General features: G+C 69.5%; 111 protein-coding genes (2 of these 111 only partly in view). 62 read left to right on the top strand and 49 right to left on the bottom strand.

Features of this window, described 5'->3' with window-relative positions:
* The 4 genes in view from LC452_RS02295 to LC452_RS02280 are tightly spaced (at most 50 nt apart) and all read left to right on the top strand, a layout consistent with a single transcriptional unit that may run on beyond the window.
* Positions 1-326 carry the 3' portion of an SDR family NAD(P)-dependent oxidoreductase gene (locus tag LC452_RS02295; protein WP_223622404.1) on the top strand. Its footprint begins 499 nt before the window's first position, so only the last 326 of its 825 coding nucleotides appear in the window; its start codon lies off the left edge, out of view; the stop codon is at positions 324-326.
* Positions 326-1,471: an acyl-CoA dehydrogenase family protein gene (locus tag LC452_RS02290; protein ID WP_223622403.1), complete on the top strand. Its 1,146-nt coding sequence runs from the start codon at positions 326-328 to the stop codon at positions 1,469-1,471. The genes LC452_RS02295 and LC452_RS02290 overlap by 1 nt, the downstream gene beginning before the upstream one ends.
* Positions 1,472-1,521: 50 nt before the next feature.
* Positions 1,522-3,063: a long-chain-fatty-acid--CoA ligase gene (locus LC452_RS02285; RefSeq protein ID WP_223622402.1), complete on the top strand. Its 1,542-nt coding sequence runs from the start codon at positions 1,522-1,524 to the stop codon at positions 3,061-3,063.
* Positions 3,060-3,791, top strand: a complete 732-nt coding sequence (locus LC452_RS02280; protein WP_223622401.1) for an alpha/beta fold hydrolase — start codon at positions 3,060-3,062, stop codon at positions 3,789-3,791. The genes LC452_RS02285 and LC452_RS02280 overlap by 4 nt, the downstream gene beginning before the upstream one ends.
* Here the strand turns inward: LC452_RS02280 and LC452_RS02275 are convergent.
* Positions 3,770-4,981, bottom strand: a complete 1,212-nt coding sequence (locus tag LC452_RS02275; protein ID WP_223622400.1) for a lipid-transfer protein — start codon at positions 4,979-4,981, stop codon at positions 3,770-3,772. The two genes, LC452_RS02280 and LC452_RS02275, sit on opposite strands and share 22 nt — an antisense overlap.
* Before the next feature lie 142 nt (positions 4,982-5,123).
* Between LC452_RS02275 and LC452_RS02270 the strand changes: the two genes are divergently transcribed.
* Both LC452_RS02270 and LC452_RS02265 read left to right on the top strand, forming a co-directional pair.
* Positions 5,124-5,528 (top strand): heme-binding protein, encoded by a 405-nt coding sequence (locus tag LC452_RS02270; protein ID WP_223622399.1) that lies wholly within the window; start codon positions 5,124-5,126, stop codon positions 5,526-5,528.
* Between the two features lie 123 nt (positions 5,529-5,651).
* Positions 5,652-6,284 carry a DUF1684 domain-containing protein gene (locus LC452_RS02265; protein ID WP_223622398.1) on the top strand — a complete coding sequence of 211 codons (633 nt, stop codon included), beginning with the start codon at positions 5,652-5,654 and terminating at the stop codon, positions 6,282-6,284.
* A gap of 7 nt (positions 6,285-6,291) precedes the next feature.
* On the opposite strand, the gene LC452_RS02260 is transcribed toward LC452_RS02265, so the two are convergent.
* Complete coding sequence (locus tag LC452_RS02260; protein ID WP_223622397.1) at positions 6,292-7,695, bottom strand: threonine/serine exporter ThrE family protein; 1,404 nt, start codon at positions 7,693-7,695, stop codon at positions 6,292-6,294.
* A gap of 48 nt (positions 7,696-7,743) precedes the next feature.
* Entirely contained in the window at positions 7,744-8,574 is an 831-nt protein-coding gene (locus LC452_RS02255) for a zinc-ribbon domain-containing protein (protein ID WP_223622396.1), read from the bottom strand.
* 66 nt (positions 8,575-8,640) lie between these two features.
* Between LC452_RS02255 and LC452_RS02250 the strand changes: the two genes are divergently transcribed.
* Entirely contained in the window at positions 8,641-9,348 is a 708-nt protein-coding gene (locus LC452_RS02250) for an aspartate/glutamate racemase family protein (protein WP_223622395.1), read from the top strand.
* A gap of 36 nt (positions 9,349-9,384) precedes the next feature.
* On the opposite strand, the gene LC452_RS02245 is transcribed toward LC452_RS02250, so the two are convergent.
* Positions 9,385-9,993 (bottom strand): TetR/AcrR family transcriptional regulator, encoded by a 609-nt coding sequence (locus tag LC452_RS02245; protein ID WP_223622394.1) that lies wholly within the window; start codon positions 9,991-9,993, stop codon positions 9,385-9,387.
* A gap of 110 nt (positions 9,994-10,103) precedes the next feature.
* Between LC452_RS02245 and LC452_RS02240 the strand changes: the two genes are divergently transcribed.
* The 4 genes from LC452_RS02240 to LC452_RS02225 are packed head-to-tail and all read left to right on the top strand — an operon-like array spanning position 10,104 to position 15,174.
* The gene (locus LC452_RS02240) at positions 10,104-11,429 is read left to right on the top strand and encodes an MFS transporter (protein ID WP_223622393.1); all 1,326 of its coding nucleotides are present in this window, start codon (positions 10,104-10,106) and stop codon (positions 11,427-11,429) included.
* A 38-nt stretch (positions 11,430-11,467) separates the two neighbouring features.
* Positions 11,468-12,412: a sugar phosphate isomerase/epimerase gene (locus LC452_RS02235; RefSeq protein WP_223622392.1), complete on the top strand. Its 945-nt coding sequence runs from the start codon at positions 11,468-11,470 to the stop codon at positions 12,410-12,412.
* On the top strand, positions 12,409-13,956 hold the full coding sequence (locus tag LC452_RS02230; protein WP_223622391.1) for a GMC oxidoreductase: 1,548 nt from the start codon (positions 12,409-12,411) through the stop codon (positions 13,954-13,956). Before LC452_RS02235 ends, LC452_RS02230 begins: the two co-directional genes overlap by 4 nt.
* A gap of 60 nt (positions 13,957-14,016) precedes the next feature.
* Complete coding sequence (locus tag LC452_RS02225; RefSeq protein WP_223622390.1) at positions 14,017-15,174, top strand: Gfo/Idh/MocA family protein; 1,158 nt, start codon at positions 14,017-14,019, stop codon at positions 15,172-15,174.
* Positions 15,175-15,237: 63 nt separating this feature from the next.
* Here the strand turns inward: LC452_RS02225 and LC452_RS02220 are convergent, their stop codons facing one another.
* From LC452_RS02220 to LC452_RS02210, 3 genes are read right to left on the bottom strand one after another with little or no spacing between them, the layout of a single operon-like run.
* On the bottom strand, positions 15,238-15,543 hold the full coding sequence (locus LC452_RS02220; RefSeq protein ID WP_223622389.1) for an EthD family reductase: 306 nt from the start codon (positions 15,541-15,543) through the stop codon (positions 15,238-15,240).
* A gap of 32 nt (positions 15,544-15,575) precedes the next feature.
* Positions 15,576-16,994, bottom strand: coding sequence for an NAD(P)/FAD-dependent oxidoreductase (locus LC452_RS02215; protein WP_223622388.1), 1,419 nt, complete (start codon positions 16,992-16,994; stop codon positions 15,576-15,578).
* Entirely contained in the window at positions 16,991-17,554 is a 564-nt protein-coding gene (locus tag LC452_RS02210; RefSeq protein WP_223622387.1) for a hypothetical protein, read from the bottom strand. Before LC452_RS02210 ends, LC452_RS02215 begins: the two co-directional genes overlap by 4 nt.
* Positions 17,555-17,673: 119 nt before the next feature.
* On the opposite strand from LC452_RS02210, the gene LC452_RS02205 reads away from it, so the two are divergent.
* Both LC452_RS02205 and LC452_RS02200 read left to right on the top strand, forming a co-directional pair.
* Positions 17,674-18,267, top strand: coding sequence for a TetR/AcrR family transcriptional regulator (locus LC452_RS02205; RefSeq protein ID WP_223622386.1), 594 nt, complete (start codon positions 17,674-17,676; stop codon positions 18,265-18,267).
* Positions 18,268-18,371: 104 nt separating this feature from the next.
* Entirely contained in the window at positions 18,372-19,181 is an 810-nt protein-coding gene (locus LC452_RS02200; RefSeq protein WP_223622385.1) for a M55 family metallopeptidase, read from the top strand.
* A 12-nt stretch (positions 19,182-19,193) separates the two neighbouring features.
* On the opposite strand, the gene LC452_RS02195 is transcribed toward LC452_RS02200, so the two are convergent.
* The gene (locus LC452_RS02195) at positions 19,194-19,682 is read right to left on the bottom strand and encodes an NADPH-dependent FMN reductase (RefSeq protein WP_223622384.1); all 489 of its coding nucleotides are present in this window, start codon (positions 19,680-19,682) and stop codon (positions 19,194-19,196) included.
* A gap of 285 nt (positions 19,683-19,967) precedes the next feature.
* Between LC452_RS02195 and LC452_RS02190 the strand changes: the two genes are divergently transcribed.
* From LC452_RS02190 to LC452_RS02175, 4 genes are all read left to right on the top strand, one after another.
* Entirely contained in the window at positions 19,968-20,870 is a 903-nt protein-coding gene (locus tag LC452_RS02190; protein ID WP_374197753.1) for a carbohydrate ABC transporter permease, read from the top strand.
* A complete protein-coding gene (locus LC452_RS02185; RefSeq protein ID WP_223622382.1) occupies positions 20,870-21,826 on the top strand; it encodes a carbohydrate ABC transporter permease in 957 nt (318 codons plus the stop codon). Before LC452_RS02190 ends, LC452_RS02185 begins: the two co-directional genes overlap by 1 nt.
* A 96-nt stretch (positions 21,827-21,922) precedes the next feature.
* Positions 21,923-23,230, top strand: coding sequence for a sugar ABC transporter substrate-binding protein (locus LC452_RS02180; protein ID WP_223622381.1), 1,308 nt, complete (start codon positions 21,923-21,925; stop codon positions 23,228-23,230).
* 126 nt (positions 23,231-23,356) lie between these two features.
* Complete coding sequence (locus tag LC452_RS02175; protein ID WP_223622380.1) at positions 23,357-24,259, top strand: MurR/RpiR family transcriptional regulator; 903 nt, start codon at positions 23,357-23,359, stop codon at positions 24,257-24,259.
* Between the two features lie 10 nt (positions 24,260-24,269).
* On the opposite strand, the gene LC452_RS02170 is transcribed toward LC452_RS02175, so the two are convergent.
* A complete protein-coding gene (locus LC452_RS02170) occupies positions 24,270-26,531 on the bottom strand; it encodes an FAD-dependent oxidoreductase (protein ID WP_223622379.1) in 2,262 nt (753 codons plus the stop codon).
* 94 nt (positions 26,532-26,625) lie between these two features.
* Here LC452_RS02170 and LC452_RS02165 point away from each other — a divergent pair, with 94 nt between their 5' ends.
* From LC452_RS02165 to LC452_RS02150, 4 genes are all read left to right on the top strand, one after another.
* Positions 26,626-28,674 carry a beta-galactosidase gene (locus tag LC452_RS02165; protein ID WP_223622378.1) on the top strand — a complete coding sequence of 683 codons (2,049 nt, stop codon included), beginning with the start codon at positions 26,626-26,628 and terminating at the stop codon, positions 28,672-28,674.
* A gap of 47 nt (positions 28,675-28,721) precedes the next feature.
* Positions 28,722-30,476, top strand: a complete 1,755-nt coding sequence (locus LC452_RS02160) for a glycoside hydrolase family 35 protein (RefSeq protein WP_223624677.1) — start codon at positions 28,722-28,724, stop codon at positions 30,474-30,476.
* A 75-nt stretch (positions 30,477-30,551) separates the two neighbouring features.
* On the top strand, positions 30,552-30,920 hold the full coding sequence (locus LC452_RS02155; RefSeq protein ID WP_223622377.1) for a hypothetical protein: 369 nt from the start codon (positions 30,552-30,554) through the stop codon (positions 30,918-30,920).
* A 94-nt stretch (positions 30,921-31,014) separates the two neighbouring features.
* Positions 31,015-31,155: a hypothetical protein gene (locus LC452_RS02150; RefSeq protein WP_223622376.1), complete on the top strand. Its 141-nt coding sequence runs from the start codon at positions 31,015-31,017 to the stop codon at positions 31,153-31,155.
* Positions 31,156-31,167: 12 nt separating this feature from the next.
* Here the strand turns inward: LC452_RS02150 and LC452_RS02145 are convergent, their stop codons facing one another.
* Entirely contained in the window at positions 31,168-32,157 is a 990-nt protein-coding gene (locus tag LC452_RS02145) for a LacI family DNA-binding transcriptional regulator (RefSeq protein ID WP_223622375.1), read from the bottom strand.
* 87 nt (positions 32,158-32,244) lie between these two features.
* Here LC452_RS02145 and LC452_RS02140 point away from each other — a divergent pair, with 87 nt between their 5' ends.
* From LC452_RS02140 to LC452_RS22020, 11 genes are all read left to right on the top strand, one after another.
* On the top strand, positions 32,245-33,267 hold the full coding sequence (locus tag LC452_RS02140; RefSeq protein ID WP_223622374.1) for an alpha/beta hydrolase: 1,023 nt from the start codon (positions 32,245-32,247) through the stop codon (positions 33,265-33,267).
* Complete coding sequence (locus tag LC452_RS02135) at positions 33,264-34,256, top strand: alpha/beta hydrolase fold domain-containing protein (protein ID WP_223622373.1); 993 nt, start codon at positions 33,264-33,266, stop codon at positions 34,254-34,256. The genes LC452_RS02140 and LC452_RS02135 overlap by 4 nt, the downstream gene beginning before the upstream one ends.
* Before the next feature lie 24 nt (positions 34,257-34,280).
* The gene (locus LC452_RS02130; protein ID WP_223622372.1) at positions 34,281-35,558 is read left to right on the top strand and encodes an MFS transporter; all 1,278 of its coding nucleotides are present in this window, start codon (positions 34,281-34,283) and stop codon (positions 35,556-35,558) included.
* Between the two features lie 154 nt (positions 35,559-35,712).
* Positions 35,713-36,747, top strand: a complete 1,035-nt coding sequence (locus LC452_RS02125) for a substrate-binding domain-containing protein (protein WP_223622371.1) — start codon at positions 35,713-35,715, stop codon at positions 36,745-36,747.
* Between the two features lie 93 nt (positions 36,748-36,840).
* The gene (locus LC452_RS02120; RefSeq protein WP_223622370.1) at positions 36,841-37,914 is read left to right on the top strand and encodes an ABC transporter permease; all 1,074 of its coding nucleotides are present in this window, start codon (positions 36,841-36,843) and stop codon (positions 37,912-37,914) included.
* A 2-nt stretch (positions 37,915-37,916) separates the two neighbouring features.
* Positions 37,917-38,723, top strand: coding sequence for an ATP-binding cassette domain-containing protein (locus LC452_RS02115; protein WP_223622369.1), 807 nt, complete (start codon positions 37,917-37,919; stop codon positions 38,721-38,723).
* Positions 38,724-38,767: 44 nt separating this feature from the next.
* Positions 38,768-39,604, top strand: a complete 837-nt coding sequence (locus LC452_RS02110; RefSeq protein ID WP_223622368.1) for an SDR family oxidoreductase — start codon at positions 38,768-38,770, stop codon at positions 39,602-39,604.
* A 6-nt stretch (positions 39,605-39,610) separates the two neighbouring features.
* Positions 39,611-40,714: a galactitol-1-phosphate 5-dehydrogenase gene (locus LC452_RS02105; protein ID WP_223622367.1), complete on the top strand. Its 1,104-nt coding sequence runs from the start codon at positions 39,611-39,613 to the stop codon at positions 40,712-40,714.
* Positions 40,711-41,760, top strand: a complete 1,050-nt coding sequence (locus LC452_RS02100) for a zinc-dependent dehydrogenase (protein ID WP_223622366.1) — start codon at positions 40,711-40,713, stop codon at positions 41,758-41,760. The genes LC452_RS02105 and LC452_RS02100 overlap by 4 nt, the downstream gene beginning before the upstream one ends.
* Before the next feature lie 7 nt (positions 41,761-41,767).
* The gene (locus LC452_RS02095) at positions 41,768-42,361 is read left to right on the top strand and encodes a glucose-6-phosphate isomerase family protein (protein ID WP_223622365.1); all 594 of its coding nucleotides are present in this window, start codon (positions 41,768-41,770) and stop codon (positions 42,359-42,361) included.
* 59 nt (positions 42,362-42,420) lie between these two features.
* Positions 42,421-43,323, top strand: a complete 903-nt coding sequence (locus tag LC452_RS22020; protein ID WP_223622364.1) for a MurR/RpiR family transcriptional regulator — start codon at positions 42,421-42,423, stop codon at positions 43,321-43,323.
* Positions 43,324-43,356: 33 nt separating this feature from the next.
* Here the strand turns inward: LC452_RS22020 and glpK are convergent, their stop codons facing one another.
* A complete protein-coding gene (glpK, locus tag LC452_RS02085; protein WP_223622363.1) occupies positions 43,357-44,856 on the bottom strand; it encodes a glycerol kinase GlpK in 1,500 nt (499 codons plus the stop codon).
* A 117-nt stretch (positions 44,857-44,973) separates the two neighbouring features.
* On the opposite strand from glpK, the gene LC452_RS02080 reads away from it, so the two are divergent.
* Positions 44,974-46,077: a zinc-binding dehydrogenase gene (locus LC452_RS02080; protein WP_223622362.1), complete on the top strand. Its 1,104-nt coding sequence runs from the start codon at positions 44,974-44,976 to the stop codon at positions 46,075-46,077.
* Here LC452_RS02080 and LC452_RS02075 read toward each other — a convergent pair.
* Positions 46,062-46,769, bottom strand: coding sequence for an SDR family NAD(P)-dependent oxidoreductase (locus LC452_RS02075; protein ID WP_223622361.1), 708 nt, complete (start codon positions 46,767-46,769; stop codon positions 46,062-46,064). The two genes, LC452_RS02080 and LC452_RS02075, sit on opposite strands and share 16 nt — an antisense overlap.
* A 74-nt stretch (positions 46,770-46,843) precedes the next feature.
* On the opposite strand from LC452_RS02075, the gene LC452_RS02070 reads away from it, so the two are divergent.
* From LC452_RS02070 to LC452_RS02060, 3 genes are read left to right on the top strand one after another with little or no spacing between them, the layout of a single operon-like run.
* On the top strand, positions 46,844-47,713 hold the full coding sequence (locus LC452_RS02070) for a transketolase (RefSeq protein WP_223622360.1): 870 nt from the start codon (positions 46,844-46,846) through the stop codon (positions 47,711-47,713).
* On the top strand, positions 47,710-48,690 hold the full coding sequence (locus LC452_RS02065) for a transketolase family protein (RefSeq protein ID WP_223622359.1): 981 nt from the start codon (positions 47,710-47,712) through the stop codon (positions 48,688-48,690). The genes LC452_RS02070 and LC452_RS02065 overlap by 4 nt, the downstream gene beginning before the upstream one ends.
* Entirely contained in the window at positions 48,687-49,220 is a 534-nt protein-coding gene (locus tag LC452_RS02060; RefSeq protein WP_223622358.1) for a hypothetical protein, read from the top strand. The genes LC452_RS02065 and LC452_RS02060 overlap by 4 nt, the downstream gene beginning before the upstream one ends.
* A gap of 68 nt (positions 49,221-49,288) precedes the next feature.
* On the opposite strand, the gene LC452_RS02055 is transcribed toward LC452_RS02060, so the two are convergent.
* The 4 genes from LC452_RS02055 to LC452_RS02040 form a co-directional block, all read right to left on the bottom strand.
* On the bottom strand, positions 49,289-50,215 hold the full coding sequence (locus tag LC452_RS02055) for a shikimate dehydrogenase (RefSeq protein ID WP_223622357.1): 927 nt from the start codon (positions 50,213-50,215) through the stop codon (positions 49,289-49,291).
* The gene (locus LC452_RS02050) at positions 50,212-51,063 is read right to left on the bottom strand and encodes an MBL fold metallo-hydrolase (protein WP_223622356.1); all 852 of its coding nucleotides are present in this window, start codon (positions 51,061-51,063) and stop codon (positions 50,212-50,214) included. The genes LC452_RS02055 and LC452_RS02050 overlap by 4 nt, the downstream gene beginning before the upstream one ends.
* Before the next feature lie 62 nt (positions 51,064-51,125).
* Positions 51,126-51,332, bottom strand: coding sequence for a CDGSH iron-sulfur domain-containing protein (locus LC452_RS02045; protein ID WP_223622355.1), 207 nt, complete (start codon positions 51,330-51,332; stop codon positions 51,126-51,128).
* On the bottom strand, positions 51,329-52,372 hold the full coding sequence (locus LC452_RS02040; protein WP_223622354.1) for an iron-containing redox enzyme family protein: 1,044 nt from the start codon (positions 52,370-52,372) through the stop codon (positions 51,329-51,331). Before LC452_RS02040 ends, LC452_RS02045 begins: the two co-directional genes overlap by 4 nt.
* A gap of 197 nt (positions 52,373-52,569) precedes the next feature.
* Here LC452_RS02040 and LC452_RS02035 point away from each other — a divergent pair, with 197 nt between their 5' ends.
* The 5 genes from LC452_RS02035 to LC452_RS02015 are packed head-to-tail and all read left to right on the top strand — an operon-like array spanning position 52,570 to position 58,029.
* The gene (locus LC452_RS02035; protein ID WP_223622353.1) at positions 52,570-52,944 is read left to right on the top strand and encodes a DUF427 domain-containing protein; all 375 of its coding nucleotides are present in this window, start codon (positions 52,570-52,572) and stop codon (positions 52,942-52,944) included.
* 34 nt (positions 52,945-52,978) lie between these two features.
* Positions 52,979-54,535 (top strand): ABC transporter substrate-binding protein, encoded by a 1,557-nt coding sequence (locus LC452_RS02030; RefSeq protein ID WP_223622352.1) that lies wholly within the window; start codon positions 52,979-52,981, stop codon positions 54,533-54,535.
* Between the two features lie 5 nt (positions 54,536-54,540).
* Positions 54,541-55,584 carry an ABC transporter permease gene (locus LC452_RS02025; RefSeq protein ID WP_223622351.1) on the top strand — a complete coding sequence of 348 codons (1,044 nt, stop codon included), beginning with the start codon at positions 54,541-54,543 and terminating at the stop codon, positions 55,582-55,584.
* Position 55,585: 1 nt separating this feature from the next.
* Entirely contained in the window at positions 55,586-56,470 is an 885-nt protein-coding gene (locus tag LC452_RS02020) for an ABC transporter permease (protein ID WP_223622350.1), read from the top strand.
* On the top strand, positions 56,467-58,029 hold the full coding sequence (locus LC452_RS02015) for an ABC transporter ATP-binding protein (protein WP_223622349.1): 1,563 nt from the start codon (positions 56,467-56,469) through the stop codon (positions 58,027-58,029). Before LC452_RS02020 ends, LC452_RS02015 begins: the two co-directional genes overlap by 4 nt.
* 225 nt (positions 58,030-58,254) lie before the next feature.
* Here LC452_RS02015 and LC452_RS02010 read toward each other — a convergent pair whose 3' ends face one another.
* From LC452_RS02010 to LC452_RS01995, 4 genes are read right to left on the bottom strand one after another with little or no spacing between them, the layout of a single operon-like run.
* Complete coding sequence (locus LC452_RS02010; protein ID WP_223622348.1) at positions 58,255-59,502, bottom strand: catalase; 1,248 nt, start codon at positions 59,500-59,502, stop codon at positions 58,255-58,257.
* Between the two features lie 4 nt (positions 59,503-59,506).
* Positions 59,507-59,896, bottom strand: a complete 390-nt coding sequence (locus LC452_RS02005) for a DUF427 domain-containing protein (protein WP_223622347.1) — start codon at positions 59,894-59,896, stop codon at positions 59,507-59,509.
* Positions 59,893-60,888, bottom strand: coding sequence for a DMT family transporter (locus tag LC452_RS02000; protein ID WP_223622346.1), 996 nt, complete (start codon positions 60,886-60,888; stop codon positions 59,893-59,895). Before LC452_RS02000 ends, LC452_RS02005 begins: the two co-directional genes overlap by 4 nt.
* Positions 60,885-61,706 (bottom strand): DUF427 domain-containing protein, encoded by an 822-nt coding sequence (locus LC452_RS01995; protein WP_223622345.1) that lies wholly within the window; start codon positions 61,704-61,706, stop codon positions 60,885-60,887. The genes LC452_RS02000 and LC452_RS01995 overlap by 4 nt, the downstream gene beginning before the upstream one ends.
* A 159-nt stretch (positions 61,707-61,865) precedes the next feature.
* Between LC452_RS01995 and LC452_RS01990 the strand changes: the two genes are divergently transcribed.
* Genes LC452_RS01990 through LC452_RS01970 form a run of 5 tightly spaced genes read left to right on the top strand, consistent with a single transcriptional unit; the run spans position 61,866 to position 68,205 of the window.
* Positions 61,866-62,915 (top strand): LLM class flavin-dependent oxidoreductase, encoded by a 1,050-nt coding sequence (locus LC452_RS01990; RefSeq protein ID WP_223622344.1) that lies wholly within the window; start codon positions 61,866-61,868, stop codon positions 62,913-62,915.
* The gene (locus LC452_RS01985) at positions 62,912-64,240 is read left to right on the top strand and encodes an LLM class flavin-dependent oxidoreductase (RefSeq protein ID WP_223622343.1); all 1,329 of its coding nucleotides are present in this window, start codon (positions 62,912-62,914) and stop codon (positions 64,238-64,240) included. The genes LC452_RS01990 and LC452_RS01985 overlap by 4 nt, the downstream gene beginning before the upstream one ends.
* Complete coding sequence (locus LC452_RS01980; RefSeq protein ID WP_223622342.1) at positions 64,237-65,568, top strand: NtaA/DmoA family FMN-dependent monooxygenase; 1,332 nt, start codon at positions 64,237-64,239, stop codon at positions 65,566-65,568. The genes LC452_RS01985 and LC452_RS01980 overlap by 4 nt, the downstream gene beginning before the upstream one ends.
* Complete coding sequence (locus LC452_RS01975; protein WP_223622341.1) at positions 65,565-66,899, top strand: O-acetylhomoserine aminocarboxypropyltransferase/cysteine synthase family protein; 1,335 nt, start codon at positions 65,565-65,567, stop codon at positions 66,897-66,899. The genes LC452_RS01980 and LC452_RS01975 overlap by 4 nt, the downstream gene beginning before the upstream one ends.
* A gap of 25 nt (positions 66,900-66,924) precedes the next feature.
* Entirely contained in the window at positions 66,925-68,205 is a 1,281-nt protein-coding gene (locus tag LC452_RS01970) for a hypothetical protein (RefSeq protein ID WP_223622340.1), read from the top strand.
* Here the strand turns inward: LC452_RS01970 and LC452_RS01965 are convergent.
* The 6 genes from LC452_RS01965 to LC452_RS01940 form a co-directional block, all read right to left on the bottom strand.
* A complete protein-coding gene (locus LC452_RS01965) occupies positions 68,092-68,580 on the bottom strand; it encodes a hypothetical protein (protein ID WP_223622339.1) in 489 nt (162 codons plus the stop codon). The two genes, LC452_RS01970 and LC452_RS01965, sit on opposite strands and share 114 nt — an antisense overlap.
* On the bottom strand, positions 68,577-69,149 hold the full coding sequence (locus tag LC452_RS01960) for a hypothetical protein (RefSeq protein ID WP_223622338.1): 573 nt from the start codon (positions 69,147-69,149) through the stop codon (positions 68,577-68,579). The genes LC452_RS01965 and LC452_RS01960 overlap by 4 nt, the downstream gene beginning before the upstream one ends.
* A complete protein-coding gene (locus LC452_RS01955; protein ID WP_223622337.1) occupies positions 69,146-69,817 on the bottom strand; it encodes a DUF4352 domain-containing protein in 672 nt (223 codons plus the stop codon). The genes LC452_RS01960 and LC452_RS01955 overlap by 4 nt, the downstream gene beginning before the upstream one ends.
* Positions 69,818-69,871: 54 nt before the next feature.
* Positions 69,872-70,027, bottom strand: a complete 156-nt coding sequence (locus LC452_RS01950) for a hypothetical protein (protein ID WP_223622336.1) — start codon at positions 70,025-70,027, stop codon at positions 69,872-69,874.
* Between the two features lie 100 nt (positions 70,028-70,127).
* Positions 70,128-70,976 (bottom strand): endo alpha-1,4 polygalactosaminidase, encoded by an 849-nt coding sequence (locus tag LC452_RS01945; RefSeq protein ID WP_223622335.1) that lies wholly within the window; start codon positions 70,974-70,976, stop codon positions 70,128-70,130.
* A complete protein-coding gene (locus LC452_RS01940; RefSeq protein ID WP_223622334.1) occupies positions 70,973-71,722 on the bottom strand; it encodes an alpha/beta hydrolase fold domain-containing protein in 750 nt (249 codons plus the stop codon). Before LC452_RS01940 ends, LC452_RS01945 begins: the two co-directional genes overlap by 4 nt.
* A gap of 255 nt (positions 71,723-71,977) precedes the next feature.
* Between LC452_RS01940 and LC452_RS01935 the strand changes: the two genes are divergently transcribed.
* Positions 71,978-72,544 carry an NADPH-dependent FMN reductase gene (locus tag LC452_RS01935; protein WP_223622333.1) on the top strand — a complete coding sequence of 189 codons (567 nt, stop codon included), beginning with the start codon at positions 71,978-71,980 and terminating at the stop codon, positions 72,542-72,544.
* A gap of 59 nt (positions 72,545-72,603) precedes the next feature.
* On the opposite strand, the gene LC452_RS01930 is transcribed toward LC452_RS01935, so the two are convergent.
* The 4 genes from LC452_RS01930 to LC452_RS01915 form a co-directional block, all read right to left on the bottom strand.
* Complete coding sequence (locus LC452_RS01930) at positions 72,604-73,299, bottom strand: DUF899 family protein (protein ID WP_223624676.1); 696 nt, start codon at positions 73,297-73,299, stop codon at positions 72,604-72,606.
* Between the two features lie 93 nt (positions 73,300-73,392).
* Positions 73,393-74,790, bottom strand: a complete 1,398-nt coding sequence (locus tag LC452_RS01925) for an MFS transporter (RefSeq protein WP_223622332.1) — start codon at positions 74,788-74,790, stop codon at positions 73,393-73,395.
* 44 nt (positions 74,791-74,834) lie between these two features.
* Positions 74,835-75,935, bottom strand: a complete 1,101-nt coding sequence (locus LC452_RS01920; protein ID WP_223622331.1) for a YbdK family carboxylate-amine ligase — start codon at positions 75,933-75,935, stop codon at positions 74,835-74,837.
* A 7-nt stretch (positions 75,936-75,942) separates the two neighbouring features.
* Complete coding sequence (locus LC452_RS01915) at positions 75,943-76,209, bottom strand: Rho termination factor N-terminal domain-containing protein (protein ID WP_223622330.1); 267 nt, start codon at positions 76,207-76,209, stop codon at positions 75,943-75,945.
* 125 nt (positions 76,210-76,334) lie between these two features.
* Here LC452_RS01915 and LC452_RS01910 point away from each other — a divergent pair, with 125 nt between their 5' ends.
* A complete protein-coding gene (locus LC452_RS01910; RefSeq protein WP_162836769.1) occupies positions 76,335-76,499 on the top strand; it encodes a hypothetical protein in 165 nt (54 codons plus the stop codon).
* A gap of 33 nt (positions 76,500-76,532) precedes the next feature.
* Here the strand turns inward: LC452_RS01910 and LC452_RS01905 are convergent, their stop codons facing one another.
* Entirely contained in the window at positions 76,533-76,718 is a 186-nt protein-coding gene (locus tag LC452_RS01905) for a CsbD family protein (protein WP_136056866.1), read from the bottom strand.
* A 191-nt stretch (positions 76,719-76,909) separates the two neighbouring features.
* Here LC452_RS01905 and LC452_RS01900 point away from each other — a divergent pair, with 191 nt between their 5' ends.
* Positions 76,910-77,314, top strand: coding sequence for a hypothetical protein (locus LC452_RS01900; RefSeq protein WP_136056867.1), 405 nt, complete (start codon positions 76,910-76,912; stop codon positions 77,312-77,314).
* A gap of 35 nt (positions 77,315-77,349) precedes the next feature.
* Here LC452_RS01900 and LC452_RS01895 read toward each other — a convergent pair whose 3' ends face one another.
* On the bottom strand, positions 77,350-77,697 hold the full coding sequence (locus tag LC452_RS01895; RefSeq protein ID WP_223622329.1) for a hypothetical protein: 348 nt from the start codon (positions 77,695-77,697) through the stop codon (positions 77,350-77,352).
* A 300-nt stretch (positions 77,698-77,997) separates the two neighbouring features.
* Here LC452_RS01895 and LC452_RS01890 point away from each other — a divergent pair, with 300 nt between their 5' ends.
* Entirely contained in the window at positions 77,998-78,483 is a 486-nt protein-coding gene (locus tag LC452_RS01890; RefSeq protein WP_223622328.1) for an FBP domain-containing protein, read from the top strand.
* A 165-nt stretch (positions 78,484-78,648) separates the two neighbouring features.
* Positions 78,649-79,089 carry a methylglyoxal synthase gene (locus LC452_RS01885; RefSeq protein ID WP_223622327.1) on the top strand — a complete coding sequence of 147 codons (441 nt, stop codon included), beginning with the start codon at positions 78,649-78,651 and terminating at the stop codon, positions 79,087-79,089.
* 39 nt (positions 79,090-79,128) lie between these two features.
* Here the strand turns inward: LC452_RS01885 and LC452_RS01880 are convergent, their stop codons facing one another.
* From LC452_RS01880 to LC452_RS01865, 4 genes are read right to left on the bottom strand one after another with little or no spacing between them, the layout of a single operon-like run.
* On the bottom strand, positions 79,129-81,465 hold the full coding sequence (locus LC452_RS01880) for a beta-glucosidase (protein ID WP_223622326.1): 2,337 nt from the start codon (positions 81,463-81,465) through the stop codon (positions 79,129-79,131).
* 32 nt (positions 81,466-81,497) lie between these two features.
* A complete protein-coding gene (locus LC452_RS01875) occupies positions 81,498-82,376 on the bottom strand; it encodes a carbohydrate ABC transporter permease (protein ID WP_223622325.1) in 879 nt (292 codons plus the stop codon).
* A complete protein-coding gene (locus LC452_RS01870) occupies positions 82,373-83,305 on the bottom strand; it encodes a carbohydrate ABC transporter permease (RefSeq protein WP_223622324.1) in 933 nt (310 codons plus the stop codon). Before LC452_RS01870 ends, LC452_RS01875 begins: the two co-directional genes overlap by 4 nt.
* Positions 83,286-84,581, bottom strand: coding sequence for an extracellular solute-binding protein (locus tag LC452_RS01865; RefSeq protein WP_223622323.1), 1,296 nt, complete (start codon positions 84,579-84,581; stop codon positions 83,286-83,288). The genes LC452_RS01870 and LC452_RS01865 overlap by 20 nt, the downstream gene beginning before the upstream one ends.
* A 165-nt stretch (positions 84,582-84,746) precedes the next feature.
* On the opposite strand from LC452_RS01865, the gene LC452_RS01860 reads away from it, so the two are divergent.
* A complete protein-coding gene (locus LC452_RS01860; RefSeq protein WP_223622322.1) occupies positions 84,747-85,748 on the top strand; it encodes a LacI family DNA-binding transcriptional regulator in 1,002 nt (333 codons plus the stop codon).
* Here LC452_RS01860 and LC452_RS01855 read toward each other — a convergent pair.
* From LC452_RS01855 to LC452_RS01840, 4 genes are read right to left on the bottom strand one after another with little or no spacing between them, the layout of a single operon-like run.
* Positions 85,717-86,550: a PaaX family transcriptional regulator C-terminal domain-containing protein gene (locus LC452_RS01855; protein ID WP_223622321.1), complete on the bottom strand. Its 834-nt coding sequence runs from the start codon at positions 86,548-86,550 to the stop codon at positions 85,717-85,719. The genes LC452_RS01860 and LC452_RS01855 overlap by 32 nt on opposite strands.
* Complete coding sequence (locus tag LC452_RS01850; protein WP_223622320.1) at positions 86,540-87,766, bottom strand: kynureninase; 1,227 nt, start codon at positions 87,764-87,766, stop codon at positions 86,540-86,542. Before LC452_RS01850 ends, LC452_RS01855 begins: the two co-directional genes overlap by 11 nt.
* Position 87,767: 1 nt before the next feature.
* The gene (locus tag LC452_RS01845; protein WP_223622319.1) at positions 87,768-88,715 is read right to left on the bottom strand and encodes an amidohydrolase family protein; all 948 of its coding nucleotides are present in this window, start codon (positions 88,713-88,715) and stop codon (positions 87,768-87,770) included.
* Positions 88,715-89,566 (bottom strand): tryptophan 2,3-dioxygenase, encoded by an 852-nt coding sequence (locus LC452_RS01840; RefSeq protein ID WP_223622318.1) that lies wholly within the window; start codon positions 89,564-89,566, stop codon positions 88,715-88,717. Before LC452_RS01840 ends, LC452_RS01845 begins: the two co-directional genes overlap by 1 nt.
* 94 nt (positions 89,567-89,660) lie before the next feature.
* Here LC452_RS01840 and LC452_RS01835 point away from each other — a divergent pair, with 94 nt between their 5' ends.
* Positions 89,661-91,166: a glutamate-cysteine ligase family protein gene (locus LC452_RS01835; RefSeq protein WP_223622317.1), complete on the top strand. Its 1,506-nt coding sequence runs from the start codon at positions 89,661-89,663 to the stop codon at positions 91,164-91,166.
* Between the two features lie 14 nt (positions 91,167-91,180).
* Here LC452_RS01835 and LC452_RS01830 read toward each other — a convergent pair whose 3' ends face one another.
* A complete protein-coding gene (locus LC452_RS01830; RefSeq protein WP_223622316.1) occupies positions 91,181-92,890 on the bottom strand; it encodes an amidase in 1,710 nt (569 codons plus the stop codon).
* Positions 92,887-93,930 (bottom strand): agmatine/peptidylarginine deiminase, encoded by a 1,044-nt coding sequence (locus LC452_RS01825; protein WP_223622315.1) that lies wholly within the window; start codon positions 93,928-93,930, stop codon positions 92,887-92,889. Before LC452_RS01825 ends, LC452_RS01830 begins: the two co-directional genes overlap by 4 nt.
* An 81-nt stretch (positions 93,931-94,011) precedes the next feature.
* Between LC452_RS01825 and LC452_RS01820 the strand changes: the two genes are divergently transcribed.
* A complete protein-coding gene (locus tag LC452_RS01820) occupies positions 94,012-94,647 on the top strand; it encodes a TetR/AcrR family transcriptional regulator (protein WP_223622314.1) in 636 nt (211 codons plus the stop codon).
* Positions 94,644-96,017, top strand: coding sequence for an aminotransferase class V-fold PLP-dependent enzyme (locus tag LC452_RS01815; RefSeq protein WP_223622313.1), 1,374 nt, complete (start codon positions 94,644-94,646; stop codon positions 96,015-96,017). Before LC452_RS01820 ends, LC452_RS01815 begins: the two co-directional genes overlap by 4 nt.
* Before the next feature lie 22 nt (positions 96,018-96,039).
* Here LC452_RS01815 and LC452_RS01810 read toward each other — a convergent pair whose 3' ends face one another.
* Complete coding sequence (locus tag LC452_RS01810; RefSeq protein ID WP_223622312.1) at positions 96,040-97,095, bottom strand: alpha/beta hydrolase; 1,056 nt, start codon at positions 97,093-97,095, stop codon at positions 96,040-96,042.
* A 178-nt stretch (positions 97,096-97,273) separates the two neighbouring features.
* Between LC452_RS01810 and LC452_RS01805 the strand changes: the two genes are divergently transcribed.
* Together LC452_RS01805 and LC452_RS01800 are read left to right on the top strand one after the other, a co-directional pair.
* The gene (locus LC452_RS01805; RefSeq protein ID WP_223622311.1) at positions 97,274-98,854 is read left to right on the top strand and encodes an ABC transporter ATP-binding protein; all 1,581 of its coding nucleotides are present in this window, start codon (positions 97,274-97,276) and stop codon (positions 98,852-98,854) included.
* Positions 98,851-100,584, top strand: a complete 1,734-nt coding sequence (locus LC452_RS01800; protein ID WP_223622310.1) for an ABC transporter ATP-binding protein — start codon at positions 98,851-98,853, stop codon at positions 100,582-100,584. Before LC452_RS01805 ends, LC452_RS01800 begins: the two co-directional genes overlap by 4 nt.
* 9 nt (positions 100,585-100,593) lie before the next feature.
* On the opposite strand, the gene LC452_RS01795 is transcribed toward LC452_RS01800, so the two are convergent.
* Positions 100,594-101,118 carry a TetR/AcrR family transcriptional regulator gene (locus tag LC452_RS01795; protein WP_223622309.1) on the bottom strand — a complete coding sequence of 175 codons (525 nt, stop codon included), beginning with the start codon at positions 101,116-101,118 and terminating at the stop codon, positions 100,594-100,596.
* 81 nt (positions 101,119-101,199) lie between these two features.
* Between LC452_RS01795 and LC452_RS01790 the strand changes: the two genes are divergently transcribed.
* Positions 101,200-101,910 carry an MBL fold metallo-hydrolase gene (locus tag LC452_RS01790; RefSeq protein ID WP_223622308.1) on the top strand — a complete coding sequence of 237 codons (711 nt, stop codon included), beginning with the start codon at positions 101,200-101,202 and terminating at the stop codon, positions 101,908-101,910.
* A 3-nt stretch (positions 101,911-101,913) separates the two neighbouring features.
* Here LC452_RS01790 and LC452_RS01785 read toward each other — a convergent pair whose 3' ends face one another.
* From LC452_RS01785 to LC452_RS01775, 3 genes are all read right to left on the bottom strand, one after another.
* Positions 101,914-102,441 (bottom strand): cysteine hydrolase family protein, encoded by a 528-nt coding sequence (locus LC452_RS01785; RefSeq protein WP_223622307.1) that lies wholly within the window; start codon positions 102,439-102,441, stop codon positions 101,914-101,916.
* 86 nt (positions 102,442-102,527) lie between these two features.
* Positions 102,528-103,970 carry a cytosine permease gene (locus tag LC452_RS01780; protein WP_223622306.1) on the bottom strand — a complete coding sequence of 481 codons (1,443 nt, stop codon included), beginning with the start codon at positions 103,968-103,970 and terminating at the stop codon, positions 102,528-102,530.
* A 47-nt stretch (positions 103,971-104,017) separates the two neighbouring features.
* Positions 104,018-105,307: a M18 family aminopeptidase gene (locus LC452_RS01775; protein WP_223622305.1), complete on the bottom strand. Its 1,290-nt coding sequence runs from the start codon at positions 105,305-105,307 to the stop codon at positions 104,018-104,020.
* A gap of 260 nt (positions 105,308-105,567) precedes the next feature.
* On the opposite strand from LC452_RS01775, the gene LC452_RS01770 reads away from it, so the two are divergent.
* Both LC452_RS01770 and LC452_RS01765 read left to right on the top strand, forming a co-directional pair.
* On the top strand, positions 105,568-106,431 hold the full coding sequence (locus tag LC452_RS01770) for an EamA family transporter (protein WP_223622304.1): 864 nt from the start codon (positions 105,568-105,570) through the stop codon (positions 106,429-106,431).
* 117 nt (positions 106,432-106,548) lie between these two features.
* On the top strand, positions 106,549-108,018 hold the full coding sequence (locus LC452_RS01765; protein WP_223622303.1) for an HNH endonuclease signature motif containing protein: 1,470 nt from the start codon (positions 106,549-106,551) through the stop codon (positions 108,016-108,018).
* A gap of 39 nt (positions 108,019-108,057) precedes the next feature.
* Here the strand turns inward: LC452_RS01765 and LC452_RS01760 are convergent, their stop codons facing one another.
* Positions 108,058-108,714 carry a response regulator transcription factor gene (locus LC452_RS01760; protein ID WP_223622302.1) on the bottom strand — a complete coding sequence of 219 codons (657 nt, stop codon included), beginning with the start codon at positions 108,712-108,714 and terminating at the stop codon, positions 108,058-108,060.
* Between the two features lie 226 nt (positions 108,715-108,940).
* Between LC452_RS01760 and LC452_RS01755 the strand changes: the two genes are divergently transcribed.
* On the top strand, positions 108,941-110,083 hold the full coding sequence (locus LC452_RS01755; protein WP_223622301.1) for a sensor histidine kinase: 1,143 nt from the start codon (positions 108,941-108,943) through the stop codon (positions 110,081-110,083).
* 254 nt (positions 110,084-110,337) lie between these two features.
* Here the strand turns inward: LC452_RS01755 and LC452_RS01750 are convergent, their stop codons facing one another.
* Entirely contained in the window at positions 110,338-111,081 is a 744-nt protein-coding gene (locus tag LC452_RS01750) for a GntR family transcriptional regulator (protein ID WP_223622300.1), read from the bottom strand.
* Between the two features lie 170 nt (positions 111,082-111,251).
* Here LC452_RS01750 and LC452_RS01745 point away from each other — a divergent pair, with 170 nt between their 5' ends.
* Positions 111,252-111,628, top strand: partial view of a phosphate/phosphite/phosphonate ABC transporter substrate-binding protein gene (locus LC452_RS01745; RefSeq protein WP_223622299.1) — the beginning only. 553 nt of this gene lie beyond the right edge of the window; the window shows 377 of its 930 coding nt (coding positions 1-377); the start codon lies at positions 111,252-111,254; the stop codon falls past the right edge of the window.

The following is a 111,628-nucleotide window of genomic DNA, read 5'->3' as shown; positions in this document are numbered from 1 at the left end:
CGACCGCGAAGGCGGGGATCGTCGGCCTGACCAAGACCCTCGCCAAGGAGTGGGGTCGCTACAACGTCACGGTCAATGCGGTCGCATTCGGCCTCATCGAGACGCGGCTCACATCGACCGACGGCGCCGACCACATCGACGTCGCCGGCAACTCCATCAAGGTCGGCATCAGCGATCAGCTCAAGACGATGACCGAGCAGCTCATCCCGCTCGGCCGCGCCGGCACCCCGAAGGACGCCGCCGGCGCCGTGTACCTCTTCTGTCTGCCCGAGTCCGACTACGTCAGCGCGCAGGTGGTCGTCTGCGGCGGAGGGTTCTTCCTCTGATGAGACGTCACCTGTACGAAGCGGAGCACGAGGACTACCGTTCCCGTGTGCGCGAGTTCCTCGAGCGCGTGGTCGTGCCGGCGAACCCCACCTGGATCGAGAACGGCGTCGTCGGGGACGAGCTCTACACCGGGCTCGCCGAGATCGGCGCGCTCGCCCACGGGATGCCGGCCGAGTACGGCGGCACCGGGGTCGCCGACTTCCGGTACAACATGATCCTCACGGAAGAGGCCACGCGGCTGCTCGTCTTCCCGCCGATCGTCGGTCCGAGCCTCGTGGTCGACATCATCGCCCCGTACCTCGTCGACATGGGCACCGAGGAGCAGAAGGCCCGCTGGCTGCCCGGCGTCATCCGTGGGGAGACCGTCCTCGGCATCGCGATGACCGAGCCGGGCACGGGATCCGATCTCGCCGGCATCCGCACCACCGCGGTGCGCGACGGCGATCACTGGGTCGTCAACGGCACCAAGAAGTTCATCGGCAACGGGCTGAACGCCGGACTCCTCATCGTCGCGGCGCGGACGAGTGAGGACCGTCATCGCGGGCTCACGCTGCTCGTGGTCGACACGAGCACACCCGGCTATTCGGCACGCAACCTCGTCAAGGTCGGAATGGCCGCGCACAACACCACCGAGATCACCTTCACCGACGTGCGCGTCCCCGTCGCCGACACCCTCGGCACCGAGGGCGAGGGGTTCCGCGGACTCACCCGCAACCTCGCTCAGGAGCGGGTCACGGCATCCGCGCACGCATTGGCGACCGCGCGGGTCGGGCTCGATCTGACGATCGATCATGTGCGGTCGCGCGAGACGTTCGGCAAGCCGATCGGCGCGAACCAGACCGTGCGCTTCACGATCGCCGAGCTCGTGACCGAGCTCGACATCGCGCAGTCCTTCGTCGACGACTGCGTGCGCGCGCTCAACGCGGGCGACCTGACGCCGGTGGATGCCGCCGAAGCCAAGTGGTGGACGACGGAGTTCATGTGGCGGGTGCTCGACACGGGCGTGCAGCTGCACGGCGGCAACGGCTATCTGCCGGAGCATCCGATCACGCAGCTCTGGCTCGACTCGCGGGCGCAGCGCATCTACGCCGGCAGCACCGAGATCATGAAGGACCTCATCGGCAAGTCCCTGCGGCTCGCCTGAGCCACAGCAGCCACCACGTCTCACAGTCACCACGTCTCAAAGGAGAGAACATGGAAGTCACACAGCCCCTGCACCGCTCGCTGCAGCTCACCCCCGACCGTGAGCACACCGTGGCCGGCGACCGTATCCGCACGGTCGCGGCATCCGCCGATCGCATCGCCCGCCTTGCGGGCGCGCTGCGGGAAGCCGGCGTCGACGACGGCGACCGCGTCGCCGTCGTCTCCCTGAACTCCGACGTGTTCCACGAGTCGCTCCTCGGGATCCCGTGGGCCGGCGGCGTCGTCGTCCCCGTCAACTACCGGTGGAGCCCGGCCGAGATCGCGCACTCGTTCGCGGAGTGCGAGATCGCGACCCTCATCGTCGACGACACTTGGCTGGAGCTGGTCGAGTCGGTGCGCCCCCTCGCGCCCGGGCTGACGACGCTCATCCACGCGGGCGAGAAGCCGACTCCCGACGGGATGCTGCGCTACGAGGATCAGATCGCCGACACCGCCCCCATCGAGGACGCCCGCCGCGGCGGTTCCGACATCTTCGGCATCTTCTACACCGGCGGCACGACGGGCGTGCCCAAGGGCGTAGTGCTGTCGCACGACAACATGATGACCTCGGGCTTCGGCTGCGTCGCGTCGGGGGAGTTCCTCACCCCCGAGGGGCGGCTGCTGCACGTGGCGCCGATGTTCCACCTCGCCGACATCGCGTCGTGGATCGGCGGACTGATCCTCAACTCCACGCACGTGTTCGTGCCCGCGTTCACCCCGGCCGGGGTGCTCGACACGATGGAGAAGCGCGGCGGCACCGACGTGCTCGTCGTCCCGACGATGCTGCAGATGATGGTCGATCTGCCCGGTGCGAGCGACCGCGACCTGTCGTCGATGAAGCACATCGTCTACGGGGCGTCTCCGATCTCCGAGGCGCTGCTCGATCGCGCCGCGCTCCTCTTCCCGCAGGCGACCTTCCTGCAGGCGTATGGCATGAGCGAGCTCGCGCCCGTCGCGACCATGCTGCTCTCGGTCGACCATCACCATCCGGTGCGACGGCGCTCCGCCGGTCGCGCGGGCTGGCACACCGAGGTCCAGATCGTCGACGAGGACGACGTCGAGGTGCCTCGCGGTACGGTCGGCGAGATCGTCGCACGCGGCGGGGCGACCATGGTCGGCTACTGGAACAAGCCCGCGGAGACGGCCGACGCCCTGCGGGGCGGCTGGATGCACACCGGCGACGGCGGTTATATGGACGAGGACGGGTACGTGTACGTCGTCGACCGCATCAAGGACATGATCATCACCGGGGGCGAGAACGTGTACTCCGTCGAGGTGGAGAACGTGGTGGCGAAGCATCCGTCCGTCGCCGCGGTCGCGATCATCGGCCTTCCCGACGACCGCTGGGGCGAACGCGTGCACGCGGTCGTCGTGCGGCAGCCCGGGCAGGAGGTGACGCTCGACGAGATCCAGGTGCTGGCGCGCGAGCACATCGCGGGATACAAGATCCCCCGCAGCCTGAGCTTCCTCGAGGCGCTGCCCCTCTCGGCCCAGGGCAAGGTGCTCAAGCGCGACCTCCGGCTGCGCGACTACGAACCGGTCGCCGTCTCGTGAAGCTGAACACCGTCATCGTCGGCGCGGGGTCGCGCACCGCGGCCCTGGTGCACGGCGCCTCGCGCAGCAGCGACGTGTGGCGGGAGTTCGCGCCTTACCTGCAGGAGCACGACCTGAGGCTGATCCTGGTCGACCAGCGCGGGCACGGCGACAGTCCGCGGGGCGACCGCTATCGCGTCGCGGACTTCGCCGAGGACCTCGTCGACACGCTGCCGAAGGATCTCGACCTGCTCATCGGCCAGTCGCTCGGCGGCCTCACCACCGCGTGGGCCGCCGAGGAGCTGCAGCCGAAGCGCCTCATCGGGATCGACCCGGCACTCGCGATGGCGCCCTTCCACCTCTGGCTGATCCCGTTCCTCGGGCCGCGGCAGAAGAGGTTCCCGGACTGGATGCTGCGCGCGCTGAGCCGCGAGCAGCCGCCCGAGGCCCTCGGGCGGCTCCGCGCGGAATGGGCGAAATGGGACGAGACGAGCCTCATCGACATCAAATCGTCGTATCTCGAGCGTCCGTTCCCGGTGGGCGCGCCGGTGGTGCCGTCGACCCTGGTGCTCGCCGAGAAGAGCTTCGCCGTCCGCCCGGAGGTCGCTGCGGCGCTCGCCGCTGCAGGATGGGATGTCCGCCGCATGAAGGGCGGACACGACCTCCACACCGAGAACCCTGCGGGTCTCGCTGAGGTGCTGCGCGATGTGCTGGTGCCCGAGGGTGCTCAGCGCTCCGCAGGGCGGTAAGCGGTCACGACCGCCGCGCCGCCCAGGCCGATGTTGTGCTGCAGCGCCACCGTCGCGCCGGCGACCTGTCGCTTGTCGGCGGTGCCGCGCAGCTGCCAGGTGAGCTCGGCGCACTGCGCCAGGCCGGTCGCGCCGAGGGGGTGGCCTTTGGAGATGAGCCCTCCGGACGGGTTGACGACCCACCGGCCGCCGTAGGTCGTGTCGCCGGAGTCGACGAGGTGATGCCCTTCGCCCACGGCTGCCAGCCCGAGAGCCTCGTACGTCAGCAGCTCATTGGCCGAGAAGCAGTCGTGCAGCTCGATCACGTCGATGTCGGCGGGAGCGATCTGGGCCTGCTCGTAGACGGCTGCCGCGGCTTTGCGGCTCATGTCCGCGCCGACGAGGTCGCGGGCGGTGTGCGAGTCGAAGGTCGAGCGCATGTCGGTGACCATCGACTGGCCGACGATCTCGACGGCCTGGCCTGCGAGGCCGTGCTTCTCGACGAAGTCCTCGCTGACCACGATCGCCGCACCGGAGCCGTCGGACGTGGGCGAGCACTGCAGTCGGGTGAGCGACATCGGCTCGTAGATCATCTTGTCGCCCTGGATCTGCTCGAGCGTGTACTCGTCCTGGAACTGCGCGTAGGGGTTGTTCGTGGAGTGACGGTGGTTCTTCTGCGCGATCTTCGCGAAGTGCTCGGCCGTGGAGCCGTAGGTGCGCATGTGCTCGGCGCCGGCGGAGCCGAACATCCAGGCCGCGGGCGGGCCGCTCATCGGCGACGATTCCTCGAGGGCCTTCATGTGCCGGCGCAGCGGAGCCTCGCGGTCGGCGAACGTGTCGAGCGCGAGGGATCCGGGCTGCATCTTCTCGAAGCCGAGTGCGAGGACGCAGTCGGCGAGGCCGCCGCGGATGGCGCGCGCTGCGAGGTAGAGGGCCGTGGAACCCGTCGAGCAGTTGTTGTTGACGTTGGTGATCGGGATGCCGGTCATGCCGAGCTCGTACACGGCGCGCTCGCCGGCGGTCGACTCCCCGTACACGTAGCCGACGTAGGCCTCTTCGATCGCGTCGAAGTCGAGGCCGGCGTCTTCGAGTGCCTTCGTGCCGGACTCCCGTGCCATGTCGGGGTAGTCCCAGCCTTCGCGTCGCCCGGGCTTCTCGAACTTCGTCATGCCGACGCCGACGACGAACACGCGCGCACCAGTTCTGGTCATGTCTTGATACTAACCGCAATTCACTTACTGATGTCAAGGGGGGACCCGGAATCGGCCTCGACGGGGGAGACCCCCGTAGCCTGGAAATCGCGAGGGTCACGCAGATCCTCGCGAACACGCACGCTCGATCGAAAGGAACACCATGTCCGTCACCCTCGAGGATGCCCGCCGGATCATCGCCGCCGCCGAGGTGCGCGCCGACGAGATCGGTCAGCCCATGAACATCGCCGTCGTCGACGCCGGAGGCAACCTGGTCGCTCATGTGCGACAGGACGGCGCGTGGATCGGCAGCATCGACATCTCGATCAGCAAGGCCTGGACCTCCCGCGCCTTCGACATCACCACGAAGGACCTCGGCGACAACGCGCAGCCGACGCAGCAGTTCTTCGGCATCCACACCACGAACGCCCACGGTCGCGGCGTCGCGATCTTCGCCGGCGGCATCCCGCTGAAGCGCGACGGCGTCGTCGTCGGCGCGGTCGGCGTCAGCGGCGGTTCCGGCGAGCAGGACCACAGCGTCGCCGAGGCGGGCGCCGCTGCCCTGTAGAGCACGTGCCGAGCGGGCGGCTCCCTTCGATCGGGAGCCGCCCGCTCGGCGCATCCGGTCGCATCCGGTCGCATCCCCGGAGATCAGCCCGACCTGAGTCCGCCCGCGCGTAGCCTGGGGAGCATGACGCTCACGAAAGCCCGCACCGCCGCCGAAGTCGTCGACTGGCGCCGCCGCGTCTTCGCTCTCTACGACGCCGTGCGCCGTGCCGCGTCTCCGGAAGAGGCGCACGAGCTCTGGCGGATCGAACGCGACGACCTGATGGCACGGCATCCGGCGACTCCGCTGCTTTCCGAGGATCGGCTGATGTTCGAGGGGCTGCCGATCGCGTCGTACGACCCGCAATGGCGCTTCGAGCTGCCGGTCCTCGAGGCGGAGCCCGGTGGCTTCGACTTCGCCACGGGCACCGATGGTGTCGTGCCGTTCGAGCGCATCGGCAAGGTCGAGATCCCGGATGCCGGAACCCTCGACATCTGGCGCCTGACGACCTACGGCGGGGGACTGTTCATCCCGGTGCGCGATGCGCTGGCCGGACGCCCCGACGGCACCTACGGCGGAGGACGCTACCTGATCGACACGATCAAGGGGGCCGACCTCGGATCGGATGCCGAGCGCGGCACGATCGTGCTCGACTTCAACTTCGCCTACAACCCGTCGTGCGCCTACGACCCGGCGTGGGCCTGCCCGCTCGCGCAGCCCGGCAACGTGCTGCCGATCGCGATCCCCGTCGGAGAGCGGTACGCCGGCACGGACTGAACCGACGTCAGCGGCGCACGAGAGCTCGCGTCCTGGTCACGCTCCCGAGGGTCGCCCGCACCGGGGTGCCGAGGTAGAGGCCCAGCGACGCACCGGAGGCCAAGCCGACCCCGATCACCGCCGCGTAGATGAGAGAGCCGCCGGCGCCCACGACGTCGGATGCCGAGCCGCCGCCGGTGTGGACCATCTCGAGCAGGCCCTGGAAGACGGCGACACCGGGCACGAGCGGCACGATCGCGGCGGTCGTCACGGCCACCGACGGCACGTGCAGATTGTGCGCGATCAGCACGCCGACGAAGCTGGCGAGCAGGGCACCGAGGGCGCTCGCGGCGGCCGGATGGAGCTGCAGCAGAGAGGCGAGCGTGTATCCCGCGATCGTGATGGCGCTGAGGAGGGCGCTCACGAGGATGATCCGGATGCCGGCACCGTTGAACACCGCCACGGCGACCGCGATGATGATGGCTCCGGCGAACACGCTCACGAGCGGCCCGAACGGTGCGGGGTCATCGGGGAGGTCCATCGTGAACCCCAGCACGCTGCCCAGCTCCAGACCCACGAGGATGCCGATCACGACACCGAGGGTCTGCATCGTGAGATCGAGGATGCGCCCGCCTGCCGTCAGGGCGAAGCCGTCGATCGCATCCTGCGCCGCACCGACCACCGTGAGACCGGCGAGCATGAGCACGATTCCGGAGGCGACGATGATCGACGGACGGATGCCGACGAACGGCGCGATTCCGGCCGTGCCCAGGGCCGACACGGCGACCGCGACGACCGTGGTCACGAAACCGCCGGCGATCTGACTGAAGAACAGCGGCACGCGAAGACGCGCGAGACCCGCCTGGGTGATCGCGGCCGCGAGGGCCGCGACGAAGGTGAGGCCGACGACGATCGGCGACGCACCGAGAAGGATGCTGACACCGACGGCGAGCATCGCGCGGGCGACCACGACGACCGGCTGCTGATAGCGGAACGGCATCCGGCGGATCACGCGGAACGCCGTGCGGGCGGAGTCCAGGTCGAGCCCGCGGTCGATGTCCGAGACCAGCGCCTGCACCCGCTGGAGCTTCGCATGGTCGGGTGCGGCGACGCGGACCACCCTCACGAGAGTTTCCGGCCAGACCTCGCCGCTGAGGTGGAACGAGACGGTGATCGAGTTGTACGTGACATCGACCTGGACGTCGCGGAGACCGTAGGCGTCGCAGACCCGCGTGATGGCGAGGGTCACCTCGTGCGCGGACGCTCCGATGGCGAACATCGACTCGCCGATGCGGGTCGACAGGTCCAGCACCCTGGGCACCATGCGCTCGTCGATGACGGGCATGACCTCGGTGGGTGCCACGCTTGCGGGATCGGTGTGCACGATGCGGCGCACGGAGGCGAGCAGCCGTCGCGGGGACTTCGAGGACATCGTTCCATTCTCCCGGCTCCGCGCGGTGCGCCCAGGCGGGGCGCTCGATCAGCGCAGGTACGCGTCGACCATCAGCGCCCCGCGGATGTCGCGCAGCCGGTCGACGATGAGCGCGACCCCGCGCGCGCCGATCGACGCCAGCTGCACGTCGTGCGGTCCGAGGGGCTCGAGCTTTCCGGTGCGCACGCGCACGACCTCCCACCCGGCGCCCCGTAGGGCGCGGTCCTTGCGGCGATCGGTCTCCTCGCGCGAGCCGACGTGCTCGAGGCCGTGCCGGCCGACGGTGTCGTATTCGAGGGCGATCCGCAGCTCGGGGAGGAGGATGTCGGGCCACACCTCGGTGTGTCGGAAGAACGGTCGCGCGACCTTCACCGCATTCACGTCCCCGGTGAAGACCAGGCGATCGGTCAGTGCGGCCCGCAGCTTCGCCTCGGCGGCCGACGCCGGCTTCGGCGCGCACACGCTGAGGAACGCGGTGCCCTTCGGCAGATCCGGCGTCTTGGTGCACAGCGCGGGTGCGGGCTTTCGGGGTCGCGCGGGGATCGCCCGCGCCTCGCCGAGGATGACGGGCTGCGGCCGCGCCAGCGTCGAGCATTCCGGACACCACGCCGAGCGTCGACGCACGCGTCCGGGTCGCTCGCGCTGCTCGGTCGGGGTCGCGGCGAACCGGTGACCGACGGCGCACTCCCAGCACAGCAGCACGTCGGCACCCAGCGGCACCTGCGAGAGCGTCACTCCGTGGTTCAGCTCGGGGTGGTACTGCCGGATCAGCTCGGGATACGCCGCCCACGCCGCGCGGAACGTGCCCACCGCGTAGGGCACGGCGACGCCGCGCGAGAACTGTCTCCTCGCCCACCACTGCTGCACTGGCTCCGGCACGAGGGCGACGATAGTCGCGCCGACCGACATCGGTTCCCGCAGCGCAGGCCGCCATAGGCTGGAGGCATGAAGACGATCGGGGTTCTCGGCGGCATGAGCTGGGAGTCGTCCCTCGAGTGGTATCGGCTCGCGAACGAGCGCGTGCACGACGCGCTCGGCGGTCACCACTCCGCGCGCATCATCCTCGATTCGCTCGACTTCGCCGAGATCGAAGAGCTGCAGGGCCGTGGGGACTGGGACGCTGCCGAGGCCCTGCTCGCGGAGCACGCGCAGGGGCTGGAGCGCGCCGGTGCAGACATGATCGTGCTCTGCACGAACACCATGCACCTCGTCGCGGACGTGATCGAGGCCGCGATCGGCATCCCGTTCCTCCACATCGCCGACACGACCGCCGCAGCCGTGCTCGGCGCCGGAGTCCGCAGAGTCGGCCTGCTCGGCACGGCGTTCACGATGGAGAAGCCGTTCTACCGCGAGCGGCTCGAGCAGCAGGAAATCGAGGTGCTCGTTCCCGACGCCGAGGACCGGGCGGCCGTGCACGCCGTGATCTACGACGAACTCGTGCACGGTGTCATCCGAGCCGAATCACGTGCGCTCTACCGCGAGGTCATCGAGAGGTTGGTCGCGCAGGGGGCCGAGGGCATCATCCTCGGCTGCACCGAGATCGAGCTGCTGGTGTCGTCCGACGACGCTCCGGTGCCGGTGTTCCCGACGACCGCGCTGCACGTCGATGCCGCGCTCGCCGCGGCGGGAGTGGACCTCCGGCCGGGCGCCTGAGCTGCCGGCCTCAGAGATGATTCGCGACCGAGCCCGTCAGGGCGTGCGCACGTCCGCCGGCAGGGCGGGGAGGATGATCGTCGCCTCCCGCAGCGAGGTCAGTGCCTGCCGGAAGAGCGTGCGGTAGTCGGTGCGGTGGTCGCCCTTCCACTGCTCGTCGACGCGGTAGAAGAGGTCGAGGGCGATGCCGACGGTCACCTGCACGCTGTGATCGGTCGGCTCCTTGCCCATGCGCTCGGCGAGGGCCACCTCGAAGTCGGCGCGGCTGCTGAGGTAGATGTCCCACAGTCGCGCGCGCGGCACGGCGGAGGCGTCGATGATCCGGCGGATCTCCGGGATGCGTCGACTGTCGTCGGAGAACTCGTCCGCGAGATCGAGCAACGCCGACGTGAGCGCGACGTCGACGGGTTCATCCGCCGGCCGGTCGCGGAGGAATCGTCCGTAGTCGAGCACCTCGGAGAAGGGCTCGAGGATGAGCAGCTCTTTGCTGGGGAAGTAGCGGTAGAGCGTGGAGGTGCCGATCTCCGCGGACTCCGCGATCTGCTCCATCGTGGTCTCGTCGTACCCCTGCTCGATGAACGCCGTGACGGCCACGTCGGCGATCTGTCGCCGCGTGCGTTCCGCCTTCATCTGTCGCAGTCCCACGACAGCAGTCTAGGTCGGATGCACGAGGTTGTTGACAGGAACATGGGGCAAGCTCCATAGTGGGAGTCACTTCCACTATGGAGTGACTTTCATCTGCACGAAGGAGTGCCATGACGACCCCATCCGACGTCGCCGTCGAGGATCGACCCGATCAGCCCGCGACCCGTCTGCCTCGCCTCATCGCCGCGATGTTCTCGTCGAACGTCGGAGCGCTGATCGCCCTACTCACCCCGCTGCAGCTTCTCCTCACGCTGCAGACCACCCGGATCGCCGGCGCGGACGCGGCTGCCGCGTTCGGTTTCATCACGGGCATCGGCGCGCTGTTCGCCCTCGTCGCCAACCCGCTCGCCGGCCGCATCAGCGACCGGACGGCCGGGCGCTTCGGTCGGCGGCGCACATGGATCCTGACCGGCGCGATCGGCGGATCCCTCGCGGTCTTCGCCTTCGCCTTCACGACCGAGATCTGGCAGGTCGCCGTGGTGTGGGCCATCACCCAGACCCTCTTCAACTTCCAGCAGGCCGCGACCAGCGCTCTGCTCGCCGATCAGGTACCGAAGTTCCGCCGCGGCACCGTGTCGGGCTTCGTCGGTCTGGCAGGCGCCGTCGGGCCCCTTGCCGGCATCGCCGCAGTCAGCACCATGACCGATCCGATCGCCCAGTGGGGGACCGTCGCCGCGATCTCGATCGTGCTGGGCATCGTCGCCGTCTTCCTGCTCCGAGACCCGCAGCACATCCCCGCTCCAGGCCAGGAGGGCCTGAACCTCAAGCAGCTCGCGCTCTCGTTCTGGCTGAACCCGCGCAAGCACCCGGCGTTCGGCTGGGCCTGGCTGGTGCGCTTCCTCCTCACCTGCGCCTACGCGAGCGGCACCTACAACGCGTTCTTCCTGATGGACCGCTTCGGCATCTCGCCAGAGGAGGTCGGCGGCACGGTTCTGCTGCTGTCCCTGATCTCGGTCGGCCTGCTCGCCGTCACGAGCGTGGTCGCCGGACCGATCTCGGATCGCATCCGCCGGCAGAAGCCCTTCGTCATCGCCGCCGGCATCCTCGGGGCTGGCGCGCTCATCCTGCAGGGCTCGGCGCAGACGATCGAGGTCGTCTACGTCGCGGTCGCGATCCTGGGTGTCGGCACCGGGCTGTTCTTCTCCATCGACAGCGCACTCTGCGTGCGCATGCTGCCGAGCGCCGAGAACGCCGGCAAGGACTTCGCCATCATCAACATGGCCAACACCCTCCCGCAGTCGTTCGTCCCACTCATCGCGCCCTTCCTGCTCGGTCTCGGCGGGTTCGGGGCTCTCTACACGACGCTCGCGGTGCTCGCGATCGTCGGTGCGCTGTTCGTGCTGCGCCTTCCGGAACTCGGACGCGAGGGAGACAAGCGCTGGGCCCTGATCACCCGCGAGGCCGACGAGCCGACCACCGTTCCGACGGGCGTCTGACGCGCCCTCTCTGACCCACCCCTGACAGGAGAAACACCATGACATCACTGTCCATGTCGTCGTACAGCGTGCGCGAGCATCTCGGCCCGGTCGAGTTCAGCTTCACCGATCCCGAGGGCGAGACCAAGACCTTCTCGTTCCCGTACCAGAGCCTCACCACCCTCGCCGAGTTCCCCGCGAGGGCGAAGGAGGCGTTCGGCGTCGACCAGATCGAGACGGTCGCGTTCCAGTTCCGCGGCGGCCTGGAGGATCCCGAGCTCGACGCGTTCGCCGAGGGGCTCTCGGCATCCGGTGTGCGTCTGCTGAACGTCGCGATCGACGCCGGCGACCTGCTCGAAGCCGATGACGCGAAGCGCGCGGCGGATGTGGCCGAGCTGAAGCGCTGGATCACGCGCTTCGCCGAGATGGGTGCCCGCTTCGTGCGGGTGAACCCGGGGTCTCCCTTCAGCCCGCACCACGGCGAACAGCCGCCGGTGCACCTCGTCGAGGCGCTGGTCGAACTCGGCGATCATGCCGCCGCACAGGGTGCGCGCCTGCTCGTCGAGAACCACGGCGGCCCGAGCAGCGACCCGGACTGGATGCTCGGTCTGCTCGACGCCGTCGGCTCCGAGCATCTCGGGCTGCTGCTCGATCTGGGCAACTTCGACGCCCTGATGCAGCCCGTGATGGCGCTCATGTTCCAGCCGCCGGGCGCGCCCGAGATCGATCCGGTCGCGCTCCTCGAGAACGTCGATCTCACGTCGGTCTACGCCGGGATCGAGGCCCTGGCGCCGCGCGCCGAGCTCGTACACGTCAAGGCGCACGACGTCGATGACGAGGGTGTCGTCCGCCCGGTGGATCTCGGCCGCGCGATCGGGATCCTCCGGGATCACGGCTTCGACGGCCCGCTCACGATCGAGTACGAGGGGTCGGGAGGCGATCCGTGGGCCAAGAGCGCGCGCGTGCTCGAGGTCGCTCGCGAGGCGGCCGAGGTCCGCGCATGAGCGCGCGCAACGATGACGTCGACGTCCTCATCGTGGGCAGCGGTCCCGCGGGATCGATGTACGCACGCACCCTCGGCGAACTCGTTCCGCAGGCGCGCATCCTCATGGTCGAGCTCGGTCCCCGGGTGCCGGGCGCACGGGGCAATCACACGCAGAACATGGACGACGAGGAGCGGGCCGCAGCCCAGCTCCTGACTCAGGGTCCCGACGCCGGTGTCGAGCGCGCCGCCGCGCTGCTCGACATCGCCGAGGGTCTCGATCCCAGCCTCGAGTTCCGCCAGACGATTCTCCCCGGCCTGCATTTCGTCGACTCGCGGCCGATGCTGCGCGAGGGCGAGGTGGGCCTGCCCGCCGCGAGCATGTCGACCGGAGTGGGCGGGATGGGCATCCACTGGGGCACTTCCACCCCGCGTCCGCATCAGTCGGAGCGGATCCCGTTCATCCCCGAGGACGAGATGGATGCGGCGCTGTCGCACGCGGAGGAGGTGCTCGGCGTCACCGTGCAGGCTCCTCCCGGGACCGGCCTCGCCGCCGAGATCTATGCGGCGATGGCCGATGAGTTCGACGGCCCGGGGCTCACCCCGGTGGGCTTCATGCCCAGCGCGACCCACTGGGAGGGCGACCGCCTGACGTTCTCGGGCACCGGGGCGATCCTCGGCGACATCGAGGAATCCGTGCCGGGATTCGAGCTGCGACCGCAGACGCTCGCCCGGCGGGTCGTCGTCGAGAACGGCGTCGCCGTGGGTGCGGAACTCGAGGACCGCGTCAGCGGTGAGATCTACACCGTCCGCGCGGCACGCGTGGTCGTGTGCGCCGACGGTCTGCGCACACCGCAGGTGCTGTTCGCCTCCGGCGTCCGTCCCGACGCACTCGGCCACCACCTCAACGAGCATTTCCAGATGGCCTCGTTCGTGCAGCTGTCCGACGAGTTCGATCCGGCGGCGTTCGATCGCGATCCGAAGGCGCTCGGCTACGTGCTGATCCCGTTCTCGGATGCACGACCCATGCAGGGCGGCGTCATGGCGCTCGCCGGTTCGCCGTACGCCCTCGCGATGGGTGACGATGCGGCGGCGATGCGCCTCGGCATCCTCGCCTGGTACGCCGCGAAGGACGTCCGCTACGAGGACGCCGTCGAGTTCAGCGAGACGGAGACGGACTTCTACGGCATGCCGAAGATGTCGATCCGGTACGCGCGCACCGAGCGCGATCTGGAGACCATCGCCGAGATGCGGGCGAACTCGATCCGGTCGGCCGAACGCATCGGCATGCTCGTCGAGGAGCCGACGCTCGCCGCCGGCGGGTCGTCGCTGCACTATCAGGGCACGGTACGGATGGGTGCGGTCGATGACGGCAACTCCGTGTGCGACGAGCGGCTGCGGGTCTGGGGCGTCGAGAACCTGTATGTCGGAGGCAACGGCGTGATCCCGACTTCGACCGCGGCGAACCCGACGCTCACGACCGTCGCGCTCGCCTGGCGCGCGGCGACGGAACTCGCGGCGTCTCTCGCCGCAGAGTTCGCCACGGAGACGTCAGCCGCGCGCTGACCCGGACGGGGCGGATGCCGGGCCTCCGGCATCCGCCCGCCATCGACGAAGGGAGAGACGATGACACGAGGTATCCGCTCCGCCATCATCGGCAGCGGCATGATCGCGACCGTCCACGCGCGGGCGGTCCGGGCGGCCGGCGGCGAGGTGGTCGGCTTCCTCGGCTCGCGTCCCGGGAGGGCGGCCGCGATCGCGGACGCCTGGGACGCCGTCGAATTCCGGGACCTGGACGCGCTCCTGAGAGCCGATGTCGACGTCGTGCACGTCTGCACGCCGAACGGCACGCACGTCGCCTACAGCGAGGCCGTGCTGCGCGCCGGCCGGCACGTCATCTGCGAGAAGCCGCTGGCGACATCCGTCGAGGGTGCCGTGCGTCTCGTCGATCTCGCGGCGTCATCGGGGCTCGTCGCAACGGTGCCCTTCGTCTACCGGTACCACCCGGTGGTGCGGGAGTTGCGGGCGCGACGACTGTCCGGGTCGTTCGGGCGGTGGAACGCACTGCACGGTTCGTACACGCAGGATTGGATGCTGTCGCCGGATGCCGGGAACTGGCGGGTCGACGACACGACCGGCGGTGTCTCCCGCGCCTTTGCCGACATCGGCTCGCACTGGTGCGACCTGGTGGAGTTCGTCAGCGGTGAGCGCCTCGCGTCCGCGAGCGCCGTGTTCTCGATCGCGGTGCCGGAGCGTCCGGTGGCCTCGGCGGCCTCGTTCTCGCTCGCCGATGCCGGAGCCCGTACGGCCAGGGTGACGACGGAGGACGTCGCCATCGCGACCTTCGTGACCGACGCCGGCGTGCCGGCGAACGTCGTCGTGTCGCAGGTCGCGGCCGGCCGCCGCAACCGGCTCTGGTTCGAGCTCGACGGCGCGGAGGGCTCCGCGGTCTTCGACCAGGAGCAGCCGGAGACGGCGTGGCTCGGCGCGGCCGACGGAGCACGCATCATCGCCCGGGGGACGGCGCCGATGTCGCCGGACCAGAATCGTCTCGCCTACCTCCCGGCGGGGCATGCCCAGGGGTACCAGGACTGCTTCACAGCCTTCGTCGCCGACACGTTTGCCGCCATCCGGGGCGACAATCCGGAGGGGCTTCCCGACTTCGCGGACGGCCTCCGCTCGGCGCGCATCGTCGACGCCGTCGCGCGTTCCGCGGCATCCCGATCCTGGATCGACATCGCGGATGCCGAGGTGCGCAGCATCCGCGAACCTTTGCGCCTCTGACCCGAGCGTTCTGCGAAGTTGCGGCGAGCCCGCGGCGAGCCCGCGGCGAGCCCTGCGGCGCGGTCAGGCCTCTTCGACGTCGGAGAACAGGCCGATGAACGGCACTCCGGCGCCGATGAGGCGCTGGAAGAACTCTCCGGCGACCGGTGTCGCGACCGCAGCCGACGCGGCGTCGTAGCTCTCGAAGTACAGGTCGAGGGTCCGGTGCGCGGGCGTCGGCGTTCCGTCCTCCTTGGGCCAGACCTTGGCGGACTCGAAGCGCTGCAGCGCCGGCAGCTGCCGGGCGAGTCCGGCGATCTCCGGGTAGGCGGCCTCGAATGCGGTCGGGTCGGCGGGGTTCTCGATGACGATGGTGATCTTCGTGGGCATGATCTCTTCTCTCTATATGGTTGCTGCGGGTGTCAGGCGGCCGGTCGGCCGTAGGTCTCGAGAAGGCGGAGCCAGATCTCGCTGATGGTCGGGTAGGCGGGCACGGCGTGCCAGAGCCGCTCGATGGGCACTTCGCCGACGATCGCGATGGTCGCCGCCTGCACGAGCTCGGCGACGTCCTGTCCGACGAACGTGGCGCCGACGACCACGCCGCGCGCCTCGTCGACGATGAGCTTCGCGCGTCCGCTGTAGCCGTCGGCATGGAGCTTCGCTCCGCCGACCCAGCCGAGGTCGTACTCGACGGCGCGGTAGTCGAGCTGCTTCTGCCTCGCGCCCTCCTCGGTGAGACCCACCGCCGCCACCTCGGGATCGGTGAAGACGACCCGCGGCACAGCGACATGGTCGGCGGTGGCGACGTGCTGTCCCCACGCCTCGTCCGAGACGGGCGAGCCGTTCAACCGTGCGGCGATGGCCTCGCCGGCCGCTCGCGCCTGGTACTTGCCCTGATGGGTGAGCAGCGCGCGCCCGTTGACGTCACCCACGGCGTAGAGCCAGTCGGTGCCGGTGACGAGCAGGGTGTCATCGACGGCGATCCCGCGGCGGACGTCCAGTCCCAGGGCCTCGAGTCCGAGGTCGTCGGTGGCAGGACGTCGCCCCGTCGCCACGAGAAGTTCGTCGGCGCTGATCGTGGTGCCGTCCTCGAGGGTGATCGTGACGATGCCGTCGGCGTCGCGATCGACCCGCGACGGGCGCGCGGCGGTATAGACCGTCACCCCTTCGGTGTCGAGTGCCGCTTCGACATGCTCGCCCACGAACGGCTCCTCGCGCTCGAGCAGGCGGGTGCGGGAGAGCAGCGTGACCTGCGAGCCGAGCGAGGAGAACGCGAAGGCGAGCTCCGTGCCCGCGACGCCGCCCCCGATGATCGCGAGCCGGGGAGGAACACGGTCGGCCGAGGTGGCCTCCCTCGTGCCCCACGGCGCGGCATCCGCGAGCCCGGGGATCGGCGGCAGCACCGGAACGGAACCGGTCGCGAGCGCGACGGCCCTCGCGGTGTAGATGCGATCGCCGACGGTCACCTCCCCGGTTCCGGTGATGCGGCCGCGCCCGCGGATGAGGTCGATGCCGGCGGAGTCGAGCCAGGAGACCTGGCCGTCGTCCTTCCAGTCGTCGGTGAACGCCGTCCGTCGTGCGAGCACCGCGGCGGCATCCAGGTGATCGGCGACCGCTTCGCGCGCCCCGGCCAGGCGGCGGGCGGCGCGGATCGCGTGCCCGCTGCGGAGGAGCGCCTTCGACGGCATGCACGCCCAGTAGGAGCATTCGCCACCGACGAGTTCGGATTCGACGATCGCCACACGGATGCCGCGCTTCGTGGCGTAGTCGGCGACGTTCTCGCCGACCGGTCCGCCGCCGATCACGATCAGGTCGTAGTCGTGTGCGGTGGTGGCGGTCATGCTGCGGCCTTCTTGCGCAGCAGGCTCGAGAGACGGATGGCGGAGATGAGGAAGAACACCGCGCCGAGAAGCGCGTAGCCCGCGACTCCGGTGATCATCCCGTTGCCCTGCAGACCCTGCGCCACGAAGGCCGCGCCGGCGAACAGCGAGATCCCGCCCGACAGCATCTGCGGCACCTGTCCGCCGGTACGACGGTTGCGGATGGCGGTGATCAGCTGCGGAAGACCGGCGCCGATCGCCCACACGCCCCACACGGTGAGGGCGATCGCGGGTGACACCGTCGACGCCCAGCCGAGCGTGATCGCGACGAGCACGCTGACGATGACGTTGATCCATTCCGAGACCTTCGCCCGGCGGTTGTCGCCTTCGGCGCGGATCTGCCAGAAGACGGATGCCGCGTCGAAGAGCGGATAGACGATCAGCAGGATCGTGAGGAACGGACCCATCGTCCCGCCGGTCGCGAACAGGAGCGCGGCCCAGACGATGGTGAACCCGAAGCGGATGAAGTACAGGCGGCGCAGTGCGCTGCTGAGGACGGTGGGGGAAGCGGTATCGGACATGCTCGACATTTCCTTCTGAGAGAGTTTGTGGATGGTAGAGTTACTAGTACGTCTACATTGGAAACCATAGACTGCTTCCAGCGCTGGCGCAACCAGCCCGACCACGACCGGAGCCCGAAGTGCACGACGAGACCATCGCCCCCGAGGGGAGGACCCGCGGCGCGAGCACGCGTCAGCGGATCCTCGACGCCGCCAACGAGCTCTTCTACAACCACGGCATCCGGGCGACGAGCGCCGATCGCATCATCGAGCAGGTCGGCATCACGAAGGTCACCTTCTACCGTCACTTCCGCGCCAAGAGCGACCTCGTCGTCTCCTACCTCGAGCAGCAGTCGGCTGCCGAGCAGGCGTGGATGACGAGCACCGTCCATGACGGAGATCCGCTCTCCACCGCGCGCACGATCGCCGCAGGGATCGGAGCCGCGAGCTGCAGCCCGGGGTTCCGCGGCTGCGCGTTCATCAATGCGGCGGCGGAGTATCCCGATCCCGACGATCCGGTGCGCGTCGCCGTCGACACGCACCGCGGATGGATGCGGGACTTCTTCGCCGGGATCGCCGAGCAGGCCGGCGCGCGCGACGTCGGCTCCGTGGCGAATCAGCTCATGATCCTCCGGGACGGCGCGATGGTGAACGGCTACCTGGGTGACTCGCCCGCGGTCGCCGGATCCCTGGAGGCGGCATACGTCTCGATCCTCGGCGACGGTCGCGCCTGATCGTCGCATCCGACGATCGCGGGCGGTCGTTCCTGTGCGATGCGCCGATGCACCGACGCTGAGCGGCGACGAGACTCGACGCAGAGCGCAGGAAGGGAACCGGCATGAGAGTCTTCGTCTCCGTCGACATGGAGGGCGTCGCCGGGGTCTCGACTCCGGACCAGGCGTACCACGGCGGCCATAACTACCCGGCGTCGCAGCGCCTCATGACCGAAGAGGCCAACGCGGCCATCGCGGGCGCCTTCGACGCCGGAGCCACATCGGTGGTGGTGAACGACGCGCACGGGTCGATGGACAATCTGCTCGCCGAACTGCTGGACGAGCGGGCGGAGCTCGTGAACGGGCGCCCCAAGGCGCAGTGCATGATCCAGGGCCTGACCCCGGATCACGATGTCGCGCTCTTCGTCGGATTCCATGCCCCGGCCGGCGCCCCGGGCGTCTTCTCGCACACCCTGTCATCGCTCGCGTTCACCCGATTCCGTGTGAACGGGGAGACGGCGTCGGAGACCGATCTCGGCGTGCTCCAGGCGGCGGCCCTCGGTGTACCGGTCGGGCTCGTCACCGGCGATGATCAGATCTGCGGGCTCACCCGCGCTGCGTACCCGTGGATCCGCACGGCTCAGGTGAAGCAGGCGGTCGCCCAGTTCTCCGCGCAGTCGGTGCATCCGTTCCGTGCGCGGGAGATGATCCGCGCCGAGGCGCGCGCTGCCGTCGAGAACGTGGATCGGATGCCGGTGCCCGCAGTGCCCGATCGGCTGGAACTCACCGTCGACCTGAAGACGCCGGTCCACGCGGAGATCGGTGCGCTGATCCCTGGCATGCGGCAGATCGATCGCCTGCAGCTCTCCTTCGACGCGGAGTCTCCGCAGCAGCTGCTCGACGTCTGCGCGCTGCTGTGGGAGACCGCGGGCTGACGAGCCCCTGCCTCACGCCTCGGACAGGCGGTCGACGACCGGCCGGAACTTCGCGGCGTAGGCGGCGATCTCGCCGTCGTCGCGGAAGGTGCTGTCCAGGAGGTAGAGCCCGGGCAGCGTCACGGCACCGAGTTCGGTGAGCACGGGGCGCAGCGTGAGTTCCGGCGCGAGGGCGTGCCGCTCGCTCGCGCCGAGCATGAGCGGCACGACGGTGACGCCGGCGAGGCCGGTGCCGCCGTCGAACTTCTCGAGGAACAGCTTGAGGAGGCCGGTGTAGGTCGCCTTGAAGGTCGGGCTGGCGAAGACGGCGAGGCGGGCTCCGGCCACGGCATCCCGCGCGGCGGCGACCGACTCATCGCCCCAGCCGAGCAGTGACGGCCCGAGCGGCGCGAGCTCGATGGTGGTGCGCGGTCCGTCGGTCAGTGCCTCCGCCAGGAGCTCGGCCGCTTCGCGCGTGCGCGAGCCTTCCTTCGGGTTCCCGATCACCTGTATCGACGTCATGCCGTCCCCGCCTTCCTCATCCACGAATGGGCACCATTGTGCTCGAATTCCGGATGCTCGACACCCGCGATGTCACCGGGCGACGCAGAGGGATCGCGAACACCGCCCCTGTCGTCACCTGCTTCCCAGCCGCGGTCATCTACCCTCTCTCGAGTCTTCCGCCCCCGCGAGTGCTGCAAGTAATTCACAGGCGCAACATATCGGACAGCAGATCATGAAAAGGATTTGACAAACCGGATGACGCTTGTCATCCTTGAGGCAACCGATTTACAGCACGGAGCACCCATGACGTCGATGTCTGTTGTGAAGAAGCGCCCACGGCGCGGGCGAGGCGCACTCGTCGGCCTGCTCTTCATCGCCCCCTTCCTGTTGGTGTTCCTCTTCGCCACGGTGATGCCACTGATCTACTCGCTCGGACTGAGCCTGTTCCAGGAGCGCATGATCGGCGGAGTCTCCTTCGTCGGCTTCGAGAACTACGCGCGTCAGCTCGCCGATCCGGCGTTCTGGGAGTCGGTCGGCCGGGTCGCGCTGTTCGTGGCGATTCAGATGCCGGTGATGATGGGCCTGGCCCTGCTGGCGGCACTCGCTCTGGACAGCGCCCGCCTCCACGCACCCGCTCTCTTCCGGCTGGGCATCTTCCTTCCCTACGCGGTGCCCGGCGTCGTGGCGACGCTGCTGTGGGGATACATCTACGGGCCCAAGTTCGGCCTCGTAGGGAATCTGAACGACCTGCTCGGCTGGTCTCTGCCCGACCCGCTGTCCGCCGCGCTCGTCCTGCCCGCCATCAGCAACATCGGTCTGTGGCTCTACATGGGCTACAACATGCTCGTGTTCTACGCCGCGCTGCGCGTCGTCCCCACGGAGCTGTACGAGGCGGCGACCATCGACGGCGCCGGCGCCTGGCGCATCATCTTCTCGATCAAGCTGCCCGCCATCTGGCCGGCGGTCATCGTCGCGGCGACCTTCTCGGTGATCGGCGGATTCCAGCTGTTCAACGAGCCCAACATCCTCCGTTCGCTCGCGCCCAACGTGATCAGCACGGACTTCACCCCGAACATGTACGCCTACACCCTGTCCTTCGCCGGAGGCCAGTACAACGCCGCAGCAGCCGTCGCCCTGATCATGGGCGTCATCACCGGCGTGGTCGCCTTCCTGGTGCAGCGTCGCGGATTCCGGAGGGACATCTGATGGCCACGATCACCGATGCCGCGACACCCGCCGCATCCGCCTCGGCTCAGGCCGCGCGCAGCACGAGACGCAGAAGGTACAAGCCGGTGCGCTTCGCCCCCACCCCGAGTCGCACCCCCCGGCGGTCGTGGCTGCTCACCGGCGCGATGACGCTCGTGCTCCTCTACAGCCTGTTCCCGCTGTTCTGGCTCGTCGTCAACTCCACCAAGTCGGTGGACGACCTCTTCACGACGTTCGGTCTCTGGTTCTCCGACACCAACTCCTTCGTGGACAACGTCGTCGGCGTCTTCACCTACGATGACGGCGTCTTCCTGACCTGGTTCCGCAACACCGTCATGTACACGCTGATCGGTGCCGGCGGTTCGACGCTGATCGCGGCCCTGGCCGGATACGGACTCGCGAAGTTCTCATTCCCCGGTCGGCGCGCTGTCTTCGCCGTCGTCCTCGCCGCGATCGCCGTGCCCGGCTCCGCACTCGCCGTCCCGACCTTCCTTCTCTTCAGCCAGCTGGGCCTCACCAACACGCCCTGGGCGATCATCATCCCGTCGCTCGTGACACCCTTCGGCCTCTACCTGCTCTGGGTCTACGCCGCCGATTCCATACCGAACGAACTGCTGGAAGCGGCGCGCGTCGACGGATCGGGGGAGTTCCGCACGTTCTTCACGATCGGGCTGCGCCTGATGGCTCCCGGTCTCCTCGCGGTGTTCCTCCTGGAGATCGTCGGCAGCTGGAACAACTACTTCCTGCCGCTGATCATGCTCAACGATCCGCAGTGGTATCCGCTCACGGTCGGGCTGAACCAATGGAACGCCCAGGCATCCACCGCCGACGGCGACGTCATCTTCAACCTCGTGATCACCGGATCCCTGCTCGCGATCATCCCCATCATCATCGTCTTCCTCGCCCTGCAGCGTTTCTGGCAATCCGGACTCGCCGCCGGAAGCGTGAAGGGCTGACGCCTCGTCGTCGGCCGCTCTTCCTCCTCCTCCCAACCCGAAAGGAACCCCGTGCACTCTCGTCACCGCGGCCGAACGCTCCGGCGCGCCTCCCTCGTGGCCTCTGCCACCGTCGTCCTCACCCTCCTCGCCGGCTGTGCGACCGGCACGGGCGCCGGGCCGGGCACCGACCAGTACACCGACGCCGACATCACGGCGGCCCTGCAGGAGAAGACGGAGATCACCGTCTGGACCTGGTCCGCCAGCCTCCCCGACATCGCCAAGGCCTTCGAGGAGAAGTACCCGAAGATCACGGTCAACGTCGAGAACGTCGGCACCGGAGCCGACCAGTACAACAAGCTGCTCAACGCGGTGAAGGCGGGCAAGGGTGCCCCCGACCTCGCGACGATCGAGTACGCGACCCTGCCGCAGTTCGCGCTCTCCGGCGCGATCGTCGATCTGAAGAAGTTCGGCTTCGACGACCTCGAGGACAAGTTCACGCCCGCCACCTGGGGCAGCGTCAACATCGCGGACGCGCTCTACGAGCTGCCGCTGAACGCAGGACCCATGGCCATGTTCTACAACAAGGCCACGTTCGACCGCCTCGGCGTCGAGGTTCCGACGACGTGGGACGAGTACCTCGACGCGGCACGCAAGATCCATGCCGCGGACCCCAATGCCTACATCGCGGCGGATTCGGGCAACGCCGGTCTGACCGAGAGCCTCATCTGGGCCGCCGGCGGGCACCCCTTCCAGGTGGACGGCGAGGACATCACCATCGACCTCGCCGACGAGGGCACGATCAAGTTCGCCGACTTCTATCAGAAGCTCGTCGACGAGAAGCTGCTGGCGACCACGGCGGGATGGAGCCCGGAGTGGTACACCGGCCTCGCCAACGGCAACATCGCGACCCTGCTCTCCGGAGCCTGGATGTCCGGCACCCTCAAGTCGGGCGCCGCAGACGGTGCCGGGAACTGGCGCGTCGCTGCACTGCCGAGCTTCGATGGCGAGAAGGGCAGCTCGATGAACGGCGGCGGCAGCCTCGCGATGATCAAGCAGGGCAAGAACCAGCTCGTCGCGGCCGCGTTCCAGCGCTTCGTGAGCCTGGAAGAGGGCGCCGATCTCACGCTGCAGTCCGGATCCTTCCCCGCTCGCACGAGCGTTCTCGAGGACGAGGCGTTCCTCGGCGCCAAGGACGACTACTTCGGCGGCCAGGAAGTGAACCGCGTGTTCGTCGAGTCGCTCGACTCCGTCGTGGACGGCTGGCAGTTCCTGCCCTACGAGGTCTACGCCGCCACGAAGTTCGGCGACACCGTCGGCCCGGCCTTCATCGGCGAGACGACCATCGCAAAGGGACTCCTCGCCTGGCAGGACGACCTCGTCGACTACGGCAACGAGCAGGGGTTCAGCGTCACAGGAGAGTAGCGCTGCCCTTCCTGCGGCCGGTCCCTGAGGTTCGGGGGCCGGCCGCACACTCGCGCCGTACGGGGCGGGCGGATCCGGGCGGTATGTTCGAACGGTCGGCGGCAGCGTCGAAACCAGGAGGTAACGGTGGCAGACGACACGAATATCAGCCCGCTCGAGGTGCTGCGCGCCGCGATTCCGAAGTTGACCGGGGCGAAGCTGCGGGTCGCCGAGATGATCCTTCGCGATCCGCTCGTGGCAGGCGAGAACTCCATCACCTGGCTGGCGGCCGAGGCGGAGACGTCTCCTGCCACCATCACCCGGCTCGCCGCGTCGCTGGGGTTCACCGGATTCCCGGCCCTGCGCGCAGCGATCGCACTCGAGAACGGGCGGGGGGCACAGGCGGGCTGGGAGCGTGACATCGGCTCGGCGATCCTCCCCGACGACCCCGCAGACAAGGTGCTGAGCACCCTGGCGGGCAATCAGTTCCAGGCGGCCCGCAACGCGATGGCCGCTGTCGATCTCTCGGCGCTCGAGCGGCTCGCCGACTCGATCGTCGCGGCCGGACGCGTCCACCTGTTCGGCGAGTGGGGCGATGCGCCGGTCGCTTACGAGCTCTATCTGCGGCTGTTCCGCATCGGCATCCCCATCTGGTTCCACGAGGGTGCGTACTTCGCGCAGGTGGGGGCCGGGCGCCTCGGCGAACGCGACCTCGCACTCGTGATGTCGCGGTCAGGTGAGAGCGTCATCGCCGAGCGCTTCGTCGACGTCGCGCGTGCGCACGGCGCCACGACCGCGGTGATCACCGGTGACGCGAAGGCCGCGATCTCCAGGAAGGTCGACATCGCCGTCGTGACGGGCACCGCCACCGTGGGCGTGACCTCGTGGACGGACTACTTCGCCGGCCGCTCGAGCGACACGCTGATCTGTGCGGCGCTCTGGGCGCTCGTGGCGCAGCGCATGCCGGACTTCGTCTTCGATCGTCTGGAAGCCGATGACCCCGCGGCGCCTCCCGGCTCCTCTGCGAAGCCGCGGAGGAAGCGCCGCTAGGGCACTCGTCTCATCGCGCCCGGTCCGAACCGAAAGCGCGCAGAGAGACCACGCTGGCCCACTCCGATCCGTTGGTCGCCCCCACGACGAGGCGGATGCCGGTCGTCGTGACGGGGGCCTCGAGCAGGTGGCTCCGGTGACGTTCCCGGTTCTCCACGACGGAGGCGACCGGCATCCATTCGCCGTCGGAGAGCGCCTCGAGCCGATAGTCGCGGACGAGCTCCGGGATCACCGGCCACGGCGTGCGGTGATGGTGGAGGTTCACCAGGTCGATGTCGACGTCGTCGTTGAACACGATGTCGATCTTCGCGATCTCGACCGGCTGCGGCCAGTCCAGGGCCAGCCACGGTGTCGGATCGATGCGCAGCCGATCGGAGGACCACAGACGCGGTCCGTCGTACGGTCGCTGCAGGCCGCCGATCGCCTGCGCCGGCGAGAGGGCCTCGGTCGCGCCGTGCACGCGCATGATCGGCGCGCGACGACGGAGTTCCTCCGCCGACCACGCGTTGCTCTGCGCCTGCGCGCTCGAGGTCCGGGGCGTGCGACTCACGAGACCGAGGATGCCGTACGGCGCCGGCCTGTCCTCGTACACGAGGCTCGCGTGCGCGTTGCGGCGCAGGACCACCACGACGTTGGCGCCGTCGGGTGCCTCGTGCGAGAACGGGAGCGATGCCCAGTGCTCGCCCGCGTCGACGGTGAGCCGAGCGGCATCCAGGCGGTGCACCGGAATGTGGTTCTCACCGCCGCCCGTCGACCACAGCTCGGCCTCGAGCTCCGTCGATCCGGAGAGATGCAGCAGCAGATCGACGCCGTCGAACGACGGCTGCACGGGGAACAGGATCGCGAGGTCGCGATCGTGGAACGGGAAGGTCCGACGGTCCAGGATGTCGTGGTCCCGATCCGTCGTGAGGTGCTCGAGGGTGGACGACGCGGTCGCGGTGGCCTGGAGTGCGAGGTCGGCGGGATCGCTCCATTCGATGCCCAGCATGGAGGAGTCGTGGCGCAGCAGGGTCTGCTGCAGCATCCCGATCCGTTCGTCGGCGAGGGTGCGGGGAGTGATGCTCTCGCGGGCGCAGATCGCGGCGGCGACGCCTGCTGCCTCTCCGGTGACGGCACAGGTCGCCATGACGCGTGTGGTTCCGAAGGCGACGTGGCTCGCCGAGATATCGCGGCCCGCGATCAGCATGTTCGACACGTTGCGCGAGTACAGGCTGCGGAACGGGATGTGGTAGATCCCGGCGGTGAACAGGTGCTCGGAGCCCTTGTCGTCGGAGTACATGCCCCCTGACGGGTGCAGATCGATGCTCCATCCGCCGAAGCCGACCGAGTCGGGGAACCGCGTCTGGGCCATGATGTCGTGCTGCGTCAGCATGACATCGCCTTCGAACCGGCGGTATTCGCGCTTTCCGGGAACGGATCCCACCCACTCGAGAGTGAGGGTCTCCGCGTCGAACTCGCCCGAATTCTTGATGTGGTCCCAGACGCCGTAGACGACCCCCCACAGCTCATCGCGGATGTGCTCGGCATCCTGCACCGAATCCAGCTCGCCGCCGTATTCGATCCACCAGTAGTCGCAGCCGTTCGCGGTCGTGCTGATCGGACGGTTTCGCACGATCGATGTCGCCGAGATGTCCTTCGTGATCGAGGGCGGGACGAAGCGCACGGGCTCACCGGCATCCTTCGTGTAGAAGAACATCGTGCTTCCGAGCATGTCGTCGTCGGGGACCTCGGGAGCCCAGGGCTCCCCGAACTCGGAGTGCGGCTCGCGACCCATCCGGTAGTGAGCGCCCGCCAGATGCCCCACCAATCCGTCGCCGGTGGCGTCGATGAAGTGCGAGGAGGTGAAGGTCAGCACCCGTTCGGTGTCCATCTGCCAGGCGGTGACCGAGCGGATGCTGCGCTCATCGGCATCGCCGTCGGCGTCGACCGACCGGACGTCGGTGTTGAGGAAGAGGCGGATGTTGGGTTCCGCGCGCACGGCATCGAGGACGACCTGATCCCAGAGGAACGGATTTCCTTCGGGGTTCCGGTACTGGTTCTCCCGGAACAGTTCGCCCATCACCCCGGTCTCGCGGGCGAACTTCTGCGCCCCGTGCGCGGTCGCGCCGCACACCCACACCCGGATCTCGCTGCTCGCGTTGCCACCGAGCACCGGGCGGTTGTTGATCAGCGCGACGGTCGCGCCTTCTCGCGCCGCACCGATCGCCGCTGCCGTCCCGGCCAGTCCGCCCCCGATCACGGTCACGTCGGCGTGTACCGGCAGGTGTTGCATCTCAGATCTCCTCGGCGTCGCAGTGGCGCAAAACAATATCGTAACTGTACTGTAGTGGATCAGAACGTGCAAAGAATTTGCAGAGGAGAGACGGATGCTCTGGTATGGCGGGGACTACAACCCTGAGCAGTGGCCACGCGAGGTGTGGGCGGAGGACATCGCCCTCATGCAGCGCGCCGGCGTCACCGTGGCAACGGTCGGCGTGTTCGCCTGGGCGAAGCTCGAGCCGGCGGACGGAGCGTTCGATTTCGCGTGGCTGGACGACGTGATCGACGGGCTGCACGAGGCCGGAATCGGCGTCGATCTGGCGACGGCGACCGCATCGCCGCCGCCGTGGCTCACGGCAGCGCATCCCGACGTGCTGGCGGTGGAAGCATCCGGACGCCGGTGGTCGATCGGCAGCCGTGCACACCACAATCCCGGGTCTCCGACGTTCCGGTACTACGCGGACCGGCTCGTAGGGAAGCTGGCGGAGCGGTACGCGCATCACCCCGCGCTGGTGGCCTGGCACGTGGGGAACGAATTCGGCAACGAGGTGCCGCGGGACTACGGCGCCGAATCGGCAGCCGCCTTCCGCACGTGGCTCCGGGCGCGGTACGGCACGCTGGAGCGGCTGAACGACGCGTGGGGCACGGCCTTCTGGTCGCAGCAGTACGGCTCGTTCGAGGAGGTCCAGCCGGCACGGGACACCCCGACCTTTCCGAACCCGGCGCAGGCACTCGACTACGAGCGATTCGGTTCAGACGCGCTGATCGCGGCCTATCGTGCAGAGGCGGCGATCCTGCGGGCGGCCAATCCGGCGATTCCGATCACCACGAACTTCATGGGCCCCTTCAAGCCGGCCGACTACTGGAAATGGGCGCAGGAGGTCGACTTCGTCAGCGACGACTGCTATCCCGACCCGCTCGACCCCGAGGGGCACATATACGGGGCGATGAGGCGCGATCTCCTGCGCTCGCTCGCCGGAGGCAAGCCATGGCTGCTGATGGAGCAGTCGACGAGCGCGGTCAACTGGCGTCCGATCAACGGCGCCAAGCGGCCCGGCCAGATGCGTGCCCTGTCGTATCAGGCGATCGCGCGCGGAGCCGACGGCATCATGTTCTTCCAATGGCGGCAGGCCGCTCGTGGCGCGGAGAAGTTCCACTCCGCGATGCTGCCCAGTGCCGGCACTGGCAGCCGGATCTGGCGCGAGGTCACGCAGCTCGGTCACGAACTCGGCGCGCTGGAGGGCATCGCCGGCACCCCTGTCGAACCGGCGCAGGTCGCGATCCTGTTCGACTGGGAGTCGTGGTGGGCCGTGGAGCAGAAGGCGATGCCGGCACGCACCGACTATCTCGCCGCCGTCACAGAGTGGTACTCGGCGCTGCACGAGCTCGGCGTGCTCGTCGACTTCGCACGTCCGACCGATGACCTGTCCGGGTACAGGGCAGTGCTCGCGGTATCGACGACCGTGCTCTCCGACGATGCGATGCACAACCTGGATCGGTACGTGCGAGAGGGCGGGCACCTCGTCGCCACGTACCTGACCGGCGTCCTCGATCCGGCAGCCGGGCTCATGTCGGGCGGACCTCTCGGATCGCTCACCGAGACCTTCGGAATCGAGATCGACGAGGTCAGCCCGCGCCCGCCCGTCGACCAGCCCGAGATCCGAGCCCGCCTCGGTCTCTCCGTCGAAGTGGTCGGGGAGGTCGCCGGACCGGTCGGCGTGTGGGCGGAGATCGTGCGCACGACGGGCGCGTCCGCTGTCGCGCGTTATGGCCCGGGAGATCTCGAGGGCAGTCCCGCCATTACCCGGCATCCGCACGGGAGGGGGATCGGTTGGTACGTCAGTGCGGAGCTGGAGCGCCCGGGGTGTGCCGATCTTCTGCGGATCGTCGCCGCAGAAGCCGGTGTCTCGTCGACGAATGCCCCTCCCGGCGTGGAGATCGTGCGTCGCGGTGATCTGGTCTTCGCGATCAATCACCGCATCACGCCCGTGCGTCTTTCGCTGCCCGGCCGTGATGCCCTGACCGGTGCCGCCACGAACGTGGTGGAGCTGGCGCCGTTCGACGTGGCTGTGCTGCACCCGAGCAGTTCGGACGAGCCCGGCGCAGACGACGACCGTGCCCGGTCGGCCGACCTCCTGCAAGCGTCGACAGCCTGATGTCCCTGCCGAACGATCACGACATCCGCACCGACGAGGAGCCGGCGATGCGCACTTTCACCATCGGCGAGAACGACTTCCTCCTGGACGGGCGCCCCCACCGGGTGCTGTCCGGAGCCGTGCACTACTTCCGGGTGCACCCGGATGACTGGGCAGCTCGGATCCGCGCGGCTCGACTCATGGGGCTGAACACCATCGAGACGTACGTCGCGTGGAATGAGCACGCGCCCCGGCGCGGTCGGTTCGACCTGTCCGGCCGGCTCGATCTCGGCCGATTCCTCGACACGGTCGCAGCCGAGGGGATGCACGCGATCGTACGCCCCGGGCCCTACATCTGCGCAGAATTCGACAACGGAGGCCTCCCCGCCTGGCTGACGGGAGCCCCCGATGTCGAACTGCGCCGCACGAACACCGCTTACCTCGACGCCGTTCGGGAGTACCTCGAGCAGCTTGCTCCGGTGCTCGTGCCGCGTCAGATCCACCGCGGCGGGCCGATCATCCTCGTGCAGGTCGAGAACGAATACGGAGCGTACGGCGACGACCACGCGTACCTGAGACGCCTCACCGAGTTGACCAGGCAGGTCGGCATCACCGTTCCCCTCACCTCGATCGACCAGCCCACCGACGAGATGCTGGCGGCCGGCGGCATCCCCGAGCTGCACAGGACCGGATCGTTCGGGTCCGACGCCGCCGTGCGGCTCGCGACGCTCCGTCGGCATCAGCCGAGCGGACCTCTGCTGTGCGCGGAATTCTGGGATGGCTGGTTCGACAGCTGGGGCACCCGTCACCACACGACGTCGGCAGAGAAGTCAGCCGCCGAGCTCGACGCCCTCCTTGCCGCCGGGGCATCGGTCAACATCTACATGTTCCACGGTGGGACCAACTTCGGACTCACGAACGGCGCCAACCACAAGGGCCGTTACGTTCCCATCGCCACGTCGTACGACTACGACGCACCGCTCGACGAAGCGGGGCGTCCGACCGCGAAGTACTGGGCGTTCCGCGACGTGATCGCCAAGTACGCACCCGTTCCCGAAGAGCAGCCGGCGGACCCGGCGGATGCTCCGACGCTCGAGGTGGATCTCGCGCAGCGGAGCCTGCTGTCGAGCGAGGTCTTCGCGGAGCCGACGTACTCCGAGCATCCCCTCGCCTTCGACGTCATCGGGCACGCGCGAGGCTACGGCGTCTATCGCGCGCACCTCGACGCAGGCCCGTCGCCCGTGCTCCTCGAGGTGGGGGAGGTGCGCGACCGCGCCTGGGTGCGACTCGACGGTCGATATGTGGGCACGCTCGCCCGCGATGCGCACGAGCGGGCGCTTGTGCTGCCCGCGGGCCGCGGCGAGCTCGAGCTCTTCGTCGAGGATCAGGGGCGGGTCAACTACGGGCCGCTGATCGGCGAGGAGAAGGGGCTGATCGGGCCGATCACGGTGGATGGCAGGCCCGTCACCGAGTGGAGCGTGGCGCCCCTGCGACTCGACGCGATTCCGGAGATCGTCCGCACGCCGAGCTCCGGGACGGACTCGTCGCTGTGGCCGGGCGGCTCGACCGCGCGAGGCGTCTTCCGCCTCAGCAGACCCTCTGGCCTCTTCTTGGAGACCGGTGACTGGGGCAAGGGCCTCGTCTGGATCAACGGATTCCTCCTCGGGCGCTACTGGCGGCGCGGTCCGCAGCAGACTCTGTTCGTTCCCGAAGGTGCGACTCGCAGAGGGGCGAACGAACTGACGGTCCTCGAACTCGAGACGCGCGCGCCCGACACGGCTCGTCTGGTCAGCGGCCCGGAATACGGCCCGGTCGAGGACTAGTCCACGTCGCTGAGCATGCGCGACAGCATCCCGCGCTCTCAGGTCGCCGGATGGTGACCCGGCTACCCTCGGAGCATGCGCCGCATCGTCGTCCTTCCCCTCCTGCTCGTCGCCGGCCTCCTCGCGGGGTGCTCGCAGGTCACGCAGATCGCCGGAGACGTCGTCGGAGTGCCGGTGGAGGAGACCTGCACCACGATCGACGATGCCTACGCGCAGTACCAGTCGGTGATCGACCAGGGCGGCGCGACCGAGGAACAGCTCGACGCGGCCCGCGATGACCTCGTGGTGACGCTGAACGGTCTCGCCGACGACGTCGACGGACAGATCGGCGATGTGATCCGCTCCGGTGCGCAGCAGCTCGGCGAGGTGACCGACCTGCAGGCCCCGGAGACGGTCGAGGCGATCGAGCAGCTGAAGGAGTCTGCTTCGGCGTTCTGCGGCTGAGCGTCTTCGCCGCGACCGCGGGCGAAGTTCTGCCCGCGGCGTCCGGTACGCAGGACTCGGCCCCGCACCCTCCGGCCGCTCGTAGGCTGGATGCATGAGCGCGAGCGCCGTCGATCCCCGGGTCTGTCCGACCTGCGGCGATGCCCTCACGTTCGAGATCCTCGACGACGAACGGTTCCTCGTCGTGTGGTCGTGCGTCGAATGCGGTCTGATCCGCGCGACCGAACCCTCGTGACGGGTGCGGCCTCTACGTGCTCGCGCGCACGACGAGCGACGGCATGAGGTCGACCCGACGCACGGGGCCGGCGTTGCCCGCGGCGATCCCGAGCAGCAGGTCGAGCGCGACGCGTCCTGATTCCTCGAAGGGCTGACGCACCGTCGTGAGGCCCAGCCCGTCGGCGAGCGGGCCGTCGTCGAAGCCCACGATCGCGACGTCGTCGGGCACCGAGAGTCCGGCCTCGCGCAGTCCGCGCCAGGCACGGGATGCCAGCTCGTCGTGGTTCGCCATCACCGCGGTCGGCGCGTCGGGGCCCGAGAGCGCGCGCAGCAGTGCAGGCGTCGGGTCGGTGTCGAGCGGAGAGCGGACCTGGTCGATCGTCACGTACTCGGAGAGGCCCTTCATGCGCAGCATCCCCGCGGAGATGTAGTCCTCGGAGAGCTGAGGCTCGCCCAGATAGACGACGCGGCGGTGCCCGCGTTCCCGCAGGTGCTCGCCGACCATCCGTCCTCCGGCTTCGTCGTCGAGCAGCACGACGGGAGCATCGTCGCCGACCGGTCGGGCGCGGCGCACATCGATGAGCACGAGGGGGAGCGCGGCCTCGCGGCTCGCCCGCATGGCCGCGGTGCCGAGCGGCACGCCCATCACGATCAGTCCCTCGATCCCGCGGCGCACCGGAAGGGCGTCCAGCAACGGGGCGTCCACGCTCGCGGCGGATTCGAGATCGTGCGCGGTCAGCTCGATCGCCGTCTCCCGTGCGCGCACCAGCATCCCGGAGAAGCGGCGGAAGTAGGTGGAGTACGTGCTGAACGGGGCGGCGACCGCGATGCGAGTGCCTCCCGCGGTGCGTCCGGCCGAGGATCCGGCCCGGTAGCCGAGCGCGCCGGCGGCGGCGATGACCCGGGCACGCGTCTGCTCGCTCACGCGGTGCGGCGCGTTGATGACGAGGGAGACCGTCGAGATGCTCACGCCCGCGCGCTCGGCGACCGTGTAGATCGTGACCTTGCCTGCGTCCGGCATCCGCTCGCACCTCCTTCTCAAAAAGTACTTCATCGAAGTGCTTCGATGCGCTCACAATGATCCTGACACCAAAGGAGGACGTCACGCATGAGTTTCACGAAAGCGCAGCCGGATTCGTTCGTCACCGCCGTCGAGGCGCGACTCGCCCCGCTGCAGGAGCCGCGGGGCAAGACCGCGCAGGACCGTCGGCGCATCGCCGAGGCCTTCGACGTCGTGATGACCACGGAACTCGGCATCGCCCCCGTCGACGTCGCGACCGAGGAGCACACCATTCCCGTCGACGGCCATCCCGATGCCCGGCTGCGGGTGTACTGGCCCACCCCCGAACGGTCCGATCCTGCGACCGCGGGCGGGCTGCCGGTGTTCGTCTACTTCTTCGGCGGCGGCTTCGAGATCGCCGGCATCGACTGGGTGTGGTGGGATGCCGCCTTCCGCGAGCGTGCACGAGACGCAGGCATCATCGTCGTCGCGGGGGAGTACTCGCACGCACCGGAGGTGACCTACCCCGCCCAGCCGGAGCAATGCTGGTCGATCTTCGAGTGGGCGGCCACCCACGCGGCGGACCTCGGCGGCGACGCCGCGAAGCTCGCCATCGGCGGCGCCTCGGCCGGAGGCAACCTCGCCGCCGCGACGGCGCTGATGAATCGCGATCGCGCGAACCGACCCGTGCGCCTGCAGCTGCTCGAGGTGCCGCTCCTCGACCTGACCATGAAGCACCTCGATCTCGACGGGCAGGCCGCGATCGTGCCCAAGCCCCTGTTCCGTCGGATGGCCGGGATGATCGTCGACCAGTACGTCGGCTCAGCCAAGGCGACGCGACACGAACCCTATGCATCGCCGCTCCTCGCGGCATCGCTGGTGGGGATGCCGCCCGCCGTCATCTACACCGCCGAGCTCGACGCGCTGCGCGGAGACGGCGAGGCCTACGCCCGCGCCCTGAGCCAGGCCGGCGTACCGGTCACGTGCCTGCGGCTGATCGGCCAGAACCACGGCTCCGGCAGTTATCGCGGTCATGTGCCCGCCGCGGATCACCTGCACCGTGACATCATCGCGACGCTGCGCACGCTCCACGACGAGCCGGTCGACTACGCGGGGACGGTGGCGCGATGACCACGCTCGCCGATCTCGACCTCGATCCCGGGATCCGCCGATGGATCGCCCGGCTCGAACAGCTCTCGCCCGGCATCCCCGGCATCGACAGCCCCGACCCGGCTGTGCAGCGGGTGGCGGCCCGCGAGCTCTCCGACCTGCTCGCCGTCGACTTCACCCTCCCCGTGCCCGACGGCGTGGAGATCGATGAGGTGGTCATCGACGGGCCGGGCGGCCCGCTTCGGCTGCGCCGCTACCGTCCGGATGCCGCGACCGGTGCCGCGCCGACTCAGCTGTGGCTCCATGGCGGAGGCTTCTACGCCGGCACGATCGACGAGATCCTGAACGAGCGGCTCTGCGCGCGCCGCGCGCTCGAGAGCGGCGTGCAGATCTTCTCGCTCGAGTACCGGCTCGCGCCGGAGCATCCGTATCCCGCTCCGGTCCTCGATGCCGTCGCGGCTCTCGACGCCCTCGTCGTCGATGCGACGCGGCTCGGAGTCGACCCCGAGCGCCTCGGGATCGGCGGCAACTCGGCCGGCGCGGCGATCGCGGCCAGCACTGCCCTGCGGCTGCGTGACCTGGGCGGACCCCGGCTGGTGCACGTCGACCTGGAGGTGCCGCCCGCGGCCATGCACCGGGTCGGTCGTTCGGCAGAGGACTACGGCGTCGGGTTCGGACTCGACCAGCTCGAGCAGATCGTCGCGATGTACGCCGGACCCGACGGGGCCGTCGACGGCCGCATCTCGCCCCTCGACGTCGACGACCTCCACGGCCTTCCCTCGACGCTGATCATGGCGGGCGAGCACGACCCCCTCCGCGACGCCGGGGTGCAGTACGCCGAGCGGCTGCAGGATGCCGGGGTCCCCGTCGAGCTGTACGTCGGCCTGGGACACCTGCACGGCACCCCCGGTCTCACCGCCGCCTTCGACGGCGCCCGCGAGTGGCAGGAGCTGCACGCCCGCCACCTCGCATTCGCGTACGACACGATCCCCGTCCGGTCCGCCGGCTGAACACCCACACTCCAGGAGACGACGATGTCCCAGACCACGCTCGACCCGATCGGCGCCCTCGGGCCCGACGTCATCCCCGGCACGAAGCAGCCGCGCGGATTCCTGTTCACGTTCGTCGCCGCATGGTTCGGGCTCAGCCTGGTGCTCAGCACGCTGGCCGGCGCCTCGATCCCGAAGGTGTTCGCGTTCCTCGACGACTCCACGAAGGGCGTGAACCTCTCGATCGTGGCGGCCGTCGGCGGTGTCGTCGTGATCATCATCACCCCGCTGTTCGGGCGCCTCAGCGACCGGACGATGTCCCGGCTCGGCAAGCGCCGGCCGTGGATCCTCGGCGGTGCCCTCGCCGGCATGGTCGGGGTCGTCGTGCTCGCGTTCTCGACCGAGCTCTGGCAGGTCATCGTCGGCTGGGCGATCGTGCAGACCGGCTTCGGCGCGACGAATGCCGCGGTGCACGCGCTGCTCGCGGATCAGATCCGGATGAGCATCCGGGCCCGCGTCTCGGCGGCCGCGAGTGCGGCGAACGCGATCGCGCTGATCTTCGGCTCGCTGCTGATCGCCGCTCTGCCCAACGAGCAGCAGTGGACGTGGTTCCTGGTGCCCGGCGTGATCGGGGCCGTGTTCAGCGTGCTGCTCTTCTTCCGCCTGCACGACATCGTGCGCACCGAGAAGCCCGCGCCGTGGAGCTGGGCGGATGTCGTGTCGACCTACTGGCTGAATCCGGTGAAGTACCGCGACTTCTTCTGGGCATGGGCCTGCCGGCTGTTCGTCACGATGTCGATCCTCACGGTGTCGACCTACCTGCTGTTCTTCATCATCGATCGGCTCGAGGTGCCGAAGGAGGAGGCGTCGGGCGTCTTCGCCACGGTCCTCATCGCCTTCACGCTCACCAGCATCCTCACCACCGTCGTCTTCGGATGGATCTCCGACCGCACGGGCCGCCGCAAGGCGATCGTCTGGGTGTCGGCGCTGCTCTCGGCCGGCGGGCTCATCATCGCGGCGATGTCGCCCGACCTCACGACGTTCCTCATCGCGATGGCGCTCGTCGGCGGGGCGCAGGGAGCGTTCGTCTCGGTCGACATCGCCATGATGACCGAGGTGCTGCCCACCTTCGACGAGGCGGGCAAGGACCTCGGAATCGTCTCGCTCTCGTTCCAGGTGCCGCAGGTACTCGTCCCGGTGCTGGCCATCCCGCTGCTCGCGATCGGCGGGACGGGGGAGAACTACTCGGCTCTGTTCATCGCCGCGATCGTGTTCGGCGTACTCGGCGGGCTCTCGGTACTGCCGATCAAGAGCGTGAAGTAGGTCCTTCTCCGCCGCGGGCGCGCCGATCCCGGCGCACCCGCGGCGTTTTCGCGCGCCTCGAAAGCAATTTCAGCGCACCTCTCGACAAAACAGAAATTTCCGGTAGAGTCCTCTTGTCGGTAATCATTTCTCACTTACGTGTCGAGAGGAAATCATGCACGCACGTACTCGCAGCATCGTCGCTGCGGCAGCGGCCGGAGCGATGGCGCTCGTCGGCCTCAGCGGCTGCGCCGCCTCCGCCGGATCGGACGAACCACTCGTCGGACTCGTCATCAAGACCCAGGACAACCCCTTCTACGTCAAGATGACCGAGGGGGCGAAGGACGAGGCGGAAGCCCTCGGGCTCAACCTCCAGGTCGCCAGCGGTGACGGGCAGAGCGACGTCGACTCGCAGATCAAGGCGATCGAGAACTTCACGGCGCAGGGCGCCAAGGCGATCCTCGTCACCCCGGCCGGCGACGGCATCATCCCGGCCATCAAGAAGGCGCAGGATGCCGGCGTGGTCGTCTTCGCCATGGACTCGCCGCTCGGCGCGGACTCCGGCATCGACGGCACCTTCGCCACGGACAACCACCTCGCGGGCGTGCTCGTCGGCGAATGGGCGAAGGCCGCGCTCGGCGACACCGAGCCCCGCGTCGCCACGCTCGACCTCAGCACCGACCAGATCCCCGTCGACGTCGCGCGCAACCAGGGCTTCCTCGAGGGCTTCGGCATCGACGTCGGCGATGACACCAAGATGTGGGACGAGACGGACCCGCGACTCATCGGGCACGAGGTGACCGACGCCAACGAGGCGGGCGGGCGCACCGGCATGGAGAAGCTCCTGCAGAAGGACCCGACCATCAACCTCGTCTACACGATCAACGAGCCCACGGCGGCCGGCGCTTACCAGGCCGTGGTCGCCGCGGGCCTCGAAGACGAGATCACCATCGTCTCGGTCGACGGCGGCTGCCCCGGCGTGAGCAACGTCCAGAAGGGGATCATCGCGGCGACGTCGATGCAGTTCCCGCTCGAGATGGCGAAACAGGCGCTGCAGGCCGTGCAGGACTACCTCGACGACGGCACGAAGCCCAAGAACAGCGACGGCCTGGACTTCACCAACACCGGCGTCACCCTCGTGACCGACCAGCCGCAGGACGGCGTCGAATCCGAGGACACGACCTTCGGACTGGAGCAGTGCTGGGGCTGAGACGCCCCGCGCTGCATCCCTACCGGGTGAGGGTCGGCTCTTGCCGACCGGCCCTCACCCTCTCCTCCATACAACGACGTAGGAAAGCCGATCATGAACCGAAGCGCCACCGATCTCCCGGACGACGAGCGCCCCAGCACCGTCACCGCCGGATTCTCGATGGGACTGGTCGAAATCGACCAGGGAGCCCGTCTCAGCCCTCTGCAGTGGATCGAACGACGGATGCTGTCGCGACCACTGATCGGACCCGTCGCGGTGCTGATCATCGCGCTGATCGTCTTCTCGATCGTGTCGCCGAACTTCGGCACCCTCCAGAACTTCTCGCTGATCCTGCAGCAGGTCCAGGTGATCGCGATGCTCGGGATCGCGCAGACGCTCATCATCCTCACCGCCGGCATCGACCTGTCGGTGGCCGCGGTCATGCTGCTCGCCCAGGTCGCCATGGGCCGGTTCGCGGTCTCGGTCGGACTTCCGGTCGAGCTGGCGCTCGTGCTCGGCATCGTCGTCGGCATCGCCTGCGGGGCGATCAACGGGTTCATCGTGACGAAGCTCAACATCCCGCCGTTCATCGCGACGCTCGGCACCCTGAGCATCTTCTATGCGCTGAACATCTTCATCTCCGACGGCGAGAGCGTTCCGTACGCCGATGTGCCCCCGTTGTTCAACTGGCTCGGCACCGGCTTCCGGGTGTTCGGCACGACATTCACCTTCGGCCAGGTGCTCACGATCCTCATGTTCATCCTCTTCGCGTACATCCTCCGCAACACCGCCTGGGGAACCCATATCTACGCCGTGGGCGACAACCTCGAGGCCGCGCGACTGAGCGGTATCCGCGTCAACCGCGTGCTGATGTCGGTGTACGTCGTCGCAGGCCTCATCATCGGCGTCACCGCATGGCTGCTGATCGGCCGCATCGGCTCGATCTCACCCACCGCCGGCGCCTCGTACAACCTCGCCTCCATCACCGCCGTGGTGATCGGCGGGACGAGCCTCTTCGGCGGCCGCGGACGGATCATGGGCACCCTGCTCGGATCCCTCATCGTCGGCGTCTTCTCCAGCGGCCTCTCTCTCGCCGGATTCGACAGCCTCTGGCAGGAGTTCACCATCGGCCTCCTCATCATCGGCGCGGTCGCCGTCGACCAGCGCCTCCGCAAGATCGGACGTTGACCATGACCACCGAAACCCGGACCCCGCGCTCCACCGACCTGGTGCTCGAAGCGCGCGGCATCGTGAAGCGTTACGGGCGCGTCGTCGCCCTCGACCAGACCGACTTCGAGATCCGCCAGGGGGAGGTGCTCGCCGTGATCGGCGACAACGGCGCCGGCAAGTCCTCGCTGATCCAGTGCCTCTCGGGTGCCGTGCAGCCCGACGAGGGCGAGCTGCTCGTCAGCGGCGAGCCCACCGCGCTGAAGACGCCCGTCGACGCCCGCCGACTCGGCATCGAGACGGTCTTCCAGAGCCTCGCGGTCTCGCCGGCGCTCGACATCGCCAGCAACATCTTCCTCGGGCGCGAGCTGCGCCGCCCCGGCATCGCCGGGTCCGTGTTCCGGATGCTCGACAAGAAGCGGATGCGCGCGGAATCGCTCGAGGTGATGTCCCAGCTGGGACTGCAGACGCTCCAGAACATCGGCCAGTCGGTCGAGACCCTCTCGGGTGGGCAGCGGCAGGGCGTCGCCGTGGCGCGGGCCGCCGCGTTCGGATCGAAGGTCGTCATCCTCGACGAGCCGACCGCCGCGCTCGGCGTCAAGGAATCGGGCCGCGTGGTGAAGCTCATCAAGGACATCAACGCGCGCGGCATCCCGGTCATCCTCATCAGCCACAACATGCCGCAGATCTTCGAGGTCGCCGACCGCATACACATCCAGCGCCTCGGAAAGCGCATCGCCCTCGTCGAGACGTCGCAGATCGACATGGCGGATGCGGTGGCGCTCATGGTCGGCGCGAAGACCCCCGAGCAGCTCGGGCTCGCGTCATGAGCCCGCTCGAACCCCTGGACACTTCTCACGAAAGGAGCACCCGCATGGTGCCCAACTACCTCCCCGCACCCGGCTCGGCCCTCGAGGGCAAGGTGGCGTTGATCACCGGCGCCGCCTCCGGGATCGGCGAAGCGGTCGCCCGCATCTACGCCGCCAACGGATGCCGCGTCGCGCTCGTCGACATCGACACTGCCCGCCTCGAAGAGGTCGCCGCCGACATCACGGAACGCGGCGGCGACGTGCTCTCCCTCGTCGGGAACGTCGTGGATGAAGACGAGGTCCGCGCGTTCTTCGCCGCGACCGTCGCCCGCTGGGGCCGGATCGATCTCGTGATCAACAGTGCCGGCCGCGACTCGCTCGCGCCCCCGGTCACCCAGGTGACGCTGGAGGAGTGGAACAAGACGATCGGACCGAACCTGACCGGCGTCTTCCTCTGCTGCCGAGAGGCGTTCCTCGTGATGGAGGGCCAGGAGACCGGAGGGCGCATCATCAACATGGGCTCCTCCTCGACGAAGGTCGCCTCCGGGCCGGGGCACAGCCCGTACCGCGCCTCGAAGCACGGCATGCTCGGCTTCTCGAAGAACATCCTCATCGAGGGCATGCACAAGAACATCGGCGTCACCGTCCTGAACCCGTCGCACGTGCGCACGCCGATGACCGAGATCATCGACAAGGGCCTCTACGACGGGGACCTGCCCGCCTACACGGACGGATGGCTCGACGAGAAGGAGATCGCGGAGGGCCTGTCGGCCAGCTGCATCGACGTCTCGAACGTCGCTGAAGCGGCCCTCTACATCGGGACGCGCACGCCGGACGTGACCATCCCCACCTTCTCGCTGTACCCGACGCACAAGGTGCTGCGATACGGCATGGAGGTCTGAGCGACCGTGAAGGCTGCAGTTCTGCGCGGCATCCGCGACCTCGCCGTCCTCGACGTGCCGATGCCGGAACCCGTCGGCGTCGATTCCGTGCTCGTGCGGGTCGGTGCGGTCGGGGTCTGCGGGTCCGACGTCCTGCGCTTCGGCATCGGCAAGGGATACGGCTTCCCCCTGGTGCTCGGCCATGAGATGTCGGGAACCCTGGCCGAGGACTCTCCTTCGGGTGGGCTGAAGGCCGGCGATCGCGTGGCGATCTTCCCGTGCATCCCCGAACCGTCCGACCCGATGAGCGAGATCGGCGAGTACGCGCTCGCCGATCGGTACGACTACTTCGGCTCCCGGCGGGACGGCGGGCTCGAGGAGTACCTGCGGGTGCCGGAGCGCAACCTCATCCCGCTGCGCCCGGGCACGTCGCTCATCGACGGGGCGATGGTGGAGCCGGCGGGAGTCGCGCTGCACGCCGTGCGCCGCGCCGAGATCCCGCCGAACGCGACCGCCCTCGTCATCGGGGCGGGACCGATCGGCATCCTCGCCGCGCAGTGGCTGCGGATCCTCGGCGTCGTGCGTGTGCTGGTCGCCGACGTGGATGCGCGCAAGCGCGAGATCGCGGAGAGCCTCGGATTCGAGACGCTCGACGCGTCCACCGCTCCGTCCGACGAACTCGCATCCGCGGCGACGGCCGGCCGCGGCGTCGACATCGCCGTCGAGGCATCGGGGCTCTCCGTGACGTTCCTCCAGGCGATCCGCTCGGCGGCGCATCGTGGGCAGGTGGTGCTGCTCGGCGATCTCGCCGACGACGTCGCCTTGCCGAAGGAGCTCGTCTCCCGCGTGCTGCGCCGCGAGCTCGTGCTGCGGGGAACCTGGAACGCCGTGATCACTCCGCGGGTGACGAACGACTGGGAGATGGTCGTCGCCTGCCTCGGCCGATCGCTCGTGGTCGTGGGACTGGTCAGCCACGTCGAGAGCATCGACGATGCGCAGGAGGTCTTCACCCGGCTCGCCGACCGTGGGGCCTGGTCGAACAAGACCATCTTCGCCGTGTCCGACGAGGCGATCGCCGAGGCGGATGCCGCGCTGAGCGGATCGCTCTCCGCACGATTGGCCCGGCGATGAAGGCCGCGGTCTTCCTCGGACCGGGGCGCATCGAGGTCACCGACATCCCGGTGCCCGAGGTCGGAGCGGGCGATGTGCTCGTCGAGGTGCGGGCGGCCAGCATCTGCGGCACCGACCTGCGCATCATGAAGCACGGGCACTTCCGCATCCCCGAGGGGACGCGACGCGTGCTCGGGCACGAGCTCACCGGCCGGATCGTCGACGCAGGACCGGAGGTCCGCGGCTTCGCCGTGGGGGATCGCGTGAGCGTCGCGCCGAACGTCGGCTGCGGCGAGTGCGCGATGTGCCGGCGAGGACTCAATCAGCTGTGCCCCACGTACGACGCCTTCGGAATCACGCTCGACGGCGGCTTCGAGGAGTACATGCTGGTGCCGCAGGTGGCGATCGAGCGCGGCAACCTGTTCCACGTGCCCGACGCGGTCGGTGACGAGATCGCCGCGATCATGGAGCCGATGTCATGCTGTCTGCACGGTCAGCGCAAGGTCGAGCTCTCTGCGGACGACTCGGTGCTCATCATCGGCGCCGGTCCCATCGGCTGCTTCCACACCGTGCTGGCGAAGAGGGCGGGAGCGCGCCAGGTCATCGTGGCCAACACGCGACAGCCGCGACTGGACATCGCCGGACGGCTGGGGGCGGACCACCTCATCAACGTCTCGGAACAGGACCTGCGCGAGCAGGTGATGGCGCTGACCGGGGGCGAAGGCGTCGACGTGGTGATCACCTGCGTCTCCAAGCCCGAGGTCATCGCCTCGACGACGGATCTGGCCGGACGTCTCGGGCGGATCAACGTCTTCTCGGGCCTCGGCGATCAGGCACGGCCCGCGATCGATGTGAACGCGCTCCACTACCAGGAGCAGACGCTCACCGGCACCACCGGGTCGAGCGTCACCGACTACGGCGACGTCATCGGCATCATCGCGGAGACCGACGTGGATCTCAGCCCCATCATCACGGCGCGTTTCGCGCTCGACGACATCGAAGCGGCCATGGAGCACTCCCGCTCCGGCGTCGGCATGAAGTCGCTGATCACCTTCCCTCAGAGATAGGACAGACATGAGCACCGCATCCCCGACTCCCACCATCCGTTCCGTCGCGACGCAGTTCGACCTGTCGACCGGCCTCGCCTCCGAGACGGCGTCGCTGCGTCGTCCTCTCTCGGCCATGGCCGGCATGTATGCGGACTCGGAGGCGTTCGCGGCGGCCGTCGCCGTCGATGACGTGCTGAGCTACGAGTTCTACGACATGGGCGTGCCGTCGCTCGAGACCGAGATCGCCTACGGCACGAGCGTGACGTACCCCGGCCGCGTCGGCGACGAGTACTTCATGACCAAGGGTCACTTCCACACCCGCCTGGAGGCCGCCGAGATCTACCTGTGCCTCTCGGGCGAGGGCCTCATGCTGATGGAGAGCCCGGAGGGCGACGTGCAGGTCGAGGAGTTCCGCGCCGGCCGGTCGGTGTACGTGCCGGGCCGCTACGCGCATCGCAGCATCAACACCTCCGCCACGGAGCCGCTGATCACGTTCTTCGCCTTCCCCGGCGACGCCGGGCATGACTACGGCACCATCGAGACCAAGGGGTTCCGGAAGATCGTCGTCGATCGCGACGGTGTGCCCACGCTGCAGGACAACCCGCGCTGGCAGAGCTGACGTCCGGAGCCCCGGAGCGCTGCCCATGGAACTGCCGGACGACCGTCTAGACTCCACACGTGACTGACCAGGACACGGGAGGGAACCTCCTCCACCAGATCTCCCGTCGCGCGGGCTCGCTCAGCCCGGCACTGCGCGGCGTCGCCGACGTGATCCTCTCGGATCCCGAAGAGGCGCAGGCCCTGTCGATCACCGAGCTCGCCGGACGAGCGGGCGTCGCGGATTCCACCGTCTCCCGGTTCCTCCGCGAGCTCCAGCTCGACGGGTACAACCAGCTGCGCCTCGGCATCGCGCAGGCGATCTACTCACGGCCCGTCTCGACCGAGCAGCGCACCAACTGGGTCTACGAGGGCGTGCTCAAGGGCGACAGCAGCGAGCAGATCGTCGAGAAGGTGCTGCACGGCAGCTTCGAGTCGCTCACGCGCACGACGGAGCGGCTCGATCCCGAGGTCATGAGCGCTGCCGTCGACCGCATCCATGACGCGTCCGCGGTGTACTTCGCCGCGATGGGATCGTCGGCGACGGCGGCCGAGAGTGCCATGATGCGCTTCGTGCGCGCGGGAAAGCGCTGCCACTTCTTCCGCGACCAGAGCGTGCAGACCATGGGGAGCGCGACTCTCCGCGAGGGCGACGTGCTGATCGCGATCAGCGACTCCGGCGACTCGACCTCTGTCGTCTCGTCCGCCCAGATCGCGAAGTTCCACGGCGCCTACGTGCTCGGTGTCACCTCGAACGTGGACTCCGCGCTGGCCTCGGTGGTCGACGACGTGCTGCTGACCGCCGGCACCGTCGCGAGCTCCGACGTCTACGGCGAATCGGTCACAGCGAAGTGGGGTCAGCTCCTGGCGATCGACGTCCTGTACGCGACCTACGCCACGCGCTTCTTCGAGGAGACCGCCGACTACCTGCAGGAGAGCTACCTCTCGGCGATCAAGCCGACGCGGGGGAGCGGCGGAGACTGACGCCGCACGCCCCCGTCGGGTGTGGCGGGGTGCTCAGTGGTCGACCCAGTCGAGCGACCGCGCCACGGCTTTCGTCCACCCGGCGTAGAGGCGTTCCCTCGTGCCGGCATCCATCTGCGGCTCGAAGGTGCGCTCGATCTCGATCGACGCACGCAGCTCGTCCTGCGAGGCCCAGAAGCCGACGGCGAGCCCTGCGAGGAACGCCGCGCCGCGCGCGGTCGACTCCGTGACGCGGGGCCGGTGCACGGGCACGCCGAGCTGGTCGGCCTGGAACTGCAGGTGGAAGTCGTTGGCCACGGCGCCGCCGTCGACCCGGAGCTCGGGGAGGGGCGTGCCGGACTCCGCCGTCATGGCGTCGATGACGTCGCGGTAGGAGTAGCTCATCGATTCCAGGGCGGCGCGCACGAGGTGGGCGCGTCCGGTGCCCGGTGTGATGCCGAACACCGCGGCTCGCGCGTACTGATCCCAGTACGGCGATGCGAGCCCTGTGAAGGCGGGCACGAGATACACCCCGCCCGTGTCGGGAACGGATGCCGCGATCGCAGCAGTCTCCTCGACGTCGTCGATGATGCGCATCTCGTCGCGGAGCCATTTGATCGTGACCCCGACGCCGAAGAAGACTCCCTCCAGGGCGTACTCGACGCGGCCGTCGAGTCCCCAGGCGATCGTGGTGATGAGCCCGGCCTCGGAGTGGACGGGCGTCGTGCCGGTGTTCATCATGACCGAGCCGCCCGTACCGTAGGTGGCCTTGACGGCGCCAGGCGTGAAGCACGCCTGCCCGAAGAGCGCGCCCTGCTGGTCGCCCGTGGCCGAGGCGACGGGGATGGCCGCGGCGAATCCTGCTGCGGTGCCTGTCGTGCCGTACACCTCGCTGGAGGGGCGGACGTCGGGCAGGATGCTGCGGGGGATGTCGAGGATGTCGAGGATCTTCTGGTCCCAGGCGAGCTCGCGGATGTTGAAGCACATCGTGCGCGAGGCGTTGGAGTAGTCGGTGACGTGCGCGGCGCCGTCGGTCAGCTTCCAGATGAGCCACGAATCGATGGTTCCGCAGAGCAGATCGCCCGCCTCGGCGCGCTCGCGCACTCCGGGGACGTTCTCGAGCAGCCAGCGGATCTTGGTGCCGGAGAAGTAGGTGTCGATCGGCAGTCCGGTCGATTCCCGGATGTAGTCCGCGTGGCCCTCGGTGCGCAGCACGTCGCAGAACTCGGCGGTGCGCCCGTCCTGCCAGACGAGGGCGTTGTGGACCGGTCGGCCGGTCACGCGGTCCCAGATGACGCACGTCTCGCGCTGGTTGGTGATGCCGATCGCCGCGACGGCTTCGGCGGGCACTCCCGACTCGGACAGCACGCGGTGGGCGACACGGAGCTGCGACTCCCAGATGACCTCGGCGTCGTGCTCGGCCCAGCCGGGTGCGGGGTAGTGCTGCTCGAACTCCTCCTGGGCGATGTGCTCGATGGACCCGTCATCTCTGAAGAGAATGGCGCGAACGCTGCCGGTGCCGGCGTCGAGAGCCATCACGTGTGTCTTGTTCATCCTCGAACCGATTCCACTTCGTCGTGTGTTGACCGGGCATCATGCCCGTGACTAGAGTGACCGAAGTTTATTCTGAACGCAAGTCGATCAGAGAAATATTTACCGAATGGAGCTTCCATGCGCGCCGCCGTCCTGTTCAGCCCGCACGAACCGCTGCGGATCGAGGAGGTGCAGACGCCCGATATCCTCGAGCCTCACGAGGTGCGGGTCGCGACCGCCGCGGTGGGGCTCTGCCACTCCGACCTGCACGTGATCGACGGGCGCGTCGCGCGACCCATGCCGATCGTGCTGGGCCACGAGGCGTCGGGGATCGTGAGCGAGATCGGATCGGCTGTGGACGACGTCGCGGTCGGGGACCACGTCATCGCCTGCTTCGTCGTGTTCTGCGGGGAGTGCCGGATGTGTCGCAGCGGACGACCGGCCATGTGCCAGGACCGGGAGGCGACGATGCGCGGCCAGGGCGCGGAGCCGCGCCTGTCGCAGGGCGGTGTCGAGGTGCAGCAGTGGACGAACGTCGGCGGCTTCGCCGAGGAGATGGTGCTGCACCGCAACGCCGTCACGGTGATCGACCGGCGGATGCCGCTCGACCTCGCCGCGATGCTCGGCTGCGCCGTGGCGACCGGTGTCGGCTCGGCACGCAAGGTCGCCGGCGTCGCGACGGGGGATCACGTGGTGGTGATCGGCGCCGGCGGTGTCGGGCTCAACGTCTGCCAGGGCGCGGCTCTCGCGGGAGCGGCCACGGTGATCGCGATCGACCGGAGCGACGAGCGGCTGCGGCTCGCCCAGGAGCGGTTCGGCGCGACGCACGGGATCAACACCTCGCAGGTGGCGGATGCCGCCGCCGCCGTCCGCGCACTCACCGACGGTGGGGCGGATCACGTCTTCGAGGCCGTCGGGATCCCCGGCCTCGTCGGGCTGGCGCTCGACGCGACGGCACGCGGCGGATCGGTCTGGGCCGTCGGGGTGTTCGGCGACGAGGCGGAGATCGGGTTCTCGGCCGGGCATCTGCACGCGGGCAAGGGCGTGCACGGGGTCAGGGCGGGGTCGCTCGAGCCGCAGACGGACCTGCCTCGGCTCGTGGAGGAATATCTGTCCGGGCGGCTCGAGCTCGACGCGCTCGCCGGTCGCCGGATCTCGCTCGACGAGATCAACGACGGGATCGCCGACCTCGAAGCCGGGGTCGGCGCCCGAACGCTGGTGGTGTTTCAGCCGATCGAATAGCCGCCGTCGACGTTGAGCACCGTGCCGGTGATGTAGCCCGCGTCGGGCGACACGAGGAACCCGATCGCCCGGGCGACGTCTTCGGCCTCGCCCCAGCGCGCCAGCGGGATGCGGGCGCTGATCCGCTCGAAGCGCGCGGCGTCGTCGCGGGCGCGGCGCGACATCGGCGTGGCGATCCAGCCGGGCGCCACGGCGTTCACACGGATGCCCTGCGGGGCATAGGCGACGGCCTGGGACCGCGTGAGCGACACGACCGCGCCCTTCGACGCGGCGTAGGCCGGCGAGTTCGGCGAGCCGAAGTAGCTCCACATCGAGGCGAAGTTCACGATCGATCCCTCGGCATCGGCCAGGCGGCCACGGAGCAGCTCGGCGACCGCCAGCACGCCGGTGACGTTCACGCCGAGCACCGCGTCGAACTGCTCGGGCTGCCACTCGTCGTCGCGGAGGATGGCGGCACAGGTCACCAGGGCACTCACCGGGCCGATATCGGCGAGCGATGCCTCGAGGGCGGCGCCGTCGCTGACGTCGCAGCGGCGGAAGGAGATCTCCTCCGGGAGGTCTGTGTCGGCATCGAGCCCGAGGGCCACGATGCGCCAGCCGCGCTCTCGCAGCAGCGTCGCCACGGCGCGGCCGATGCCGGTGCCTCCTCCGGTGATCACGGCGAGAGGTTCGGTGAGGGGTGTGCGGGACATGTCGTCTCCTGACGTATCGAAATTTATTCGACCGTAGCTTGACACCGGGTGAAATTTCAATGAGCATGTCTCACGTGCCCTCATCGACGACGCTCACACCCGACCGCCCCACCGCCGACGCCGCTCGCCTCGCGGACCGCGCCGCCTTCGTGCGCACCGAGACGATCCGTCTCATCGAGATCGCAAAGGTCGGCCACTACAGCTCGGTCTTCTCCGCCGCCGAGATCTTCGCCGCGCTGTACTACGGCGTGATGCGCACGGATTCCGCGCGGCCCGACTGGCCGGACCGCGACCGCTTCCTGATGGGGAAGGGTCACGCCGCGGTCGGTCTGTTCCCGATCCTGGCCGACCTCGGCTACTTCCCGAAGGAGGTGCTCGACGGATACACGCGCCTGGGCAGCCCGCTCGGGGACCACCCGGACATGACCAAGGTCCCCGGCATCGACTTCAGCTCCGGATCGATCGGCCATGCCCTCTCCAACGGGCTCGGGATGGCGCTCGGCGGGCGCATGGCTGGGCGCGACTTCAGCGTGTTCGTGATGCTCGGTGACGGTGAGATGCAGGAGGGGCAGGTCTGGGAGGCGGCGCTCGGCGCCGCGCACCACCGGCTCGGCAAGCTCGTCGCCATCGTCGACCGCAACGGGTTCCAGCTCGACGGCAGCGTCGACGACGTGATCGGCATCGAGCCGCTCGCCGACAAATGGCGCGCCTTCGGGTGGGAGGTCCACGAGGTCGACGGCCATGACGCGACCGCCGTGCGCGATCTGCTGCGCGACCTGGCCGCGCGCCCCGACGGCGACGCGCCCAGCTGCGTCATCGCACAGACCAAGAAGGGGAAGGGCGTGTCGTACATGGAGGAGGAGCCGGGATGGCACCTCGGGTACCTCGTGCCCGCCGACGCCGACAGGGCCGTCGCCGAGATCCTCGAGGGAGGTCGCGCATGAGCGCCCCGCAGCTGGCCGCCGGCTCCTGGCAGTACCGGAGCATCAACGCGCAGAACCCCGGGCTCGACCACCTCTCCGACGGCCTGCTCGACCTCGTCGAGGCCGGTGTGCCCGTCGTCGCGGGGACCGCCGACCTGCAGTACTCGAACGGGCTCGTGAAGTTCGCGCAGCGGCATCCGGATCGGTTCGTGCAGTTCGGGATCTCCGAGCAGAACATGGTGTCGGCTGCAGCGGGGCTGGCCACCACCGGCGCCGTCCCATTCGTCGCGACTTTCGCCTCGTTCCTCGCGCTGCTGTGCTGCGAGCAGATCCGCATGGACGTCGCATACACCCGCCTCCCGGTGCGGCTCATCGGTCATCACACCGGCATCGCGCTCGGCTTCTACGGCACGAGCCACCACGCCACCGAGGACATCTCGGCGCTGCGCGCCATCGCCGGCCTGACGATCGTCTCCCCGGCCGACGGCCCGCAGCTGCGCGCCGCGATCCGCGCCTCGGCCGACTGGCCGGAGCCGATCTACTTCCGCACCAGCAGAGGCCGCGATCCGCAGGTCTACGGTGACGATGTCGTCTTCGAGTTCGGCAAGGGCATCGAGCACTCGACCGGGACGGACCTGACGATCATCGCCTGCGGCACGCAGGTGCACCCGGCGCTCGCCGCGGCGGAGGCGCTCCGCGGCGAGGGACTCTCGGTCGGCGTGATCGACATGCCGACGATCAAGCCGCTCGACGACGAGCTGGTCCGCACGATCGCCGGGCGCAGTGCGGTCGTGCTCACGGTGGAGGAGCACAACGTGCTCGGGGGGCTCGGCGCGGCGGTCGCCGAGGTGATGGCGGAGATCCCGTCGGGTGCGCGGCTCGTGCGCCACGGCATCCGCGACGAGTACAGCCTCATCGCTCCGCCGACGCACCTGTACGCCCACTACCGCCTCGACGCGCCGGGCATCGCCGCCGTCGCGCGAGAGGCACTCGCATGACCACCTCCGCGACGCTTCCGCACGCGCACTGGCATGCCGCCACGGCCGTGCGTCCCGGCCCGGCCGTCATCTTCGACCTCGACGGGGTGCTCGCAGACGCGATGCACCGGCAGCACTTCCTCCATCGCGAGGTCCCCGACTGGGAGGCGTTCTACCGCGACGTCCATGCCGACGCGGTCATCGAGGCGGGTCGTGCCCTGCTCGCGTGCATGCGCGACGACGTCACGATCATCATCCTCACCGCGCGCGTCGACGAGGTCGCGGTCGTGACGCGTGAGTGGCTCGCAGCGCAGGGGCTGCGCTTCGACCTGCTCGTGTGCCGGCCACCGCGCGAGGACGACGATGCGACCGTGGCCGTGGACTACAAGCGCATCGAGATCGGCCGCATGCTCGCCTGGGGCATCGAGCCCATCCTCGGCATCGACGACAACCGCAAGATCGTCGACATGTACGACGAGTTCGGCATCCCGAGCCTGTACTTCCCCAGTGGCTACTACGACAGCAGCTCGCGCTACGACGGCGGCGTCTAGCAGCCCAGACGAGGAGAGCGGCGGGGATCCCCCGCCGCTCTCCTCGTCGGTTGCCGCCCGTTGCGGGATCAGGCGATCGCCGAGCGGGCGATGTCGGACAGGCGGGTGAAGAGCTCGCCGCGGGCCGGGATGTCGATCCCGTGCACCTCCGCGACGACCGACGTCCACGAGTACACGAAGTAGTCCCAGCCGTCCTCGACAGTGAGCTCGCGCTCCGCCCGCCGTGCTTCGGCCTGCGTGAGGAACAGGCGGGGTCCGCGGTAGTTCATGTCCCAGATGATCGAGCCGAGCGGGTACTCGACGTCGTCGGTGAGCGGCGAGCCCGGACGGTCCTTGCCCATGCCGGTCGCGTTGACGAGGACGGATGCCGGCGGCAGCCCGGCGACGACGGCGTCGGCCTCGCGAGCATCGTCCGTGACGTGCGCGACGACGGGGATCGGGAAGCCGATCTCCTCGTGCAGTGCGCGCATCTCCTCGAGGCGCTGCGGGGACCGCGCGGTCACGTGGATGCGCGCAGGAATCCGGCGTCCCTCGGACGCCGCTCGGTGCAGGCCCAGGGTCGTCGCTATCGACGCGCCCCCGGCGCCCAGCAGGAGCAGCTCCCCGCCGCGCTCCCAGTGCCCGTCGGGGATGAGGGACTCCAGTGCGAGGCGGCTGGTGCGGTCGTCGAGGGCCGCGCCGTGCAGCACGCCGTCGCGGACCGCCAGGCAGCTCACCTCGTGGAGCAGGCGCGCCGAATCATCGAGGTCGGCGAAGAGGTCGCCCGCTGCGGCGAGCACGTTGAGCTTGTGCGTCGTGATGAGGCCGCCGATCGAGCCGGGCTCATCGATCACCCGTTCGACCGCGGACCGGTACGCGGCGGCAGGGGCGTCGAGCGGAAAGTCCACACCGACGAGGCGGGAGTCGATGCCGAGCTCGTCCATCCACCGCGGATAGATCCGCTGCATCGCGGACTCCGCCGTCGAGACCCCGAAGAACCAGAACGTCGAGGTCATGCGGAGACCTCCGCCGCCGTGAACGGCACGCCGAGCTCGGGGATCCGCCACGCGATGTCGTCCACGTCGGCCAGGCGCCTCTCGAGGTCTGCCGGGTCGGCGGAGTTGAACTCGAACAGCCCCCAGTGGTGGCAGACGAGCGCGGGGATGTCCGCGTCGCGGCAGAGCGCCACCGCCTCCTCCAGGGTGAAGTTGCCCGGCACGCCGTGGTCGCGACGATGCGGGTCCCGACCGTTGACGGGCAGCAGAGCGATGTCGACGCCGAGGGCGCGGACGATGTCGGCCTGGCCGGGGTACGGCGCGCAGTCGCCGGAGTGGTAGATCCGGACCGATCCGATCTCGATGACGAATCCGAGGAAGAGGTTCTGCGCGTGCTCATCGGTCGTCAGCTCCTCGTGGGCGGCGGGCACGGCCGTCACCGAGATGCCGCCGCGGCTGCGGAAGGTCTCACCGGCATCCAGGCCGAGCAGACGCGGCGCCGGGATGCCGCGGGCGACGCCCTTCACGGCCTCCGATCGTGGGACCACGAACAGGGGGTCGCTCGAGCTCTGCAGGTAGGGGATCGACCCGAGGTCCATGTGGTCGGTATGTCCGTGCGTGCACAGCACGAGCGAGAGCCCGGTGACGTCGGACGGATTGACGGGGCTCGGGTGCAGGCGGCGGTGCGGGAACAGCCGGCCGCGGTACTTGTCCGCGAGGACGTCGCTCAGGTACGGATCGACGAACAGGAGCTCGTCTCCCGCGCGGATGGCGAAGCCGGCCTGGCCGAGCCACCAGAGGACGACCGCGTCCTCCTGGCCCGCCGGCGCGGGGAAAAGGGGATCCAACGGGAATCGGGCAGGCGTCATCGCAGCTCCTTCGAAAGAATTTCTCTAACGATAGCTACACCAGAAATATCCTGCAAGACGTGTCAGTCGTCGGTGCGGAACCCCGCGGCCTTATGGGTGCCGTCGCAGAACGGCTTGATGGCCGAGACACCGCACCGGCACAGTGCCACGGTGCGGCGCTGCGGGACGATCGTCTCGCCGTCCGGCGTGCGCAGCTCGATCTCGCCGCGCACCAGCAGCGGCCCGTCGGGGTACGGGGTGATGGTCGTCGGCTCCGGTGCGGCGCTCACGATCCCGCCGATGCCCGGAGCGAAGACTCGCCGGCCGCCCACGCGTCCAGCATGTGCGCGCCCGACCAGCCGTCGACCGTGAGACAGGCGGCAGCGCCGAACATGATGTCGGCGAGCAGGTCGGGTCGGTCTTCGGCGAGACCTCCGGCGAGATCGCGGGCGGCGATCTGCTCGTGCACGGCATCCGCCTCGATGTGCTCGTCGAAGTACTCCACGACATCCTGATCGAACTCGAGGCGGCGCAGCCCGTCGGCGTACAGCTTGCAGGGGATCGACGAGGTCATCTCGAACGCGGCGAGGTGGCCGACGATGGCCCCGAGCAGCCGGCGGTTGAGCCCGAACATCGACATCATGTTGAACGACGCGAGCGTGAGTGCCGGAACGTCGTCGATGTAGGTGCCGTACGTGGCATCGAGGCCGGCGGCGCGCATCGCATTCGCGAAGAGCACGGCGTGCACGCGCTGCGGGCGGCCCCCGCCGTACTCGTCGGCCTGGATCTCGACGAGCGCCGCCTTCGGCCGCCCGGTCAGGCGCGGGATCGCCCAGGAGTGCGGGTCCGCCTCGCGCAACGTGTACACCGAGCGCTGGACGAGCATCTCCTCGGCCTGCTCCCTGGTCGCCTTCTTCGCGAAGTAGCGCGACAGGCTGGGGCCCGTGTCGGCGGCGGCGAGGGCGAAGAGGGCTCGGCCGACGGCATCCATCGTCGGTTCGGGAAGCTCGGGCATCGGAACGTTCTCGCGCACGGCCCGCTCGAACGCGTCCTCGAGGATGCGGCGGGTCGTGAGCAGATGCGGATCCCACTCGAGTCCGGGATCCAGCGCGGGGAGGGATCCGTAGGCGGAGGAGTAGAGCAGGAACAACGCGAGCTGGATGTCGTCGTCGCGGATGACGTCGACGGTCTCGGCGACGGCTCCGAGAGCGAGGGCTGCGTGATCCGGGTCGCCGCCGGCGCCGGTGAGACCGCGGAGCACCGCGTCGCTGAGCGGGCCACGAGCGGCGAAGGGGACGGCGGTGTCGGTGACGAGCGCAGTGACGGTCATTGTTTCGGGGCTCCGATCGAGGCGATGAACGCCATCCTGCCGGGGCATTCGCGGTCGACGTAGGGACTTGACGCGCGCCTCGCGATGGTACATGGCGACACGCGGCGACATGTGTCGTCATGGTGCGGAACGTCCCTTCGCGTCCCGCGGAGGGGGCGCTTATATGGGCAGACACCCGAGCCCGCAGAGGAGCCCCCATGTCTCAGACCACCGCAGAGAGCACGCACAGCGTCACCACCGAACCCGCCGCCCACCGCGTGCGCGTGACCGCCGGTGACCAGATCATCGCCGACTCCGTGCGCGCCGTCGTGCTGCACGAGACGAACCACGCCGACCGCTACTACCTGCCCCGCGACGACGTCGACTGGTCGCTCCTGCAGACGACGGAATCGCGCACGCATTGCCCCGTCAAGGGCGACGCCGACGACTACTGGGCGCTCACGACCGACACGGCCACCGATGTCGCCTGGTCCTACCCGAACCCGTTCGACTACCTGCAGTCGATCGCCGGGTACGTCGCCTTCTACTCCGAGCGCGTCCGGGTGGACGCCGACGAGCTCCTGCCGCACTGACGCAACATCGCACCCTGACCCGAGGACACCGCACATGACCCTTCTCACCTCTCACCCCTCTCGCCGACGGCGAACGCTCGTCGCGGTCGCCGCCGTCAGCGCGACGCTGCTGGCGCTCACGGGATGCGCGACCAGCACGGCCTCCGGTGACGACGCCGAAGGGTCGGGCGACGCCGTCTACCGCATCGGGATCACCGAGCCCGGCGCCGAGATCGATCCGCTCACCGTCGCCGACAGCGACGCCCAGCTGATCGCGGGCCTCGTCACCGAGCAGCTCGTGAGCTTCACCGCCGACGGGGAAGCGCTGCCCCGTCTCGCGACCGAATGGTCGGCATCCGAGGACGGGCTGACCTGGACGTTCACCCTCCGTGACGGCGCGGTCTTCAACGACGGCACCCCGGTGACAGCCGCCGACGTCGTGGCGACGTTCGACGCGATCATCGGGGAGGACAGCGTCTCCCCGGCGAAGAGCGCGTTCACCGGCATCCTCGCCTCGGTGGCGGATGCCGGCGACGGCGACGTCGCCTTCACGCTCGCGCGGCCGTTCTCGGACTTCCCGCGGCTCCTGGCCGGCAACAACACCGGCATCCTTCCCGCCGACTACGAGCCCGGCACCTGGCTCGACGAGCCCGTCGGTGCGGGGCAGTTCCTGCTCGAGGACTACAAGGTCGGCCAGAGCATCACGTTCGCGAAGAACCCGGACTACTGGAACGCCGACGAGATCGAGCTCGACGGCGTGGAGCTGAAGATCTACAAGGATCCGCAGGCGTCGGTGCTCGCGTTCCAGGCCGGCGACATCGACCGCATCTCGATCACGCCCGACGTGCTCGCCACGGTGGACGTCGACGACTACGACACGCTCTCGAGCGGCTACAGCTACTTCTACGGCATCCACCTCAACGTCACGGAGGCTCCGTTCGACGACCCCACGATCCGCGAGGCGCTGGCGTGGGCGGTCGACCGTCAGGGCATCGTCGACAACGTCTACGGAGGCACGGCCGCTGTCGGCAACGACTACCCGGTGCTGCCGGACTACCTGCCGCAGCCCGAAGGCATCCCGCAGCGCGAACAGGACCTCGACAAGGTCGCCGAGCTGCTCGACGGTCGCACGGTGTCGTTCACGATCACCACGTCGTTCCAGCTGTTCGGCGAGGTGCTCCAGCAGCAGCTCAACGCCGTCGACGGCTTCGACGTCGAACTCGAGGTGCTCTCCGACGAGCAGTACTACGCGGAGGGCGCGGACTCGCCGTGGCTCAACGCGCCGCTCACCGTGACCAGCTGGGGCAAGCGCGTGCCGTCGCAGTACTACGGCCTGTTCTACGCCGACGGTGCGGCCTGGAACGCGGCGCACTACGCCAATCCCGAACTCGCCCGGCTCGTCGGCGACTTCGACGCCACGACCGACGAGGCCGAGCGCGAAGGACTGCTCACCGAGATCTCGCAGATCGAGTGGGCGGACGTGCCGACCATCATCCCCGCCCTGGCGCGATCGGAAGTCCTGCAGAGCAAGCGCGTGCAGGGCGAGTTCATCGCGCCGCTGGACTTCTGGTCCGGCTACAACTTCGCCGGCATCTCCGTCGAAGGGAAGTGACAGCCATGACCGTCAGCTTCTCGTCGGACGCGAACGCCTCGGTGCAGGCGTCCGCGCGACGAGGGCTGGCGGTCCTGCGCGGCCGGCACAATCAGGTGCCGCGCCTGATCGGTCAGCGCCTGCTCCAGGTGCCGCTCGTGCTGCTCGTGGTCTCGGTGCTGGTGTTCTGGCTCATCAAGATCGTGCCGGGCGACCCGGGGCGCAACGCGCTCGGACAGTATGCGACGGCCGAGCAGGTGCAGGCGTGGAACGAGGCGCACGGCCTCACCGGACCGATCGTCGAACGCTACTTCTCGTGGTTGATCGGCTTCGTCACGGGCGACTGGGGGACGAGCCTCATCTACGGCGCACCCGTGCGCGATCTCGTGATCGAGCGCCTCGGCAACTCGCTGTTCCTCGGCGCGGTGGCGTTCGTGGTCCTGGTGCCGGTGGCGTTCGCGCTCGGTGCCCTCCAGGCCCGCCGGGAGGGCTCCCGCACCGATCGGGCACTGACGATCGGGCTCATGTCGCTCGCCTCGGTGCCGGAGTTCGTCGTCGGCGTGCTGCTGCTGATCGTCTTCAGCCTCACCCTCGGGTGGTTCCCGATCCAATCCTCGATCAGTCTCGACGGCGCTCCCGGCGACGTGACCCGGGCCCTCGTGCTTCCGGCCGTCACGCTCGCCCTCGGCTACCTGTCGGTGCTGGCGCGGATGACGCGCACTGGCGTGCTCGAGACGCTCGACTCGCAGTACTACCGCACGGCGGTGATCAAGGGGCTTCACGGTGCACCGTTGACCGTCGGCCATGTCGCGCGCAACGCCGTGATCCCCACGGTCTCGCTGCTCGGCATCTACCTCGGCAGCCTTCTCGGCGGCAGCGCGATCGTCGAGACGCTCTTCGGGTATCCGGGCCTCGGCGCGCTGCTGGTCTCGGCCACGGTCGAGAAGGACATCTTCCTCCTCGAATCCGGCGTGATGGTGACGGGTGTGATCTCGCTGCTCGCGCTGCTCCTGACCGACATCGCGCTCGTGCTCATCGATCCGCGGGTCCGTTTCGAAGAGGGGGAATGACATGACCGTCACCGCCGCACTGCCGGATGCCGAGATCGCCGAGCTCCTCGTCTCCCCCCGCACGCGCTCGTCGCGACTGCGGAGGTGGCGGGTGCTCGTCGCCCGACCGAGCTTCACGATCAGCGCGGTCATCGTGCTCTTCTGGGTGTTCGCCGCCGTGGGCTGGCGGCTGCTCGGACTCGATCCCTTCGCCGACACCGGGCAGCGGCTCTCCGCCCCGAGTGCCGCCCACTGGTTCGGCACCGACCGCATCGGCCGCGACGTCTTCGCCCGGGTGCTCGCCGGCGCCGAGCCCGCCCTGCTCGTCGGACCGTTCGGCGCAGCGCTCGCCACGGCTCTCGGCTCGACGCTCGGACTCATCGCCGGATATCGCCGGGGCTGGGTGGACCAGCTGTTCATGCGCGGCTTCGACATCTTCCTGACCCTGCCGACACTGATCTTCCTGCTCGTGATCGTCGGGGCCTTCGGGGGGAGCCCGCTGACGATCATCATCGCCGTCGGCATCCTGTTCGCCCCCGGCATCGCGCGGATCGTGCGGGCCGCCGTCCTCGTCGAGATGGGCAAGCAGTATGTGCCGAGCGCGCGGATCCAGGGCGAGAGCGCCGCACGGCTGATCTTCCGCGAGCTGCTGCCGAACGTGTGGCCGCAGGTGCTCGTGCAGGCCACGCTGAGCATCGCCGGCGCGATCTTCATCTCGTCATCGCTCTCGTTCCTCGGCCTCGCCTCGGCGCCGCCGTCGCCCGACTGGGGCCTCGCCGTGAACGAGAACCGCACGTACCTGCAGGCCGCCTGGTGGACGCTCGCCTTCCCCACCCTGGCGATCGCCTCTCTCGTGGTGTCTCTCAACCTGATCGCCGACAACTTCCGAGAGGTCTTCCGACGATGACTGAACCCCTGGTGAGCGTGCGGGGCCTGACCGTGGACTACGAGGTCGACGGGCAGTTGCAGCGCGCGGTCGACCGCGTCGACTTCGACGTGGCACCCCACGGCGCGCTCGGGCTCGTCGGCGAGTCCGGCTCGGGCAAGAGCACGATCGCCTTCTCGCTCGCGCGCTTCCTTCCGGCGGGCGCGGTGATCTCGGCGGACCACCTGATCGTCGACGGCGTCGACGTGCTGAGCCTGGGCACACGGGCCCTGCGCGACTACCGCCGCACCCGCATCGGCTTCGTGTACCAGGAGCCGGCGCGGGCGCTGAATCCCACGCGCACGGTCGGCAGTCAGGTCGCCGAGACGTACCGGCTGCAGGGACTCCGCGCCGCCGCCGCACGTCGGGCGACCCTGGCCGCGTTCGACGACGTCGGTCTTCCCGATCCGCCGCAGCTCGTGCACCGCTTCCCGCACGAGCTCTCCGGCGGACAGCAGCAGCGCGTCGTGATCGCGATGGCGCTCGCCGCGGACCCCCGCCTGCTGATCCTCGACGAGCCGACGACCGGCCTCGACAGCCGTGTCGAGGCCGAGGTGATCGCGCTCGTCGGGCGCCTCCGTCGCGAACGCGGCTTCGCGACCCTGCTGATCAGTCACAACCTGCCCCTCGTCGCGAGTCATGCGGAGCGCATCGGCGTGCTCGAGCACGGAGAGCTCGTCGAGTACGGCGAGGCGCAGGACGTGGTCGAGAAGCCGCAGCACGCCTACTCGCGGCTGCTCGTCGATGCCGTCCCGCCGCTCGATGCGCCGTCACGACCTGTGGTGCCCTCGCACGCCGAGCCGCTGCTCTCGGTGCGCAGGGTGACCAAGCGCTACGGCTCGGCCCTCGCGCTCGACGACGTGAGCCTCGACATCGGCCGTGGCGAGGTGCTCGGCCTCGTCGGCGAATCGGGCAGCGGCAAGACGACGCTCGGGCGGGTCATCGCCGGCCTCGCGCGCGCGGAGGGCGCGGTGACCCTGAACACGACGGATGCCGCGTCGAAGGTGCCCGTGCAGTTCGTGTTCCAGAGCCCCGACGCCTCACTGAACCCGCGTCGCACGGTGCGGCAGACCCTCGCCCGATCGATCCAGCTGCTGCACGGCGAGACCGACCCGGAGGAGCTCGCGCTCTCGACCGGACTCTCGCCGGACGTTCTCGACAAGCTCCCCGACGAGCTCTCCGGTGGGCAGAAGCAGCGCGTGGCGATCGCCCGGGCGTTCGCCGGCCGCAGTCCGCTCGTCATCTGCGATGAACCGACCTCTGCGCTCGACGTGAGCGTGCAGGCGAAGGTGCTCGACCTGCTCGTCGAGCTCCAGGAGCGCACCGGGGTCTCGTACCTGTTCATCACGCACGATCTCGCCGTGGTCCGTCGCATCGCCCACCGCGTCGCCGTGCTGCGGCACGGCCGGATCGTCGAGACCGGCAGCGTCGACGACGTGCTCGGCGACCCCCGGCATCCCTACTCGGCATCGCTCGTCGATGCTGCACGAAGCCTCCGCGGCGGCACCACGCGAAGCGTCCCGATCACCGCCGCCGCGTGAGGACGGCGCTGACCGCGCGCGCACAGGAGGGCAGCGCGCGCGGTCAGCGTACGGGGAGGCCGGCAGGACGTGTGCGGGTGTTCCGGTCGCACTTCGTGCCGCCCCGCGCGCGCCGAGGCGACCAGAACTGCGACCGGAACGCACGAAGTCGGCACGAACTGCGACCGGAGCGGATGCCGGCGGCGACGGGATGCCGGCGGCGACGGGCTCAGGCGGCGCCGGGGCTCAGCCGGCTGGCAGCACCAGCGCGCGGATCGCGGCGCCCTCGGCGTCGTCGATGCGCGACCAGAACGCGAGTGCTCGCTCGCGCAGCGCAGGATCGACGATGTCGACGAGCTGCGACACGACGGTCGCCCGCAGACGCGCACGTGCGGCATCGTCGAGCACGCGGCGCACCAGATCTCCCGCCTGGCGGAAGTCGTCGTCGGGGTTCCAGACGCGAGCGCGCCGCGCGAAGTCGTCATCCCAGCCGGCGTCGACCGCGGCGAACGGCACGGCGGCGCGGCTCGCGAACCCCTCCTTGACCCGGTGCTGGTGGAACCGCCAGTAGGCGTCGATGCGCGAGAGCAGCATCGGGTCGGGGCTCGGTCCGATGCCGGGCACGAAGCTCGAGGGCGCGAACGCGGCCTGCTCGATCTCGGCCAGCTCGTCGTCGGGGTTGCGGTCGAGCACGAGCTTCCCCACCTCGATCAGGGGGTGGTCGGCTTTGGGCCAGATCTTCGTCAGATCGAAGGCGTTGAAGTGATCGGTGCGCGCGTCCTCGTAGGGCATCACCTGCACGGAGAGCGTCCACGACGGATGCTCTCCTCGCTCGATGGCCGCGCGCAGATCTGCGCGCTGATGGTCGACCTCGGTGTCGGCGATGTCCTCCGCCTCCGCGTCGGTCAGGTACTCGATGCCCTGATCCGTGCGCAGATGGTACTTGATCCAGAAGCGCTCCCCGGCGGCGTTCACCCACTGATACGTGTGCGAGCCGAAGCCGTCCTGATGCCGCCAGGATCTCGGGATGCCGCGGTCGCTCAGCAGCCAGGCGACCTGGTGGGCGGTCTCGGGACGAGCGGTCCAGAAGTCCCACAGCCGGTCGTAGTCGTAGACGGTGCCGTCGCGGTACATCTTGTGCGCCACGACGAGTGACGCGAAGGCCGCCTCATCGCGCAGGAAGAACACGGGGGAGTTGTTGCCGACCAGGTCGTACTCGCCCTCGTCGGTGAGGAACTTCACGGCGAAGCCGCGCAGGTCCCGCCACGCCTCGCGGCTGCCGCGGAACCCGACCGTCGCCGAGAACCGTGTGACGACGTCGACCCGTGCGCCCGGCTGGAACAGCGATGCCGACGTGAACGCGCTCACATCGCCCGTCGTCTGGAAGAAGCCGAGTGCGCCGCCTCCCTTGGAATGCCGGATGCGCACGGGGACCGGGCCGGGATCGGCGGCCGGGTAGTCGGCGCGGCGCGGCGCGGTCCCCGTGCCCGTCATCGGGTCACGCCCCCTCGTCGACGAGGCGGATGTCGAGCGTGTCGTAGAACGCGATGTGCCCGGCGATCGGCGTGAAGGCGCTGATCGGCTCGGGGTACGACCACGCCGCGGGGGCGTCGTCGTCGGTGCCGGCCAGAGCCCAGTAGTCGCTCGCCACGCCCTTGAACGGGCAGAACGTCGTGCCCTCGATCGAGCGGAGCTGCGCGAGGTCGACGTCGCCGCGCGGGAAGTACAGCCGCGTCGGCACATCGACCTCGTGCAGCTCGATCACCCGGGTGCTCGACGCGATCCGCGTGTCACCGCTCCACACTTCGACGGTTCCGTCGTGCTGTTCGAGGTGCACGAGTCCGTTCGTGGCGATTCCCGGTGCGTCCAGGACTGCGGAATCTGTCATGTCACTGCTCCTTCTCTGTGGGGTACTGCTTCTCTACGGGGGTCTGCGGGTGGGGCGGGCGGGAGGCGCCGTGCCCGAGCGGGCACGGCGGCGAGCAGGATGCCGACGATCGCGAGCGCGCCGCCCAGCACCTTGACGCCCTCCACGGGCTCGCCCAGCGCGACCGCGAAGGCGTAGCCGAGAGCGGGCACGGCTCCGGTCGCGGTGCCGGCGAAGGCGGCGGGCACCCGCTCGGCGCCGTAGTTGTAGAGCGCCATCGTCGGCCCGGTCACGATGAGCGAGAGGAACAGGATGCTGACCCAGCCCGGGCCGCCCGAGGGCCAGGCCGCGGCCCCCGTCGCCACCTCCCAGGCGAACCAGGGGAGCAGCAGCACCGCACCCCAGATCGCCGTCGCCGTGGCGAGCACGACGGCATCCGTCGGCGGTTCCGCGGTCTCGCCCACCGGGAGGGCGACGGAGGGCGCCGGCTTCCGCAGCAGCACCGTGTAGAGGGCGTAGGAGGCGAGTCCCGCGACGAGCAGCACCGCACCGAGCCCGAACCGCACGGCGCCGGCGGACGCCACGACGATCCCCACGGTGGTGAGCGCGAGGCCGGCGAGCACTCTCGCGGTGGGCTTCTCGCGGATCAGCCACCAGGCGATCAGCGCGGTCAGCACGGGAAGGGATGCCGACATCAGCGACGCGGTGCCGGCGGTGGACAGAACGAGCCCGAGATTGCTCGGCAGGTAGAACAGGGCCACGCCGGTGAGGGCGAGAACGACCGTGCGGGGTCGCCGCAGCGTCCGCAGCAGGGCGGTGATCCCGTGGCGCGGCCGGAGCACCGCGACCAGCACCAGCATGAGAGGGACGGCGAGCACCAGCCTCAACTCGGAGAGCACCGCCGGTGACGCCGTCACGAGCACGATCGCGCTCAGGCCGTACGTCGTCGACCACAGCGCCACCGAGACGATGACCGCGACGACGGGCAGCCAGGGACGCGGGACGGCGGTCATCGGCGGGCAGGCCGAGGGTTGCCGACCGCGACGCCGTCGACCGTGACCTCCACATGCTCCGAGTAGAAGGCGATGCGCCCGGCGACGGGTGCGATCACGGGCAGCGGCGCGGGATACGACCATGCGATCTCACGGTCGGAGCGGTCGGCCGTCGCCCAGTACCTGCTCGCCTCACCCTTGTACGGGCATTCGCTCCACCCGTCGATCTCCTGCAGCTGCGACCAGTCGACGTCTTCGGCCGGCAGGTAGTAGCGCGCGGGCAGCCCGGTCTCGTAGACGATCACCGGATGCCGTGACTCGGCGAGCACTCGTTCGCCGGCACGCACGACCACGTGACGTGTGGAGGGCAGCGCATCGACGCGGTTGCGGGGGTCGCGCGGGTGCGCGAACACCCGATCCTCCTCCTCGGTCCATCCGTCCAGCACGCCGGGGTACCAGGTCACCGCCAGGAAGCCGTCGAGCTCGTCGAGGTCCCAGGCCCACGCCGCCGCCGGAATGCGCCGGTCGCCCACGATCAGGTCGAACCACCGACGGGCCGCTCCCTTCGGACGGTAGTACTCCGCCGCAGGCGGCTCTCCCGGAGTCAGCAGGTCCGTGCGGACGTCGGCGAGCGGGAAGCCGTACTCCGGAACCTTCGCCTCGGGCTCCCACACGAGGATCGGGCGGCGGGAGTCGACGACGGCGAGGTCGTCGATCCAGCCGCGCACCCAGCGTTCGCTCGGCTCCCAGCGCCATGTCGGCGCCGTGAGCGGGACCCGTCGCACCAGCCGGGCGCTCTCGCGCGGTTCCAGGACGGGAGACGCGGCGGTCTCGGACATCGGTCCTCCTCGGGATGACGGTGGACTCATCCAAGGGCAGAACCGTCGCTTCCGGGCGTCCGGTTGCCGTGCGTGACAGCACATGACTCCGCATGACGTGCGCTGACGTCGGATGACCGCGGCCCTCGTCATCGATGCGCCGCGCTCTAGCGTGGCGCCATGTCATCCACCGTCGCGTCTTCACCCACGGCTCCTGTCGGCGCCTCCGCTCCGCTGCGCATCGGGCTGTTCGCCCACCTCGCCGACCATCGCGGCGCCGTCGAGCAGACCTACCTGGATCATCTGGACCTGTTCGTGCACGCCGAGTCCCTCGGCGTCGAATCGGCCTGGGTGCGCCAGTTCCACCTCGCCCGACCGGATGCCGGACGCCTGGGCGGACTGCCGTCGCCGTTCGTGTTCCTCGGTGCGCTCGCCGCACGGACAACCACGCTGCGACTCGGAACGGCCGCGATCACGCTCCCGCTGGAGCAGGAGCTGCGTGTCGCGGAGGATGCTGCCGTGCTCGACGCGATCAGCGGCGGCCGTGTGGAGCTCGGGCTGGCGAACGGAGGGCAGCCGCAGACCGCAGCAGCCTTCGGCGTCACGCCCATCGACGACCGCGAGAAGAGCCGCAGGGCCTACCTCGGGTCGGTGGACCGGCTGACGGCCGCACTGCGCGGACGCCCGGTCACTCCCGACGGCGAGGTCCTCTCCCCGGCGCGGCCGGAGCTCGCGGATCGCGTCTGGCACGCGACGCTCACCGAGCGCAGCGCGTTCGAGACCGGGCGACGAGGCGAAGGCGTGCTGATCGGCACGACGCAGGTGGTGCCCGCCGAGATCTCGGCCGCCGCGTACCACCAGGGTCTCGCCGAGGGTGCCGCTCCACGGCTCGGGCTGTCGACCTGGATCTTCCCCGGCCGCAGCAGGGAGGAGGCCCTCGCCCGCGCCGAAGAGGGGCTGCATGCGAAGTGGGAGTGGGCGCGGGACTTCCTGCCGGAAGCCCACTCGACCGGGCAGATCGCCGACCGGCTCACGCTCCACTACGGGACGGCGGACGACATCGCCGCGTCGATCGCCCGACATCCGGCGTTCGAGCACACGACCCACGTGCAGTTGCAGCTCGACGGCCTGTACCGCGATCTCGAGGAGCAGAAGGACGCTCTCGAACTCTTCACGACCCAGGTCGCCCCGGCGCTCGAGGGCATCTCGCGTGCGGCGGTGGCGGCATGACGCGCGCGCCGCTGGTCTTCGCCGCCGGCGTCTTCTATCCGGGTGGCGAGCACATCACGGGCTGGCGCTCCCCGGGGGCGGATCCGCACTCGTACCTCGACCTCGACTACTGGACCCGCTTCGCTGCCACGGCGGAGGAAGGCCGGTTCGCGACCCTATTCCTCGCCGATGAGCTCTACGTGTGGGATCGCTTCCGCTCCGGCATCGAGCACGGCACCAACGTGCGGCTGGAGCCGTTCACCCTGCTCGGCGCGCTCTCGCAGCGGACGAAGAACATCGGGCTCGCGGCGACCGTGTCGACCACCTACAACGAGCCGTTCCACGTGGCCCGGAAGCTCGCGTCGCTCGATCACCTGAGCGGAGGCCGTGCCGCCTGGAACCTCGTGACGAGCGCGAGCGACGAGGAGGCGCGCAACTTCGGCCGCGACGCCCACCTCGAGCACGGCATCCGCTACGCCCGCGGCGAGGAGTTCGTCGAGGTCGTCACCGGCCTCTGGGACGGCTGGGACGACGACGCCTTCGTGTTCGACAAGGCGACCGGTCGTTACGCGGACAGGGCCAAGCTGCACGTGCTCGAGCATCGCGGCGCGCACTTCTCGGTGCGCGGTCCCCTCAACATCCCGCGTCCGGTGCAGGGGCATCCGCCGCTGTTCCAGGCCGGCGCCTCGGAGGCCGGGCGCGCACTGGCAGGACGGACGGCCGACGCGGTCTTCACCCTCGGCGGAGGCTCGCTCGCCTCGTCGCAGGCGCTCTACGACGACTACAAGAATCGGGCCGTCGCGGCGGGCCGCGAAGCCGACGACCTGAAGGTGCTGCCCTGGTTCTCGCCCATCATCGGAGACACGCAGGCGGATGCCGAGGAGCGGTTCCGCGAGCTCGCCGAGCTCACGCCCGAGCGCGTGCAGGTCGACCTGCTCGCCCACTACCTCGGCGTCGACCTGGGCGAGCGCGACGTCGACGAGCCGTTCACGTTCGACTTCGATCTCGAGAACTTCAACCAGTCGAAATCCGGATACCAGGCGATCGCCGACCTGCTCGCGCAGCGTCCGTACACGCTGCGTGAACTGGCGTGGGAGGTGCTGCGCAAGCGGTTCACGGTCGGCACCCCCGACACGCTCGCCGCCCACCTCATCGAGCGGTACGAGCAGCGCGCCGCCGACGGATTCATCCTGATGGCGCCGACGCTGCCCGACACCCTGACCCGTTTCGTCGAGCACATCGTGCCTCGGCTCACCGACCGCGGCATCTACCCGAGCGACTACGCGGGCAGCACGCTGCGGGAGAACCTCGGCCTCGAACGCCCCGCCGGAAGGTATGCCGCATGACCCGTCGACTGCTCCTCGGAGCCTTCCTGTTCCACCCCGGCGGCTCGCACGTGTCGGGCTGGCGTCACGAGACGGCGGAACCGCACCGGCACGTCGACGTCGACTACTACGCCGACTTCGCCGAGACCGCGGAGCGCGGAATCTTCGACACGATCTTCCTCGCCGACGGACTGTACTTCTGGGACCGCTTCCCGTCGGGCGTCGACCACTACGGACAGACCCGGCTCGAACCGCTCACCCTGCTGTCGGCGCTCGCCGCGCGCACGAGCAGCATCGGGCTGGCCGCGACCGTGTCGACGAGCTACAACGAGCCGTACCACGTCGCGCGCGCGATCGCCTCGCTCGACCACATCAGCAAGGGACGCGCGGCGTGGAACCTCGTCACCTCGCGGTATCCCGAGGAGGCGCGCAACTTCGGCGGCGATGAGCACCTCGATCACGCCCTGCGCTACGAGCGCGGCGCGGAGTTCGTCGGCCTCGTGCAGCGGCTCTGGGACAGCTGGGCCGACGATGCGATCATCGCCGATCGGGAGAGCGGGATCTTCGCCGACCCCGACAAGCTGCACGTGGCGGAGCACCGCGGCGCGCACTTCGCCGTGCGCGGCCCGCTCAACGTCAGCCGGCCGCCGCAGGGATACCCGGTGCTCTTCCAGGCCGGAGGGTCGGATGCCGGGCAGGAGCTGGCCGCGGCGACGGCGGATGCCGTGTTCGCCCGTTCGCTTCCCTTCGTCGAGGCGCAGCGCTTCTACGCCGGACTCAAGGCACGCGTCGTGGCGCACGGCCGCGACGCCGACGACGTGTCGATCCTGCCCCAGCTGCGACCGGTGGTCGCGAGGACATCGGCGGAGGCGCGGGCGCTCGCCGCCGGCATCCTGGCCTCGACGCCCGATGCGATCGTCGTCGAAGACGTGGCGCACTCGATCGGACAGGCGCTGCCCGACGACCCGGATGCCGTGATCGTCGCCGCACCCGACACCGACATCGCGAACGAGTCGAAGTCGCCCAACCGCCGCCTCGCGCGGCTGCATTCGGGGGAGCGGCTGACACCGCGCGACCTCTACGCGGAATCGTTCTGGGAGTCGGTGTCGGTCGGCAGCGCGCAAGAGGTCGCCGACGACGTGCAGGAGCGCTTCGAGAACGGCGCGGCCGACGGCTTCGTCGTGCAGGCGCTCACGCAGCCGCAGGGGTTCCGTGATTTCGTCGACCTCGTCGTACCGGAGCTGCAGCGTCGCGGTCTCACGCGCACGGCCTACGAGGAGAGCACGCTGCGCGAGCGCCTGGGCCTCGTGCGTCCCGCTCGCCGCGTCCCTGAGCCGGTGGCGCGATGAGCACGCTGGGCTTCAGCACGCGTCAGCTCCACGCGGGAGACGAGCACGACGGTCCGCATCGTCCGCGGGCGACGCCCATCCATCTCACGGCCGGCTTCGTGTTCGACGACTTCGACCAGGCCCACTCCCGCTTCGCCGGCACCGACGACGGCTTCAGCTACACGCGGGTCGGCAACCCGACCAACGCCGCGGCGGAGCGCCGCATCGCCGACCTCGAGTCGGGCACGGGTGCGCTGCTCGTGAGCACGGGCCAGGCGGCGGTCGCCACGACGATCCTCGCGCTCGTGAACACGGGCGATCACGTGCTGTCGTCCTCGAGCATCTACGAGGGCACCCGCGAGCTGTTGCGCGACGACCTCGCGCGTCTCGGTGTCGCCGTCGACTTCGTCAGCGACCCGAACGACAGCGCGGCCTGGGCAGCGGGCATCCGACCGAACACGCGGCTCGTGTTCGCCGAGTCGATCCCGAATCCGAAGAACGACGTGCTCGACATCGCCGCGCTCGCCGGTATCGCCCATCGGAACGGGGTGCCGCTCGTCGTCGACAACACGCTCGCGACACCGTATCTGCTGCGCCCCATCGAGCACGGGGCCGACATCGTCATCCACTCGGCGAGCAAGTTCCTCGCCGGCCATGGCACCGTCCTCGGAGGGGTGATCGTCGACGCCGGGTCGTTCCCCTGGGTAGCGCATGCCGCGGCGTACCCGCAGCTCGCCGAGACCCGCGGTCCCGACGGGCGGACGGTCGTCGAGCGGTCGCCGCACACCGCGTTCCTCGAGTTCGCCCGGCGTGTGGCCATGCGCTACGGCCCCGCGCCGTCCCCGCTCAACGCCTTCCTCATCCTCCAGGGGATCGAGACGCTCTCGCTGCGCGTGCAGCGGCAGTCGGACTCGGCCCTGCACCTCGCGCAGTGGCTCGAACGGCACCCGCACGTCGAATCCGTCGACTACAGCGGGCTCGCGTCCAGCCCCCACCACGCTCTGGCAGAGCGGTATCTCCCTCGCGGGTACGGCGGCGTGCTCGCCGTCACGGTGCGCGGCGGCACCGCGGGAGCACGAGCGTTCACGAACGCCCTGCGGGTCTTCACGCGGATGACGCACCTCGGAGACGTGCGCTCACTCGTGCTGCACCCGGCGACCACGACGCACGTGCTGCGCGATGCGGACGAGCTCGCAGCCGGCGGCATCGGCCCGGGCCTGCTCCGGCTGTCGATCGGCCTGGAGGATCTGCCCGACCTGATCGCCGATCTCGACCAGGCGCTGACGGCGGCGGCGCAGGCGTCGGAGCCGGTGCCGGCGCAGGTGCCGGAGCGGGCGCTCGCCGCGGTCTGAGCATCCGGCCCGATACGGTGGGGGCATGCTCCAGGCCCTCCGCACCTTCGGGCGCATCCTCGCGCGGCACTGGCCCGCGCTGATCGCCTGGTATCTCGGGGGCGAGGCCGTGCATCAGCTGCTGCTGCAGCTGGCGGGGTTCGTGGGCGGCCTCACCACGCTCGGCGGCCTTCTCCTGCTGCCGCTCGCGGTGTCCGCGCGGCTCATCTCCTACGTCGCGATGTATCTCACGGTGCAGCGCTCGCTGCCGCACAGTGCCCCTGAAGACGGTGCGGCCGAGGGCGAGACCGGTCCGCGGCGCTTCGCCCAGGCCGTGCTCACCGCGATCCTGCCCTTCTTCGCCTTCTCCGCCGCGTGGGGCATGATCGACGCCGATCTCATCGACTTCTTCCGGATCGCGAGCAGCATCGCGCTGCGGGATGCCGGATACGACCTCGACCAGCTCGGCGATCGCGGCGGGCTCGTCTCGATCGGCGTGCTGCCGGTCGTGGTGCTCGTGATCGCGCTCGCGGTCCGCATCCTGATCGCGCGATTCGGCGGACGACTGCCGTCGTGGACTCTGATCGTCGCCGCCTACGCCGAGGTCCTCTGGACCTTCATGCTCTTCACCCTCGTCGGGCAGTGGTGGGCGGATGCCAAGGAATGGATCGGCGAGCGCGCGGGAGCCGTCTGGCTCGAGGGTATCGGCGACTGGTTCGCCGCGAACCTTGTGCCGGTCGCGGCGCTGTGGGAGGGCGCGCTGTGGCTCGTCGGCATCCTGGTCGCGGCGGTCTTCATGCCCGCGGCCTGGCTGACGATCGCCGGCGTCACGTACGGCACCACGTTCGACACGACGCCGCCGGTGCTCCGTCGCTTCGAGGAGTCGCCGAAGGGCACGGTCTCACGCCTGACACGCATCGTGGCGGAGCGCTTCGAGGAGCTGTGGGCCGCTGTCGCGTTGATCTGGCGGGGTGGCCCGGTCATCTTCGGATGCCTGGCTCTGGCCTACGCGCTCTGGGCCTGGGCGGAGCAGCTCGGCTCCCGCGCCGCGCTCGGCGTCTTCGGCGGACAGGAGGTCGCGTTCTGGTCGAGCTTCCTCCCGCTGCTGCTCATCGCCGTCGGGGTGATCGCCGAGCCGCTGCGCGTCGCGATCGTGGCGACGGCTTTCGACGCGGTCATCGGCCGCCCGGAGGCGGCGATGGGAACGAGCGACTCAGAGCTCGACGACGAACCGCGCGACCTCGCCGTCGCCGGGGATCTCGAGCACGAACGGCCCATCGGCGTCGTCGGGCAGCAGGAACACGGCGAGGATGGCGTAGGGGCCTGACGCCTCCTGGCAGTACGACTCGCCCGCCTCGAACGGCACGTCGAGCACGGACCGCGCGTTGCTCCAGACGCGGTCGCCCTCCGCCTCGGCGAGCGTGAACTGTCCGCAGGTCGTCGCGTCGGATCCGCCGCCCGATTCGATCCGGATGCTGAGGGTGCGGGAGCCGGCCGGGGCGTCGAACTCGCCCCACCTCGCCGAGTCGAGCGCGAGCGTCTGGCCGGCGATCTCGGCCGACCCGTCCCGCGCCTCGACCACGGTCGTGTCGTCGGTCGAGGCGGGCAGCACGTCGAACCACACGTGCACGCCGACGACCGCCACCGCGGCCACCAGCAGGGAGACGAGGGGGACGCGCTGCCTCCGCCACCATGACGTCATGGCGCCCCCAGCCGTGGTTCCTCGATCTCGACGGCGGACGCGGTCGGCACATCGGCGAGATCCACCGGGAAGACGAGCACGTCATCGAGTTCGGGCGTCGGATAGCGACCGCTCAGGCGCAGCTCCCCGGTTCCGGAACGCAGGTCGGCGGGCAGCTCGAAGGCCAGCATCCCGACCGTGTCCGTACCCACACGGAGGGCGGTGCCGACGAGCGTCGCGGGCGGGCGCTCACTGGCCTGGAACAGCCGTCCGTCGATCAGGAGGCTCGCCACGCCTATCGCGGCGTCCACCTCGGTGGTCGGTGCGGACACGGCGAGCTCGACGACGATCCAGTTGCCCTCGGCCTCCCACTCGCTGTCGGCCACGGTCACCCGCTCGGTGCGGGTGACATCGACCACTGCGGCGGCGAGCGTGCGGGCCGTCGCGGTGCCGTCGTCCGCCGCCCCGATCGTGAACGGGTCGAGCAGGGCGGACTCCGGCGGGGTCGCCGCCGTCACCGCACCCGCGACGAGGACGAGCCCGGCGCCGATCAGCAAGGGGAGCGCCCTGCCCGCGGGACGGCGGGTCACGGTGCCGGCTCCAGGGCGAGCTGTGCGCTGAGCTCGGACCGCCGCCAGCTGATCGTCGACGCCGCGAGGATGACCTGGCCCGACTGCTCCACCGCGTCGTAGGCGTCGAGCCGGATCGTCCCCTCATCCAGGGCGGTGGCGTCGTCGTCGGCGATCGGCCACGCGATCGTCACGTCGGCCGGCACTCCGGGCTGCAGGATGACCGCCCGCTGCGACTCGTCGGCGCGCCACGATCGTGCCGTGCCCGTTGGCGTCACACCGGAGAGCTCGAGCATCGGCTCGCGGCCGATGATCATGCGGGACTCGACCCGGTCGGCCGAGCGTTCCACGCCGACGGCGCGATCGGACAGGTTCTCCAGTCGCACGGTCACCAGGAGCAGCGTCTCGCCGGGCTCCGCCTCGAGGAACTGGCTCTCCACGGTGTCGGTGAGCTCGACGTCGAGCACCGAGACGGAGTAGAGCGAGGTGCGTGCCTCGGAGCCCGCGGCGACCATGGTCGGAGTGCGGGATGCCGGGGCGAGGCCGCCGAAGCCGATGAATCCGGCGACGAGGCCGATGACCGCGGCGACGGCGATCCAGAACGGCACGGCTCGACGGCTGATCGCCGCGCGCGCCGCTCCGGCCGCGGCGTTGCGCGCGCCGGCCGCCACCCCCTGCGTCCTCGTCACGAGGTCAGCCTAGCCGGGGCGGTCCGCCCGTCGATCGACGGGCGGCTGCGGGTGTCAGTCGCCTTCTTCGAGCGGATCGGTCTCGCCGTCTTCGTGGTCGATGCCGTCGTCGGGGGTGAACACCTTGTCGTCGGAGGGTGTCTCGGTCGCAGCCTCGGCGGCCGCGTCGAAGGGGCCGGAGTCCTCGGGGTACGTGCGGGGATCGGTCATGGGGTGTCCTCTCGGGTCGGATGCTCAGACTCGCGCACGATGCGTCCGCGTGCGCGCCCGTTGACAGGGCGCCGATCGTCTGAGAGCACCCGCCGAGACGTCAGCCGGCGCAGGTCTCGAACACCCAGCCCTCGTCCGCCGGCGTGAGCAGGTCGCGGTCGCGCAGCACCATCGAGGCGGGTGATTCCCCGTCGACGCACATCTCGGCGAACGGCCGCGGAAGCTCATCCGTGTACTCGATGTCGATCACGGCATCCCCGTAGACCTCCGTGTACGCCCCGCACTCCCCGTAGGCGGCGCACTCCTCGGTGACCGCGAAATCGAAACCCGCCCTCTCACGCAGCACGCCGGCATCCTCCGCGGAGTTCTTCTGCCCGGCCGCGAGTCCGGCCCCGTGTGCGGCATCGACGAAGGCCGTGGCCAGCGCCAGGTTGTCGTCGAGGGACAGCGCACCGTCGGAGCGGGTGTAGGTGTCGAGGTTGTCGAACTCCACCGCGTCGAATCCGGCATCCGCGCAGCCCTCGATCCACACGATGACCTGGGCGGCGATCCGCTCGCGCCGATCGGCGGACGAGGTGTCGAGGAGCGCCTCATCCGGCCAGTCCGGGTCGAAGAACACCTCTCCGTCGCGGTGCAGAAGCAGATCGGCATCCCAGGTGTCGAACTCGCCGGGCTGGGTCTGGAACCCGTTCACGTAGCAGACCGAGTAGACGCCGGGAGCGGGCTCGGCCGACCGGTCGCGGCCGACGATGCCCACCTCGGCGGCCGGTTCGTAGGCGCCGCCGAGCTGATAGTCCGGCACGGCGCCCGCGGGAGGCTTCGACCATTCTCCGGAGGGATCGGATGCCGGGGGAGCATCCGTCGTGCCGGCGCAGCCGGCGAGTGCGAGCAGGATGCCGGCGGCCACGACGGCCGGGAGGCGGCGGACGGCGGCGGAGCCGAGGATCATCCCTGCGCCCACCGGCCGTCGCCTGCGAGCTCGGCGACGATCGCGGCTGCGGCGGCGCGACCCTCCGGCGCGGGCACGAGGGGGTACACATGCACGGCGCCTTCGCAGACGGTCAGCGTGACCGCCACTCCTGCCGCCCTGGCCTGCTCGCTCCAGAGCGCCGCATCGGGATGGAGGATGTCGCGGGTGCCCACGTAGAGGTGAACAGGGGGAAGGCCGGTGAGAGGCCCGTTGATCGGACTCAGCCGCGGGTCGTCAGGGTCGGTGCCGCCTGCCCAGGCGCGGGCGCACTCGCTCAGAACGGTGCGACTCAACCACGGGTCGTCGATCTTCGCGATACTCGGGTTCTCCAGCGTGAGATCGAGCCAGGGCGCGATCAGCAGCAGGCTGTCCGGCCCGTCTTCGTCGTAGGTGCGGAGGGCCTGCGCCAGCCCGAGAGCGAGGCCGCCGCCGGCGGAGTCTCCGACGACGCGGACGCGCCCGGCACCCAGCTGGCCGCGCAGCTCCCGGAACGCCCGGATCAGGAAGGGGTAGGCGTCGTGGTGGGTCCAGCGCGGCGCGAGACCGTAGTCCGGAACATCGACGCGAAGCCCGGCATCCACCATCCGCGAGACGAGCGACCAGTGCTGCGGCGCCATGCCGGCGACGTACGCGCCGCCGTGGAGGTAGAGGACTCCGTTCGTGACTCGGCCCGTGCGCGGCGTCACGGTGAAGACCGTGAACCCTTCGATCACGCGCTCGGTCACGGCGTGACGCGCCGTGAGCCGGTGCGGTGGTCGCGATTGCGGCTTCTGTCGGTCGAGGCGCTTCCGTGCCGATTCGACCGTCGCCGAGCCGGGACGATTCAGCGCGCGGAGGAGGACGGCGACTCCTCGCATCGAAAGGCTGGGCACGGCGGGCACATCGTCATCATATGTTCGTGTCGGATCGGGAATTCCCGGCGAGCGTCGGTCGTTGTGGCTACATGCAATTGCATGGACCTTGGAAAGGACCTCTTCGGTATGACCATCTACAACGTCGGCTACCTCGTCGGCAGCATCTCCTCGACCTCGATCAACCGCCGGCTCGCCCGTGCGCTGGAGAAGCTCGCGCCCCAGGCCGATCTGAACCTCTCCGACATCGCGATCTCGGACCTGCCGTTCTACACCGTCGACCACGACGGCGCGATCCCGGCCGAGGCTGCCGCATTCAAGGACAAGATCGAAGCATCCGACGCGATCATCGTCGTGACGCCGGAGTACAACCGCTCGGTCCCCGGGGTGCTCAAGAACGCGCTCGACACCGCGAGCCGCCCGTGGGGCGACAACAGCTTCGCCGGCAAGCCGTCCGCCGTCATCGGCACCTCGTCCGGCGCGATCGGCACCGCTGTCGCCCAGCAGCACCTCCGCTCGATCCTGTCGTTCCTCGCCTCTCCCGAGATGGCGCAGCCCGAGGCTTACGTGCAGATGCGCGAGGGACTGATCACCGAAGACGGCGAGGTCACCGACGAGTCCACTGCCGAGTTCCTCGTCTCCTGGCTCAAGGCCGTGCACACCCACATCGCCAAGTCGCTCAGCCCCGTCAGCTGACTCTCATGAACAGAGAAGGGGCCCGCGCGCTGCGCGGGCCCCTTCTGCGTGCCCGGGCCTCAGTTCTTGGCGCCGTACAGCTCCGCGACCTCTTTCGAACCCATGCCCTGCGTATAGGTCCCGTGCTGCGGCCAGCCCTCCGGCGAGTCCTCCCACTCCTCCTGCCGGCCGTAGGGGAGGAGATCGACGAGCCCCTGCAGCTGACTCAGCCGCTCGGTGCCGCGGCCTCCCGTGTGCCAGGTGCGGTACACCGTGTCGCCGTCGCGGAGGAACACGTTCACCGCGAACCCACCGTTCGGAGGCGCGTCGACGTCGGAGCCGAACGTGCTGTCGGCGCTGGAGTACCACTGCATGCGGTGGCCCACGCGGTCGCGGTAGGCGAGCGCCTCGTCGATCGGGCCGTTCGTGACGATCACGAAGCGCGCGTCGTAGTAGCGGTCGAGGAAGTCGAGGCGCGTGAACTGCGAGGTGAACCCGGTGCAGCCCGGGCACTGCCATTCGTTGCCGTCGGACCACATGTGGTTGTAGACGATGAGCTGCGAGCGTCCGTCGAAGATGTCGGCGAGCCGCACGGGCCCGTCGGCGCTCTCGAGCGTGTACTCCGGCATCCGCACCATCGGCAGCCGACGGCGCTGAGCGGCGATCGCGTCGAGTTCGCGCGTGGCGGCCTTCTCACGCACACGCAGCGCTTCGAGCTCGCGCTGCCACGTCTCGGCGTCGACGACGGGCGGAAGGGGTGTCTGGGCGGTGCTCACGGTGACCTCCGGATGCTGGGGCGACAGTGCATCCAGTGTGCGCGCGGCCACCGACAGCGTCAACGGCAGTCGAGCGTCAGCGGCAGTCGAGCGTCAGCGGGGGTCGAGATCGGATGCCGCGGCTTCGACCGGCGCCGCCTCGGCGGGGTTGCGACGGATGCCGATCCACGACACGACTCCGCCGAGCACCAGCAGCGAGGCGGTGACCAGGGCGGCGTTGTGGAATCCGCCGAGGTCGAGCGCCCCTCCGACGATCGTCGACAGCATCGCGACGACGAGCAGACCGGCGACGCGCGACACCGCGTTGTTCACGGCCGAGGCGATGCCCGAGTGATCCTCGTCGATGGCGCCGAGGATCGCCGCGGTCAGCGGCGCGACGGTCAGGGAGAGGCCGAGACCCATCACGATCATCGCCGGCAGCACCTGCCACCAGTAGTCGAAGTCCGCGCCGACGGTGAGCAGCAGCAGCGCCCCCGCCGCCATCACGATCGGACCGACCGTCATGAAGATGCGCGGACCCCAGCGCCCCGCCCACGCGCCGGCGCGCGAGCTGAGCAGGATCATCAGGATCGTCATGGGCAGGCTAGCCAATCCCGCGGCGGTCGCGGTGAGCCCCGCGCCCTGCTGCAGGTAGACGCCGACCACGAAGCCGTTGAGCGACAGGGCGGCGTAGACGAAGAGGGTGGCGAGGTTGCCCCACCCGAAGTCGCGCACACGGAACAGCCACAGCGGCATGAGCGGTGTCGCGGTTCCGCGCTGACGCAGCAGGAACATCACGAACAGGGCGACGCCGACGACGGCGGGAAGCCAGATCGCGGGCGACTGCCAGCCGAGGTTCGGCTGCTCGATGAGCGCGAACACGACCGCGCCGAGGCCCACGGCGCACAGTGCGCCGCTCCACCAGTCGACCTTCACGGTGCGCTGGTGCTCCGGCAGGTGCAGGCGGGCGAGCAGGAGCAGGGTGATCGCGATCGGGACGACGTTGATGAGGAACACGAAGCGCCACGACAGGAAGTCGACGAACAGGCCGCCGAGCAGGGGCCCGACGAGCATGGCGCCGGTGGTGAAGGCCGTCCACACGCCGATCGCCCTGGCCTGCACGTCGGCGCGCATGGTCGCCGTGATCAGGGCCAGCGAGCTCGGCACGAGGAGGGCACCCGCCGCCCCCTGCGCCGCGCGGGCGATGATCAGCGTCAGCGGGTCGAACGAGGCCGCCACCGCGATCGACGCCACCCCGAAGGCGATCAGCCCGATGCGCATCACGAGCACGCGGCCGTAGGCGTCGGACACCGACCCCGCGAGCAGGATCAGAGCGCTCAGCGTGATCAGGTAGGCGTCGACCACCCACTGCTGGGTCGTGATGCCGCCGCCGATCTCGCGGCTGATCGCGGGCAGCGCGACGTTGACGACGGTGCCGTCGAGGAAGGTGACGAAGGAGGCGAGCACCGCGATCGAGATCACGAGTCGCTGGACGGGGGCGAAGGATGCCACAGGCCGAGACTACTCCCGGCCGCAGACCCCGAGGGCGGCGCCGGTCACGCGACCGACGTGGGTTCCCGTCCCTGGACCGGTGCGGGGGTGCCGGCGCGGAGCAGTTCGGCGAGCCCGCGCGTGCCGTCCTGCGCGAACGCCCGGCGCTGCCGGGTCGCGCCGGTGCCGTCGACGCGGAGTCGTTCCAGGCGGTCGACGACGAACTCCTGGTCGCCGAACTGCTGCAGCGCGGGAGCGCTCGCGGTCAGCATCCGATCGACCACCGCCCAGGCGTCGGAGGCCTCACCCGTCGTGGGATCGATGAGGCGGGCGTCCATGCCGGAACGTGCGGCGGTCCAGAGCGAGGCGTCGATGCCGTCGAGGCGGTCGGCGTGCAGCGATCTGTCATCGGAAAGCATGAGGGCGCGGCAGAGCAGCGCCGCGAGCACCGCATCCTCCGGGTCGAGCTGCACGTCGAAGACCCGCACCTCGACCGTCGGGAACCGCTCCGACAGGCGCACCGCCCACGAGAGCGACGACGTCTCGCCGATCGCGTCGAGGTCGAGGAGCTGCCCGATGCGGGCGCGGTAGTCGTCCAGGTCGTGGAACCGCGGCGGAGACCACGACGACGGCAGACGGTGGATCAGCACGCTCCGCCAGCTGGCGAAAGCGGTGTCGAGGCCGTTCGCGAAAGGGCTGTTGCCGGTGAGGGCCAGCAGCACCGGGAGCCAGCCGCGGATGCGGTTCAGCGCGCGGATCCGCTCCTCGTCGTCGGCGACCTCCACGTGGACGTGCAGGCCGTTCACCTCGTGGTCGCGGCTGAGGTGCCCGAGACGGGCGGCGACGTCGTCGTAGTGCGGGGAGGGAGAGATGATCGACGTCCGCGTCGTGGCGAAGGGATGCCCCGTGGCGGCGGCGATGGCCTTCTGCTCCTGTGCATGCCAGCCCACGATGCCGCGCAGGTGTCGCACCTGAGCTTCGGCATCCTCCCGGGTGCTCACCGGTTCGGTGGCGGTCTCCAGCTGGGAGGTCAGATACTCCGCCGTGACACTGCCACCGGTGCGGAGTCGCGTGAAGCGCTCACGCGTTCCTTCGGCCATGGCCAGGGGGACGAGGGAATCCCCGTCGAGAAGGAGGAACTCCTCCTCGATGCCGAATCGAGCCATGTCGCGCTCAGTGATTCCGGAGCGCGGAGATCAGCTCGGACTTCCGCTTCTTGCTGTAGCCCGTGAGTCCGATCTCCTTGGCGCGCTTCTTCAGCTCGGGAACCGTCCAGTCGTCGTAGTCGCCCGACTCGCCGCCGCGGCGACCGACCGCCTTGCGTCCGTCGCGTGCGGCGGCGTTGGAGATGCGGGCGGCCTTCTCCTTCGAAGCGCCGTCGTCGCGGAGCTCCTCGTACAGCTCCGGATCCTTCAGCGAGTTGTTCCGTCGTCCTGGCATGATCCGTGTCTCCTCCCGATGGCACCTGAGAGGTACCTGAGTCAACCCCCTGACGGGGAAAGTCGTCCGTGGCTACGTTTGATCGCTGTAGACGGGCGCACTGTGCCCCGGCGAAAGGAAATCTGATGAACATTCTCTTGATCATCGTCATCGTCGTCGCTGTGATCCTCGCGATCACCGGCGGACTTGTGCAGTCGCTTCAGTTCCTGCTCTGGGTCGGACTGGTCCTGCTGGCCATCGCCGTGATCGCCTGGTTGATCCGAGCGATCAGCGGGAGCCGACGGGCCTGACCTCCACAAGTGAGGCCCGCCCGTCGGCGGGCCTCACTTGTCGAAGGCGTTCTTCGCGGCGTCCTTCACGTTCTCGCCGGCCTGCTTCACGTCGGCCTTGGCCTGATCGGCCTTGCCCTCGGCTTCGAGGCGCTCGTTGTCGGTGACCTTCCCGACGCCTTCCTTGACCTTTCCGCCGGCCTTCTCAGCGGCGTTCTTGATGTCATCTGCGGCACTCATGTGCTGCTCCTCTCCTAGGCGGATCGTTTGCACTCTCACCCTCGCAAATCCTCGAGGAGACGGCCAAGGGATTGACAATCTGAGGATGCCGTGTCAACGCGGCGTACCCGTCGACGGGAGCCGATCGAAGGACTAGCCTGGCGCCAGGCGGGTGCCCTGCCCGCGGACCTCGATGAAGGAAGCGGTGTGCGATGGATTCGATGATGATGGGCGCCATGTCGAAGAACATGGAGTCGATGACCGACGACATGGCGATGATGGACATGTCGGTGATGCAGGCGTGCATGGACGCCTGTTCCGCCTGCGAGCAGGCGTGCACCGTCTGCTCCACTCAGCTCATGGACTGCGCGCCGGCCTGTATGAACTGCGCTGACATGTGCAACACGATGATGCGCTCCATGATGCGGATGCAGGGGATGAACCCGGCGTCGATGATGACGATGCTCAACGCCTGCATCGCGATGTGCCAGCTCTGCATGGACGAGTGCATGCGGCACGCCGACCACAGCGAGGTCTGCAAGATGTGCGCTCAGGCCTGCCAGGCCTGCATGGACGCCTGCATGGCCATGAAGGACATGATGATGGCGAGCGCCTGACCCTTCGTCGGGCTCAGGGACCGTCGGATCGAGGATCAGGCCGCGGCGACGTTGAACTGCGTGCGTCCGACGGCGAGCACGCCGTAGCGGGCGTGCAGGGCGACCGGCGTGCCCGGTGCCGCTTCGAGCGCTGCGCCCGAGCCGTTCCACAGCGCATGCGCGGTGCCGTCGAGGCTGCGCACGACGAGGTGGCCGGAAACGGCATCCGCCGACTCCACGATGCCGTCGACCCACTCGGCCGGCGTGGCCGACGCGATGCGCGCCTGGATCAGGTGCAGGGCGTGGCCGGGCGCGAACGAGGAGCACCGGTCGCCGTGCTGGCACATGCACGCCGCACGCTCACGCACCGGGAGGGGCGAAAGGCGGTTCAGCGGCGTGGACACGGCGGTCTCCTTCGGATCGGACGTTTCGGACAGCGTAGGTCGGCATCCTGCGAGGCGGTAGGCACACCGACACGGAGTGAAACAAACAGGTGTAGGCTCGCCGGGTGCTGTTTTCGATGAGCGCCGTCTCGGCGCAGAACGGAGCCGCAGGCGCCCTCCGCGCCGCGGACAGAGGCTGAGGCCCAGCCGGAGGCGGAACCCCCGTCCCCGGTGCTGCGTCATACCCGGCATCCATCGCCGGGAACCTCTCTCTCCGATCGATTCGCCCCTTGCGGCGACCACTCCGAAAGCACTCATCTCATGCGTCCCATCGACGAGCGCGACATCCGCGCCTCCTTCATCAACGCCTCCCGCAAAGAGATCTCCGTCGTCACCCTGCCCGCGGACTTCGCCGAGCTCGACTTCGACAAGCTCGACTACCTCGGCTGGACCGATCCGAAGATGCCGCGCCGTGCGTACGTCGTGGCGTGGATCGACGACCAGCCGGTCGGCGTCGTGCTGCAGCGCGCCGAGCAGCGCGTCCTCTCCCGCGCCCAGTGCTCATGGTGCGAGGACGTGACTCTCCGCAACGACGTGCAGCTCTTCGTCGCCCGCAAGGCCGGTCCCGCCGGACGCAAGGGCGACACGGTCGGCAACCTCGCCTGCGCCGAGTTCGGCTGCTCGCGCAACGTGCGCGTGCTGCCGCCGCTGGCGTACCAGGGCTACGACCGCGAGCTCGCCCGCGAGATGCGCATCCTGCGGCTGCAGGAGCACATCGCGGGGTTCCTTCAGGCGGTCGCCGGGTGAGGATTCCTTTCCCGCCCTGACGCGCGACGGCCGGACACCGTCCGGCCGTCGCGGGTCGATTCTTGTGATCGCGCCGGGTGGGTCGTACTCTGTGACTGTCAGATGCTCGACCCACCCCGGGCACGACGACGGCGTCAGCCTCCTGCATTGCGCAAAGGACCCGCCGTGAATCACTCTCAGCACATCGCTCTCGTCGCTCACGACAACATGAAGTCCGCCCTCCTCCAGTGGGCCGAATTCAACCGGGGCTCGCTCTCCCACCATCATCTCTACGCCACGGGAACCACCGGCGCGATGCTGTCGTTGGCGCTCGATCTGCCCGTCGCACGGTTCCTGTCGGGACCGCACGGGGGTGATCAGCAGATCGGCGCGAAGATCGCCGAAGGGCAGCTCGACATGCTTGTCTTCTTCTGGGACCCGCTCTCCGCGCAGCCGCACGACCCCGATGTGAAGGCGCTGCTGCGCATGGCCACGGTGTGGAACGTTCCCACCGCACTCAACACCGCCAGCGCCGACATGCTCATCTCCTCTCCTCTCCTCACCAACGGCTATTCACGCGCGCGCCCACTTCTCGCGAGGAGCGGTTCCGCGTACGCCGTCGACTGAGGATGACGATCCGGAGGAGCGTCGTCCTCGAGATCCGTCTCACATGGGGTCATCCCGGCGCGGCACGTCGAACGTCGTCACGGTCTCCTCGTCGTCGCAGGCTTCGCCGACCCACAGCCGGAACCTTCCTGGTTCCACCCTGCGGATGCCGTCGGTGCCGGTGAAGGCGAGGCGTTCGACGGGTATGTCGAACGTCACGCGCTCCTCGGCGCCGGAGGCGAGGGGCATCCGCTGGAAGCCGATCAGCTGCGCCACCGGACGAGTGACGCTCGCGACCTCGTCGTGCGCGTAGAGCTGCACGACATCCACCCCGTCCCGGTCGCCCGTATTGCGCACCAGCACTGACGCCCGCACGACGTCGGCGCGCGGCGTGACCGCGAGGTCTTCATGGCTGAATGTGGTGTAGCCGAGCCCGAAGCCGAACGGCCGGACGGGAGTCGGGTCGGCGCTGGTGACGTCGGCCCGGCCACCCAGCACCGGATGCAGGTACGAGTACGGCTGCGCTCCGGCTGAGCGCGGCATCGACACCGGCAGTCGTCCCGAGGGGGAGACCCGACCGCTGAGCAGGTGGGCCAGCGCCGGGCCGCCTTCCTCGCCGGGGAAGAACGCCTGCAGGACGGCCGCCGGGCGCAGCGCGGGTTCCACGGAGCCGGCTGTCGCCGACGGCGCCGCGGAGTTCACGGCACCCAGCCCGACCATCGCCCCGACCGCTCCGGCGCGCGGAGGCAGCGCCCAGTCCAGGGCGTACGGGCGGCCGGTCATCGCGATCAGGATCACCGGAGTGCCGGTCGCGACGACCGCCTCGACGAGTTCGCGCTGGATGCCGGGGAGTTCGAGCGACTCGACGTCGTTGCCCTCACCGACGGTGCCGCGCCCGAAGAGCCCGGCCCGATCCCCGACCACGAGGATCGCGACATCCGCCGTCTCGGCATCCGCCACGGCCGCGGCGATACCGGTGCGATCGGCGCTCTCCACATCGGTTCCGACGGCGTGCGTGATCACGGCATCCGTGTACTCGTCGCGCAGCGCGTCGAGAACCGTCGGCAGCGCGATCCCGGCGGGCACGCCGGGGTGATGCGCGAGCACGTGATTGACGAACGAGTAGCAGCCCATGAGTGCCTCGGCGCTGTCGGCGTTGGGGCCGATCACCGCGATCCTCGAGCCGGTCGAGGACGTCAGCGGCAGGATGCCGTCGTTGCTCAGCAGCACGATCGACTCCTCCGCGAGCCGCTGCGCCAGCGCGCGGTGCGCGGGGGAGTCCAGCTCGACGGATGCCGGTGGCTCCGAGAAGTCGGCATCCAGCAGTCCGAGGTCCTCTTTTTGCGACAGCACCCGCGCGACGGCGCGATCGAGCGCGGCCTCGGGCAGCCGTCCGTCGCGCACCTGCGCAGCGAGCGTCGTGTAGGCATCGGGCGACGGCAACTCGACGTCGATGCCGGCGGTGAGCGCGAGGCGGGCGGCATCCGCGGAGTCCGCTGCGACCCGGTGCATGCTGCGCAGGAAGTCGACCGCGAAGTAGTCCGACACGACGACGCCGTCGAAGCCCCAGCGCTCCCGCAGCACGCCGGTGAGATACCGAGGGTCGGCTCCGACGGGCACCCCGTCGATGTCGGCGTACGAGTTCATCACGCTGCGCGCCCCGCCCTCCCGCAGGGCCATCTCGAACGGAGGCAGCAGGACGTCCTCGATCTCGCGCGGCCCCGCGTGCACGGGCGCGTGGTTGCGCCCGGCACGCGAGGCGGAGTAGCCGATGAAGTGCTTCAGCGTCGCGTGCACGCCGGCCGACTGCAGACCCTTCACGTACGCGGTGCCGATCGTCCCGACGACCAGCGGGTCCTCGGCGATGCACTCGTCGACCCGGCCCCACCGCGGGTCGCGGATCACGTCGAGCACCGGGGCGAGGCCCTGGTGGATGCCGAGCGCCCGCATCGATTCGCCGATCGCCGCTCCCACCACTTCGACGAGCTCCGGGTCGAAGGACGCGCCCCACGCGAGCGGCGTCGGGAACGTCGCCGCCTTCCAGGCCGCGAGGCCGGTCAGGCACTCCTCGTGCACGATGGCGGGGATGCCGAGACGCGTCTCGCGCTGCAGCCGCGCCTGCTCGGCCCAGAGCCACTGCGCGCGCTCGATCGGGTCGACCGGGCGGGTGCCGTAGACGCGGGTGAGGTGGCCGATGCCGTCTGCACTCGCCTCCTCGTAGCGCGTCGAGCTCTTCTTCTCGCCGGCGAGCGGGGCGACGACCTCGTCGCCCTGGTCCACCCAGAACCCCACGAGCTGGGCCTGCTTCTCCTCGAGCGTCATCTGCCCGAGGAGGGCCTCGACGCGGGGCGAGAGGTGGGGAAGGGTGGTCTGCGGGAGCACGTCTGTCTCTTTCATCGTCGGGGATCCTGCCGTCGGGCGCACCGCGGTCATCCCTTCACCGCGCCGGTGAGCCCGCCGACGATGCGCCGTTCGAAGACGCTGAAGAAGATGAGCGCCGGGATCATCGACAGCGAGGTGAACGCCAGCACTTTCGCGGTGTCCACCGAGTACTGCGACGCGAACGACTGCACACCGAGCGGGAGGGTGAACGCGGACGCGTCATTGAGGATGAACAGCGGCAGCAGATAGCCGTTCCAGCTGCCGATGAAGGCCAGGATGCCGGTGGTGATCACCCCCGGCAACGACAGCGGCAGGACCATCCTCCAGAAGAACCCGAGGCGGCTGCATCCGTCGATGAATGCGGCCTCCTGGATCTCATCCGGGATGGCGCGCAGGAACGGTACGAGGATGATGATCGTCGTCGGCAGGGCGAACGCGATCTGCGGCAGGATCACGCCGCCGAGGGAGTTCATCAGCCCGAGGCTGCGCACGACGATGTAGAGCGGGGTGATCGCCACCGTCAGCGGGAACATGAGCCCGGCCGCGAAGAACGCGTAGAGCACGCCGCGGCCGGCGAAGCGGTAGCGCGCGAGCACGTACGCCGCCATGAGACCGAGCGCGACCACGCCCAGCGTCGTCGTGAGGGCGACGATCAGCGAGTTGAGCACCTGCCGCCAGAAGATGCCGCCGGTGAGCACATCGAGGTAGTTCGAGATCACCCAGGGCTGCGGCAGACCGGACGGGTCGGTCGTGATCTGCGCGTTGGTGCGGAATCCGCCGACGATGATGTACGCGATCGGGGCCAGCATCAGCCCGACGACGATCAACGCGACGAAATACACCGCGGGGCTCGCCCAGGGCAGCCGTGGGCGGGAGGCTTTCCGGCCGTCGAACCGCTGCGTGACGAGTGTGGAGGTGGCGGTCATCGCTTGACCTTCTTCCTTCCGGCGCCGGTGAGGGCGCCATCCGTGTCGCGCTTGAGGACGGCCCGCTGATAGATCAGGGCGACCACGAGCGAGATCAGGAACAGCACCACCGCGACGGCGTTGCCGTAGCCGAAGTTCCCGGCGTTGCGACCCTCCGAGACCATGTAGGTCGCCATGGTCGAGGTGCCGGCGGTGGAGGCGATGTACTGCCCCCAGATGATGTAGACGAGATCGAACAGCTGCAGCGAGCCGATGATCGACAGGAACGCCCAGATGCGCAGCGTCGGTGCCAGCAGAGGCAGGGTGATCCGCCACTGGATCTGCCAGTACGAGGCGCCGTCGATGGCCGCGGCCTCGTGCAGCTCATCGGGGATGCCCTGGAGACCTGCGAGGAAGAGGATGACGGCGAAGCCCACGTACTTCCACGTGATGATCGCCATCAGCGTCCAGATCGCGATGCCGGGGTCGGACAGCCAGTCGTTCGCCAGGAAGCCCAGCCCCATGTTCGTCAGCAGCGCGTTGAGGGCGCCGCTGGTCTGCAGCATCAGGCTCCAGCCCGTGCCCACGACGACCTCGGAGATCACGTACGGCACGAAGATCAGCACGCGGATCAGCGACTGTCCCCGCATCCGCCGGTTCAGAAGCAGCGCGAGCAGGATCGCCACCGGCCCCTGGAGCACGAGCGACATCACCAGGATGACGCCGTTGTGCGCGAGGGCGTCGTGGAAGAGCGGGTCCTGCAGGATCGTGAGGTAGTTCTTCAGGCCGACGAAGTCCGTCGGCGGGCCGTATCCCTGCCAGCTGAAGAAGCCGTAGTACGCGGCCATCAGCACCGGGAAGATGACGAAGGCGAGGAAGACGAGCAGGGCGGGCCCGGCCAGAAGGATCACTTCCAGCCGGGCGAGCGCCTTACGCCTTCGCTGCAGCATCCTTGACAGCCTGGACGATGTCCTCCGGGGATCCCTGGCCGGCGAGCATCGTCACCACGGCCACGTTGAGGGCGTTGCCGACGTTCTGTCCGTAGACGGTGTCGAGCCACTGCGACGCGTAGGGCGCCGCGTTGTAGGCCTCGAGGATCGTCTGCAGGTACGGCTCGGTGACGGCCTCCTGCGCGACGGTGTTGACCGGCGGGGCGTTGAAGGCCTTGTAGTACGCCGTCTGTACCTCGGAGGTGCCGAGGAAGTTGAGGAAGTCGACGCACGCGTCGGGCGCATCGACCGAGCACGAGTAGCCGTCGACGCCGCCCATCATCGATCCGGGCTCGCCTTCGCCGCCCTCGACCTCGGGGAACGGGAACCAGGAGAGGTCAGCGAGCGGCTTCTGGTCGGGGGTGAGCGAGCCGATGACGCCGGGGTTCCAGGCGCCCATGAGCTCCATGGCGGCCTGATGGTTGGCGATGAGTCCGGCGGAGCTCGCGGCGCCCTGCTGCGCGGTCGTGGTCAGGAAGCCGCTGTTGAACGGCTCGGTGGCGGCGAAGTCCTGCAGGTCCTCGCCGGCGCGGATCCAGCACTCGTCGTCGAAGTTCATCTCGTCGGCGGCCTGCGCGAGCGTGTCAGAGCTGCACTCGCGGAGTGCGAACCAGTAGTACCAGTGCGCGGCCGGCCAGGCGTCCTTCGCGCCGAGCGCGATGGGCTCGACGCCCGCTGCCTTGAGCGCTTCCGTCGCCGTCTCGAGCTCGTCGATCGTGGTGGGGGTCTCGGTGATGCCCGCCCTGTCGAACAGATCCTGGCTGTAGAAGAGCCCGCCGGGGAGCACGGCGACCGGCATCGCGTAGATCTTGTCGTCGAGGCTGCTGGCGGAGTATGCGGCATCCGGGATCTCGTCGGCAGCGGGCCCGTCGATCGCGTCGGTGAGGTCTTTGAGCTGTCCGGCCTTCACCATCGCGGCCATCTTGCCGCCGCCGCGCTGCAGGAAGATGTCGGGGGCATCGCCCGAGTTGAGCGCGGTCTGCAGCTTGCCGTCGAGGTCTTCGTTCTGGATGGACTGGATCTCGATCGTGACGCCGGGGTTCGCCTTCTCGAAGTCGGCGACCGTGGCCTCCCAGAACTCGACACCGGGACCGGTGGTCGAGTTGTGCCAGAGGGTCATGCTGTCGCCGTCACCACCGGAGCCGCCGCCGGTGTCGCCTGCTGTACATCCCGAGAGTGCGAGTGCTCCGACGGCGAGTAGCGCCGCGGAGGCGAGGGGGAGCCTTCTGCTGATCATGTGATTGTTCTCCTCATCGAGTTGCGCGCCGCGTCACTGCGGGGCGCCCGCGGCAGCTCGGGTGAGACCGCGGTGGGATGCAGTCTTCTGCGGTCCACCACTGGCGTCAAACGTTTTCGAAAACAGTTTCCGTCCGGCGCCTGCGGGGGTCTACGCTGACGAGTCATGAGCGGGAGAACGACGATCCACGACGTCGCGAAGGCGGCAGGCGTGTCGGTGTCGACCGTGTCCAAGGCGGTCAACGGGCGATACGGCATCGCGGATGCCACCGTGCAGCGCGTGCTCGACACGGTGCGCGAACTCGGCTACGAGTCGAGCCTGGTCGCCAGCAGCATGCGCGCGCGGCGGACCGGAGTCATCGGCGTGCTCCTGGCGGACTTCGAGCCGTTCAGTGCCGAGATCCTCAAGGGCGTCGGCACCGCCGTGCACGACACGGCCTTCGACCTCCTCGCCTACAGCGGCTCGCATCACGGCGCCGGGGACGGGTGGGAGCGGCGCTCACTGAGCCGCCTGTCCGGCACACTGATCGACGCCGCCATCATGGTGACGCCGACCGTGGTGAGCGCCTCGACCGAGATACCGGTCGTCGCGATCGACCCGCACACCGGGCGGGCGGACCTGCCGACGGTCGAATCCGACAGCTTCGGCGGCGCGCTCACGGCGACACGGCACCTGATCGAGCTCGGCCACCGTCGGATCGGATTCCTCGCCGGTCGGCCCGACCTTCGCTCGGCCGGGCTGCGTGACGCCGGTTACCGGCGTGCCCTGTCGGATGCCGGCATCCCGATCGATCCCGCCCTGGTCGGCGTGGGGCGGTACGAGTTGCAGACGACGCGTGAATCAGCGCGCCTGCTCCTGGCCGGCGACTCCCGCCCGACGGCCGTGTTCGCCGCGAACGACCTGTCCGCGATCGCGGTCATCGAGGTCGCGCGTGAGATGGGGCTGCGCGTGCCGGAGGACCTGTCGGTGATCGGCTTCGACGACGTACCGGAGGCATCGCGACGGGCCCTCCCGCTGACCACGATCCAGCAGCCGATGCGACGCCTCGGCCAGGTCGCGGCCGACATGGTGTTCACGCTGCTCGAGGGGCGGGAGATCGAGCAGATGCACGTGACCCTGCCGACGCGTCTGGTGGTCAGGGCGACGACGGCGCGCTACGCGGAGTGAGCGCTCGCACCTGCTCCCACGCCGGCTCGGCGAGCTCTGCCGACAGCCGCGCGAACTCGTCGAAGCTGCGGCGTCCGGGCCAGTCGGCGGGCAGCATCGACGGCGGCAGTCCGGGGTCGGTGTACGGCAGCACGCGCCAGCTGTCGATCAGACGCACGTAGGCGGCGAACGGCTCGGCGGGGAGCGCGGTCAGCGAATCCTGGAATGCCAGGTGCTCGGCGCGGAGAGCTTCGAGGTCCCACCACTGCGCGGCCGCCTCGACCAGCGACCCGGGCGGCACCGGCGCCGAGGCCCGGAAGAGCGTGGCCCAGGCGCGGGCATCGAGGCCGTCGAGGATCTCGAGCACCTCATCCTGCAGGTGGCCGGGGCAGATCCACAGCGCGGGCGAGACGATGCCGGCACCTATCCACTGCAGCCGGCGACGGAGCTGGTGACGGATGCGGCGCTCGCTCTCCGGGATCGAGAACGAGACGAGGCACCAGTCGTCGGCATCGGTCATCTCGCGCATCTCGAAGATGCGCCGATCGCCGCGCTCCAGCATCCCGACGGCATCCGGGTCGAGCCGGTAGCCGATCGACTCGGATCGCTCGGCGAGCAGCAGCCCCTTCTGCTTGAGACGCGTCACGCCGGTGCGCGCCTGCGCGGAAGGGATGCCGAGGGCGCCGGCCAGTGCCACCAGGTCGGCGGTCGAGATCCAGCCGCCGAGCGGTCGCAGGTAGACGCCGATCAGCGTGCGGAGGAGCGACGCGGTGCTGCCGGGCCGCGCATCGATGTCATCGAGCACGGCCCGCTCAGCGGCCATGGGACTCCAGGGCGTCGCGCACGGCGAGGATGCCGGTGATCGTCTCGACATGCGAGGTGCTCAGCGGAGAGAGACCCAGGCGGATGCCGTCGGGGAAGCGGAAATCCGGGATGATGCCGTCGGCCCACAGTCGCTGCGTGACCTCGCGGAAGTCCGGGTGGCCGATCGTCACGTGGCTGCCGCGGAGATCCGGGTCGCGGGGGCTCAGCAGGCGCACGCCGAGCGGCGCGAGCACCTCGTCGTACCCGCGCACGGCGAGGTCGGTGAGGGAGGAAGACTTCGCGCGCACGCCGTCGATCGTGGCCTGCTCGATGAGGTCCAGCATCCCCTGCATCGCGAGCATCGAGGTCACCGGCGGGGTGCCGCTGAGGAGCTGGCGGATGTCACCGGACGGCGCGTACTCCGGACCCATCGCGAAGATGTCGGCGGCGCTCCACCAGCCCTGGATCGGCTGGCGCAGCAGGCCCTGCAGATCGTGGCGGAGGTAGGCGAAGGCGGGGGATCCGGGGCCGCCGTTGAGGTATTTGTAGGTGCAGCCGACGGCCATGTCGACGCCCCATGCGTCGAGCTGCGTCGGGATCACGCCGGCGGAGTGGCAGAGGTCCCACATCATCAGGGCGCCGGCCTCGTGCACCGCTGCGGTGATCCCCGGCATATCGGAGAGAGCGCCGGAGCGGTAGTCGACGTGGCTCAGCGACACGAGGGCGGTGCGCTCCGACACAACGGCCTCGACGTCGGCGATCGTCACGCCGCGTACCGGGTCGGGCTCGAGCCAGCGCAGCGTCATGCCCGCCTCGGCGGCGACGCCCTCGGCCAGGAACCGGTCGGTGGGGAAGTTGCCCGCTTCCATCACGAGCTCGGTGCGTCCTTCGCCGGCGGCACCGAGCGCGGCGCGCAGGAGCTTGTAGATGAGCACGCTGGTGGAGTCGGCGACGACCGTCTGCCCGGCAGCGGCACCCAGCGCGACGCGGCCGATGCGGTCGCCGAGCTCCATCGGCAGGGCCATCCACTGCTCGTCCCACGAGCGGATGAGCCGCGTGCCCCAGTCCTCGCGCACGAACGCGGCGAGCTTCTCAGGGATGTCGCGCAGCGGTCGGCCGAGCGAGTTGCCGTCGAGGTAGGCGGTGACGCCCGGGGCGTCGAGGAACGCGTCGAGGTGCGCGCCGAGCGGGTCGGCGGCGTCGAGGGCGCGGGCGGTGTCGAGGAGGTCGGTCATGTCACACCTTCAGGTCGGCGGGGGTGAGGCGGCGGGCGCGGAGGGGGTCGGCGTCGCCGGGGAGGAGGAAGAGGGCGGATGCCGGATCGCGCGGGTCGGCCGGGGCGAGCGCACGGAGCAGGTCGAGGCCGTCGATGCCCGCCTCGCGCAGAGCATCGATCTCCCGCGGGTTCAGGTCGACCGGCGTCGGGCCGTTGCCCATGTCGGTGCCGTAGCGCACGGTACCGCCGGCCGCGTGGAACCGACGGACGTTGTCGACGGCGGTGCGGTAGTCGACGCCGTCGTGGATCGAGAGCGTCGAGATCCAGGTGACGGATGCCGCCTGCGCGAGGATCTCGTCCTCATCGAGGAGCTCGGAGAACGGAGCGTGTGCGAGGGCGTGCGCGCCGAGACGGGCCGCGCGCTGCGCCTGGCCCGGGCCCTGCGCGTGCACCACCACCGGGATATCACGCTCAGCGGCGAGCTCGACGATCGTGCGGAGGAGCTCGTCGGTGAACACCGGCCCCGCGTCGCTGTTGTTCGTGACCTTGACGCGGGTGGCTCCGGCATCCGCCATCTCGGCGACGGCCGCGGCGGCGTCTTCGGCATTCACGATCTCCCGGAACGACCCGGCCGGCGCCCAGTCGCGATCGGAGGGGTAGCCGCCGGGCGGGGTGAGGAAGGCGCCCGCGAACTCGATCGCGGTTTCCGCGTGCCGGGAGACCTCGCGGAGCACCTCGGGATCGCCGCCCAGATCCACCACGCGACCGAGCACCGACGACGCGAGGAGCCCCGCGTCGACGAGCTGCAGGTGCACGTGGTGATCGGTGAAGCCGCCGGTGACGACGCCGTCGAGCCGGGGAAGGGCTGTGGGGACGGGCTCTTCTCGCAGCAGCATCCGTCCATCGGCGTCGGTCGTGACGACGCCCTCGTGCCAGCCGTCGCCGTTGAAGAACGTGACGGCGAACATCAGCCGCCGATCTCCGTGCGCACGGTGTACAGCTCGGGGAAGAACGTGAGATCGAGCGCGCGCTGCAGGAAGCCGACGCCGCTGGACCCGCCCGTGCCGACCTTCATGCCGATCGTGCGGGCGACGGTCTTCAGGTGGCGGAAGCGCCAGAACTGGAAGTTGTCCTCGAGGTCGACGAGGTCTTCGCACGCCTCGTACAGGTCCCAGTTCTTCTGGTGGTTCTGGTAGATCTCGCGGATGGCCGGCACGAGCTCGGGCGTCTCGCGGTACGGCTGGCGCACGTCGCGCTCGAGGATCGATGCGGGTACGGGCAGCCCGCGCCGCGAGGCGTAGCGCAGGAACTCGTCGTAGAGGGTCGGCTTCTCCCACTCGGCCGTGAGCAGCGCGAGGTTCGCGGGGTGATCGCGGAAGACCTGCAGCATCTTCTCGTTCTTGTTGCCGAGGGCGAACTCGACGGCGCGGTACTGCACCGACTGGAAGCCGGAGGAGTTGCCGAGCGATCCGCGGAACTGCGCGTACTCCGTCGGCGTGAGCGTGGCGAGAATGCCCCACTGCTGCGTCATCACATCCTGGATCTTCTTGACGCGCGCGACCCGCTTCAGCGCTTCGCGGAGGTCATCGCTCGCGAGCAGCTCGCGGGCCGACGAGAGCTCATGCAGCAGCTGCTTGAGCCAGAGCTCGGTCGTCTGGTGCTGGATGATGAACAGCATCTCGTCGTGATGCTCGGGCACGCTGACCGGATGCTGCGCCGTGAGCAGCTGGTCGAGCGCGAGGTACGACCCGTAGGTCATCTTTCCGGTCAGGTCCGTGACGATGCCGGACTCCAGGCTGCGCTCGTTCTCAGGGCTCATGCCTCGAATGTATCAGTTTCGTGGCGAGCGTCACAGTAGTGAAATATGGCGGCCCTTGCTCGACGAGGCGGCGCCCGGTGGATACCGTCGGCGTATGGGCGACAGCATCGAGGCGCGGACGTTCACGCGCCAGGACCGCACGCAGTTCCGCGCGAAGACCGAGCAGTGCCTCGACGCCTTGGCGTCCATGCTGGCGGACGGGCGATTCGCCGCCGTCGACGCCCCTGATTCGCAGCTCGGTCTGGAGATCGAGTTGAATCTGGTCGACGGGCAGGGCGCACCGGCCCGCGGGAACGATGCGGTGCTCGACGCGATCGCGTCACCGGCCTTCCAGACGGAGCTCGCGCGCTTCAACGTCGAGCTCAACGTGGCGCCGCGGCCGATCGGACGCGGGGCTCTCCGAGAGCTCGAGAACGTCTTGCGGAGGGCGCTCGACATCGCCGACGATCGGGCACGGCCGACCGGCAGCGGCCTGGCCATGATCGGGATGCTCCCGACGCTCGACGAGACGCACTTCACCGAGCGCTGGTTCTCAGCCGATCCCCGATACAGCCTGCTGGGCCAGCAGATCCTCTCCGCGCGGGGTGAGGACATCGAGCTGCAGCTCGACGGGATCGCGCTGAGCGACGACCAGCCGGGCGAGCAGCTCGCGATGGTCTGCGACACGATCCTGCCCGAGGCCGCGTGCACCTCCGTGCAGCTGCATCTGCAGGTCGCGCCCGAGTCGTTCGCGGCGTACTGGAACGGGGCGCAGGCGATCGCCGGCGTGCAGGTGGCGTTGGCGGCGAACTCCCCATTCTTCGCAGGGAAGGCGCTGTGGCACGAGACGCGCATCCCGATGTTCGAACAGGCCACCGACACCCGCCCGCAGGAGCTGAAGAACCAGGGCGTGCGCCCCCGTGTCTGGTTCGGCGAGCGCTGGGTGACGTCGATCTTCGACCTCTTCGAGGAGAACTCGCGATACTTCCCTGCGCTGCTGCCCGTGACCTCGGACGAGGATCCGTTCGAGGCGCTCGAGGAGGGGCGCGCACCGGAACTCGCCGAGCTGCGCATGCACAACGGCACGGTCTACCGCTGGAACCGTCCGATCTACGATGCCGGCGACGGGACCGCGCACCTGCGCCTCGAGAACCGGGTGCTGCCGGCCGGACCGAGCGTCGTCGACGTGGTGGCGGATGCCGCGTTCTACTACGGCCTCGTGCGCAGCCTCGCCGAAGCCGACCGGCCGATCTGGACGCAGATGACCTTCGATGCGGCGGCGGAGAACCTGCACGCCGCTGCCCGCGGCGGCATCGAGTCGCGGTTGTACTGGCCGGAGGTCGGCTGGATCAGCCCGAGCGAGCTGGTGCTGCGACGGTTGCTGCCTGCGGCGGCCGAGGGATTGGATGCGTACGGCGTCGACCCGGAGGTCCGCGACCGGTATCTCGGCATCATCGAGCAGCGGTGCCTCACCGGGCGCAACGGCGCGGTCTGGCAGCGGGAGAACGTGGCGGCCCGTGAGCGCTCCGGCGCGTCAAGGGCTGACGCGCTGCACGGCATGCTCGGGGATTACGTCGAGCGGATGCGGGCCGGTGAGCCCGTGCACACCTGGACGCACTGACCTCGACCCGAGCTCTAGAGTTCCGGCGTGCGTGGCGGTGGGGTGCGGCGCGTGCCGGGAGCACCCGCCGCCTCGAACGCCGCGGCCAGCCGCAGCAGCCTCGTGTCGTCGTAGGCGCGCCCGGCGAAGGTCAGTCCGATCGGCATGCCGATGTCGGCCATCAGCCCCATCGGCACGGTGACCGTCGGGATGCCGAGGTGCCGCACGGCGAGGTTGCCGTTCGCGATCCAGGTGCCGTTGCGCCAGCCGAGATCGGCGGATGCGGTGTTCACGTCCATGTCGGCCGGCCCGACGTCGGCGACCGCCGGGAAGACGACGGCGTCGAGGCCCTGCTCGTCCATCCACACCTCGAGATCGAGCCGGCGGGTCTCCTCCAGACCGCGCAGCCCGTCTGCGAGCTCCGGCATATCGGTGAAGTCCGCTCCCGGGTGTGCGCGCACCCAGTCCGGGTAGTCGGCGATGTCGTCCTCGAAGCCCGTATACCGGTCGGGGAGGGCGCCCTCCGGATGCGGGAAGATCGTGGCACCGTCGACGTCGGCGAGTGTGGAGAGCGCCGGGTCGCCGTTCGCCTGCAGGAAGTCCTCCCAGCTCCACGCCGACAGGTCGACGATCTCGCGGTGCAGGTACTCCGGCGACACCAGGCCGCGGGTCGCCAGCGTCGGCGCACCCGGCCGGTCGCCCTCGTAGTTCGACACGACGGGGAAGTCGACCTCGACCACGGTGGCACCGGCGGCCTCGAGGTCTCGGCGAGCCGTCTCCCACTGCGCGATCACGGAGGCCCGCGTGTCGATGCGCTGCCCGGTCGGTCCGCCCATTCCCGGGGAGTCGGCGGTGCCGGCATCCGGGTCGGCGTTGATGTACATCCGCGGGATGCCGATGCGGATGCCGTCGAGCGAGGCGCCGTCGGCCACCGCGCGGTACGACGACGGACGCACGGCGGATGCGGCGGGAAGCTCGACCCACGGCTGCGCGCGCCAGAAGTCGCCCCGGGTCTCGGCGTCGTCGGCGACGATCACGTCGAGCACCTCGAGCAGATCGGCCATGGTGCGGGCGTGCGGCACGACGACGTCCATCGTCGGAACCAGGGGCCAGTTGCCCCGGGTCGAGATCACGCCGCGGGAGGGCGTGTAGGCGCAGAGCGCGTTGTTGGTCGCGGGGCCGCGCCCGCTCGACCAGGTCTCCTCGCCGAGGCCGAAGGCGGCGAAGCTCGCGGCGGTCGCGGTGCCCGATCCGTTCGACGAACCCGAGGCGAAGGGGGCCGTGAGGAACTCCGCGTTGTAGGGGCTCTCGGCGCGGCCGTAGACGCCGCGCTGCATGCCACCGTTGGCCATGGGCGGCATATTGGTCAGCCCGAGACAGATCGCTCCGGCCGCCCGCAGGCGCTCGATCGTGAACGCGTCCCGCTGAGCGACGAGCTCCGCGAAGGCGGGGCTGCCGGCCGCGGCAGTGAGTCCCGCCACGAGGTAGCTGTCCTTCGCCGTGTACGGGATGCCGTCGAGCGCACCGCGCGTCTCGCCGCGTGCACGGCGGGCGTCGGATGCCGCGGCCTCGTCACGGGCGGCGGGATTCGCGACGACGACCGCGTTGAGGGCCGTCGCCGTGTCGGGTCCGTCGTACGCGGCGATGCGGGCGAGGTAGGCGTCGACGAGCTCGACCGACGTGGTCGCGCCCGTCTCGAGCGCATGGCGCAGGTCGGCGATCGTGACTTCGGTGACGTCGATCATGAGCGCGCGCCTTCGAGCGAGGGCTGCTGCTGGGTGATGCAGTGGATGCCTCCGCCGCGGGCGAACAGGGAGCGGGCGTCGACTGTGACGACGCGGCGACCGGGATACACCTCGGCGAGGATCTCGCGCGCTGCGGCATCCGCCTTCTCCTCGCCGAACCCGCAGGCGACGACGCCGTCGTTCGTGACGAGGTGGTTGACGTAGCTCCAGTCGACGAAGCCCTCCTCATCGCGCAGGGTGGCGGGCGCCGGCAGGTCGACGATCTCGAAGCGGCGGCCCGCGGCATCCGTCTGCTCGGCGAGCAGGGCGCGCAGGTCGCGGGTGACCGCGTGGTCGGGGTGGTCGGGATCCTGCTGGTCGTGCAGCAGCAGGCGCCCGGGTGCGACGATCGTCGCGACGATGTCGACGTGGCCGTTGGTGCCGAAGTCGTCGTAGTCGCGGGTGAGGCCGCGGGGGAGCCAGATGGCCTTCGTCGCCCCGATCGTGCGGAGCATCTCGGCCTCGACGCGCGTCTTGTCGGCGAAGGGATTGCGTCGCGGGTCGAGCTGTACGGTCTCGGTGAGCAGCACCGTGCCCTCGCCGTCGACGTGGATGCCGCCGCCCTCGTTCACGAGCACCGAGCTGACGAGCTCCGCACCGACGGCGCCGGCGACGATGCGCCCGTGCTCGCCCGCCAGTCGCCATTCGGCCCAGTCCGGGGCGCCCCAGCCGTTGAAGATCCAGTCGACCGCGCCGAGCACGCCGGGGCGCTCGTCGTCGATCACGAAGGTGGGGCCGGAGTCGCGCATCCAGAACTCATCGACCGGGGCTTCGATGAGCTCGATGCTGCCGGCGAGCATGCGCCGGGCGCGGGCGGTCTCGCTCGGGTCGACGAGCATCGAGACCGGCTCGAACTCGGCGACGGCGTTCGCGACGGCGGTCCAGGTCGCGTAGCCGTCCTCGCGCTCGGCGTCGGTCTCGCCGAGCGTCTGGCCCTCGGCGGGGAACGCCATCCAGGTGCGGTCGTGGCGTGCGGTCTCGGCAGGCATGCGCCAGCTCATCGTGATCTCCTCGCTTCGTGATCGCTTCGACGGCCTCAATGCTGTTGAACAAGCGATCAACAGGTGCTACGGTAGCCCTCGATGAACACGACGTCAAGAGCACCCGCAGCGCGGCGGCTGCCACCCGAAGAGCGCGAGCGCACCATCCTCGACGGCGCCATCGCGCTCGCCAGGGAGAACGGTCTCGACACCCTCACCGTGCGTGCCGTCGCGGCCCGCGTCGGCGTGACGCCGGCGCTCGTGGCGCACTACCGCCCCGTCATGGACGCCTTCGTCGCCGAGGTCTTCGGCACGATCGTCGCGACCGAGCGCGACGAGGTGATCGCCGCCTTCACGCCCGCGGGCGGCCTGCGTGCGAGCCTGCAGCAGCTGGTCGAGACGCTGCTCGACGACTCCCGCGACGACGTCGCCCTGATCTGGGTGCAGGCATGGTCGCAGGGTGTGCGCAACGAGCCCCTGGGGGAGCGCGTGCGCTCCGAGATGGACCTGTGGCAGAGCAGGCTCGAAGAGGTCATCTCCGGTGCCGCAGCAGCCGACCCCGACGATTCCGCCGACCCGCCCTTCGCCGCCTGGATGCTGCTCGCCATGGTCGACGGCATGAGCGCGCACTCCCTCGTGAAGTGGGCGCCCCGCGACCGCGCCGATCTCGCCCGCCGCACGGTCGCCGCCGTGCTCGACCGACCTTCCGCCGACCCGACCAGTGAGGACCGCTCATGAGCGCCGACCGCATGCACGCCGCATCGCCCGAATCGACCGCGATCGTCGACGCCGTGCTCGACTACTCCCGACGACGGATGCTGGCCACCGACGTGCCGCTCGACAAGCCGCAGACCGAGGCCGAGCTCAACCGTCTGATCGGTGCGACCATCACCGATTCCGGGCTCGGGGCCCCCCGCGCCCTGAGCCTGTTCGAGCACGTGCTCGCCCCGGCCTGCCTGACCACGAGCCATCCTCTGTACCTGTCGTTCATCCCGACGGCTCCGACCATGGCGGCCATCGCGTTCGACCTCGTCGTCTCGGCATCGGGCCTCTACGGCGGCAGCTGGCTGGAAGGCGCGGGTGCCGTGCACGCCGAGAACGAGGTCCTGTCGTTCCTCGCCGCCGAGTTCGGTCTGCCCGACACCGCCGGCGGCGTGTTCGTGCAGGGCGGCACGATCGGCAACCTCTCGGCGCTGGTCGCCGCCCGCGAGGCCGCGAAGGCGCGCCTGATCGCGGCCGGCAAGGACCTGCCCACGCGCTGGAAGATCGTCTGCAGCGTCGAGGCGCACTCCTCGAACAAGTCGGCTGCGAAGGTCATGGACGCCGACGTGCTGCTCGTTCCCGCGGGCGACGACGGCGTGCTGCGGGCGGATGCCGTGCGCGAGGCGCTGGCCGAGCACGGCGACGAGATCTGCGCGGTGGTCGCGACCGGCGGCTCGACGAACTTCGGCATCGTCGACGACATCAAGGGGATCGCGGCGCTGAAGGACGAGTTCGACTTCTGGCTGCACATCGACGGCGCGTACGGCCTCACGGCGATGCTCGCCCCGGAGGCGCGGAAGATCTTCGCGGGCGTCGAGCGCGCCGACTCGGTCATCGTCGACCCGCACAAGTGGCTGTTCGCGCCGTTCGACTGCTGCGCCCTGATCTACCGCGACCCCGACAGCGGTCGGCGTGCGCACACGCAGCACGCCGAGTACCTCGACATCCTCACCGACGTCGACGAGTTCAGCCCCTCGGACTACTCGATCCAGCTCACCCGGCGCCCGCGCGGCCTGCCGATGTGGTTCTCGCTCGCGACGTACGGCGTGACCGCGTACCGGGATGCCGTCAGCAGCACGATCGCCCTGACGAAGCGCATCGCCGGCGAGATCGCCCGACGCCCCGAGCTGCGGCTCGTGCGGGATCCGCAGCTGTCGGTCGTCGTGTTCGAGCGCGACGGCTGGGAGCGCGCCGACTACGACCGCTGGTCGGCGGAGCTCCTCGACTCGCAGCGGGCGTTCGTGGTGCCCAGCTCGCACCAGGGTCGCCCCAACACGCGCTTCGCGATCCTCAACCCGCTCACGACCTTCGACGACCTGGTCGGCATCCTCGACACGATGAAGTAGGCGAGCTGCGCGACGGATGCCGTCAGCGCGTGGTGTGCGCGTTCAGGAAGTCGATGGTCTTCTGCAGCGCGGTCTGCGCGTCGGGCATGTCGAGGTGGAACTGGTACTCGTGCGGCAGCGCCGGTTCGTGCGGAGCAGGCCAGAACTGGGTCGTCACGTCGACGCCGAGCTCTTCGAGGCGCTGCGCCATCGGGATCGACTGCAGCCAGGTGAGGCCGTCGCCGTTGCCGCCGGAGATGTACGTCGTGGGGAAGTCCTTCGTCACCCAGTCGACGGTCGACATGGTCGCTCCGGTCGAGTCCTCGGCCCAGGTCTTCGTGCCCGAGTAGGCCCACATCGCCGACTTGAAGCCCCAGCCGGCGAGCCCATCGAGTTGAGCGAGGGCTCCGAGGTCGTACACGCCGCAGTTGAGCACGGTGGCGATGAGCTGGTCGGCCTCGAGAGTGGGCGTGATGCCCATGATCTCGGCGTATCCCGGGCTCGTGATGAGCGTCGCCATCTGACTGGCGAGCTGGCCGCCGGCCGAGTCGCCCGCGAGCACGATCTGCGTCGGGTCGACGCCGAGCTCCTCGGCGTGCTCGTCGATGTACGCGAGCGCGTCGTTGAGCTGGTGCACCGCGAGCGGATAGACGCCCTCGGGGCCGATCGTGTAGTTCACCGCGATGGTGGTGTACCCCTCCGCAGCGAGGATGCGCATGTAGGGGTCGACGTTCTCCTTCGCGCCCGAGATCCAGGCGCCGCCATGGATCCAGACGACGGTCGGCAGCGGGCCGGTCGCGGATGCCGGGGCGAAGACGTCCATCGTCGTGTCGGCGCCCGCGTCGCCGTAGGAGACGTCGAGCTTCTCGGTGAGCTTCGTGTCGGGAACGTGCTTGTCCATCTCGGCGGCGGTCTCGTCGCCGCCCTTGGTGAAGACGGCGCGGATGATCATCGCCGACGGCCAGGGGCTGATCGAGCCGACGATCGCCACCACCGCGACGACGGCCACGATGATGCCGAGAGCGACCTTGGTGCGGTGCCAGGGCCGACGGGCCTTCTTCGGGTGATCGGACTCTTCGGCGTGCGCGCCAGTGCTCATTGGAACCCCTCCCTGCGCATCAGTGTGCCAGTATTCCGGTTCGCGCATGCGTGAATCCGGCCCGTGCGCGAATGCGGCCGGTGCGCGGCGACGTCGAGGGTCGGTTAGTTTACTAAGGACACCCTTACTGCGATCCCAGGAGTCTCATGTCCTTCCGCCCCTGTCCGGCGACGTCGTCGTGACGACGGTCGGAGGAGTCTTCCGGGAAGTCGTGTGGGGAGCGGGCCGCCGCAGGCGCGCCGCACTCTCGATCGCCGGATTCTGCGGACATCAGCTGGCCGAGGTGTTGGTCCCGGTCGCCGTCGGCATCGTGATCGACCGCGCCATCGCCCCGCACGACCCGGTGGCGCTGGGCTGGTCGCTCGCCTTCCTCGTGGCCGTCTTCGCGGTGCTCATCTGCGCCTGGCAGCTCGGCGACCGCGTGGGCACCGTCGTCTACGCGCGCGGTGAGCACGTGCTCCGACAGGGCATCCTCGGGCTGGCGCTCCGTCGCCGCACTCGCCGCCCGGCGGGTGAGATCCTCACGATCTCCTCTTCGGATGCCGGTGAGACGGCCGGGTTCTTCTGGACCGTCGCCGAGCAGGCGGCTGCCGCCACAGCCGTCATCGTCGCCTGCGCGACCCTGCTGGTGATCGCCTGGCCGCTCGCCATCGCCGTCGTCATCGGCACACTGCTGCAGGCGCTCGTCGTCAACGCCGTCAGCGGCGGACTGCGTCGTCGCGGATACGAGGCACAGCGGCAGGCCGCGCGGCTCGACGCCGTCAGCACCGACTTCGCGACCGGGCTCCGCGTGCTCGGCGCGCTCGGCGGTGCGTCGCGGGCGACCGAGCGCTACGTCGCCGAGAGCGCGGTCGCTGCGGAGGCCGCCTACCGCGCGGAGAAGTCCGCCGCCGCCCTGACCGCCCTCAACCTCGTCGTCAGCGGCCTCGCGTTCACCGGGATCGCGGTGCTCGGCGGATGGCTCGCCCTCGACGGGGCGATCACGGTCGGCGGCTTCGTCACCGCGATGGGCCTCGCGCAGACCATCCGCGGACCCTTGGAGACCCTCGGGTACCTGCCCGCGGAGATCGCGTCGAAGCACGGTTCCGCGACCCGCATCGCCGAGTTCTCCCGCGAGGCGGGACACCCGCACGGCGCCCCGGATGCCGCTGCCGAACTGCCGACCGGTGGCAGCGAGATCGTGGCCCGGGTGCTCGTCGACGGGCGGCGCCTCGACGTCGCCGCGGGCGAGATCACCGGCATCCGGGCAGACCCCGAGCGCATCTCCGATCTCGCGCAGCTGTTCGGCGGGCGCAGGGAGGCCTCTGCCGGCGAGCTCGTGGTCGACGGCATCGACGCGATCCACCTCGGGCGCGAGGGCCTGCGGGCTCTGGTGTTCGCGCCGCCCCACGATGCGGCCGTGTTCACCGGGACCGCCGCCGAGAACATCGCCGAGACGATCGAGGATGCCCACCTCACGGCATCCGCGTTCGACGAGGTCGTGCACCGGCTTCCCGACGGGCTCGACGAGCGCATCGGCGAGCGGGGCCTCCGCCTGTCGGGAGGGCAGCGCCAGCGGCTGCTGCTGGCCCGCGCGCTGCATCAGCCGCAGCGCGTGCTCGTGCTGCACGAGCCCACCACCGCGATCGACCCCATCACCGAGGCGCAGGTCGCCGCCGGGCTCGCGACCGAGGGACGCACGATCGTGCTGCTCACGGATCGCGCGTCGCTGCTGTCGGCCTGCCACCGCGTGCACGACCTGAGGGGAGCGGCCTCATGACCGACGAGAAGCTGCCCATCGCCTCGGGGCGTGACACCGCGCGCGGCCTGCTCGCGGCGCTCGGCCGGCGACGGGGCCTCACGATCTTCGCCCTGTTCACGCTGTGCGCGGGAGTCGGCGCGGCGCTCGTCGCCCCCTGGATCATCGGCCTCATGGTCGACGACATCACCCGGGGCGGCGGATCGCTGCTGCCCTACGGTCTCGCCCTCGTCGGTTCGGTGACCATCGGCGCCGCGCTCACCTGGGCCGGACGCGTGCTGCTCGCCCGCCTCGGTCAGGGCACGATCCGCGAGGTGCGCGAGGCGGCGTTCCGCACCGCTCTCGCTCAGCCCACGGCCCGCATCGAGGCCGCGGGGACCGGTGACCTGGTCGCCCGTCTCTCCGGCGATGTGCGCGCCGTCGGGCAGGTCGTCGAAGAGGCGCTTCCCGCCTTCCTCGCGGCGCTGTTCGGCGTCGTGCTCAGCCTCGCCGGGATGGGGCTGCTCGATTGGCGGTTCGCGCTCGCGGCGCTTCTCGCCGCCCCGATGCAATATCTCGCGCTGCGCCGATTCCTCCGCCGGTCTGGTCCGGTGTATCGCCGGCACCGCGCTGTCGTGGCAGAACGTGGCCAGCGCACGATCGAGGCGGTCCGCGGCGTCGACACCGTGCTCGCGCTGCGTACGGAGGAGCGGCACCTCGACGGGATCGCCGAGGCGAGCGAGGAGGCCATCGGGCTCGAGGTGAGGGCCACCGCCGTGCGCAACGATTTCAACTTCTTCCTCAACGGTGCCGAGCTGATCGGACTCTCCGCCGTGCTCGTCGTCGGCTACTTCCTCGTCGCCGACGGCCAGGTCGAGCTGGGCGCCGCCACCGCCGCGGCGCTGTACTTCCTCGGGCTGTTCGGGCCGATGGGAACACTGCTCTTCCGGATCGACGAGCTTCAGGACGCCGGCGCGAGCCTCGCCCGCCTGTTCGGTGTGATCGGGTTGCCGTCGCCGAGCCCGCGGGAGGGCGCGGCGTCGGTGCGCCGGGGAGCGATCGAGGTCGACGGCCTCGGGTTCGCCCACCGTCCGGGCCAGCGCGACCTCGACGCCGTGTCGATGTCGGCGGCGCCCGGGGAGGCGATCGCGGTCGTCGGCGCGAGCGGAGCAGGAAAGACGACTCTCGCGCGCGTGCTGGCCGGCGCCCTTCCGCGCGGTGAAGGAGCGGTCCGGCACGACGAGGTCGACATCGACGCCTGGCATCCGCACGATCTGCGCGACGCCGTGGTGATGCTGACGCAGGAGCCGCATGTGTTCGCGGGGTCGATCCGCGACGACCTCGCGCTCTTCAGCGACGCCGACGAGGAGCGGATGCACCGCAAGATCGAACAGCTCGGCGCCGGCTGGATCCTCGCCCTGCCCGACGGCCTCGACACGGTCGTCGGAGAAGCGGGTCTTCCGCTCACGCCGGGGCAGACGCAGCACCTCGCGCTCGTGCGGGTCGCGCTCGCCGCGGCATCCGTCGTCATCCTCGACGAGGCCACCGCCGAGGCGGGATCCGCCGACGCGGAGCTGCTCGACCAGGCCGCGCGCGCGGCGATCGGCGATCGTACGGGCATCGTGATCGCCCACCGGCTGAGTCAGGCCGTCACGGCGGACCGGATCCTCGTGATGCAGGACGGTCGCGTGGTGCAGTCCGGCACGCACGAGGAGCTGGTCGCCGCGCCGGGGCCGTACGCCGACCTCTGGGCGGCCTGGACCGCGTGGTGAGCAGGGTCGTCAGGCGGTGAGGCCGGCGATGAGGCGCCGCAGCCCGTAGTCGAAGGCACGGTCGACATCGCCGCCGAGCCGGAAGGCTCCCGAGAGCTCCATCTGCAGGAAGCCCGTCGCCCAGGCCGTGAACAGGCGGGCCGCATCGAGGGCGTCGTCCTCGCCGACCAGGGCGGCGGAGGCGCGGATGAGCGGCGCGGCCGAGCGCTGCAGGGCGGCGTGCGGAGCCGCGGCGCTGAACATGAGCCGGAAAGCCTCGGGCTGCTGCTGGGCGAAGGACCGGTAGGCGCCCGCGATGCCCGTGAGATCGGCATCCGCGGCGTCGAGGCGGGCCGTGAGCTCATCGATGATCGACTCGGCGATGGCAGAGAGAAGGGCGTCACGATCGCGCACGCGCTTGTAGAGCGAAGGAGCCCGCACGCCGACGCGCGTGGCGACGGCCTGCATCGTGACGCTCGCGGGGCCCGTCGCATCCAGGATCTCCCGGCCCGCGGCGATGATCTGCGCGAGCGAGGTCCGATCGGGTGTCGGCATGACTTCTCCTTGATAGCTATTGACAATAGCCATCATAGCTACGTATCGTAGCCATCGCAATCATCTTCGGAAGGAATCCCCATGAAGCTCGCACCGCACCTCCATCGACTGGGTAACGACATCGTCGCCTCGTACCTCATCGATCTCCCGGAGGGGATCACGCTGATCGACGCGGGACTCCCCGGCCACTGGAACGACCTGCAGCGCGAGCTCGCCGAGATCGGGCGGCCGCTGTCCGACATCCGCGGACTCGTGCTCACCCACGGAGACAGCGACCACATCGGTTTCGCCGAGCGGCTGCGCCGGGAAGCCGGGGTGCCGGTCTTCATCCATGCCGCCGATGCCCACCGCGTGCGCACGGGGGAGAAGCCGAAGACGGCGATGGGGCCCGCACGGCTCGGGCCGATGCTGGGGTTCTTCGCCTACGGCATCCGCAAGAACGCCCTGCGCACCCATTACGTGACCGAGGTCGTCGAGGTCGCCGACGGAGACGTGCTCGACCTGCCCGGAGCGCCCGTGATCATCGGGATGCCGGGGCACTCGCCGGGAAGCATCGCGGTGCACGTGCCCGCGGCCGACGCCGTCTTCGTGGGCGACGCCCTCACCACACGCCACGTGCTCACCGGGAAGGTCGGCGCGCAGCCGGCCCCGTTCACCGACGAGCCCGAGACCGCGTCGGCCTCGCTCGACCGGATCGCCGAGGTCTCGGCGTCGTGGGTGCTGCCGGGTCACGGCGCACCCTGGCAGGGTTCGCCCGCCGACATCGCCGCCGCCGTGCGGGCCTCGGGCTGACCGCTACCGCGCCGCCAGGACGGATGCCGTGTCGCTCACCGTGATCTGCGGCGGGTACAGCCCCATCACCTGGATCGCGGCGGCGTGGTTCTCGGCCGTCGATCCCGCGCACGCATCGGCGGCGACGGTCACGTGGGCTCCGGCATCCGCTGCGGCCAGGGCCGTCGAGATCACGCAGCAGTCCGTCGAGACCCCGGCCAGCACGACATGCGCGCCGCGCCCGACGAGGGCCTCGATCTCCGGTCCCCACTTCCCGAAGGTCGGCAGATCGAGGGTCGGATGCGGCGACAGCCCGACCGCCTCGGGCACGAGGTCGAACAGCGGATCGGTCGGCGGCTGGTCGGCGAAGGGCCACACGGCGAAGTACGCGCCCCACGAGGTGGAGCGGTCGGCAGTCGGCATCCAGCGGGTCACGATCACGCGCTCGCCGAAGGACTCTGCCAGAGAGCGGATGCGCGGCATCGTCTCAGCGAAGAACGGCGAGCCCCACGCGGAGTCCGGCGACGCGAAGATCGTCTGCGGGTCGATCACGACCAGCCAGGGGTCAGGCGCTTTGTCTCGTCGCTGCGCTCCTCGCTCAACGACCGACTTCTGGGCCCCTGAGCTCGTCGAAGGGCTCACGCCTCTTCCTGCCGGCGGATCTTCGCCGCCCGCGCGAAGTAGGTCACGAGGAACGACAGCACGAGGGCGAAGAACACGCCGAGGTTCGCGTAGGCCCAGTCGCCGTCGCGTCCGCCGACGAGGAACAGCAGGTAGCCCTGCCAGTTGTTCCACGGCGCGGCATCCGCGAAGTTGTTGATGACGAGACCCCACCCGATCACGCTCGTGACGACCATGGTGCCGATCGAGGTCCAGTCCCAGGCGCCGTAGCGGCCGCGGCTGTCGAACAGGGCGTCCTCGTCGTAGTCCTTCTTCCGGCGCAGGATGTCGGCGATGAGGATGCCGGCCCACGAGGCGAGAGGCACACCGAGCGTGATCAGGAAGCTCTGGAACGGCCCGAGGAAGTCGGTCGCGAAGAACACCACGAAGATCGTGCCGATCGTGAGGATGACTCCGTCGATCGCGGCGGCCGACGGCCGGGGGATGCGGATGCCGAGGCTGAGCAGCGTCAGTCCGGAGGAGTAGATGCCGAGCACCGCACCCGAGACGAGCGCGAGCACGGCCGTGAGCAGGAACGGCACGAGCACCCACACCGGCAGGATCGAGGCGAGGGCGCCGATCGGGTCGGCGGCGATCGCGTTCATGAGGTCGTCGTCGGAGCCGCCGAGCAGCAGTCCGAACACCACGAGGATCACCGGGGCCACCGAGCCGCCGATCGTGTTCCAGGCGACGATCGCCCCGTCGGATGCCGTGCGCTTCTGGTACCGCGACCAGTCCGCGGCGATGTTGATCCAGCCGAGGCCGAATCCGGTCATCACCATGACGAGGGCGCCGATGACCTGCCCGATGCCGCCGTCCGGACGGGCCATGACGGCCGCGAGATCGATCTGCGGCGCCGCGAGGATGATGTACAGCACCGTCACGATGCCGGTGATCCAGGTGAGCACCGACTGCAGCTTCATGATCGTGTGATATCCGAGCACGGATGCGGCGACGATCAGCGCCGCGACGATCACGGTCGCGATGATCTTCAGCGCGATGCTGTCGCCGTCACCGCCGAGCTGCGTGATGATCGTCACGGTCGCGAGCACCGCGAGGATCGCGAGGAACGTCTCCCACCCGATCGACGTCAGCCACGAGATGATGCCGGGCACCTTCTGCCCCTGCACGCCGAACGCGGCACGCGAGAGCACCATGGTCGGGGCCGAGCCGCGCTTGCCGGCGATCGCGATGAGCCCGCACAGCAGGAACGACACCACGATGCCGATGATCGACACGAGGGTCGCCTGCCAGAACGAGATGCCGAAGCCGAGCACGAACGACCCGTACGACATGCCGAACACCGACACGTTCGCCGCGAACCAGGGCCAGAACAGGTCGCGGGGCTTCGCGTTCCGGTCGGATTCGGGGATGATCTCGATGCCCGCACGCTCGATGAGAGCCGGCTTGATGTCCGTCATGAGCAACATCTTGGCACTGCCCGGGCGTGCCGGGGCGGCAATCGGGATCAGGCGGTGAAGAACGACTCCGCGGTGCGGGACAGGTCGTACAGGTCGGAGACGCCGGCGAGCTCGCGCGCGGAGTGCATCGACAGGATCGGGATGCCGACGTCGACGGTGCGGATGCCGAGCCGGGTGGCGGTGATCGGGCCGATCGTGGAGCCGCACGGCACGGCGTTGTTCGAGACGAACTCCTGCGTGCTGACTCCGACGCGCTCGCACCATTCGCGCCAGGCGGCCGTGCCCACGGCATCCGTCGCGTAGCGCTGATTCGCGTTCAGCTTGAGGATCGGACCCGAGCCGAGCACGGGCTGCACGACCGGGTCGTGCTTGGCGACGTAGTTCGGGTGCACGGAGTGGCCGACGTCGCTGGAGAGGCACCACGACGAGGCGTAGGCCCGGCGACGCTCCGAGGCGTCGGCGCCGAGTCCGGCGTACAGGCGTTCGAGCACGTCTTCGAGGAACGGGCCGGCGGCTCCGGAGCGCGACGCGGAACCGAGCTCCTCGTGGTCGAACGCGGCGAGCACCGCGATCGGGGCCTTCGTGCGCGTACGGTCGGCGATCTCGACGAGCGCGACGACGCCGGCGTGCACCGAGGCCAGGTCGTCGAGGCGCCCGGCGGCGAAGAACGCATCGTCCTTGCCGAAGACGGCGCCGCGCGCGGTGTCGGCGATCACGACGTCGTAGCCGCGGATGTCGGATGCCGCGACGTCGGCCGACGAGCCGAGCTCGGCGAGGATGTCCTGCTGCGTCGGGTCGCCGAGGCCCCACACGGGCTGGGTCTCGGTCTGCTTGTCGAGCGCCAGGCCGGAGTTCGCGGTGCGGTCGAGGTGGATGGCGAGCTGGGGCAGGCGCAGCAGGGGGCCCGTGTCGGCCAGCACCACGCGACCGTCCGCGAGGGCGAGGCGTCCGGCGAGGCGCAGCTCGCGATCGAGCCACGAGTTCAGCAGCGGGCCGCCGTACACCTCGACGGCGGCCTGCAGCCAGCCGCGGGCGCCGGTGGTCGGCTGCGGCTTGAGCTTGAAGCCGGGGGAGTCGGTGTGCGCGCCGAACACGTGCGCGGGCGTCGTCGCGGCGGCGTCCGTCGGCACCACCCAGGCGATCGTCGCGCCGTCGCGCACGACGACGAAGCGGCCGCCGGCCTGCGCCGGCCACGGCTCCTCCTCGTGAAGGCGGGTGAAACCTGCGTCTTCGAGGCGTCGCGCGACCTCGGCCGCCGCGTGGTAGCTCGACGGGGAGGCGGCGACGAAATCGGCGAGATCCTCGGCGTGGGCGAGAGCGTCGGGGGTGACGGGCATGGCGACCTTCCTGAATACGGGCGTGATTCGAGCGTAGTCGCGCGATGACGACCCTCTGCGCGTGTCGCGGGGGCGCCGTTTGCCCGGCGTTCATCTGGCGCGACTATCGTGTACCGCGATAGCGCCTAGGGTTCCGGGGTTCGCGCCCGCCTGGTCCGAGCGGCGCCACGGCTCACCTCCGCAGGAGAGCCGTCATCTGACAGGACAAAAGCCCGGAGGACCCTGTTCGTCGCGCCCGCGTCGAACGGAAGGGTCTCGTCATGTCCCCTCTCGCCTTCGTCCTCGTCTTCGGAGCCGCGATCGCCCACGCCGCGTGGAACGTCATCGCCCACGGGGTGAGCCGCGCGGGATTCCCCTTCCTCTGGTGGGGAGCGGTCGCCAGCACGGTCGTCTGGATAGGGGCGGTGCCGTTCACCGGCGGGATCGGCGCCGACGACCTCGGCTCCTTCGCCCTCGGGGTCGCCGTCTCCGCGACGCTGCACGTCGGATACATGGTCGTGCTGCAGCGCGGTTACCGGGAGGGGAATCTCTCCACGGTCTACGCGACCGCCCGTGGCACGGGCCCTTTCCTCTCGGTGATCGTCGCGGTGCTGCTGCTCGGCGAGAGGCCGTCGGTGGTGGCGCTGATCGGCGTCGCCGCGGTGATCGTCGGGGTCGTGGCGATCGGGCTCGTCGACCGCGGGAGGGGAGCGAAGACCGGGCGCATCGATCCGGGCCTGCTGTTCGGCCTGCTCACCGGTGTCGCGATCGCGATCTACACGATCTGGGACGCGCACGCGGTGCGCACCTGGAACCTCTCGCCGGTCGCCTTCATGGTCGGCACGACGTTGCTGCAGGTGCCGTTCTACTCGTTCGCGGTACGGCGGCGCTGGGATGCCGTCTGGTCGCTCGGACGCCGGCACTGGCGACGCATCCTCGTCTTCGGCATCCTGTCGCCGCTCTCGTACATCCTCGTGCTGACGGCGATACAGATCGCGCCGGTCGCGCTCGTCGCACCGCTGCGCGAGGTGAGCGTGGTGCTCGTGAGCCTGTTCGGCGTCATGGTGCTGCGGGAGTCGCGACCACGGTGGCGGATCGGGGCCTCGCTGGTCGTCGTCCTCGGGATCGTGCTGCTCGCGCTGTGAGTGAGCGGAGCGCGACGAAACGGTGATTTCGTACCGCATTCCGGTATATCGGGAAAGTAGCTCTGATCTGGGTCTTTTCGGGGCATCAATGTCGGTGGTCCCGGGTTGACTGAGCGTATGAACAGCACCACGGACGTCTTGGATCGGGTCGTCACCGACCTGGATTCCGTGCTGTCCGGAGATGCGCTGGCAGGGTTGCCGGATGCGGAGCGGATGGACGTGCTGCGGGTCGCGGGCGAGGCGTTCCGACGCGTGGAGGCGGTGGTCGTCGAGACGACCGCGTCCGCGGATCCGGAATTTTCTCACTCCTTCGGGTGTCGGGGGCAGAACGAGTTGTTGCAGCGGGTGCTGCGGGTGGATGTCGCGGGCGCAACGCGGGTCGGGAAGGTCGCGGATGCCGTGCGGCGGGATGTGAGCCCGTCGTCGGGGGAGCGGTTGCCTGCGAGGTATCCGGCGTTGCGGGAGGCGCTGCTCGACGGTGTGGTCGGGGTTTCGGGGTTCCTGGCGGCGATCACCCCGATCGACAAGGCTGCGCACCGATTCGGGCGGGAGGTTCTCCGGGAGGCGGATGCCGCGCTCGCGGACTACGCCCGCGGATATCGTGCGACGGAGCGGGATGTCGAGACCGACGCGGATGACAGCGACACGGATGCTGCGCCCAAGGCGGATGCGGCGCCGCCGGCGACGCCGGAGGATCTGCGGCAGTTCGCCCTGGTGTTGGCGATGGTGTTGGATCCGGATGGGCCGGAACCTTCGGAGCACGGGGCGCGGCATCAACGGTTCGTGACGATCGGCCGGTTGAAGGACGGGTTGCATGCGATCCGCGGGCATCTGCTCCCTGATGTCGCGGCCCAATTGCAGGCCATCATAGACGCGCAATGCAATCCGAAGACCGACGGACCGCCCATGCCCGGCGTGCAATTCCAGCCCATTGATGATGCTTGGCCCGGTGAGCCCGGTGAGCCCGGTGAGCTGGGTGATCCGAGTGGGCCGGAGTCGGTCGACCGGCGCAGTGCCGGGCAGAAGCGGCATGACGCCTTGGCCACAGCGCTCGGGATCGCGGCGCGGCATGAGGAGATGCCGACCCTGGGCGGGGCATCACCGACCCTGGTGGTGCATGTGGATGCGAAGGATGTCGCCGCCGGTACCGGGTGGGCGCGGATCGCCGGATCCCTCGCTCCGGTCGGGTTGCACGTGGCGGCGCACACAGCGTGCACCGGTTCGATTCAGCGGGTGTTGTTCGATGAGGGACGGATCGTGGGGATCACGGTCACGGACCGTGTCTTCCCGGTGCATCAAAGGCGGGCGATCCTCGCCCGGGACAAGGAGTGCCTGATCCCGGGGTGTCACGTGCCCGCGTCGTGGTGTGAGATCCATCACGTGGTCGAGCATTCGCGGGGAGGCCCGACGCATACCGACAACGGGGTCGCGTTGTGCTGGTGGCATCACCGATCCCTCGACACGTCGGGGTGGGAGATTCGGATGAACGCGGGTGTCCCCGAGATCCGCGGACCCGCCTGGTGGGACCCCCACGGAAGATGGCGAGCCCCGAGACCCAGCATCCCTACCCGACTCACACGCACCTGATTGTCGACCCAGCCGAACGCGAGCGTGTCCAGACCTGCGTCAGCGGAAGTTCACGAGCCCGGCGTGCGCCGCGGCGACGAGGATCTGCACACGGTCGCGCAGGTGCCACTTCGACATCATGCGTCCGAGGTGCGCCTTCACCGTGCCCTCGGAGACGATGAGCGCCTTGGCGATCTCGGCGTTGGACATGCCCTTGGCCAGGCACTGGAGCACCTCGGCCTCGCGATCGGTGAGAGCTTCGAGAGCTGTGGCATCGCCGGTCACGGGCTCGGAATCGCGCACGTGCTTGATGAGCATCGATGCGATCCGCGGCGAGAGCGAGCTCTGACCGCTGTGCACCTCGCGCACGCCGATCACGATCTCCTCCGCGCTGGAGTCCTTCAGCAGATACCCTGAGGCGCCGGCACTCAGCATCGGCAACACCGTGTCCCGGCCGTCCAGCGTCGTGACCGCGAGAACCCGGACATGCGGCCATCGTTCGACGATGACACCCGTCGCCTCGATCCCGTTCATCTCCGGCATCTGGACATCCATCATGACCACGTCAGGCTGTTCGCTCTCCACCATGGCGATGCCCTCGACGCCGTCCTCCGCCTGGCCGATGACCTTGATATCAGGGTCACGGGAGACGAAGTGCGAGAGCGCCGAGCGGACCAGGGGGTCGTCATCGACGATCAGGACTCGGATGTCAGGCATGAGGGAAGCCTAACGGCGGCGGCTTGTGGTCGCTCACATGTAGACCTTTGGCCAAAAAGGTCTGTCTAGAAGTCAGATGTGCTCCGTGTTCATCGCCGAGAAGATGGGTACAGACATCGACAAACGACTAGGAAATGGAGGTGAGCACTATGCCTTTCTGGCAGCAGGTTGGTAAGTTTTTTGGCCTCGTACGATAGATTACCTGGCGAATAGGAGATAGTGAACCATGGCCTTCGACCAGTCCGCTGGAGCCTCTACTGATGCTCTCCGGTTAGGTCGGGGCGAGAAGCTCAGCAGAGTCGAGCGGATCGTCGTCCTGGTCATCGTCTCCATCACTGTCGCCCTCGACCTCATATCGCTCATCACGACCCCGGGTGGGAATCCACTCGGCATCCTGGTGAGCATCGCGTCGACGGCCAGTTTCGCCCTCTACCTCTGGAATCCCCTTATCGCGACATGCGCCCTCGGCGTCGTGTTCGCACTGTCCTTCTTCGTAGGAACCGAGTCTCTGGTTCTGACTGCCGCAGCTGTGGCAGCAGGGCTCGTGATGAGACTGGGGTGGACCTCGCTGGTCCTCTCCTACACCGGTGCTTTCCTGGTCGCCGCGGCGCTCGTCGCCAACGGCGACCTGGAAGCCGGGGTCAACGTCGGACTGTTCCTCATCTTCGCGGCCGTGGCAGGTGCCGTCGGCTTCGCGCTGCGGATCGCCTTCGCCCGCGGGCGACGCCTCGAGCTCGCGCTCGAGGAGAGCGCCGAGCAGGAGCGTCAGGCCGTACTCGCCGAGCGGCGTTGGATCGCCGGTGAGTTGCATGACAGCATCGCGCACCACCTGACCGTGGTGGCGCTGCACGTGCAGATGCTCGAAGACCCCTCCACAAGTCAAGACTCTCGAGAAGCGATCCGTGTCGCCGCGAGAAAGGCGATGGCGGATCTCCGATTCGTGATCGAACTCGCGGATGACGGACCACGCGCCTCCGAGATGCAGACGGGTGACCTCGCCGACGCGATCGACGAGGCTCGGCAGGAGTTCGAATCCGCCGGGCACGCTGTGCGCCTCGAAGGAGACCTGCGGGACGAACGCATCCCGCGTGCCGCAGAGATCGTCCTTGCGAGGATCGTGCGCGAGTCTGCGACCAACATCCTGAAGTACGCCGGCCCCGGAGAGGTGCTGGTCAGCCTTGACCTCGATGACGACGCGGCCGCACTCACGCTGCGGAGCCCGCTCCCGACGACACCGCGACGCGAACTGTCCTCCAGTCGCACCGGTCTCGGCCGCATGGCGGAGCGCGTGATCGGCGCGAGCGGCGAGTTCAGCGCGGGCGAGGTCGACGGACACTGGCTGGTCTCCGCTCGCCTGCCCATCGCATGAGCCCCGGCAGGGTATAGTGAGCCGACACTTCGCGTGAGATCACCGCGAATATGGACGAAAGTCCACTAAAGGTCTCGACCTTTGGCCCTACGATCAGGGCTCCCCTCCGAAATATCCTGGAGGCTCCCCAGATAAAGCGTCCCCAGCGCTGCGATCGCGAGCGCGGTCTTTCTGGCTTCTGAAACACTTGCGCGCTCGCGATCGCCTTCTGTCCTTCCGGACGACGTCTCCTCGTCGCATCCGATGTCCGGGCGCTAGCCGCCCACCGCTCGCATGTAGTGGCCGTCATTCGAGATTCCGGATGCGGCAACCGTGAAGCGCACCACCTCGCTGAGGTACCGGTCCTCCGACGCCTCGAAGATCCGGCCGTCCGCATCGCGCGACGTGCGGCTGAGGCGCAGGATCGGCGTGCCCCGGGGTACGCGCAGCAGCGCAGCATCCTGATCGTCCGCCGCGACGGCATCGATCACATGCTGCAGGCTCACGATCGGATGCCCGACCGAGGCGAGGTGCTCGGTGATCGAGACCTCGTCCAGATCGACCTCGAAGAGCCGCCGCCCTGCGACCTCCGTGTACGCCAGACGTTCGAGCATCGTCGGGCGCCCGTCGAGCAGACGCAGGCGGACGACGCTGACGATCGTGTCGTCCGGGCCCACGCCCAGTGCTGTCGCCATGTCGCCGGCACGCCGCAGGCTCAGCTCCTGCGTCTGCGCGCCGGGGGAGACCCCTAGCTCTCGCGCCCAGCGGGTGAACGGCACCGAGACGTCGACGGCCTGGTTCGCCTTGCGGGCGACCACCCGCGCCGGTCGCCCGCGGCTGGTCTCGATCAGGCCCTCGCCGCGCAGCGCGGCCAGCGCGTTGCGGATGGGGCCGCGCGACGTGCGCCACTTCTCGGCGAGCTCCGCCTCGGTCGGCACATCATCGCCGGGCCGCAGGGCGCCGCCGGCTATCTGGGCGCGGAGGTCGTCCGCGATCTGGGTGTACACAGCTTCAGCCACATAGGTACATTACTTGACCACTTCGATCAGCGTCACCCCGTTACTGCAGAGTTCATCCAAGCGAATGCGGGGTAAACGGCCGCTGAACTCTTCCAAGTTAGGTATATTTCTCGACTCGACGCGTGCGAGAGTCTTCCGTGGATCACCCCTCACACCCCTGAAAGGTCCTCATGAAGCTTCGCGCTCTCCCCGCCCTCGCCGGCGCGGCGATCCTCGCAATCGGTCTCGCCGCCTGTTCCGGCTCGGCCGACGCCAGCTCCACCTCCGCCCCCGACGACTCGTCCACCGGCGGCACCTTCGCCGTCGACGAGAACACCCTCGTCTTCGGCGTCGTCCCCGACTCGGTCGACACCGAGACCAACTACCAGCCGCTGATGGACTACATCGCCGAGATCACCGGCAAGACCGTCGAGTACCACGAGTCGACCGACTACGCCGCACTCATCGAGGCCGCTGTCGCCGGGAAGGTCGACGTCGCCTCGTTCTCGGGCTTCACCTACGTCACCGCCACCAACAACGGCGCCAAGCTCACCCCGATCTCCTCCAT

This window comes from Microbacterium sp. EST19A (genome assembly GCF_019969685.1).
In the GTDB taxonomy this organism is placed as follows: domain Bacteria; phylum Actinomycetota; class Actinomycetes; order Actinomycetales; family Microbacteriaceae; genus Microbacterium.
Note: the sequence above shows the minus strand (reverse complement) of the source record. Positions and strands in the feature narration are given on the sequence as shown.

Bases quoted from the DNA above. Each gene is read 5' to 3' on its own strand.
- LC452_RS02290 (WP_223622403.1), top strand. From the start codon at position 326: ATGAGACGTCACCTGTACGAAGCGGAGCACGAGGACTACCGTTCCCGT.
- LC452_RS02285 (WP_223622402.1), top strand. From the start codon at position 1,522: ATGGAAGTCACACAGCCCCTGCACCGCTCGCTGCAGCTCACCCCCGAC.
- LC452_RS02275 (WP_223622400.1), bottom strand. From the start codon at position 4,981: ATGACCAGAACTGGTGCGCGCGTGTTCGTCGTCGGCGTCGGCATGACG.
- LC452_RS02270 (WP_223622399.1), top strand. From the start codon at position 5,124: ATGTCCGTCACCCTCGAGGATGCCCGCCGGATCATCGCCGCCGCCGAG.
- LC452_RS02265 (WP_223622398.1), top strand. From the start codon at position 5,652: ATGACGCTCACGAAAGCCCGCACCGCCGCCGAAGTCGTCGACTGGCGC.
- LC452_RS02260 (WP_223622397.1), bottom strand. From the start codon at position 7,695: ATGTCCTCGAAGTCCCCGCGACGGCTGCTCGCCTCCGTGCGCCGCATC.
- LC452_RS02250 (WP_223622395.1), top strand. From the start codon at position 8,641: ATGAAGACGATCGGGGTTCTCGGCGGCATGAGCTGGGAGTCGTCCCTC.
- LC452_RS02240 (WP_223622393.1), top strand. From the start codon at position 10,104: ATGACGACCCCATCCGACGTCGCCGTCGAGGATCGACCCGATCAGCCC.
- LC452_RS02235 (WP_223622392.1), top strand. From the start codon at position 11,468: ATGACATCACTGTCCATGTCGTCGTACAGCGTGCGCGAGCATCTCGGC.
- LC452_RS02230 (WP_223622391.1), top strand. From the start codon at position 12,409: ATGAGCGCGCGCAACGATGACGTCGACGTCCTCATCGTGGGCAGCGGT.
- LC452_RS02225 (WP_223622390.1), top strand. From the start codon at position 14,017: ATGACACGAGGTATCCGCTCCGCCATCATCGGCAGCGGCATGATCGCG.
- LC452_RS02220 (WP_223622389.1), bottom strand. From the start codon at position 15,543: ATGCCCACGAAGATCACCATCGTCATCGAGAACCCCGCCGACCCGACC.
- LC452_RS02215 (WP_223622388.1), bottom strand. From the start codon at position 16,994: ATGACCGCCACCACCGCACACGACTACGACCTGATCGTGATCGGCGGC.
- LC452_RS02210 (WP_223622387.1), bottom strand. From the start codon at position 17,554: ATGTCCGATACCGCTTCCCCCACCGTCCTCAGCAGCGCACTGCGCCGC.
- LC452_RS02200 (WP_223622385.1), top strand. From the start codon at position 18,372: ATGAGAGTCTTCGTCTCCGTCGACATGGAGGGCGTCGCCGGGGTCTCG.
- LC452_RS02195 (WP_223622384.1), bottom strand. From the start codon at position 19,682: ATGACGTCGATACAGGTGATCGGGAACCCGAAGGAAGGCTCGCGCACG.
- LC452_RS02190 (WP_374197753.1), top strand. From the start codon at position 19,968: ATGACGTCGATGTCTGTTGTGAAGAAGCGCCCACGGCGCGGGCGAGGC.
- LC452_RS02185 (WP_223622382.1), top strand. From the start codon at position 20,870: ATGGCCACGATCACCGATGCCGCGACACCCGCCGCATCCGCCTCGGCT.
- LC452_RS02170 (WP_223622379.1), bottom strand. From the start codon at position 26,531: ATGCAACACCTGCCGGTACACGCCGACGTGACCGTGATCGGGGGCGGA.
- LC452_RS02165 (WP_223622378.1), top strand. From the start codon at position 26,626: ATGCTCTGGTATGGCGGGGACTACAACCCTGAGCAGTGGCCACGCGAG.
- LC452_RS02160 (WP_223624677.1), top strand. From the start codon at position 28,722: ATGCGCACTTTCACCATCGGCGAGAACGACTTCCTCCTGGACGGGCGC.
- LC452_RS02155 (WP_223622377.1), top strand. From the start codon at position 30,552: ATGCGCCGCATCGTCGTCCTTCCCCTCCTGCTCGTCGCCGGCCTCCTC.
- LC452_RS02150 (WP_223622376.1), top strand. From the start codon at position 31,015: ATGAGCGCGAGCGCCGTCGATCCCCGGGTCTGTCCGACCTGCGGCGAT.
- LC452_RS02145 (WP_223622375.1), bottom strand. From the start codon at position 32,157: ATGCCGGACGCAGGCAAGGTCACGATCTACACGGTCGCCGAGCGCGCG.
- LC452_RS02140 (WP_223622374.1), top strand. From the start codon at position 32,245: ATGAGTTTCACGAAAGCGCAGCCGGATTCGTTCGTCACCGCCGTCGAG.
- LC452_RS02135 (WP_223622373.1), top strand. From the start codon at position 33,264: ATGACCACGCTCGCCGATCTCGACCTCGATCCCGGGATCCGCCGATGG.
- LC452_RS02130 (WP_223622372.1), top strand. From the start codon at position 34,281: ATGTCCCAGACCACGCTCGACCCGATCGGCGCCCTCGGGCCCGACGTC.
- LC452_RS02125 (WP_223622371.1), top strand. From the start codon at position 35,713: ATGCACGCACGTACTCGCAGCATCGTCGCTGCGGCAGCGGCCGGAGCG.
- LC452_RS02120 (WP_223622370.1), top strand. From the start codon at position 36,841: ATGAACCGAAGCGCCACCGATCTCCCGGACGACGAGCGCCCCAGCACC.
- LC452_RS02115 (WP_223622369.1), top strand. From the start codon at position 37,917: ATGACCACCGAAACCCGGACCCCGCGCTCCACCGACCTGGTGCTCGAA.
- LC452_RS02110 (WP_223622368.1), top strand. From the start codon at position 38,768: ATGGTGCCCAACTACCTCCCCGCACCCGGCTCGGCCCTCGAGGGCAAG.
- LC452_RS02100 (WP_223622366.1), top strand. From the start codon at position 40,711: ATGAAGGCCGCGGTCTTCCTCGGACCGGGGCGCATCGAGGTCACCGAC.
- LC452_RS02095 (WP_223622365.1), top strand. From the start codon at position 41,768: ATGAGCACCGCATCCCCGACTCCCACCATCCGTTCCGTCGCGACGCAG.
- glpK (WP_223622363.1), bottom strand. From the start codon at position 44,856: ATGAACAAGACACACGTGATGGCTCTCGACGCCGGCACCGGCAGCGTT.
- LC452_RS02080 (WP_223622362.1), top strand. From the start codon at position 44,974: ATGCGCGCCGCCGTCCTGTTCAGCCCGCACGAACCGCTGCGGATCGAG.
- LC452_RS02075 (WP_223622361.1), bottom strand. From the start codon at position 46,769: ATGTCCCGCACACCCCTCACCGAACCTCTCGCCGTGATCACCGGAGGA.
- LC452_RS02065 (WP_223622359.1), top strand. From the start codon at position 47,710: ATGAGCGCCCCGCAGCTGGCCGCCGGCTCCTGGCAGTACCGGAGCATC.
- LC452_RS02060 (WP_223622358.1), top strand. From the start codon at position 48,687: ATGACCACCTCCGCGACGCTTCCGCACGCGCACTGGCATGCCGCCACG.
- LC452_RS02055 (WP_223622357.1), bottom strand. From the start codon at position 50,215: ATGACCTCGACGTTCTGGTTCTTCGGGGTCTCGACGGCGGAGTCCGCG.
- LC452_RS02050 (WP_223622356.1), bottom strand. From the start codon at position 51,063: ATGACGCCTGCCCGATTCCCGTTGGATCCCCTTTTCCCCGCGCCGGCG.
- LC452_RS02040 (WP_223622354.1), bottom strand. From the start codon at position 52,372: ATGACCGTCACTGCGCTCGTCACCGACACCGCCGTCCCCTTCGCCGCT.
- LC452_RS02035 (WP_223622353.1), top strand. From the start codon at position 52,570: ATGTCTCAGACCACCGCAGAGAGCACGCACAGCGTCACCACCGAACCC.
- LC452_RS02030 (WP_223622352.1), top strand. From the start codon at position 52,979: ATGACCCTTCTCACCTCTCACCCCTCTCGCCGACGGCGAACGCTCGTC.
- LC452_RS02025 (WP_223622351.1), top strand. From the start codon at position 54,541: ATGACCGTCAGCTTCTCGTCGGACGCGAACGCCTCGGTGCAGGCGTCC.
- LC452_RS02020 (WP_223622350.1), top strand. From the start codon at position 55,586: ATGACCGTCACCGCCGCACTGCCGGATGCCGAGATCGCCGAGCTCCTC.
- LC452_RS02015 (WP_223622349.1), top strand. From the start codon at position 56,467: ATGACTGAACCCCTGGTGAGCGTGCGGGGCCTGACCGTGGACTACGAG.
- LC452_RS02010 (WP_223622348.1), bottom strand. From the start codon at position 59,502: ATGACGGGCACGGGGACCGCGCCGCGCCGCGCCGACTACCCGGCCGCC.
- LC452_RS02005 (WP_223622347.1), bottom strand. From the start codon at position 59,896: ATGACAGATTCCGCAGTCCTGGACGCACCGGGAATCGCCACGAACGGA.
- LC452_RS02000 (WP_223622346.1), bottom strand. From the start codon at position 60,888: ATGACCGCCGTCCCGCGTCCCTGGCTGCCCGTCGTCGCGGTCATCGTC.
- LC452_RS01995 (WP_223622345.1), bottom strand. From the start codon at position 61,706: ATGTCCGAGACCGCCGCGTCTCCCGTCCTGGAACCGCGCGAGAGCGCC.
- LC452_RS01990 (WP_223622344.1), top strand. From the start codon at position 61,866: ATGTCATCCACCGTCGCGTCTTCACCCACGGCTCCTGTCGGCGCCTCC.
- LC452_RS01985 (WP_223622343.1), top strand. From the start codon at position 62,912: ATGACGCGCGCGCCGCTGGTCTTCGCCGCCGGCGTCTTCTATCCGGGT.
- LC452_RS01980 (WP_223622342.1), top strand. From the start codon at position 64,237: ATGACCCGTCGACTGCTCCTCGGAGCCTTCCTGTTCCACCCCGGCGGC.
- LC452_RS01975 (WP_223622341.1), top strand. From the start codon at position 65,565: ATGAGCACGCTGGGCTTCAGCACGCGTCAGCTCCACGCGGGAGACGAG.
- LC452_RS01970 (WP_223622340.1), top strand. From the start codon at position 66,925: ATGCTCCAGGCCCTCCGCACCTTCGGGCGCATCCTCGCGCGGCACTGG.
- LC452_RS01965 (WP_223622339.1), bottom strand. From the start codon at position 68,580: ATGACGTCATGGTGGCGGAGGCAGCGCGTCCCCCTCGTCTCCCTGCTG.
- LC452_RS01950 (WP_223622336.1), bottom strand. From the start codon at position 70,027: ATGACCGATCCCCGCACGTACCCCGAGGACTCCGGCCCCTTCGACGCG.
- LC452_RS01945 (WP_223622335.1), bottom strand. From the start codon at position 70,976: ATGATCCTCGGCTCCGCCGCCGTCCGCCGCCTCCCGGCCGTCGTGGCC.
- LC452_RS01935 (WP_223622333.1), top strand. From the start codon at position 71,978: ATGACCATCTACAACGTCGGCTACCTCGTCGGCAGCATCTCCTCGACC.
- LC452_RS01920 (WP_223622331.1), bottom strand. From the start codon at position 75,935: ATGGCTCGATTCGGCATCGAGGAGGAGTTCCTCCTTCTCGACGGGGAT.
- LC452_RS01915 (WP_223622330.1), bottom strand. From the start codon at position 76,209: ATGCCAGGACGACGGAACAACTCGCTGAAGGATCCGGAGCTGTACGAG.
- LC452_RS01910 (WP_162836769.1), top strand. From the start codon at position 76,335: ATGAACATTCTCTTGATCATCGTCATCGTCGTCGCTGTGATCCTCGCG.
- LC452_RS01905 (WP_136056866.1), bottom strand. From the start codon at position 76,718: ATGAGTGCCGCAGATGACATCAAGAACGCCGCTGAGAAGGCCGGCGGA.
- LC452_RS01900 (WP_136056867.1), top strand. From the start codon at position 76,910: ATGGATTCGATGATGATGGGCGCCATGTCGAAGAACATGGAGTCGATG.
- LC452_RS01890 (WP_223622328.1), top strand. From the start codon at position 77,998: ATGCGTCCCATCGACGAGCGCGACATCCGCGCCTCCTTCATCAACGCC.
- LC452_RS01880 (WP_223622326.1), bottom strand. From the start codon at position 81,465: ATGAAAGAGACAGACGTGCTCCCGCAGACCACCCTTCCCCACCTCTCG.
- LC452_RS01875 (WP_223622325.1), bottom strand. From the start codon at position 82,376: ATGACCGCCACCTCCACACTCGTCACGCAGCGGTTCGACGGCCGGAAA.
- LC452_RS01870 (WP_223622324.1), bottom strand. From the start codon at position 83,305: ATGCTGCAGCGAAGGCGTAAGGCGCTCGCCCGGCTGGAAGTGATCCTT.
- LC452_RS01865 (WP_223622323.1), bottom strand. From the start codon at position 84,581: ATGATCAGCAGAAGGCTCCCCCTCGCCTCCGCGGCGCTACTCGCCGTC.
- LC452_RS01860 (WP_223622322.1), top strand. From the start codon at position 84,747: ATGAGCGGGAGAACGACGATCCACGACGTCGCGAAGGCGGCAGGCGTG.
- LC452_RS01855 (WP_223622321.1), bottom strand. From the start codon at position 86,550: ATGGCCGCTGAGCGGGCCGTGCTCGATGACATCGATGCGCGGCCCGGC.
- LC452_RS01850 (WP_223622320.1), bottom strand. From the start codon at position 87,766: ATGACCGACCTCCTCGACACCGCCCGCGCCCTCGACGCCGCCGACCCG.
- LC452_RS01845 (WP_223622319.1), bottom strand. From the start codon at position 88,715: ATGTTCGCCGTCACGTTCTTCAACGGCGACGGCTGGCACGAGGGCGTC.
- LC452_RS01840 (WP_223622318.1), bottom strand. From the start codon at position 89,566: ATGAGCCCTGAGAACGAGCGCAGCCTGGAGTCCGGCATCGTCACGGAC.
- LC452_RS01835 (WP_223622317.1), top strand. From the start codon at position 89,661: ATGGGCGACAGCATCGAGGCGCGGACGTTCACGCGCCAGGACCGCACG.
- LC452_RS01830 (WP_223622316.1), bottom strand. From the start codon at position 92,890: ATGATCGACGTCACCGAAGTCACGATCGCCGACCTGCGCCATGCGCTC.
- LC452_RS01825 (WP_223622315.1), bottom strand. From the start codon at position 93,930: ATGAGCTGGCGCATGCCTGCCGAGACCGCACGCCACGACCGCACCTGG.
- LC452_RS01820 (WP_223622314.1), top strand. From the start codon at position 94,012: ATGAACACGACGTCAAGAGCACCCGCAGCGCGGCGGCTGCCACCCGAA.
- LC452_RS01815 (WP_223622313.1), top strand. From the start codon at position 94,644: ATGAGCGCCGACCGCATGCACGCCGCATCGCCCGAATCGACCGCGATC.
- LC452_RS01810 (WP_223622312.1), bottom strand. From the start codon at position 97,095: ATGAGCACTGGCGCGCACGCCGAAGAGTCCGATCACCCGAAGAAGGCC.
- LC452_RS01800 (WP_223622310.1), top strand. From the start codon at position 98,851: ATGACCGACGAGAAGCTGCCCATCGCCTCGGGGCGTGACACCGCGCGC.
- LC452_RS01795 (WP_223622309.1), bottom strand. From the start codon at position 101,118: ATGCCGACACCCGATCGGACCTCGCTCGCGCAGATCATCGCCGCGGGC.
- LC452_RS01790 (WP_223622308.1), top strand. From the start codon at position 101,200: ATGAAGCTCGCACCGCACCTCCATCGACTGGGTAACGACATCGTCGCC.
- LC452_RS01780 (WP_223622306.1), bottom strand. From the start codon at position 103,970: ATGACGGACATCAAGCCGGCTCTCATCGAGCGTGCGGGCATCGAGATC.
- LC452_RS01775 (WP_223622305.1), bottom strand. From the start codon at position 105,307: ATGCCCGTCACCCCCGACGCTCTCGCCCACGCCGAGGATCTCGCCGAT.
- LC452_RS01770 (WP_223622304.1), top strand. From the start codon at position 105,568: ATGTCCCCTCTCGCCTTCGTCCTCGTCTTCGGAGCCGCGATCGCCCAC.
- LC452_RS01765 (WP_223622303.1), top strand. From the start codon at position 106,549: ATGAACAGCACCACGGACGTCTTGGATCGGGTCGTCACCGACCTGGAT.
- LC452_RS01760 (WP_223622302.1), bottom strand. From the start codon at position 108,714: ATGCCTGACATCCGAGTCCTGATCGTCGATGACGACCCCCTGGTCCGC.
- LC452_RS01755 (WP_223622301.1), top strand. From the start codon at position 108,941: ATGGCCTTCGACCAGTCCGCTGGAGCCTCTACTGATGCTCTCCGGTTA.